Consider the following 113,730-nt stretch of genomic DNA (forward strand, 5'->3'; position numbering starts at 1 on the left):
CCTCACCCTCATGGATCAGGCCAAGCAGGATGTGCTCAGTGCCGATGTAGTTGTGGTTGAGCATCCGGGCCTCTTCCTGAGCCAGGACCACAACCCGCCGTGCTCGGTCGGTAAACCGCTCGAACATTCCAGGTATCTCCTCACGTGCCTTGCGGCACCGCTTCGCAAGCCCATGAAGGCCTAACCGCATCTATCACTCTATCGCCGGCAGCCGACACTCGGCCTGGCCGAGCCTTGGCTATCCCCTAGCGGCGTAACTGACCATGGGCGGACAAACCACCGCGTACCAGCGGTTTAACCTCGGTCGCATAGTCCAACCGAGCGGGCCCCCAGGGTGTTCCACGGGGCCGCTACGCGCAGAGCGAAATCCGTCACCGCCATCGCGCGACCCGACAGCACCTCGCAGCCCGTCCCGTAGCCGCCCATCCGGCGCCTCGAGTGGCAGGGATTCGCAACCAACCGGTTATGCGACCGAACCAAATTGCAACTCCATATCGCCACAACCGGGCCCAGACGGCATCACCGGGGCATACACCCGCGTGGAGCACATTCCGAATCGTCGCACCGGCAGACCGGGCAATCGGCGGCCATCCAACCAGCCGGGCGACCACCCAACTGGTCGGGCGGCCACCCGATCGATCGGGCGGACAAGCGACCGGGACGGGATCGGGCCCACCGGCCGGGCAACGACCGGACCGCGGCGTTCGCCGGTCGGCGGGGGCGCGAGGCGGCCCGTGAGCGCCGATCGGGGACCCGACAGGCACCCGAAGATCCGGGCAGCCGAGCCCGGGTCGCACAAGGTGATCGGGGCTGGCCAAGGTCATCAGGGCTGATCATCATCGGGCTGGCCGATTTGGTCGGAGCCTGAAACCAGGAGACACCGTGACCGGCCGGTCACGGTGTCTCCCGATGCGTCGGTGCGGTTTCGATTCAGCGGCCGGCGTCGGCGTTGTACTCGTCGACGATCTCCTGCGGAATCCGGCCACGGTCGGAGATATTGCGTCCCTTGCGCTTCGCCCAGGTACGGATCGCCTTGTTCTGCTCCCGGTCGGCCGCCGCGCTGCCGCGTGCCCGCGCCGCCGCACGGCCTCCAACCACCACGCCGCCCCGGCCTACCCGACGGCCGTGCGCGATGAAATCGGAGAACGATTCCCGCAGTCGCGCAGCGTTTTTCTTGGAGAGGTCAATCTCGTACTGCACACCGTCGAGCGCGAACTTCACGGTCTCGTCGGCACTGCCGCCTTCCAGATCATCCTCAAGGATGACAACTTCCCGTCTCGCCACCGTACAGGTTCCCTTCGCATAATCGGCTGATGCCGACCCGGAAACAATAACCCGGATGGCAGCCTTTCCGTCAATAGGAACGCAGAAATCACTCGGGGCGGATCAGTGGGAACAGGATCGTCTCCCGAATGCCGAGGCCGGTCAGAGTCATCAGAAGCCGGTCGATACCCATGCCCATCCCGCCGCTCGGCGGCATTCCGTACTCCATGGCCCGGAGGAAATCCTCATCGAGCCGCATCGCCTCTGGATCACCCTTGGTCGCCAAGAGCGCCTGTGCCACCAAACGCTCCCGTTGGACGACCGGATCGACCAGCTCCGAGTACGCGGTCGCCAACTCGACACCCCGCACGTACAGGTCCCACTTCTCGGTGAGCCCGGGCGTGGTCCGGTGCGCCCGGGTCAGCGGGGTGGTGTCCTCGGGGAAATCCCGGACGAAGGTGGGCGCGATCAGCCCGGGGACCACCAACGCCTCAAACAGCTCCTCGACCAGCTTGCCGGGGCCCCAATTGGGGTCCACCGCCACGTCGTGCTTGGCCGCGTATTCCAGAAGTGTGGCCATCGGCGTTTCCACGGTCACTTCCTCGCCGAGCGCGTCCGACAGGACGCCGAACAGCGTCACCGACCGCCAAGTGCCGCCGAGATCAAACTCGCTGCCGTCGTGATGGGTCACCACTAGCGAACCGGACACGGCCCGCGCGGACTCCTGTACCAGCTCCCTGGTGAGGGTGGCCATCGTGTCGTAGTCACCGTAGGCCTGGTAGGCCTCCAACATCGCGAACTCGGGAGAGTGCGACGAGTCGATGCCCTCATTGCGGAAGTTGCGGTTTATCTCGAAGACCCGATCGATTCCGCCGACCACGCACCGCTTCAGATACAACTCCGGCGCGATTCGCAGATACAGATCCGCATCCAACGCATTGCTGTGCGTAACGAATGGGCGGGCGGTCGCGCCACCGGGCAACAACTGCAGCATGGGGGTTTCCACTTCCAGAAACCCGCGATCGTGCAGCGAGTCGCGGAGGCTGCGTACCACGGTGGCACGGGAGCGTACGGTCTGCCGGGCCTGCGGACGGACGATCAAGTCGACGTACCGCTGCCGGACCCGCGACTCCTCGCTCAGCGGCCGGTGCGCGACCGGTAGCGGCCGCAGCGCCTTGGCCGTCATCGCCCAGGCGTCGGCCAGCACGGACAGCTCGCCGCGCCGGCTGGTGATCACCTCACCGGTGACGCCTACCTGATCACCGAGGTCCACCAGCCGCTTCCAGCTCTCCAGCGACTCCGAGCCGACCCGGTCCAGGGAGAGCATCGCCTGCAGTTCGGCCCCGTCCCCCTCGCGCAGGGTCGCGAAGCACAGCTTGCCGGTGTTCCGTACGAAGATCACACGACCGGTCACGCTGACCGTCTCCCCGGTCGCGTGATCGATGGGGAGGTCGGCGTAGCGCTGCCTGATCTCGGCCAGCGTGGTGGTCCGCGGGAAGCCCACCGGGTAGGGCTGCCCGCCGTCGGTGAGGATCCGGGCCCGCTTCTCCCGGCGCACCCTCATCTGCTCCGGAAGGTCGTCTGCGGTCGGCGGCGTGGGCGTTTCGGTCACGGCGCTCAGCCTACTGGCCGTCAACTTTTGGCTCCCACTGAGTTAACCTGGCTGGCCATGACCGAGCAGAGCGAGCAGGCCCTGTCCTTCGGGCCGGCGGCCGAACGCTACGACGACAACCGTCCCTCCTACCCCCCAGCCGCGGTGACCTGGGCGCTTGGTACCCCCGCCAGGAGAGTGGTCGACCTCGGCGCCGGCACCGGGATCATGACCAGGGTGCTGCTGGCCCTCGGCCACCAGGTGGTGCCGGTCGAACCCGACGCCGGCATGCGCGAGCGGCTCGCCGAGGTCACCTCAGACACGGAACCGGTGGATGGCTCCGCCGAACGGATCCCGTTGCCGGACGGCTCGGTCGACGCGGTCGTCGCCGGGCAGTCCTACCACTGGTTCGACCGCGAGCCGGCGCACGCGGAAATCGCTCGGGTACTGCGGCCGGGCGGCGTCTTCGCCCCGATCTGGAACATCCGCGACGAGGCGGTGCCGTGGGTGGCCCGGCTCACCAAGATCGTCGACGATCCGCGCGACCGGCGGGGCCACCACGAGGGAGTGCTGGAGAATCCGGACTTCGGGCCGGAGTTCGGCACGGTCACCAGCAAGGGATTCCGGCACGAGGTGCCCATGACGGCCGACCGCCTGGTGCGGCTGGTCGCCACCAGGTCCTACTACCTGATCGCGACGCCCGAGCGGCAGGCCGCCGTCGACGCGCAGGTCAGGGAGCTGGCGGCCGAGCTGCCGGAGATCTTCCCGCTCCCCTACGTAACGATGATCTACAAAGCGACTCGACGCTGAGGGCACGGCGGTCGCCGCCCGGCCTCGCCGGACGGCGGCCGTCACACGTTGCGCTCGTACACCATCCGCAGGCCGATGAGGGTGATCATCGGCTCGTGATGGGTGACCGTCCGGCACTCGCCCAGCACCACCGGGGCCAGCCCCCCGGTGGCGATCACGGCCTTGACCTCGCCCAGGTCCTCGGTCATCCGCTCGACGATCCGGTCCACCAGGCCGGCGTAGCCGAAGTACATCCCGGACTGCAGGCACTCCACGGTGTTCTTGCCGATCACCGAGCGCGGCTTGGCCGGCTCCACCTTGCGCAGCTGCGCGGCCCGGTCCGCCAGGGCGTCGAAGGAGATCTCGATGCCCGGGGTGAACGCGCCGCCGAGAAACTCGCCGCGGGCGCTGATCACGTCGAACGTCGTGGTCGTGCCGACGTCGACCACTATCGACGGGCCGCCGTAGAGGGTGTACGCCGCCAGGGTGTTGACCACCCGGTCGGCGCCGACCTCCTTCGGGTTGTCGATGGCCAGCTGCACGCCGGTGCGCACGCCCGCCTCCACGACCACCGCTGGCAGCCCGGCGTAGTACCGGGCGAGCATGCCGCGCAGCGACCGCAGCGCCGCCGGTACCGTCGAACACGCGGCCACCCCGGTCAGCTCGACGTTGTCCGCGGCGAGCAGCCCCCGGAAGTGCAGGCCCAGCTCGTCGGCGGTGGATCGGGCGTCGGTCTTGATCCGCCAGGAGTGCACGAGCTTGTCACCGTCGAAGGTGGCCAGCACGGTGTTCGTGTTTCCGATGTCGATGCACAGCAGCACGGCAGTGACTTTACGGCGGCCGGACTCGCCCGCTAGACGCCGGTACGGCGGGAACGAAGGTCCATGGCGATGTCCAGAATCGGCGAGGAGTGGGTCAGCCCACCGACCGACAGGTAGTCCACCCCGGTCTCGGCGTACCGCCGCGCCACCTCGAGGGTCAGGTTGCCGGTGGCCTCCAGCTCGGCCCGGCCTCCCACCGCGCCGACCACCTCGCTGAGCAGCTCGCTCGACATGTTGTCGCAGAGCAGGAACGTGGCGCCCGCGGCCACCGCCTCCCGGGCCTCGTCCACCGTGGTCACCTCGACCTGGATCGGCACGTCCGGGAAGGCGGCCCGGATCCGGTCATAGGCGGCGGTCAGCGAGCCGGCGGCCAGCTTGTGGTTGTCCTTGATCATGGCGACGTCGTACAGGCCCATCCGCTTGTTGGCGCCGCCGCCGGCGCGCACCGCGTACTTGTCCAGGATCCTCAGGCCGGGCGTGGTCTTGCGGGTGTCCAGAACGGTCGCCTTGCTACCGGCCAGCACGTCCGCCCAGGCGCGCGTGTGGGTGGCCACGCCGGACATCCGGCACAGGAGGTTCAGCGCGGTGCGCTCGGCGGTCAGCAGCGCCCTGGTCGGCCCGGAGATCGTGGCCAGGACGTCGCCCCGGACCACCCGCTCGCCGTCCTTGGCCACCGCGACGAACGTGGCACCGCCCGGGGCCGCGGTCCCGCCGGCCGGCGAGCCGGCGTGCGCCGGGGTGGCGGCCGACGAAGCGAGGTCGAACACGGCGGCGGCCACCGCCAGCCCGGCGACCACGCCCGGCGCCCGGGCCACCAGATCACCGGTGTCGGTCTGCTCCGCCGGGATGGTGGCCACGCTGGTGACGTCGACGCCGTCCGGGCCCAGGTCCTCGGCCAGCGCGCGCCGGACGATGTCCTGTACCTCCGCCACATCGAGACCGTCCGCCGTCAAAGCGTCCACTGTGGACTGATTCATGCCCTCGCCGCCCATTCCTCGGTCAACCGGCCGTCGGCGTCCACCGCCGCCAGCAAATGTCCGCGCCAGTCTTCGGACGCGTCGGGGAAGTCCTCCCGCCAGTGGCAGCCCCGCGTCTCCTCGCGCCGCGCCGCCGCGGCCAGCAACGCCGAGGCCACGGTGAGCAGGTTGCTCGCCTCCCACGTCTCGGTGCACGGGGTGGATCGGGCGCCGCTCAACTCCGTCAGGGTTGCGGCCGCCTCCGCCAGGGAGTCGGCCGAGCGCAGCACCCCGACACCGGCGGTCATCGCCCGCTGCAGCGGATGCCGCACGGCCGCGTCGACCACGAACCCGCCCGACCGGACGGGCGCCACGGGTTCGGCCTGCGGCGGCAGGTCGGCCGCCACGTCCACGGCGATCCGCCGCGCGAACACCAGTCCCTCCAGCAACGAGTTGGAGGCCAGCCGGTTGGCGCCGTGCACGCCGGTGCAGGCGGCCTCGCCGCAGGCGTACAGGCCCGGGATCGTGGTGCGTCCGCGAAGGTCGGTGCGCACGCCGCCGGACGCGTAGTGCGCGGCCGGCGCGACCGGGATCAGGTCGCCGGTCGGATCGATGCCGGCCGCCAGGCAGGAGGCGGTGATGGTGGGGAACCGCCGGGACAGGTCGGGCACGTGGCGCGCGTCCAGGTACACGTTGTCGACGCCCTGCGCGCGCATCTGCCGGAAGATGCCCTTGGCCACCACGTCGCGCGGTGCCAACTCGGCCAGCTCGTGCTGGCCCACCATGAACCGCCGGCCCTCGCCGTCCACCAGGTACGCGCCCTCACCGCGCAGCGCCTCGGAGACCAGCGGCTGCTGATCCCCGAAGGACGGCCCGTACAGCGCCGTCGGGTGGAACTGCACGAACTCGAGGTCGGTCACTGCCGCGCCGGCCCGCAGGGCGAGCGCGACGCCGTCGCCGGTGGACACCGTCGGGTTCGTGGTGGACGCGTAGACCTGGCCCATGCCGCCGGTCGCCAGCACCACCGCCCGGGCCAGGATCGCGCCGACCCCGTCCTCGGCGCCCTCACCGAGCACGTGCAGGGTCAGGCCACACGCCCGGCCGCCCGCGTCGACCAGCAGGTCCAGCACGAGCGCGTGCTCCACCAGCCGGATCCACGGGTCGCGCCGCACCGCCGCGTGCAGGGCCCGCTGGACCTCGGCACCGGTCGCGTCGCCGCCGGCGTGCACTATCCGGTTGGCGTGGTGGCCGCCCTCCCGGGTCAGCATCAGCGAACCGTCCGGGTACCGGTCGAACTCCGCGCCCCAGCGCATGAGCTCCCGTACCCGCGTGGGCCCCTCAGTGACCAGCACGTCGACCGCCGCCGGATCGCACAGCCCGACCCCGGCGGTGATGGTGTCCAGGGCGTGGGCGGAAGGGGTGTCCAGCGGATCGAGGACCGCCGCGATCCCGCCCTGTGCCCAGCGGGTCGAGCCGTCATCAATGTTGACCTTGGTCACCACCGTGACGTGCAGCCCGGCCTCGCGCAGATGCAGCGCGGCGGTCAGCCCGGCGACGCCGGAGCCGACGACTATCACGTCGGTGTTCTCGGCCCAACCGGGCTCGGGCGCCGGCAGCCGGGCCGGGAGCACCGGCAGGGTCGGCAGCTCCGGAAGGGCCGGCAGCTCCGGCAGGGTCGGCGAGGAGGTGGTGAGCGTGGACAGCGCCATCTGGCGATTCAAACCCACCTGTTCATTGTGGCAGCGGCCGGGCCCCGAGACTGCGAATCGAGCCACGTAGCTTGACATCGGCCAGTGCGTAGCAGGCGAAGGTCTGGTCACTGCCCAACCAGGTCTGCGCGGTGGTCGGACCGACATACCCAACGGACAGGTCGGTGCGGTTCGCGCTGCTGGAAAGGCCCAGGTAGGCACGGACAACCTCACCGCAGCCCCGGTTTGCGCTGTCCTTGACGGCCTGCGCCTCGAACGGCGCGTCCGGCGGGGTCAGCGTGTAGGTGCCCGCGAACTCGCCCTCGTGTTCTTCGTCACAGGAGACGTACAACGAACCGTCGCTGCCCCGCGTCACGCACGCGGCGGCGACCTGATCGGCGGCCCCCTTCAGGCTCGCGCTACGGGTGGCGAACCGGGTACCGGCGGCATCGATGGTCTGGGCCAGCGCGCAGCCGAAGAACCCGTCGCGTTGCGGGCTGATCCAGTCGGCGAGCACGGTCACCCGCGCCTTGTGCCAGTCGAGACCGAGAAACCGTGTGGCAAAGGCGCCGCAGGCGCGCCGCACCTCGGCGAGCATCAGGTTGCTCGCCACCGGGCCGTCGCGGCCGCCGGACCGGGCCCGCTTGATCAGGTCGTGGTCGACCTGCCCGACGTGGTACACCTCGGTGGTGTGCCCGGCGGTGCACGCGACGGAACCCCCGGGCCAGGGCAGCAGGCCGCGCGCCGCGGACGGATCCACCTGGGCGCACGAGCCGACGGCGGGCGCACCGGCCGGCACCGCGCTGGGAATCGGGTCGGACCGGTTGAGCGTCCACTCCAGGACACCGATCGCCAGCACCACCACCACGACCGCGGCGAGCAGGCTCCAGAAGCGCCGGGACATCCGTCTCCCTCCCACCCTCGGGCGTGGCCGCACATCCGCCGACGCCCCGGGCGGCGCGGCCGAGCCGGATCGCTGGCGCGGGCGAGCAGCACCAGCGCCTGGCTCGGCGAGCGACGGGTGGGCATCACCGGCAGGCTGCGCAGCCTATGGAGTCGCGCGGTCGGGGCGCAATGGCCCGATCAGGCGGGCCGGTCGCGGTCCGTCGATGGGTACCGGTGGTGAGGTGGGTCGAATGGCCTCAGCGGGCGAGTACCGCGTCGCCGCGGGTCGGTTCGCCGGCCATGCCGGGTACCGCCGAGGCCGGGTCGGTGCCCAGTTCGATGACCCGGTTCGCCGCGTCCACGTGCACGATCCGCGGCCGGTACTCCCGGGCCAGCGCGTCGTCCATCTGCCCGTACGAAATCAGGATCACCAGGTCGCCGGGGTGCATCAGGTGCGCCGCCGCGCCGTTGATGCCGATCACGCCGGAGCCGCGCTCGCCCGGGATCACGTAGGTCTCCAGCCGGGCACCGTTGGTCACGTCGACGATCGCCACCTGCTCGCCGGGGAGCAGGTCGGCCGCGTCCATCAGCTCCTCGTCGACCGTTACCGAACCCACGTAGTGCAGGTCCGCCTGGGTGACGGTGGCGCGATGAATCTTGGATTTGAGCATGGTGCGGAGCATGGTCATGCGATCTCCAAGGCGGTGTTGTCGATAAGTCGGGTGCTGCCCACCCTGGCCGCGATCAGCAGCCGCGCGGGTCCGCTGGCCGGGGCCGGACCGAGCTCGGGGTCGGTCAGCGCGAGGTAGTCCAGTTCGACCTCGGTGCCCAGCGCCGCCCGGGCGGCGGCCAGTACCGCGTCCGGGCCACCGGTCGCGCCCGCACCGGCCGCGAGCGCGGCGGACAGCGCGACAGCGGCCCGCCGCTGCGCCGGGTCGAGGTACCGGTTGCGGCTGGACCGGGCCAGCCCGTCGGCCTCCCGTACCGTTGGCACGCCGACGATCCGCACCGGCAGGTCGGTGTCGCGCGCCATCCGCCGCACCAGGGTCAGCTGCTGGTAGTCCTTCTCCCCGAAGAACGCGAGGTCCGGCCGGGTCAGGTGCAGCAGCTTGAGCACCACGGTGAGCACTCCGTTGAAGAAGCCGGGCCGGCTGGCGCCCTCCAGGATGTCGCCCAACGGACCGGGGCTCACCCGGATCGACGGCTCGCCGTGCGGGTACATCTCCTCCCGGGTGGGCGTGAAGACCACGTCGACCCCGTTGCGGGCGCAGACGGCGAGGTCGGCGTCGAGGGTCCGCGGGTACCGGTCGAAGTCCTCGTTCGGCCCGAACTGCAGCGGGTTGACGAAGATCGTCACCAGTACCCGGTCGGCCCGCTCGGCGGCCGCCCGGATCAGTGCCTCGTGGCCGTCGTGCAGGGCACCCATGGTCATCACCACCGCCACGGTGCCGGCCATCTTGACCCTGGCATCGGACAGCTCGGCGCGGTTGGTAGCGACGATCATGCGACGACCTCCTTACCGTGATCGGGACGGTGAGTCTTGGCGACCGGCGGGCCGCCCGGCCGGTCGGCCGCGGCGTCGGTCACGTCGCCGCGCCGGTGAGCGGCGTCGGTTAGTGCGTCGCCGGTCACGTCGGCGCGCCGGTGGGCGGCGTCGGCGAGCGCGTCGAGCAGGGGCGCGGCCTCCGCCCCGCCGAGCCGGCCGGCGGCGATCGCCCGGTCCGCGGTGCGCCGGGCCAGCGCCAGGTACGCGGGCAGGGCGTCCGGTGCGGTGTCGGCCAGCACCTCCAGGTGCCGGGACACGGTACCGGCGTCGCCGCGCGACACCGGCCCGGTCAGGGCCGCGTCGCCCATCCGCAGCGCGTTGTCCAGGGCGGCGTGCAGCAACGGATCCAGCATCCGTTCCGGCTGGCGCACGCCCGCGTCGCGCAGCCGGTCCAACGCGTCATTGACGAGCGTGACCAGGTGGTTGGCGCCGTGCGCGAGCGCCGTGTGGTACAGCGCCCGGTGATCCTCAGTGATCCACTCCGGGCTGCCGCCGAGCCGCCGCACCACGGCGTCGGCCAGCGGCCGGACGTCCGGCGGCGCGGTCACCCCGAACGGGATGCCGGCGCGCAGCCGCTCCAGGTCCGCCCGCCGGCCGGTGAAGGTCATCGCCGGGTGCAGGGCGAGCGGCCGGGCGCCCTTGGCCACGGCCGGGTGCAGCACGCCGACGCCATGCGCCCCGCTGGTGTGCGCCACGACCTGCGCCGGACGATCATTGCCGGAGCGGCGGAAGGCACCGGACTCGGCCAGGTGCGCGACCATCGGCGCGAGCGCGTCGTCGGGTACCGCGAAGATCACGAGGTCGGCCTCGCCGGCGATGTCGGTGGGGCGCCGCAGCGGGGTACCGGGAAGTAATTCCTCAATCCGGGAGCGGGCCTCCGCGGAGCGGCCGGAGGCACCGATGAGGTGGTAGCCGGCGGCGGCGAGCGCCGCCCCCAGGATCGAACCGACTCGCCCGGCTCCGATGATGCCGACGGTCTCGACGCACGGCGAAGCGCCCATGATCTGATCCAGTCCTCGCAGGTGGGTACCGGTCGGTGCCAGTATGCGCCGGTTGCCCGACCTCACCCAGGGCCTGTGGCGATCTTCACTGGCCGGGCCGAACCAGCCCCGTCTCGTAGGCGAGAATCACCGCCTGGACCCGGTCACGCAACCCCAGTTTGGTGAGAATCCGCCCCACATGCGTCTTGACGGTGGTCTCCGCCACGTACAAGTTCTCGGCTATCTCCACGTTGGACAGCCCCTGCGTGACCAGCAGCAGCACCTCGCGTTCCCGCTCGGTCAGGGCCGCCAGCCGGCCGGCGTCGCCGGGCCTGGGCGCCAGTTGACCGGCGAACCGGTCGAGCAGCCGCCGGGTGATCCGCGGTGCGACCACGGCCTCGCCGCCGGCCACCACCCGGATCGCGGACAGCAACTCCTCGGGCGGCACGTTCTTGAGCAGGAACCCGCTCGCCCCGGCCTGCAGCGCGGCGAACGCGTCGGACTCGGTGTCGAAGGTGGTCAGCACCAACACCCGCGGCCCACCGCCGGCGGCGGAATCGCGGTCGCCGCCGCACAGCCGGCGGGTCGCCTCCACGCCATCCATGATCGGCATGCGGACGTCCATCACCACCACGTCGGCCCGCACCCGCCCGAGCACCCGCAACGCCTCCGCGCCGTCGCCGGCCTCCCCGACCACCTCGATGTCGGGCTGGGATGCGAGAACCATCCGGAACCCGGCGCGGACCAGCGACTGGTCGTCGACGATGACGACCCGGATCACGTCCACGGCACCTCCGCGGTGACCCGCCAACCGCCGCCCAGCCTCGGCCCGGCCTCGAAGGTGCCGCCGTGCACGGCCACCCGCTCGCGCATGCCGACCAGACCGTGACCCGGCTCACCCGGCCGCCGGGTCGGCCCCGTACCGCCGCGCCGGCCGTGGCCGCGCTCGCCCTCGTCCGCGGGCCGGCCCGACCGGTTGTGGCGCGCCTCGGGGGCCGGCGCGCCCCCGTCGTCGGTGGCCTCGATCCGGACCAACCCCGGCCGGTACCGCAGCGCCAGCTCCACCCCCGCCGCCTGCCCGGCGTGGCGCAGCACGTTGGTCAGCGCCTCCTGGACGATCCGGTACACGGTCAGGTCGGCGGCCGCCGGCAGCTCCGGACGCCCGCCGTCCTCGGTCAGCGTCACGCCAAGCCCGGCCGTGCGCGCGCGATCCACTAACGCGCCGAGCTGGTCCAGCCCGGCACGGCGCCGGTCGGTCCCCGGCTCTGCCTCGTCCTCGCCGCCGCGCAGCACACCCACCAGCCGGCGCATGTCCTCCAGCGCGTCCCGGCCGGTCGCGGCCACCTGCCTGATCGCGCCCTTCGCCCGCTCCGGATCGCCGTCCAGCGTGTACGCCGCGCCGTCCGCCTGCACGATCATGACGGCCATGCTGTGCGCCACCACGTCGTGCAGCTCCCGGGCGATCGACGCGCGCTCGGTGGCCACCGCGATCCGGGCCAGATGATCACGTTCCCGTTCGGCGGTGAACGCCCGCAGCTGGAGGCCGGCGACGTAGAGCCGGCGGGTGCGCACCGTGTACCCGGACAGCCAGACCGCGCCGCAGATCGCCAGGAAGAACGCCGACTCCTCGATCCACAGCCGGGGGTGACTCACCAGGCCCGGGCGGGTGGCGACGTGCCGGTACAGCTCGATGCCGCAGCCGATCGCGACCGGTACCGCGGCGAGCAGGCCGTGCCACAGCAACCGCCCGTACTTGACGACGGAGTACATCGCGATCAGCACCGCGATGTCGTACGGCTGCGGGTCCTGCGTGGGCGGGTACAGCAGCACCTGGAGCAGCCCGCCGGCGCACACCGCGGCCAGCACCGCCAGCGGGTACCGGCGGCGGGCGAGCAGCGCGGCGGCCATGCCCAGCCCGATCAGCTCGACGCCGGTGTACCGCCTGTCCAGAACCGGCAGCGCGGCGAGGACCAGGACGATCCCGGCGACCATGAGGTCGAACAACGCCGGCCGCAGGCCGATCCTCGGCCCGGAATCCGGTCGCGCGCGCGACCCGGAGCCGCCCCCGGCGCTCGACGCGGAACCGCCCGCGGCCGGCGACCCGGAATCGGGTCGGGCGGCGCTCCGGCGCATCCCGGACAGGCTGACCATTCACCGAGGGTATCCGCCCGGCGGCCGCGTGCCGCCCGGCCGCGGAACGACTCCGGCCCGGTCGGGTCCTCCCTGAGGAGGACGCTGGGTAGGTTCATCGGGTGCGCTGGCGGCAGGCGATCCAGGAGGCCCTCTACGGGCCGGATGGCTTCTTCGTGTCCGGCGACCGCCCCGCCGACCACTTCCGGACCAGCGTGCACGCCTCGCCGCTGTTCGCCGGGGCCCTGGCCCGGCTGCTGGTGGGCCTGGACGAGGCGCTGGGCGGCCCGCCGACGCTGGACGTGGTGGATGTCGGCGCCGGCCGGGGCGAGCTGCTGCTGGCCCTGGCCGATGCGGTACCGGGCCCGCTGCTGCGGCGGCTCCGGCCGACCGCGGTGGAGTTGGCGCCCCGGCCGCCGTACCTGCCGCCCGCCGTGCACTGGTCGCACTCCCTGCCGGCGTCCGTCACCGGGTTGCTGATCGCCACTGAGTGGCTGGACAACGTGCCGGTGGATCTGGCCGGGCGCGACACCACCGGACCGGCCCGCTACGTCCACGTCGACGATTCCCTCGGCGAACCGGTGTCCGATGTGGACGCCGCGTGGCTGGATCGCTGGTGGCCGCTGGCTTCCGGGCACCGAGCGGAGATCGGGGTACCGCGCGAGGAGGCGTGGCGCTCGGCGGTGTCGACTGTGCGGGGTGGGTACGCGCTCGCGGTGGATTACGGCCACCTGGCCGGCGCCCGGCCCGCCCTCGGTACGCTCACCGGCTTCCGGGCCGGCCGTCAGGTGCCGCCGGTGCCGGACGGGTCCACCGACCTGACCGCGCACGTGGCGTTCGACGCCCTGGCCGACGCCGTGTCGCACGGGGTCGCCCCCGAGACAGTGTTGGTCACCCAGCGGGAGGCGCTGCGCGGGCTCGGCGTGTCCGGCGCCCGCCCGCCCCTGTCGCTGGCGTCCACCGACCCCACCGGGTACGTGCGGGGGCTGGCCCGCGCCGGTCAGGCGGCTGAGCTGACCGACCCGGCCGGCCTGGGCAGCCACTTCTGGCTGCTGTCCGCCGTGGGCGTGCCCGTACCATTCCAGCCATGACCCGCGAGGTGGTTGTCGGAACCGGTACCGGCCTGGACACCGCGGACATGGTGCTCAACATCGGGCCACAGCACCCGTCGACGCACGGGGTGCTGCGGCTGAGGCTGGTCCTCGACGGCGAACGGGTGCTCTCCTGCGAGCCGATCGTCGGGTACATGCACCGGGGCGCGGAGAAGCTGTTCGAGGTCCGCGACTACCGGCAGATCATCGTGCTCGCCAACCGGCACGACTGGCTGTCCGCGTTCTCCAGCGAGCTGGGCGTGGTGCTGGCCGTCGAGCGGCTGATGGGCATCGAGGTGCCGGAGCGCGCGGTCTGGCTGCGCACCGCCCTGGCGGAGCTGAACCGGGTGCTCAACCACCTGATGTTCCTCGGCTCGTACCCGCTGGAGATCGGCGCCATCACGCCGGTCTTCTATGCCTTCCGGGAACGCGAGACGCTGCAGGCCGTCATGGAGGAGGCCTCCGGCGGCCGGATGCACTACATGTTCAACCGGGTCGGCGGGCTCAAGGAGGAGGTGCCGGCGGGCTGGACCCGGCGCGCCCGGGCCGCCATCGACGAGGTGCGGCGCAGGATGCCGGACCTGGACAACCTGATCCGCCGCAACGAGATCTTCCTCGCCCGTACCGTCGGCGTGGGGGTGCTCACCGCCCAGCAGGCCGCCGCGTACGGTGCCTCCGGGCCGGTGGCCCGCGCCTCCGGGCTGGACATCGACCTGCGCCGGGACGACCCGTACCTGGCCTACGGCTCCCTGTCGGTGCCGGTCGTCACCCGCCAGGCAGGCGACTGCCACTCCCGGTTCGAGTGCCTGCTCGACCAGGTGTACGTCTCCCTGGACCTGGCCAGCGCCTGCCTGGACCGGGTCGACCAGCTCGGCGGCCCGGTCAACGTGCGGCTGCCGAAGGTGGTCAAGGCGCCGGAGGGGCACACGTACGCGTGGACCGAGAACCCGCTCGGCATCAACGGGTACTACCTGGTCTCGCACGGCGAGAAGACGCCCTGGCGGATGAAGCTGCGCACGGCGTCCTACGCCAACGTGCAGGCGCTGTCCACCCTGCTGCCCGGCTGCCTGGTGCCGGACCTGATCGCCGTCCTCGGCTCGATGTTCTTCGTGGTCGGCGACATCGACAAGTGATCGCCGGTCAGCCCCAGCGGTCGTCGGACAGTTCGAAGTCGATGCGGTGGGACCGCGATCCGCCGCGCGACCCGCCCTCCTCGCGCTCCCAGCGATCGTCCCGGTCCTCGCCGCGGTCCTCGCCGCGTCGGCGGCGCGGCTCCCGTTCCGGCTCGTCCCGCCGCTGTTCGACCCAGCTGGACGCCGGCGGTCCGCCGGCCGCAGGCAGTGCCGGGGTCGACCCGCGCCGCGGCCAGGATGCCTCGTCATCGTCCTGGCGCGCCCGGCGACCGGCCGGGCGGCTCTCCCCGGACGGCTCGGCCGACCAGCGCTCCTCACGCTCGCGCCGCTGGCTGCGGGTCTCCCGGGATTCGTCGGGCGAGTCGCGGTACCGGGACTCGTGGCGGGATCCGCGCTCGGGGTCCTCCCGCGGATACTCCGGACGGCGGCCCTCCGCCCGGCCCTCCGGCCGGCTCTCCGCCCGGCGCCCGTCCTCCCGCCGGCCCTCCTCGCGGCGCACCGACGCCCACCGGTCCTCGATCCGCAGTTCTGTCCCGGACTCGTCGGAGCGCAGCTCCGCGCGCCGCTCGCCCATCCGTACCTCGCGACCGTGCTCGTCGGAGCGCACCGCGGCCCAGCGGTCGCCGGCCCGCACGTCGGACCAGCGCGCGTCGTCCGCCGGATCATCGCGGTCGTGCCGCCGGGGCCGCCGCGCCTCCTCGCCGCCCCGCACGTCCCCGCCCCGCACATCAGCGCCCCGGACGTCGCCGCCCCGGACGTCGCCGCCCCGGACGTCGCCGCCCCGGACGTCGCCGCTGGGGTACTCGTCGCCGCGGACGTCGCCGCTCGGGTACTCGTCCGGCTCATCCCGGTAGTGGCCGCCGCCACGGGACCCGCCGCCCCGGTAGTCCCCGCCGCGCTGGCTGGCACCGCGGTACTCGCCGGACCCGTATCGGGGATCGGCCGCCCGCGCCCCGCCGCGCCCCTCGGCCTCGCGCTCGCGCTGGCGCTGGTCGGTCCAGGAATCTCCGCTGTCGTCCCGCTCCGGCGCCCAACCGCCCCGGTCGGATCGCCCGCGCCCGGACTCGCGCTCCGACCGCTCACCGCCCGACCGCTCACCGCCCGACCGCTCACCGCCCGACCGCTCACCGCCCGACCGCTCACCGCCCGACCGCTCACCGCCTGACCCGCGCCGCCCGACCGGCGGGGCCTCCGGCTCGGCCGGCCGGCCGTACGTGCCTCCGCCGCCGTAGACGGTGCCGCGCTCGGCGTCGCCGTGCTGGTCCACGATCGTCTGGCGGGTGGTCTCCCGCACGGTCTCGGTGTGCCGCACCACGCCGCCGGCGACCAGCGGGCTGACCGGCTGCTGCTGCGGCGGCGGCTCGGGCGCCGGCACCGAGGCGGTGCGGGCCGCCGCGGGCGGCGGGCCGGCCGGGGCCGGTTCCTGCCCGGCCGCGCGGATCGACCCGAGCTGACCGCGCAGCGCCTCGACGTCTTCGTGCAGGCGTTGCAGCTTCTCGGAGAAGGACTTGTGGGTGGCGCGGGCCGCGGTCGTGATGTCCTGCCGGACGTCCTCGCGCAACATATCGATCTCGTCGAGCATGGTCTGTTCAAGCTCGACCTTCACGCTGGTGGCGTCGGGCCGCAGCATGACGGACAGCCCGACGAGTACGACGGCGAGAATGGCGAGAACGGCCGCTACCTTGAGCCCCGAGGCCCCACCGATCAGCAACAGAAGTGCTGCCAGTGGCGCCAGGCCGACCCCGATCCAAAAGACCACGGTCAGTAGCCGTCCGCCCCGCCGTCCCTCCTCCTGCTGGGTCTCCGGAGCCGGCATGGCTCTAGAGGCTACCGAGAGTTGGAACGGAACGGAAACCCCCCAAACCGAGCCCGGGCGCCGGGGGCCGGCTCCTGACCCAGCGTGACGAGTACCTGACGCGGCGCGGCCCCGGACCGTGGTGGTCCGGGGCCGCGTGGTCCGCGTCGCGGATCAGAGCGTTCTGGTCAGCCCGCCAGTGCCGGGTCCGACGACAGCACCAGGCCGAGCGTGATCTGGCCGTTGGTCAGTGCGGTCTTGGTCAGGTTGCCACCGCTGTCGAGCGCCTTGAACTGGCCGAACTCCAGGCCGTACTTCGACTTGAGGCCCGGCTGGCAGAACGGCCGCTGCGGGCACTCCGGCGGTCCGCCGAGGACGGACGCCTTGCCGTTGCACTTGGCCGCGAAGTCGGACAGCGTCTTGAGCGAGTACTTGTCCGCGGTCGCCTTGGTCACCGCCCACGCGTCCTCGTCCGTCGCCTGCGAGGCATCGCCGAAGGTCAGCCCGAGCTTGGCGCCGTCCTGCTTGAGCGCGGTGACCGTGGCGTCCAGGTCGCTGGACGCCTGAGGTGCCGCGCTGGCGCCGTTCACCTTCGAGTTCAGGAACTCGGTGAGCGTGGCGGCGTACTCCGGGACGACCTGGATCTGGTTCTTCTCCAGGGCCGGCTCGTAGAGCTCGCGGTTGCCGATCGTCTGGGTCGTGGCCGTGTAGCCGGCCGCGTTCAGCACGATCTTGTAGAGCTCGGCCAGCGTCTGGTTCTCGCTGAAGTTGGCCGCGCCAACGATGATCTTCCCGCCGGAGCCCTTGGCGATGCCGGCGGTCAGGTTGTTGCTCTGTGCGAACGCCGCGGCGGCCGCCGCGGAGGTCTGGTGGTCGACGTCGGTCGCCTTGTTGAGCTGCACCAGCTTCGAGGTGTCCAGCGTCGCCGACACCTTGTTCAGCGCGGCCAGCAGCTGCGGCGACGCCGCCTTGCTGTTGACGGCCGGAATGATGTCGTCGGTGTTGGACAGGTGCTTGTCGTCATCGAGTACGACCATCTGCTGGCCGGCGATGGGTGCGCACCCGCCGGCCGCCACCCCGGTGGCCGCCGCGGAGGTGCCCGAGGACCCCGCCTTGCCGCATCCCGCCAGCACGCCGGCCGTGAGGGCGAAGCCCAACACGCCCACCGCCACACGAGAGATCGTGCGCATATCGAAGTGCCCGCCTTCCGTGTCCCGGCGCAACCATACGGTCACGCCGCGTGTCCGACGGGCGGTATCGGTTGTGAGTACCGCCCAAGGAGCCCCCAGCTCAGCATCCCTGTGCTGGGCGGACAACAGATAAACACATCTCGTTAGCGGACTTTCACCAACTTAGCCCGTAAGGGCCGGAGTGTGATTCAGGACTCCGCCGCGACGGCCGTCCTCGACTTGCGGACGCGTTGGGATCGGCGCAGCGGCCGAGGCGTGACCAATCGCTGCACGACCGCCAATACCCCCTCGACCATCAGCGCGAGCACCGCGACCAGCAGCCCGCCGGCGAGCACCTGGCCGCCGGCCCGGGACAGGCCCAGCCCGAAGCCGTCGCTGATGATTTCGCCGAGCCCGCCGCCGGCGACCAGCGCGGCCAGCGAGGCGGTGGCGACGACCTGCACCGCGGCGGTACGGAGCCCGGCGGCCAGGTACGGCACCGCCAGCGGTAACTCGACCCGCCACAGCAGCTGCCAGCCGGACAGGCCCATGCCCTGGGCCGCCTCCCGCACCTCGGGATCCACCGACCGCAGCCCGGTGTACGCGTTGGCCAGCAGCGGCGGCACGGCGAACACCGCCAACGCGATGATCACCGGCAGCTCGCCGATCCCGATGGCCCGGATGAGCGGCAGGATCGACAGCAGCGCCAGGGTCGGTATCGCGAGGGTGACGTTGGACACCACCACTACCACGCCGCCGCCGCGCCCGGTGTGCCCGAGCCACAGCCCGAGCGGCCACGCCACCAGGCAGCCCAGCAGCACGGCCGCGCCGGTGATGCGCAGGTGCTGTTCGAGCAGGGTGAAGATGCCGGTACCGGGGTTTGTCCAGTTCAGCGGGTCGTTGAGCCACACGACCGCCTGGTTGATGTAGTTCACGAGGCCCTCCGGCGCAGCCAGGGCGTGAGCAGCCGGCCGGCACCGGCCAGCAGCAGATCCAGCACCAGCGCCAACACCACGGCCAGCACGGTAGCGGTGGTGATCTCGGCCCGGTAGTTGGCATGGAATCCGGTGGTGATGAGCTGGCCGAGGCCGCCGTGCCCGACCAGCACCCCAACCGTGGTCAACGCCACAGTGGACACCGTCGCCAGCCGCAGCCCGGTGATGATGCCGGGCAGCGCCAACGGAAGTTCGATGCGAATCAGGCTGGCGAATCGCCCATAGCCCATGCCACGGGCCGCTTCCCGGACATCGTCCGGCACCTGGCCCAGACCGGCCAGGGTGTTCCGTACGATCACCAGAAGCGCATATATCACCAGGCCGATGAGTACCGTCCCTCGGCCGATGCCGATGAACGGCGCCAGCACGGCGAACAGCGCGAGGGACGGAATCGTGTACAACACTCCGGAGAGTGCAAGAATCGGCCCGGTGGACCGGTGGTACCAGTGCGCGAGCACGGCCAGCGGGATGGCCACAATGGCGGCCAACACCACGGCCTCGACGGTCAGCGACGCGTGCTCGCGCAGCGCCGCCACCAGCGTGGCCGAATTGTCATGCACGTACTGCCAAGAGAACCACGGATTGGCGGAGCTGGCGTAGGCCAGCGGTGGTGAGTCCGGAAGGGACATACGTGGACGGTACCCCGAACGGGAGTGCGGCACCGATCACCCTCGACAGCGTCGGCAAGCGGTACCCGGACGGCACCGACGCCGTGGGGTCGCTCTCCCTCGATATCTCCGCCGGCGAACTGGTCGTGCTCATCGGCCCGTCCGGCTGCGGCAAATCCACCGTGCTCCGGATGATCAATCGGCTGATCGAGCCGACCGCCGGGCGGATCCTGCTCGACGGCACCGATGTGCACTCCGGCAACGCGGTGGATCTGCGCCGTCGCATCGGGTACGTCATCCAGAACACCGGGCTGTTTCCCCACCAGACGATCCGCGCCAACGTAGCGACGGTGCCGAAACTGCTCGGCTGGCCGAAACGCCGGATCGATGACCGGGTGACCGAACTGCTCGACCTGGTCGGGCTGGACCCCTCGCGGTACGGCAAGCGGTACCCGCACGAGCTGTCCGGCGGCCAGCGCCAGCGAGTCGGAGTCGCCCGCGCGCTGGCCGCCGACCCGGTGGTGCTGCTGATGGACGAGCCGTTCTCGGCGGTCGACCCGATCGTGCGCGTCCGGCTGCAGGACGAGTTCCTGAGGCTGCAGGCGACGGTGCGCAAGACGATCCTGATGGTCACCCACGACATCGACGAGGCCGTCCGGATGGGTGACCGGATCGCCGTGCTGTCCCAGGGTGCGGCGCTGCAGCAGTACGACACCCCGGCGCAGCTGCTGCGGGCGCCCGCCAACGACTTCGTCCGCGAGTTCGTCGGCTCGGACCGCGGCATCAAGCGGCTGAGCGTGCTCCCGGTCCCCCGGGACGGGCTGACCCCGCTGCCGGCCGCGACCGACCCGGCGACGGGCCCCTCGGTGCCGGTCGGCGCCTCGCTGCGCGACGCGCTGGCCACCCTGCTGGACGGCGGTACCGGCTGGGTCGCGGTACGGGACACCGACGGTACGGTGCTCGGCACCCTGACCCCGACCCAGATCGCGCTGGCCGGCGCGGCCGATTCGGCCGGCACGTCCACCGGCACCGCCCCGGCGGGTGGCGGGGGCGTTCCCGCTGCCCGTGCGGGCGGCGACCCGGCGGCCGCACCGCCCGAACAGGTGCGGCCGTCGGGAGTCGCGTGAGGTTGCCGGCTACCGCCGGGCGCCGAACGCCGCCAACCCGACTATCCAGCCGACGAACAGCCCGTACACCGCGCCGCCCGAGGCCCAGTTGAAGGCGCCGAGGAGGCTGGCGTTGGCCTGCACGAAGGCCGCGATGAGGCCGGCGACCGCGCCGGCGAACATGTAGGCGCCCCAGCCTGCGAAGAACTGGCTGGCGCTGCCCCGGGCACGGGACAGCTGCGAGCCGGCGAGGAGCGTGACGAACAGCCCGGTCAGCACGACCAGCAGGATCGCCTTGAGGTCGTCAGCGAGGATGGTGCGCACCGACTCGTCGGAGCTGAACGACCATTTGGGCCAGGCAAGCTGCCGGAGAAAGTAGCCCCAGGCGTCGTTGGACGTGTTGTCCCTGACCCAGTCCGTGTAGGCCGGGTTGCCAAATGCGATGACCAATACCAGCGCGGTTATGACAGCGGTGCCCGTCGCGGTCCGAACGCGCCCACGTGTAGCTATAGCCATACGGCTAGTGTGGGGTCATACTTTCGGTCAGGCAATCGACGTGGGCGAATGGTCCCGAAGATCCGGAACTGTCCGCGCCCGGTCCGGGCCGTCGCCCGGCGTCAGACGCGCCGAGCCGGGCTGGTCAAGCAAGGATCGGCGACGCTCAGTGCTTGAGCAGGTAGTCGATGAACGCCGCCCTGATCAGGGGCTCCTCGTCGCCGTACTCGTGGTTGGTGCTCTCCCGCCACACCGCCGCCGCGTCGTCGACCGTGGACTGCACGCCCAGACCGCCGTCGTTGCCGCCCTCGGCGGCCGGCAGGTGCTCGAACAGCGACCAGAAGAAGGCGACATCCGCCCGCTCCCGGGCCCGGGCAAAGGCCCGATCCTGCAGTTCCGCGGTGGGCAGGGCGCCAAGTTCGGCAAAGCTCCCGCTCATGTCAGCCCTCGCTGGTGGTCTGGTGGCCGGCGTTCATACCGGGAACGCTACTTGACGCCCCACCGCTCGTCCGACGCTCCACCCCACGTGTCGTCCGTGGACCGCCCCGGCAGCTGGCTGCCCCAGCCGCCCTTCCGGCTGTCGGACCAGCCCTGGGTGCTCGCGTCCAGGCCGCGGGCGTCCCCGTCGCGGGCATCGGGTTCCCACTCCTGCGCCTGCGCCTCCGGCTCCGCCGGGTGGGTCGGCCGCGGCCGGCCGAAGGACTCCACCAGCCGGGTCACCGCCAGCCCGATGCCGACCGCCACCGCGGCCACCGCATAGGAGGAGATGCGCAGCTTGGCGGCGTCGGAGTACGCGATCACGAGAGTGATCAGGCTGGCCGTCAGGACGGTACCGAGGATCCCACCCCGGCGGCCGAAGGCACTCGTACCGGCGGCCAGCGCCGCGCCCACCGCCAGCCCGGTGGTCAGGAAGCCGTTCGTCGGCGCGACCGACGTCGACGAGAGCGCGAACAGCACGCCGGCCAGCCCGGCCAGCACGCTCGACCCGACGATCGCCAAGAACGCGATGACGCCGGTGACCGCGCCACGGCGCAGGGCCGGGTCGCCGACCGGGCGGAACCGGGCGATCCCCCGCCTGATCGGCTTCACCAGGCCGAGGATGCCGCCCAGCAGCGCCAGGGCGGCGAAGCCGCCGTACCAGTAGTACGCCTGGGTAGCGGGGTGGTAGGTGGTGGTGACCTCGGCCGCCGCGCCGTGCTGATTGATCCACACCGTGACGCCCAGCGCCCCGGCCAGGCTCGCCGCCCACGCCGGCACGTGCAGGGCCACCACCGCCAGCCCGATGACCGCGCCCACGCCGGCGGCGAGCAGCAGCGTGACACCGGCGGTCGGGAGCAGCCCGCGATCGCTGTGGGAGGCGAAGAACAGCGCCGCGGCCGACGCGGTGGAGCCGGCGGCGAGGTTGACCACCCCGGCCCGCAGCGACAGGCCGACACCGATCGCCAGGAAGCCCAGCACCGACGCGTTGATCAGCATGCCGTGCAGCGGCGTGCCGGAGATCTGCGCCCGATGGGTCTGCTCGAAGTACACGGCCATGCCGACCGTGGCGAGCAGCAGCACCAGCTCCCAGATCAGGTGCACGCCCATCCGGTCCATGCCCGGGTCGCCGTGCTCCGGATCGTCGAAGACGCCGTCCAACTCGGCGGGGGTCACCGGGCGGCGCTCGAGGTTCAGGGTGCCGGTGCCCTCGGCGGCCGCGCTCGTGGAGCGGGCGAAGTCGTCGACCGAGTACCCCCCGGGTTGGTAGGTCGGCGTGGATCCGGTGTCGGCGCGGAAGTCCGGTTCGTCGCGGAAACCCTCGCCACGGAATTTGGACCCCTGGTCTCCGTACGTCATGACCGACGCCTCCCTAAGCGTTCGGAGCCCGACCGTACCCGCGCGTGCCCACCCGGGAAAGACCCCCGACCGTAGTTATTGGGGCTCCTCCTCCTCGTCGGGGCGCTTGGGCACCCGACAGGCCCGCTCCAGCCACAAGGCCGCCGCGATCAGGGCCAACGCGGCGACGAGGCCGCCCGCGGTCGGCGCGATGTCGCTGGCCGCGGCGGACAGCCGGGTGCGCTGGGCGAGCAGCCAGATGAGCAGCCCGGCATAGAAACCGGCGAAGATCGAACCGGCCAGGGACGAAGCCTTGGCGAGCACCACGTAGCGGGCCACGGCGAGCGCCTGTACCGGAGCGGTGCCGGGGCGCCGGTCGATGCGCGCCTTGGTGGAGCGGGCCAGGAGCGCCTCGCAGATGGCCAGCGCGAAGACGGTGAAGGCGGGCAGCCACGGAATGCTCGGGATGTCCCCGTAGAACCGGGCGAGGACCACCCAGCCCAGCGCGGCGGCGGCCAGCCCGACGACCACCAGGGAGGCCGGGTTGGTGGGGCGCAGGCGCGGCTCGTTGGTCTGCTGCCGCTGCGGCTGCTGACTCATGCCGTATCCAGGGTCAGGCTCATGCCGGCTCCAGGGTCAGGTCGGGACGGGGCTTGATCAACGCGAGGTCGGCCTCGACCGGCGCGGTGCGCAGCAGATCGGTGACCCAGCCGTGTCCCGGCAACGACGCGTACGGTTCGATGTCGATCCACGGACGCAGGACGAACGCTCGCAGGTGCGCCCGGGGGTGAGGCAGCGTCAACTCGGGATCCGTCGAGACGACCGGGTCCCCGTCGGGAGTGTTGACCGCGATCACGTCGACGTCCAATGTACGCGGGCCGAAGGGCCGTTCCGGGTCTCGCACCCGGCCGGCCCGCTCCTCCAGCGCCCGGCCCCGTTCCAGCCAGTCCCGGGGGCTGGCCGACGGGTCGGCGACGATCAGGGCGGCGTTGAGGTAGTCCGGCTGGTCCGGGTCGCCCCACGGCGGAGTCTCGTACACCCCGGAGACGACCTGGAGCACCTCGGACAGCGAGCGCACCGCGGCGCGCAGTTGGCCGAGGCGGTCGCCCTGGTTGCTGCCCACCGACAGCACGGCCCTGGTCACGACCGCCGGCCGGACAGCGTCACGGCAACGTCGCCGAACGCGTGCGGGATCGGCGCGTGCGGCTTGTGGACCGTCACCGTCGCGGCGTTGACCAGCGGTTCGGACAGGCAGAGATCCAACAGCCGGGAGGTCAGCGTCTCGATCAGCTTCACCGGCTCGCCGGCCACGATGGCGGCCAGCCGGTCGGCCAGCTCCCCGTAGTGCACCGTGTCGGCGACATCGTCGCTGGCGATGGACTTGTCAAGATCGCACTCGAGCGTCACGTCCACGATGAACGCCTGGCCCTGGCTGCGCTCGGACTCGTAGACCCCGTGGTGACCATGGATGGTCAGCCCCGTCAGCGTGATCGTGCCTGGCACGTCGCCTCCCATACCGCTATGGCGTCCACTGTGGACTGTACGTCGTGGACCCGGACACCCCACACTCCGGCACTCGCCGCGAGCACCGTGGTCGCGACGGTGGCCACCTCGCGCCCGTCCGGGGGTCGGGGGGTGCCGTCCGGGCCGGCAAGCAGCCGGCCCAGGTAGGACTTGCGACTGGCGGCGAAGAGCACCGGGAAACCCAGCTCGATGATCTGATCCAGATGCGCGGACAGCAGCCAGTTGTGCTCCGCGTTCTTGGCGAACCCCAGGCCGGGATCCAAGATGATCTTGTCGCGCGCCACGCCGGCCGCGAGCGCCTCCTCGACCCGCAGGGCCAGCTCCGCGCGCACCTCGGCCACCACATCCCCGTACCGGGCGAGCTGCCCCATGTGGCGGGAGTGTCCGCGCCAGTGCATCAGCACCCACGGGCAACCGGCCTCGGCGACCACCTTGGCCATGGTCGGGTCGGCCAGGCCGCCGGACACGTCGTTGACCACGCCGGCTCCGGCCTCCAGCGCCGCCGCGGCGACGCTGGCCCGGGTCGTGTCGATGCTCATCGGCACCCCGGCGGCGGCCAGCTCAGTGATCACGGGCAGGACGCGGCGGATCTCCGTGTCGGCGTCGATCCGCTCGGCGCCCGGGCGGGTGGACTCGCCGCCGATGTCGATGAGGTCGGCGCCCTGGTCGCGCATGAGCACGCCGTGCGCGAGCGCGGCATCCAGGTCGGCATACCGACCACCGTCGGAGAAGGAGTCGGGCGTGACATTCAGCACGCCCATCACCACCGGTCTCACCGCATCAGCCTACGGCGTGCCCGCGCGGCCCGTGCCCGGGCGGCCCCGCTCGCCCGCCGGCCGCGGCCCGAGCCGGCGCGCCCCGCGTGGGAGCACCCCGACACGTCCGCCCCGGGCGCCGGGGCCCCAGGCGGATCGGACATCCGGGCGGGTACCGTCCTCGGGCCGGAAAGCGGGCGTACCCCCGCCCGGCCCCGCCGGCCCGGCCCCGGGCTCGCGGGTCGAGGTCCAGGACGGGTGGCGCGGGGATGCGTGACGAGCGCGAGCGGCACCGCCGCGGCGGAGCGCCAGCAGTCGCCGCAGGGATACTTCCGATAAGTCGGTCTACGTGGTCTGTCGGGTTAATTGTTCTTAGCCGCCGCGAGGCGCCTCCCCGGATCTCCAAAAGCCGTCCTGACCAGGATTTTCTTGCCGAGCGGGGGCAACCGGCCACGCTCCGCCTAGCTTGTTCGTTAGGTGACACCAACGTACGCTCAGGGCTATTCCAGGCCCATCGTACGGAGACAGAGCGTTACAACTCACTACCACTCAGTTGATATTGCGGAGCGGCTACAACGCGGACGGCCCCTCGCCAACCGCGTACTGGGAAGGACGTAAATGATCTTCATGGAGCTCGGCCAGGTGGTGTTGCACCAGACACACGCCGCGGACGTGCTCGCCGTCGTGACGGGCAAGCTCGCGCCAACCCCGGAGCCCACGGACATCAACACCGACGGAGTCGTCTCGTTCTTCGCCAGCAAGATCGCACCCATCCTGCTGGCGGGGCTCGGCATCGTCTTCATCGGAAGAGCCAGCCGGGGCGAGGTGTCCAAGGTGCTGACCAGCTCGGCGATCGCGATCATCGGGCTCGCGTTCATCGCGGGCGCGGTGTCGCTGTTCTTCGTCGGGGACTACCTAATCAATTTGGCATTCAAGTAGGCCACAGATGCGCTTGCGCACGGACGACGACATCTATCGGGCCCGTCTGGTCTACCTGGGCCCGCCCGGATACACATTGCCGTTTCAGCTGCCGTACGCGCAGTACGGGCTGTTCGTGGTGCTGGTGCCCCTGTTCATGTTCGTGCACTACCTGTTCACTCTCCACTTCGACCTGTTCCCGGCCTGGGAGATCGCGCTGGCCATGGTGGCCACGTCATACATCTTCCGGCACGTCGACCCCGACCGACCGGCACGAATGGTCATCCGCACCGCGCTGACCGACTGGCGACGCACCCGCGAGCCATCCGTCGAGCGGCGCGATGCACGGCTCGTCGCGTCCCGGGTACACATCCGCGAGTCCATCATCGGTAGGGACGCGCCATGACCCACATCCCGCACGCCCGTCAACCAGAGGACGGGCCCGTCGCGCCACGGTTAGACATCGAGGACGAGGCCCCGGACGTGCAGATGGTGCCGCGCGGCTCGGTGGCGGTGTTCCAGTCGCCCCGGGCCGTGCGGCAGTCGGGCCAGGCTGCCGCGCCGGTGGACGCCAACGGCGCGGGGAACGCCGGCGGCGGACTCACGAGGGGCAACGGCGGCCGGCCCGCGCACCGGCCCGACATCGAGTCGCCGTTCCTCGAGCTATTCGGCGCCAACGCCCGGCGCGCCGTCAAATCCACCGTGGACGGCGTGGTGGTCGCGCCGGAGCCGCTGCCCGCGCAGCCGGACGACGGGCCGATCAACGACGGGCCGATCGACGACGGAGCGATCAACGGTGGGGCGCCGATCGAGCTGATGCCCGACGATCGACCGCGCATCGGCGGAGCGCCGCAGGCCCTGACCACCTCGCCGGTCCGATCCGGCGGCCCCCGCCAGCCGGACCGGCGGTCGGTCCCGGGCCCGCCGGTCGACGACCGCCCCGAGCCTGCCCGGCAGGGCGCACTCGCGGCGCCCCCGGCGACCGCCCAACCCCCGGCCGCGCCGAGAGGGCCAGAGCCCACCGCGCCCGACGGCTGGCAGACCACCGGGATGCCGCCGGCGGTGCGAGCGCCGGGCTCGACCGAGCCGGCCGTCCGGCAGCCCGGCACGACCGAGCCCGCGATCCGGCAGCCCGGCACGACCGAGCCCGCGATCCGGCAGCCCGGCACGACCGAGCCCGCGGTCCGGCAGCCCGGTGATCGCAAGCCCGCCCGGCGCGGCGCCGGCAAGCAGCCGGCCGTCCGCAAGCCGGCCCGGCCAACCCCCGTGCGCCGACCGCCCCAGCCCAAGCAGAAGGATCGCAACCCGGTCCAGGAACTGGCCATCAGCGAGATCGCCGGGCACCTCACCTTTACGCCGAACAGCGTCACCGCGTGGTACTGGCTGCCCGAGGTGCGTTGGGCGTTCCGCCCGGACGCCGAGCGCGAGGCGCTGCTGTCGGCCGTCGCCGAACAGTTCGCCGGCCTGGCCGGGTTCCGGCTGCACCTGCGGCGCACCACCCGGCCGTTCCCGGCCGACGAGTGGGCCCGCACGGTCGACGAGAACACGCCCGCGCCGCTGCTGTCGGTGCCCGGCGCACCGTCCTGGTCCGACCACCTGGTCGCCGCGCAGCACCACCTGCTGGCGGTCAATCACGCCGAGGGGCAGACCTTCCTGGGCGTGACGTTCACCAGGCGCTCGCTCGGCGACACGCTGAGCGAGCGCATCCGCCGGCTGTTCGGGCGCGGGGTGGCCGACGGCGAGCGGCGCAAGATGGCCCGCACGGTCGAACAGTTCGACGAGGTGCTCGGCGCGTTCGGCATGCGCGGCCGCCGGGTCAGCTCGAACGAGCTGGAGTGGCTGCTGTACCGGTCGATCGCGCTGGGCATGTCGCCGCCGACCATGCTGTCCCCGGTCTCCTCGGGCGAGTGGAACCAGGGCGACCTGCTGGCGATGACCGAGCAGGTCGAGCGGTACCGCACCCCTTACGGCTCGACGGTCAAGCTGGTCAACCGGCTCACCGGCGAGGAGCGGCACGTCGCGGTGCTCTCGGTCGGCCGGATGGAGCCACTGGAGATCCCCGAGCGGCACGAGCCGTGGCTGCACTTCCACGAGCGGCTGCCCTGGCCCATGGAGATCTCGTCCAGGGTCGACGTTCTCGGGCCCAACGACTCGTTCCGCAACCTGGAGCACCGGCTGCGGATGATCCGCTCGCAGCAGGCCGACTACGCCGATCACGGCATCGACGCGCCGCCCGAGCTGGAACGGCTGGCCCAGCGGGCACTGCACATCGGCGACGACATGACCACGGGCCTGCCCACCGACGCCTCCCGGGTGCACGGCTGGCACCGCATAGCGGTCTCCGGCCGGTCCCGGGACGAGTGCCTGGAGCGGGCCCGCCGGCTCATCCAGATGTACGCCCGGGAGCTGCGGGTCTCGCTGCAGCACCCCAAGCAGCAGGACTGGCTGGCCCGCGAGTTCATCCCCGGCGAGCCGATCGCCAACACCGGATACCTGCGCAGGATGCCGGTCAAGCTGCTGGCCGCGGCGCTGCCCCAGGCCGCGTCCACGGTCGGGGACCGGCGCGGCGACCTGATCGGGCGGACGGCGGGCACCTCCCGGCGCCCGGTCTTCCTGGACCTGCACTTCCCCATGGAGATCCGGGAGCGCTCCGGCCTCGCCGTGTTCGTCGCCGAGCCCGGTGGCGGCAAGTCCACCCTGATGGGCGCGCTCGGATATCTTGCCGCCCGGCGTGGGGTGCGGGTCACCCTGCTCGACCCGTCCGGCCCGCTGGCCAGGCTGGCATCCATGCCCGAGTTGGCGCCATACTCGCGGGTCCTCAACCTCACCGGCTCCGAGCAGGGCACGCTCGCGCCGTACGCGCTGATTCCAACGCCGATGCGGGCTCACTTCAGTGACGATCCGGTGGGTGAGCGCGAGTTCGAGATCGCGGTGTCCAACGCCCGGGCCGAGCGCCGGATGCTGGTGCAGGACATCTGCTCGATGCTCGTGCCGCCCCAGGTGGCCCGGGAGGCGTCCACCGCGACCATGCTGCGTCACGCGGTGCGCGAGGTGCCCGCCGAGGAATCGTCCACCTTGGACGATGTGGTGCGCTGCCTGTCCGAACTGGACAGTGCCGAGGCCAGGGAACTGGCGCACCTGTTGATGGACACCGCGGAGATGCCGCTGGCGATGCTGTTCTTCGGCTCACCGCCACCCTCCACCCTGGGCGCGGACGCCGCGCTGACCATCATCACCATGGCGGGGCTGCGGCTTCCGGACCTGAAGATCGAGCGGGAGTACTGGTCGGCGGAGGAGGCGCTCGCGCTGCCGATGCTGCACACCGCACACCGGCTCGCGGTGCGCCGCTGCTACGGCGGACCGATGTCCGACCGCAAGCTGGTGGGTCTGGACGAGGCGCACTTCATGGAGGGCTGGCGTTCGGGCCGCTCGTTCCTGGTACGGCTGGCAAGGGACTCGCGGAAGTGGAACATCGCGGGCCTGGTGGCATCGCAGAACCCGAAGGACATCCTCGGGCTGGACGTGCAGAACCTGGTATCGACGGTCTTTGTCGGGCGGATCGCGGAGGACCCGGAGGTCGCCGCGGAAGCGCTGCGGCTGCTGCGGGTACCGACCGACGTGGGCTACGAGCAGACGCTCGCCACGCTCTCCACAGTGGACACGGCATCGTCGTCACGGCTCGGGTTCAGGGAGTTCGTGATGCGCGACGTCGACGGGCGGGTGCAGAAGGTTCGGGTGGACGTGTCGTACGTACCCGACCTGCTCACCTACCTGGACACGACGCCGGCCGCGGCGCCGGCCACCACCGTGGACGTACCCTCCCCTGACTTCCTTCCCGAGCCGGAGGCGTGATGCCCACCCCTCGCACCGGGCCGCCCGTGGCCCGGTCGTGCGGCCATCGACTGCTGGCCGCGGTCGCGGCGGTGTTCTTCGCCGTGACCGGAGTGCTGTTCTTTACGTCCGCTCCGGCCTCGGCGGCACCGACGGCCGGCGGAGGGAACCTGTGCTCCACGGCCTCCTGGCAGGACCCTACGCAGTGGGACGACTGCGTGGGCAAGCTCGCGGACCTCACCACGGACGAGGCGCAGTGCGTGCAGGCGCCGACACCCGAGGCGCCGGACTCCGGCATGGCCGGCTGGTTCGCCACCCGACCGACCTCCGCGCCCAGCGACGCGGACGGGATGTTCACCAACTACGGGTACGCGGGCTACGACTACGAGACGTACGACACCGGCTGCGTGAACCTGGTGACGCACCCGGACGACGAATTCGAGAACACGATCGCCAACGGCGAGTTCATGTTCGCCACCGGGATCATCGGCGCCGGCGACGCCCTGCGGGACAAGGCGTGGGAGCCGCAGAGCCTGTGGGGCTGGGCGGACACGCTGGTCGACAAGGCCACGACGTCGATCTACAACAGCGTCTTCACGGTGTTCGGCGCGATCACCCTCGCCGTGGTGGGCCTGTACCTGCTCTGGCGTTCCCGCCAGTCCGACATGAACAACGCCATGACCACCGCCGGCTGGGCCATCCTCGTGATGGTGGCGGTCACCGCCATCGCGGCGTGGCCGGTGCGCTCGTCGCATCTGGCCGACCAGAGCCTCATCACCGGACTGTCAACCGTGCACAACGCGGTCGGGCCGCCGGCACACGACACGCCGTCGTCGGAGTGCTCCAAGCTCCCGGAGACCCAACAGTGCAAGGACCACCGCCCGCCGTCGCAGCGCGCGAGCGATGTCGCCGTCTCGAACCTGCTGTACCGCAATTGGCTGCGCGGTGAGCTGGGCTCGGCCGACAGCGCCACGGCCCAGAAGTACGGCATGGTCCTGTACGACGCGAAGTCGCTGACCTGGGGCGAGGAGCAGGACATCGAGCGCGACCCCAGCGGCAAGCAGCGCCAGCAGATCCTGAGCTACAAGCAGCAGCGCTGGGAAAAGGTCGCCAAGCAGATCAAGACCGAGGACCCCGACGCGTACCAGTACCTGCAGGGCGCCAAGGGCATGGACCGGGTGGGTGCCGGCTTCATCGCCATCCTGTCCGCGCTCTTCTTCGGGATGTTCGACATCGTCGCGTCGGTCCTCGTCCTGCTCGGCTTCCTGATCTTCCGGTGGGCGGTCATCGCCGCGCCGGTCCTCGGCACCATCGGCATGCTCCGACCGGCCAGCGCCGGGCTGCGCCGGCTGGTCAACGCCGTGGTGGCGGCCATCTTCAACATCATTATCTTCGGCACCGGCGCGGCCATCTACCTGTTCGCCGTCGACCTCATCATGGGCACCGCCTCGCTGCCGCCGTGGCTGCAGGTGGTCCTGGTCGGACTGTGCGGCCTGGTGGGCTGGGTGCTGCTGCGGCCGTACCGGCGGGTCGCCCAGCTCGGCGGCGGCCGGGAGTTCGCCGTCGCGGGCGGCGCGCAGCGCAGCTTCTTCCGCGACCTACGCCAGGCCGCGGCGCTCCGCGTGGCGACTCCGGCCGCCGAGGAGGCCGCCCAGCGGCGGCGCCAGGAAGTCACGGTCGCCAACCGGGTGCGGCCCGAGGCGCGCCACGAGGACCCGTTCGAGACGCGCGGCACTGGCGGCGGTCGACCGACGGTCGCCGCGGGGCGTCCGGAGGGCGGCGGCGGTCGCCCGGCAGGCGGTGGCGGTCGTCCGGAGCGCGGTGGCGGTCGCCCGGCGGGCGATGGCGGTCACCCGGAGCGCGATGGCGGTCACCCGGAGCGCGATGGTCGTCCGGAGGGCGGGCCGGCACAGAGCGGCGGGGAGCCGTCCCGGAAGCATGCCAGCACCACGGAGTGGGCGGTTCCGGACCGCGACGAGGGCGAGCCCCAGTACATGATCTACCGCCCGGGGCCGCGCCCTGGCTCCGCCAAGCCGGAGCCGATCAAGCGGCCCGAGTCGGCACCGATCCAGGGGTAGGCCACCATGCGCCACGTCCTGCGGATTCTCGGTTCCCGGTACGGGGCGGCGGCCGCGCTCATCGTGGTCATCGCCCTCATCGTCGGGATCGGCAAGGTGGTCGGCGGGGGCAGTCACCTGCCCACGTCCGGGGCCGGTTCGCTCGGCGTACCGGTGGCCAGCGCGACCACCTCGCAGCAGCCCGATGACGGTGTCGCCGGCTCGCCCACGCCGCCGGCACCCTCCACCAGCCCGGGCGCGCCCGACCCGCAGACCGTCGCGAACAGCTTCACCCGGGCCTGGCTGCACCACACCGGGGTGACCGCGCAGCAGTGGTTCGACGGGATCGCGCCGTACTCCACCGACACTCTCAAATCTGAGCTGACCGGGGCCGATCCCGCAACGGTGCAGGCCAGCAGCGTGAGCGGAGACCCGTCGATCGTCGACCGCTCCGAGTCCTATGTGGAGATCGTGATACCGCTCGACGCCGGCACCCTGACCCTCGGGCTGGCCGCCGACGACGGCCGGTGGCTGGTCGACTCCGTGGACTGGGAACGGCCGTGAGCGCCCGCCGTCGCCTCGGGATCCTGGTCGCGGTGGGCGTGATCGGGCTCTTTGCCTGCTGCGGCGGGACCGCGGCGGCCTTCTTCATCGACGGGTCGGACAACTCCCAGTCCAACGCCAGCATGGCCTCGATGGCCTGCGGGGGCGGCGGCACGCTGAACCCGAGCGGGAAGCTGCCGGAGGTCGACTCGCTCGGCGACGCACAGATACACAACGCGGCCGTGATCATCAGCGTCGGGCAGCAGCTGAACGTGCCGCCGCGCGGCTGGGTCATCGCCATCGCGACGGCGCTGCAGGAGTCCGCGCTGACCAACCTGCCCAACCTCGGCGCCGCCAACGACCATGACTCGCTCGGCCTCTTCCAGCAGCGGCCCAGCCAGGGTTGGGGCACCAGGCAGCAGATCCTCGACCCGTCCTACGCGGCGAGGAAGTTCTACGAGAAGATGCTGGCGATCCCGAACTGGCAACAGTTGCCGTTGACTGTGGTCGCGCAGGACGTGCAGCGCAGCGCCTACCCCAACGCGTACGCCAAGCACGAGCCGCTGGCCACCGCCGTGGTCAACCAACTCGCCAACAACGCCGGGCGGGCGGTTGGCAACCTGGTCAACGAGCGCTGCGCCCAGCCGGGCGAGGTCACCGCCTCGGGCTGGACGGTGCCGGTCAAGGGCGCCACCATCACCTCCGGTTTCCGCACCGCCGAACGGCCCACCCACAACGGGGACGACCTCGCCGCCCCCAAGGGCACCCCCATCCACGCCGCGGCGGCCGGCGTGGTCACCGTCGTACGCTGCCAGGCGTCACTGAACGGCGAGCCCTACAGCTGCGACCAGGACGGCAGCATCTCGGTGCAGGGGTGCGGCTGGTATGTCGAGATCCTGCACGCGGGGAACATCATCACCCGGTACTGCCACCAGATCCGCCACCCGAACGTGGTGGTCGGGCAGCAGGTGACCGCCGGGCAGGTGATCGGCTGGGTGGGTGACAGCGGCAACTCCACCGGCCCGCACTGCCACTTCGAGGTGCACCTCAACGGCGACAACAGCGCCGCTGGCGCGGTCGACCCGGTACCGTTCATGAACCGACAGGGTGCGCCGCTGGGAGCTCAGCAATGACGGACGACTGGATACCGAAGCCGCCCAGGACCCTCACGCCGGTAGGAGCCGCCGGACGTGACGATCTGCGCGGCAAGCGGGTACTCGTCGGCCAGCCCGGCCTTGGTTGGCGGGGCGATCTGCGGGCCGACGCCCCGGTGGTGCAGGGCAGCCGGACCTACGTGCCGGTCCTGACCGAGCAGGAGTGGTACCGCGCCGAGGTGGAGCAGGTGGAGACGTTCGCCCCGCTGGTGCCGGTCGACCGGGTGTGGGTCGAGGTGCTGGGCGACAGCGAGGCCGAGGACGCCACCCGATGGAAGGACCTGTTCACCCGGCTGGTGTCGCTGGACGCGCCGGCACCCCGGCAGCCCATCTCGGCGCGGGTGGCCGCCTCGCTCACCGGCCGGCGCGTGGTCCGGGTCAGCCCGTCGGGTGAGCAGCGGGACCTGCGGGCGGTCACCGAGCCGTACCAGAACGCGGCCAGCGACATTTGCGTACGGATCTGCACGGAGCTGAACTGGTACCGCTGGGGCTGGACGGGGCAGGTACCCCGGTCCCAGGAGGTGCCGGTCTACCTGCTGTGGATCGAGTAGCGCTCAGCTGACCTGGTGCGCGGCGCAGGTCCGCCAGCCGTTGTCACGCACCGCGGTGAAGTCCCAGTGCTCCTGCCTGCGCAGTTGCTGGCCGCTGTCGTTGGTGAACAGCACGATGACGACGGCGACGTGTGCCGTGTTGCCGCTGCGCGACACCTCTCTGACGCTGTCGAAGTTGACGTAGATGGTGAAGTTGTACGTCTTCTCGCGGTTGTCGAGATCCTGCCGCAGCGCCTTGACCTCGTTCAGGCCGCTCTGGTCCTGGCAGGCGTACGTCGCGGCCTGCGCGTCGTTGTGCTGCCCGAGGTAGGCCTGCGCGTACTGGCGCACCGCCAACTCGGGGGTCGTGCGGTCCGGCTTGGTCGCCTTGTCGTACTCCACGTAGCCGACCAGGGAACCGCTCGCGCACAGCGCCGCCACCACGCCAATCAACACGGCGATGATCAGGCGCCAGTTTCGCTTGCGCCCCGATCCGCGCTCTCGCCCCATCGACGGCGGCGCCGTGGGCAGCGGTGGGATCAGCGGCGGAAGGACGTCCGGGACCGGGGCATCGGAGGGCGCCGCACCCGCTGTGCCCGGCGGGAGCGGGCCCGGCGGGAGCGGGCCCGGCGGGAGCGGGCCCGGCGGGGGCGGGCCGGGTGCCGGTGGTGGCGCGTCGGCCGGCCGCTGGACCGGCACCACCTGACCGGTCTCAACCGGATTGTCCGACGGCGGCGGCGAATCCACCCGTCGAGAGTAGCGGATCGTCCGGTTTGCCGGCGGGGTTCGCCGACCCCCTTTCCACCCGCGACCGACCGGCCCACCGGCCCCACCACGATGCGCCCCGGGCCTGCTCACGGCGTGCGCGCGGCCCGCCGCACGCGGCACCCGGCCGCATCGCGCCCACCCCGTTCGCCATTGTCAAACCGTGGCTTCCCCGGGACACGCCAGCCGGTACCGGCCCGGCGCCGGGTCCACTGGGATACCTTCATGCCCGAGGAGGTGACCAGCGGTGGCGAGGCTTCGGGCAAGCATCGAGCACGCCGCCGCCCTGCATCGCCGCGCCGCCGCCAGCGCCGAGGCCGCGGGGCGCGGCCTGGACCAGGTGAGCGGCACCGACCTCGACGCCGCGCAGCGCGACATCGTCGTGGACCTGGCCGCCGCCGCGGCGCGGCTGATCCCGGGCTGGCTGGGCGCCCCGCTCGACCAGGCGCCGCCGCCGGCCGTTCCCGGTGCCGGCGCCGAACGCCCGACCCACGTCCGGATCGGCTTCGCCCGACCGCTCGACGACGCCGAGTTCCCGGTCGTCGTGCCGACCGCCGGGCACCTCGTCATCGACGCGGAGCGCAGCGACCCGCGCGGCGACGGATTGCTGCGCAGCGTGGTGCTGCGGCTGGTCGCCGCGCATCCGGCCGGCACCCTGCGGCTACGCGCGGTCGACCCGTCGGGCACCGTGTTCGCCGCGTTCCAGGCACTCGTTCCCGCCGGCCTGATGCGCGAACCGGCGAGCGACGCCGCCGGGCTGCGGGCCGTGCTCGGCGAGGCGGAGCAGTGGGTACGGCAGCCGAGCCGCCGGTACGCGCTGCTGCTGGCCATCGCGCGCCTGCCGCACTCGGTCGACGACTCCGACCTGGCCCGCATCGCCGCCCTCGCGGACTCGGCACAGGGCACCGGGCTGCAGCTGGTCGTCGGCGGGTGGCCGCCGGAAGACCCGGCGGACGGGGCCGATGCCGTGCCGCGTTCCCCCCTGCCGCACAGCACGCTGGTCTCGCTGCGCCGCCGGTACCCGCTGGTCTCCGACCCACCGATGGGCAGCTTCGGAGCCAGCGGCTCGCTGGACGTCCCGGTCGTCCTCGACCCCGACCCGCCCGCGTCGACCGTCCGGTCGGTCTGCGAGCGGATCGCCACGCACGCCGAGTCGGGCAGCCCGACGCTGACCGAGTTGCTGCCGGACCAACTCTGGCAGGAAAGCTCCGCCGAGGGGCTGGCGGTGATCGTCGGGAGGGCCGGCGGCAACCCGCTCACCCTGCGGCTGTCCGACCTCACGCCGCACTGGTTGATCGGGGGGCGGGCCGGGTCCGGGAAGACCGCGTTCATGGTCAATGTCCTTTATGGGCTGTCCACTCGGTACGGTCCCGATCAGCTCACCCTGTACCTGCTCGACCTGAAGGAGGGCGGGGGCTTCACCGAGTTCGTACCGACCGAGGGCGAGCCGAGCTGGATACCGCACGCCCGCGCGGTCGCCGTGGAGTCCGATCGGGATTACGGCCGGGCGGTGCTGCGCGAACTCGATGCCGAGCTGACCGCGAGGGCGGACGCGCGCCAGGACGGCGGCCCCGGCCGGTTCGCTGACCTGCGCCGGGGTGCGGAGCTGCCCCGGATCGTGTGCGTGATCGACGAGTTCCAGGTGCTGGTGCAGGCCAACGACGGGCCCGCCCGCGAATGCCTCACGCTGCTGGAATCGTTGGCCCGCAAGGGGCGCTCGTACGGCATCCACCTGATCCTGGCCAGCCGGACCGCCCGGGACGTGGAGGCGCTGCACGCCCGGCGCGACTCCCTCTTCGGCCAGTTTCCGGTCCGGATCGCCCTGCCCGGCGGCGCCGACGTGCTCGACCCGCGCAATCAGGCGGCCGGCCCACTCGGCCTGGGTGAGGCGATCGTCAACACGGCGGGCGGCCTCGGTGGGCCGGCCGGTGCGTCCCGGGCACACGAGCGGCGGATGGAGTTCCCCGACCCGTACGCCGATCCGGACATACCAGTCGCGGTGCGACACAAGCTCTGGGAGAAGCGGCCCGACGACCACGGTCCCTGCGTGTTCTACGCCAGCGCCCAGGCACACCTGCCCGCTGCGCTTCCGGCGAGCCGGGTCAGGACGGCGTACCTGGGCCGGAAGATCGACGTACCGCTGTCTCTGGCCGATTTCCCGCTGGACGGGTCGCCGGGACGGCACCTCGCGGTGCTGGGGCCCAGCGAACTCGGCGCCGACCTGCTCGACGCCGCCGCCCGTTCGCTGGCCGCGCAGCACCGGCCGGGCACGGCACATTTCGTCATCGCCCCGCTCATCGCCGCGGTCGAGCCGGTGACCGCCAGACTCGCGGCGGACCTCGAGGCCGCCGGGCACCACGTCACCGTCGATCGGTCACCGCAGTGCCCGGAGCGGGACGGCTACCTGTTCGGGTTCGGGCTCGACGGCGTACCGGCCGACGCCACGATCGACCTGTCGGGCGTGCTGCGAGACGGGCCGGCGAACCGGGTACACGTGTTCGGCTGGTGGCGCGGGCTGCGCCGGTTCGCCGAGGACACCGGCGGGCGGTCGTCGCCGGACGCTGTCGCGGGACTGGTACTGCTCAACGTGCCGGCCGCGGACGCGGCGATCCTCCTTCACGAACCCGGCCTCGGCTGGCAGCCCCGGCCCAACCGGGCCCTGCTGCACGACCGGCACAGCGGTAGCACCGAGGTCATCGTCCCGTTCATCCACGGTGGACGGCCGGCGTGAGCGGACGGTCGGCGTGAGCGCCTGGGAGGACTACCTGACCGCCGCGCAGCGGCTGGACAGGGTACGCCGCGAGGCGGCGTCGGTGACCGATGCCGAGACCGCCTCGGCCAAGGCCGCCCAGGAGGAGTTGGCGGCGGTACGCCGCGGCCTCGATCTCCAACGGGAGCGCCTGCTGGTGGTCGCGCTGCGGGCGGGGCTTCCCGCACCGGTACTCACGCCGGCCGGCGCCGGCGCCGGCCCGCTCACCGCCACGGGCACCCGGCCCGGGACCGGCCCCGACTCCTACCCGGACGGCGACACCTACCCGGTGGACGACTCCCGCTTCGTGGACGAGGACGGTTCCGGCCCGGCCGGCGACCTCGACGCCGGCCCGAACGACGGCTCTGAGAGGGACGACGCGGGCAACGGCGGCGACGCCCCAGCCACGGGGATGGACACCGGCGAGGCCGACCGCGGCGACGCTCTCAACGGCCCCCGCGACACGGCCGACGGCCCCGGCGGCACGGCCGACGGCCCTGGCGGCACGGCCGACGGCCCTGGCGGCACGGCCGACGGCCCTGGCGGCATGGTCGAGGTTGGCAGCCCGCTCGTTGACGGCGTCGGTGACAGGGCCCCCCGGTTCGGTGACCCGGATGGCACGCCCAGCGACGCCGACCGTACGCCCAGCGATGTGACCGACCTGCCCAGCGACGCCGACCGCACGCGCGGCGACGCGCAGGACATGCCTGGCAACGCGGGCGGCACGGCCGGCGACGCGGAAGGCCGCGAGCCCGCGGCCGGGCCGCGCAGCACCTACGAATCCCTGACCGGCAAGCTGAGGGCCGCCGGATCCCGAACCGTCAGGCGGTCGACCGGCAAGGTATGGGCCGCTGGGCTGGGGGCCGCCAGATCCGGTGCCACCAGGCTGGGGACCGCCGGGCGCGACGCCGCCAGGCTCGGTGTCGCCGGAATCCAGGCGGCCAGCCGGCGCCGACCAGGCCGGCTCGGCGCGGGCAGGTCAACCGCCGACCCGCTCAGCACCGACCGACTCGGTGGCGACGCGCTCGGTCTCGACCCGCTCAGCGCCGACCCGCTCAGCGCCCACCCGCTCAGCGCCGACCCGCTCAGCGCCGACTGGCTCGGTGCCGGCCGGCGCGGGAGCGACGGCGACCCTCCCCCGGCTCCGCTGCCCTTCGACCCTGAACTCGGCGACCCTGAACTCGGCGACTTCGACCTTGGCGCGCCGGACCCGGCCGGCGCGCGGCACGACCCGGTGCGGCGGCTGCGTGCCGCCAGGGCCGACCTGGCGGCGGCCGACGCCATCCTGTCCGAGCTCGACCGGCCGCACCCCGCGCGTACGTTGGCGCACCGGCCGGAGGCACGGCGCAACGCGCCCATCTACGGCGGTTTCGCGCTGTTGGTGCTGGCCGTGCAGGTCACGCTGTTCGTCACCCTGAGGCACACCCTGCTGTCCATGGTGGCGACCGCCTTCGGCGCGCTTCTGCCGCTGCTCGGCTTCGGGCTGTCCTGGTTGCTCATCGGCTTGATATCCGCGCGGGACGGGCGGCGGCCGACCGAGCGCACCCCGCTGCTCGGGGCCGCCATCAGCCTGGCGCCGGTCGTCGTGCTCTGGGCGGGCATCGCCATCGCCGCTCTGCTGCGGTGACCGCCCGGCGCCGATAGGCTCCCAGCATCTAGGACACTCGCGCCCGATTCGTCGGAAGTTATCCACAGTCGACGATGAACCGTTGCCGCCCTGAGGTGGACCGCGTCTCATGGACGCATCCGTCAAGCGAGGGGGCCATCGTGGAGTTCAGTGTCAACAGCGCCGCGTTGACCGGTCTGGTGGAGATGCTGGACCGTCGCTGGCAGGACTACGAGTCGGGCAGGACCTATCTGAAGGCCAACGCGCACTTCTCCGTCACCGGCGAGGGCGTGCTCAACCTGATCCACGGCCAGCACCAAAAGATCGTGAACGAGATCGACGCCTTCCTGTCGACCGCCGCCCAGGGGTTCGCCGGCCCCTGTTCGACGGCCGTGGCGCAGGCCAACTCGCTCTACCGTCGCAGCGATCTGGCGGCCGTCGCGCGCAACGACGCCACGATGCCGGCGCCCCCGGCCCCCAACTCCCAGTGCCCGCCCGATCCCGTGCCGGCGCCCGGCCCCGGCGCCGCCCGGGCCGACCCCGGGCTCGGGCCGGGCGTCTTCTCCGACCCGGTGTGCCCCAGCTCCTGGTACCGGCAGCCGCCCGATCACCGGTCGGACTACCCCTGCCAGTTCAGCTGCTTCGACGCGGTCAGCCCGACCGGCTGGGGCCGCGAGATGATCTGGCGGATCACCGGGCTGGCCGCGAGGTTCGGGCTGATCGACCGGCCCTACGACGTGTTGATGGAGGCCGTCGAGCCGCTGTGCGGCGATTGGGCGGGATACCTCGCCTGCGCCGACGTCTATGACAACCTCGCCGGCGCGATCAACGACACCGCGCGGTGCATGGTCGAGGGCGGTGACGCGATCGCCCGGGTCTGGACGGGCAACGCCGCCGAGGCCTGCGCGCAGGGCATGGGGAGGTTCGCCACGGAGCTGACCAGCGCCGTCGCCCCGCTGCACCGGACCGCCACGGCCTACCGTGAGGTAGCCGAGGGGGTCTATCTACAGGCCGAGGTGGTTGCGGCGGCCCTGACGATGATCCTTGACACGATGGTCGAGTCCGCGCTCCAACCGGAGACCTTGGGGCTGTTGGAGCCGTTCGAGCTGGCGACAGAGGTGTCCGACCTCATCCGGATCGTGGAGAAGATCCGCGAGATCGGGCGGCTGGTGGCCCGGGCGCGGGACGTCGCGGACGCCTCGATGAACACGGCCAGCAGCGGGCTCGACGGGTTCGGCGTGGTCAGCGACCGGCACCCGGTGCCGGTGCTCGCCCCCACCGTGCCGGCCCTGCCGGGCTGAGCACCGTCCAGCCCCGGTGAGCACAAGTCCTAACGGATGATCAGGCTCATCGCCTCGGCGCGCGACTTCGCATCGCTGCGGAAGAGCCCTCGGACGGCCGAGGTCACGGTACGGGAGCCGACCTTGTGGACGCCGCGCATCGCCATGCACAGGTGCTCACATTCGAGCACCACAATCACGCCGCGCGGGTCGAGCCGTTCGGTGAGCAGGTCGGCGATCTGGACCGTGAGCCGCTCCTGCACCTGCGGGCGCCGGGCGAACACGTCGACCAGCCGCGCCAGCTTCGACAGCCCGGTGATCCGCCCATCCTCACCGGGGATGTACCCGATGTGCGCGACGCCGTGGAAGGGCAGCAGATGATGCTCGCAGAGGCTGAACACCTCAATGTCCCGGACCAGCACCAGCTCTTCGTGGTTGGCGTCGAACGAGGTGGCCAGGACCTTGGCCGGATCCGCCCGAAGTCCGGCGAACAGCTCAGCGTAGGCGTGTGCCACCCGGGTGGGTGTCTTCAGCAGGCCGTCACGATCGGGATCCTCGCCGATGGCGACCAGGATCTCCCGCACCGCGGCCTCGATGCGCTTAAGGTCGATCGCCTGCTCAAGGGGCTTCCCACCGAGCCGCCCGCCAATGAGGCGGGCGGCCAGGTAGTCGAGCTCTTCGTCGTCGAAGTCGTCCGGCTCGGTCGCCGAATCAACTTCCGGCCCGGTCAGTGGTTGCCGTCCGTGCCCGGACCGCCAACCCGCGCCTCCGCGCCATCTGCCTCCGCCTGCGCCTTGAGCCGGTCCCTCTCGGACGGCGTGAGCACCGGCGGCTGGTCGGACGGCTGGCGCTTGCCGAAGCCGTTGTACGGCGCCATCGGCGGCCGCTTGACCACTCGCGCGCAGATCCGGGCCATGTCCGCCTGGGAGATGGTCTCCTTCTCGATCAACTCCAGCACGATGTTGTCGAGCACGTCGCGGTATTCGACCAGGATCTCCCAGGCCTCGTCGTGGGCCAGTTCGATCAGGGTCCGCACCTCACCGTCGATCTCGGCGGCAACCGCGTCGGAGTAGTCGCGCTGGTGGCCCATCGTCCGGCCGAGGAACGGCTCGTTGTCGTTCTGGCCGTACTTGACGGCACCCAGCTTCGAGCTCATGCCGTACTCGGTGATCATGGCCCGGGCGATCGCCGTGGCCTTCTCGATGTCGTTCCCGGCACCTGTGGTCGGCTCGTGGAAGACCAGTTCCTCGGCCGCCCGACCGCCCAGCGCGTAGGCCAGGGTGTCGACCATCTCGGCCCGGGTCTGGGTGTACTTGTCCTCGGTCGGGAGCACCAGGGTGTGCCCGAGTGACCGGCCACGCGGCAGGATCGTCACCTTGTGTACCGGAGCCGAGTGCGGCAGCGCCCACGCGACCAGTGCGTGCCCACCCTCGTGGTAGGCGGTGATCTTCTTTTCGCTGTCGCTCATGGCGCGGGTACGCCGCTCGGGGCCGGCGATCACGCGGTCGATCGACTCCTCGAGGAAGTCGTTGTTGATCGCCCGCTTGTCGTTGCGGGCGGTCAGCAGCGCGGCCTCGTTGATCACGTTGGCCAGGTCGGCACCGGTGAAGCCCGGGGTGCGCCGCGCCACCGCGTCGAGGTCGACGTCCGGCGTGAACGGCTTGCCCTTGGCGTGCACCCGGAGGATCGCCTTGCGGCCCTCCATGTCCGGGGTGTCCACCGCGATCTGCCGGTCGAAGCGGCCGGGGCGCAGCAGCGCCGGGTCCAGGATGTCGGGCCGGTTGGTGGCCGCGATCAGGATCACGCCGCCCTTGGTGTCGAACCCGTCCATCTCAACCAGCAGCTGGTTGAGGGTCTGCTCGCGCTCGTCGTGCCCACCGCCGAGGCCGGCGCCACGGTGTCGGCCGACGGCGTCGATCTCATCGACGAAGACGATGGCCGGGGCGTTCGCCTTGGCCTGCTCGAACAGGTCGCGCACGCGGGAGGCACCGACACCGACGAACATCTCGACGAAGTCGGAGCCGGAGATTGAGTAGAACGGCACGCCGGCCTCGCCCGCCACGGCGCGAGCCAGCAGCGTCTTGCCGGTACCGGGCGGACCGAACAGCAGGACACCCTTCGGGATCTTGGCACCGAGAGCCTGGTACTTCCCCGGATTTTGCAGGAAGTCCTTGATCTCGTGCAGCTCTTCAACGGCCTCCTGCGAGCCGGCCACGTCGGCGAACGTGGTCTTCGGTGTGTCCTTGGCGACGAGCTTGGCCTTGGACTTGCCGAAGTTGAGGACCCGGGAGCCACCGCCCTGCATCTGCGACATGAACAGCAGGAGCAGGATCACCAGCACAGCGATCGGCAGCAGGTTCACCAGAACGCTCAGCAGGACGCTGTCCTTGCTGACCTTGGTGTCGAAGCTGTCGATCTTCTTCTGCGCCTTGGCCTGAGCGACATCGTTGTAGATCTCGTTCATGGTCAGGGCAGGGAACTGCGCCTGGATCTTGTCGGTGGACGTGCCGTTGAAGGCTTCCTTGTGCCGCAGATCAAGATCGACAGTCTGCTCCTTGTCCTCGATGAGGACCTTGGAGACGTTGCCGCTGCCGAGCTGGCTGACGACATCGGAAGAGTTGACCTTGGTGTAGGAGGCTCCGCCGCTGAATAGCGTGCTCAGGGCGATCGCACCAATGATCACGAGGACCAGCCAGACCCACGGCCGGCGGAAGAAACGGGTTCGTTCCATGGTCTTGTCGGGCGCTGTGCGCCCAGCCCCTCCAGATCGTGAGACCGCTGCCTGCCGGGGCCGTTGAGACCGACCGGTCGTGCCGGGTTTTCCCGGAACACGAAGCCGATCCGGAACCTTCCGCCTCGGTTATTCGACGGTACACCGTGGCTTCGGAGGTTGGGCTACGGCATCCGGCACTGAGCCCGCAATGGCGACAAAACGGATTATGCTGTGCGGCGAATCTCAGCGTGATCTCAGGCTCGGGCGTAGACGGACGACTTCAGTACTCCAACATACGGCAGTTCCCGGTACCGCTCCGCGAAGTCCAGGCCATAACCCACCACAAACTCATTCGGAATGTCGAAGCCGACGTACTTGACCGGAATGTTCACCTTAATGGCGTCCGGCTTGCGCAGCAGCGCCACCACCTCCACGGAGGCGGCCGACCTGCTGCTCAGGTACTTCAGCAGCCAGGACAGGGTCAGCCCGGAGTCGACGATGTCCTCCACCACGATCACGTGCCGGCCGGCGATGTCCCGGTCCAAGTCTTTCAGGATGCGCACGATCCCGGACGAGGTAGCCCGCTGCCCGTACGAGGAGACGGCCATGAACTCCATTTCGACCGGCCGGCCGTGCCGGCCCATCGCCCGCGCGAAGTCGGCCATGAACATCACCGCGCCCTTGAGCACGCCCACGAGCAGGACCCCGTCGACTCGCCGGTAGTCCTCGGCGACCTGCTTCGCCAGCTCCGCGGTCTTGTCCCGGATCTGATCCTCAGAAACGATCACACGGTCGATGTCCGTGTCGTACCAGCTTCCCTCGCCCATAAGTACCAGCCTGCCGTATGCGGCTCGGCGCGGAGCGGCCGGGTGCACCCTCGCCCGGCCTCGGTCGCCCGGGCGGCGGGCTCGGCCCGACGCCGGCGCGTCGTGACCCACCCCGACCGCGCGGGCCCCGTGCACAGCGGGGCCCGCGCGGCGGTCCCCCGGTCCATCGGACCGGGTAGCCCATCGGACAAGCACCGGGCGAGCCGGCGGACCCGGGACGTCCCGCCCCGGAGCGCGGCAACGACCGGGCACCGTGACGGCCGACACCGCGGCGCGGGACCCACGGCCGGCGAGGCACGGCCGCGGCGGATCACCACGGCGGATCACCGCGACCGGTCGCCACATTGGACCGGGTGGAACCGCGAAGGCCGGCACGCCCAACGGCGCCCCGACATTCCGACCCCGTCGTGCCGTTCCTGTGGGACCCGTCCGGGCCACCGGCGCCGGTGCCGGTGCCGCCGCTTCCACGGCGGCACCGAGGTGTTGCCCGGCCGGACCGATCAACGGGTGGCCCGGTCACGGTCGGTGACTTCAGCCCTCGCCCGGGGAGCGGCGGAAACCGCTACTCGACGGACGCCAGTCGGCGAAGTCCCGGCTGTCCGCTGTCCACCGTAACGCGCTCGCGATGACCAGGAAGATGATGAAGGCAGGCAGAAACATGTCCATGACGGCGGTACACCTCTCCTCAGGTGATGCTGTCTGTTACCGCCGGTGCGCACCGGACCCATTCGACCCTGCGGGTCGGTGACCCGATCGCGAGTGCCAACCGCGGGGAACTGGTTCCAATATCCCGCCCGGCAACCATGAGCAGCAGTGGCAGAAATGCCCACTAGCGTCGATTTCCTGCCACCCGGGTGCTAACCTACATTCATGATCAGCAAAGTCGCGGTAGTGGCTCTCGATCAGATAGCCCCCTTTGAGCTGGGCGTGCTGTGCGAGGTCTTCGGCACCGACCGGACCATGGACGGCTTCCCCAAGTACGACTTCACCGTCTGCTCGGCCGACGGCGGCCCGGTCGCCAGCCAGTCCGGGTTCCAGATCACGCCCGGGGCGGACCTCGCCCCGCTGGCCGACGCCGACCTGGTCGCGGTGCCCGCGCACCCGATCGGCACCCCGGTGCCCGACCTCGTCCTCGACGCGCTGCGCGCCGCCGCCGACCGGGGCGCCCGCCTGCTGAGCGTGTGCTCCGGCGCGTTCGTGCTCGGCGAGGCGGGCCTGCTCGACGGTCGCCGGTGCGTCACCCACTGGATGTACGCCGACCGGCTGGCCCAACGCTTCCCGGCCGCGTTTGTCCAGTTGGGCGCCCTGTACGTCGAGGACGGGCCGGTGCTGACCAGCGCGGGTACGGCCGCCGGGATCGATCTCTGCCTGCACCTGGTACGCAGCGTGCACGGCTCCGAGATCGCCACCAAGCTGGCCCGGCGGATGGTCGTGCCGCCGCACCGCGAGGGCGGTCAGGCGCAGTACGTGGAGGCCCCGCTGCCCAAGGCGCCCGAGGCGCCGACCCTCCAGCCGCTGCTCGCCTGGTTGGTGGAGAACCTCGATCAACCGGTCGACGTGGACACCCTGGCCCGGCGGGCACACATGGCGCCGCGTACCTTCGCCCGCCGGTTCCGGGCCGAGACCGGCACCACCCCGCACGACTGGGTGACCGGGCAGCGCCTCCTGCTGGCCCGGCGGCTGCTGGAGGAGACCGACCTGGGGGTGGAGTCGGTCGCCACCAAGGCCGGCTTCGGCGACGCGGCCGTGCTACGACACCACTTCAGCCGCCGGCTCGGCAGCTCGCCGCACGCCTACCGGTCCACGTTCCGGGACCGGGCCGGCCGCTAGCGGTCGCCCGCCGGTACCCGGCGCCGGGCGCGTGGACCGACCTGGGCCGACCGGTCAGTACCCGATCGCGCAGCCGTCCGCACGGGGCTCGGAGCCGGCCACGTACCCGCCGGCGGGCAGCCGCCAGATCGCCTGCCCGTACCCGTACACGTTCGAATCCTCGACGCTGACCTGGTGCCCGCGCCGCTGGAGCGACTCCGCGTCGATGCCGGGCTCGACCATGACCTCCCGCCCGGCATGCCAGTACCAGCGCGGCGCGTCCAGCGCGGCCTGGGGATCCAACCCTTCGTCCACAGTGGACATGATCAGCTGGACGTGGCCCTGCGGCTGCATGTGGCCGCCCATCACGCCGAACGGCCCGACCGGCTGCCCGTCGCGGGTAAGGAACCCCGGGATGATGGTGTGGAACGGCCGCTTCCCGGGTGCCGCCACGTTGGGGTGCCCGGCCTCCAGCGCGAACCCGGCGCCCCGGTTCTGCAGGCCGAAGCCGGTGCCGGGGGCCACCACGTAGGAGCCGAAACCCATGTAGTTGGACTGGATCAGGCTGACCATCATGCCGTCGCTGTCGGCGGCGCACAGGTAAACGGTGCCGCCCTTCGCCGGGTCGCCGGGCGCCGGGTCGCCGGCGGTCTCGCCGATCAACGCGCGACGCGCCCGCGCGTACTCGGGGTCGAGCATGCCGGCCAGCGGCACCGGTCCGGCGGCGGGATCCGCGACGTAGGCGTGCGCGTCGGCGAAGCCCAGCTTCATCGCCTCGATCTGCCAGTGCGTGCGCTGCTCGGCGCTTGCCGACGACACGTCCAGGCCGTCGAGGATGTTCAGGGCCATGAGCGCCGCCACGCCCTGGCCGTTGGGCGGCAGCTCCCACACGTCGTACCCGCGGTAACCGGCCCGGATCGGCTCCACCCAGTCCGAGGTGTGCTTGGCCAGGTCGTCGGCGGTCAGCAGCCCGCCGGTCCCGGCGGCGAACCCGGCCAGTTCGGCGGCGATCGAGCCCCGGTAGAACTCCTCCGCCCGGGATTCGGCGATCAGCCGCAGCGTCCTCGCCGCGTCCGGGTTGCGCCACAGCTCGCCGGCCGTGGGGGCCCGACCGTCCACGGTGAACACGCGGCCCCACTCCGCGAACTCGGGACCGGACAGCGTGCGCCACTGCTCGACCGAGCGGGCCCAGTAGTACGCCACCATCGGGGACACCGGGTACCCGCCGGCCGCGTACCCGATCGCGTCCGTGAACAGCTCCTCGAACGGCAGCGCCCCGAACCGGCCGTGCAGGTCACGCCAGCCGGCCGGCACGCCGGGTACGGTCACCGGCAGCCAACCGCGCACCGGCATCGCCGCGTCGACCGCGCCCTGGGCGCCACCGAGCGCGGCGCGCGCCGGCGGCGCCGCCGCCTCCCGGGCCAGCTCGAGCGTCAGCCCGGCCGGGGCGCGGCCGGAGGCGTTGAGCCCGTGCAGCTGGTTGCCGTCCCACACGATCGCGAACAGGTCGCCGCCGATGTCGTTGGAGCCGGGCTGCACGACGGTCAGCGTGATGGCGGTCGCCAGCGCCGCGTCGACGGCGTTGCCCCCTCGTCGGAGCACGGCGAGGCCGGCGGCCGCGGCGAGCGGCTGGCTGGTGGCGACCGCGCCCCGGGGCGCGTACAACGGCTTGCGGGTAAGGCTCGGTAGCGGCACGAGACCATTTCACTCGCGGACCGTGAAGATCCGCTAGGCGGATGCCGAAATGTTATGAATGAGCGGCCAGCCGATGCCCCCGCCGGCCGACCTCGATCCCGCCGGGTAACGAAACCGGACCCTGACCGTGCCAGTCGGTGACGAGCGCGTCCAGCGCGTCGATGTGGATGGAGGACAGCGCCGCCCCCGGGGCGCCCAGCCGCAGCGCGAGGTCACGCAGGACCCGGGTGCGCACGGCGGCCGGCAGCCCGGTCAACGCGGCCACGTCCAGCGAACCGTCCGGCTCGGTGGCCGCGGTGCCGGCCGAGGCGGCGAGCGCGTCCAGCGCCTCCACGTCGGCGGCCACCAGCCTGGCGGTGCGGGCGAGGTTGTCCACCAGATCCGGCCCGAGCGTGTCGACCAGCACCGGCAGGGCGGCCCGCAGCCTCGACCTCGCGTACGCCGGGTCCGCGTTGTGCGGATCCTCCCACGGGCTCAGCCCAAGATCGGTACAGGCGGCGCGGGTCTGCGCCCTGGACACCGCCAGAAACGGCCGGATGAACGGCACGCCGTCGATGATCCGGCGGTTCCGCATCCCCGCGATGCCGCGCGGCCCGCCGCCCCTGGCCAGCGCCAGCAGTACCGTCTCCGCCTGGTCGTCCCGGGTGTGCCCGAGCAGTACGGCGACGGCCGAGAGCCGCGCCGCGGTGCCGGCCAGCGCCTCGTACCGGGCCGCCCGCGCCGCCGCCTCAGGCCCGCCGGCACCGTCCACGGTCACCGGTACCGCCACGGCCGGTTCGAGCCCGACCCGGCCCGCCCAGCAGGCGACCTCGGCGGCCCGCTCGGCGGAGCCAACCTGCAGCCCGTGGTCAACAGTGATCAGGCCGGCCCGCCGGCCGGAGCGTGGCGCGACGAACGCCAACGCGCTGGCCAGCGCCAACGAGTCGGCCCCACCCGAGCACGCGGCCAGGACGAGTCCGCCGGGCTGCACGCCGGCGAGCGCCTGCCGCACGGCCAGGCGGCAGGCCGCCACCGCCGGGGACAGGGCGGCCATCACCCCACCGCCGTCGCGGCGGGCCACCGGGCTGGAGGCACGGCCGGCCACGTCGGGAACGCCGCCGACGGTGCCGGGAGGGCTGCCGGGCGGTCCGAGCGATGGATCAACGAGGCTCAGCCGTGCACGCGGGCGACCCAGGCATCCGGGTCGCTCAGCTCGTCCAGGTACGGCAGGGTCAACGGCGAGTCCCACACGCGGTTGAAGCCGGCCATGCCGACCCGCTCCACCACGCCGTGCACGAACTTGCGCCCCTCCGCGTACTGACGGAGCTTGACGTCGATGCCGAGCAGCCGGCGCATCACCCGCTCCACCGGGTTGCCACCCTCGCGGCGCTGGTTGAACCGCGACCGGATCTCCTCCACGCTCGGCACCACCTCGGGGCCCACGCCGTCCATCACGAACTCGGCGTGCCCCTCCAGCAGCGTCATCACCGAGGTCAGCCGATCCAGCACGGCCGCCTGGGCCGGCGTCTGCACCAGGTCGAGAACCGATGCCCGGCTGTCCGGGTTGCGAACGGCGTCGGCCAGCGCGGCCACCCCGTGGCGCAGCCGGTCGACGATCTGCTCCCCGCCCGACTGGGAGGCGTCGACGAACGAGCGCACCTCACCGAGGAAGTGGCCACGCAGCCACGGTACGGCGGTGAACTGAGTGCGGTGGGTCACCTCGTGGAGGCAGACCCAGAGCCGGAAATCGCGCGGTTCGACGCCGAGCTTGCGCTCCGTCTCGACGATGTTCGGGGCGACCAGCAGCAGCGATCCGGGGTCGGAGGCGAACACCTCGAACTGCCCGAGCACCTTGCCGGACAGGTAGGCCAGCACCGTGCCCGCCTGCACGCCGGTAACCCGGGAGCCGACCACGCTGGTGAACGAGCCCGGTTCACGCTCGCCGGACAGCTTGGCCACCAGCGGGGTGATCACCTGACGGAGCCCGGCGATGTTGACCGCGGCCCAGTCCTTGCGATCGACCACCCGAACCACCTGCTGGCCGGCCGCCGGGGTCAACCCGGTGAAGTCGCGCACGTGGTGCGCGGCCTCGTCGGTCACCCGGCGCAACTCGGCCACGACATCCGCCGCCTCCGAGTAGGACACCGGGGGGCCGGCCTTGCCGAGGGCTCCCGCGGTCGCGGCGGCCAGATCCCAATCGACAAACTGCGCCATGACCCCACCGTACCCGCGCGAGGCCAGGTCCTACCGGTCTCGACCGGAGCGGTCCGTCAGGATTCGCGATTCCGGACAGACCCGGCACCCCTAGGAGACTCCGGCGATCGCCATGGCTATCTGGTCCAACGCCTGCTCGGCCGCGGCGGTACCGCCCGGTATGACGTGGTCCGCCATGACCGCGAAAACCAGCAGACAGCCCCTGGCGTCGACCACGTACCCGGCCAGGCTGCTCACCCCGGTGAGCGTGCCGGTCTTGGCCCGCACGTCCCCCGCGCCCGGGTTGGCGCTCGGGCTCACGAATCGATCCGCCAGGGTCCCCGAGTAGCCGGCCACCGGCAGCCCGGTGAACAGGCTGTGCAGCCGGGGCTGGCCGGGCTGGGCGGCCAGCGAGAGGGCCGCGGTCAGCAGCGCCGGGGTCAGCGTGTTCTGGTGGGACAGGCCACTGCCGTCGACGATGTGTACGCCGCCGACGGGCAGGTCAAGGGCCTTCAGCTCCTGGATGACGGCGGCGGCACCACCGGCGAAGCTGGCCGGCTTGCCCAGCGCCAGGGCGACCTGCCGCGACATCAGCTCCGCGACGGTGTTGTCACTGTTCGCCAGCATCTGTTCCAGGATGCTCACCAGCGGCGGGGACTTGACCACGCCGAGCTCGGTGCCCGGTGCCGGCGCGCCAAACGCCCGGCCCTGGGGCTGGCCGGTGCCTTGGGCGGCGGGCGGACCCGCGGTGCCGGCCGGGCTCTTCGGAGCGGTACCGGCGACGACCGCGCTGGCCGGCACTCCGAGCAGCCTCGCGAAGTCCTGCGCGGCGGCCAGATCCGGGTGCCGGTACCGGGGGGAGTCCCCGGTCTTGGTCGGGTCGATCCGGCCGCCGTCGGTCATCAGGGCGGTGATCCGGGCGGACTGCCCGCCTGCGTCCACGTCGGTCGCCTCCCAGCCCGGCCCCGAATCGGCCCCGGTGAACAGGGAGGTGTCGTAGATGACCTTGTTCGGCCTGGTGCCGCCGAGCGCCTTCTTGACCAGCACGGCCAGGATGTCGAGCCGCGCCGCGCCGGTGTAGGTGCCGTTCGGGCCGGCGGCGAGGGTCGGGTCGCCGCCCCCGATGATCACGACGGAACCGGGCTCCGGCCCGGCGACGACCCGGGTCTGCAGCTGGTACTGGGGGCCACGAAGGGCCAGCAGGGCGGTCGAGGTGACCAGCTTCATGGTCGAGGCGGGCGTGGTGGGGTCGGTCGCGTCCCGGGCGTACAGCTGCTGGCCGGTGGCCGCGTCGGCGACCCGTACGGCGACGTGCCCGCCGAGGTCGCTGTTCGTTACCGGCCCGCTCAGCGCGGCCTCAAGGGCGCTCACCAGCGGTATCGGGGCATTGGAACCGGCGGCGGGCAGCACCGGGGAGGGCGGGGCCGCCAGCAGCATCGGGGGCTGGCCAGCCGACGAGGGCGACGACGCGGGCCTGGTACCGAGTAACCCGGACGGCCCCACCGCCACCAGCCCAGTGGTGATCACGATGACGACCAGCAGCGCGGCGGCGAGGCCGAGCCACAGCCGGCGCCGGCTCCTGAGCGCCCCGGCCGCCGGCACGGGCACCTGCACGGGCGGCACGGTGGCGGACGAGATCGCGGCAGGCGGGACGGCGGGGGGCGGGACGACCGGCGGCACGGTCGGGGTGACCGGACTCCGGCCCGCGGCCGGTACGGGCGCCGATCCCCGCTGCGGCCGGCCCGTGCCGTACAGGGCGCCCGGGGGCGTCCGGATCTCTTGGGTGTCCGGCTCGTCCGGCAGGACCGGGGGCGCGGCGGGCAGCGACGGGCCGGATTGGGGCGAGCCGGGCGGCACGGCGCGCTGTGGCCGGGTCTGGTCGGTGCGAGGCGCCGGTCGGGTCGGTGCCGAGGCGTACGGCGAGCCGGCGGGCGGCGAGGCCTGCTTCGGCGGCGTGGCCCGCGGGGGCTGTTGCCACGCGCTCGCCGGGGGCAGCGGGACGGTCTGGTCGGCCGAGCCCCGCGCGTCGAACCCGGACCCGGTCGAGGGGCGCGGCATCGGGGTCTGGCCGGGGGGCGAGCCGGCCGCGGGTGGTGGTGTCTGCGCCGGCGGTGCCTGTACGGGCGGTGCCTGTACGGGCGGTTTCGGTACGGGCGGTTTCGGTACGGGCGGTTTCGGTGCTGAACTCGCGGGCGGCGGGCTCGCCGCACCGGGCGTCTCCTGCCCGGACGGCCTCGGTCGCCCGGTCTGCCCGGATCGCTGAGGCGACGGCGTGGATGAGGGCCGAGCGGGGGACGGAGCGCCAGACGGCGGTACGGCGGCGACCCTGGCTCGCGCCGATGCGGGCGGCAGCCTGTCGATCGGAGTGAGCGGGGCGGCGGCCGGGCGGGCCTGGCCACCGGGAGCCTCGCCCTCGTTTCCCGCGCCCTCGGTTTTCGTGCCCTCGTTCTCTGCGCCGTCGTTCTTCGCGCCCTCGTTCTTCGCGGCGGCCGGCCAGCTCGAGACGTCGGGCGAGCCCGCTGGCGCCTCGATCGCGGAGGGCGCCTCGATCGCGGAGGGCGCCTCGGTCGGGCCGGACCGCTCGGCCGGCTCACCGGAGTCGCCGGGTGAAGCGCCAGACACCGTGTTGTCCGCCGCGCCCGGCTCGACCGGCCCACCCGGCCCACCCGGCCCACCCGGCTCGACCGGCTCGACCGGCTCGACCGGCTCGACCGGCTCGACCGGCTCGACCGGCTTCGCCGGGGCGCCCGGCGGACCCGCGGACGCCTTACTTTGCGCGGCGGCCGGCTCCGCGAATGGAGGCGAAGCAGAAGGCTCGGCGGCCGGAGGCGGCGCGGACGGCTCCGCGGCCGGGATCGACGCAGCCGGCACGCCGGCCGGGATCGACGCAGCCGGCGCCTCGGGCGGGGGCGGCGCGGATGGCTCAGCGGGTGGAGACGAGCCGGCCGGCTCCTCCGGCGTGGCCGATCCGGCCGGCGGCTCCGGCGGCGGGGCCGATCCGGCCGGCGGCTCCGGCGGCTCTGGCGGCGCGGGCACGCCTGCCGGCGAGGCAGGGGACGCCTCGTCGGCCGTGGCGGTCTCCGAAGCGGCCGGCTCTGCCGGCTGTGTGGGCCCGGCGGGCGGAGCGGGTTGATTTGGTGGAACGGTGGGGGCCGGGCTCTCGGGCGGGGCGGTGGCCGCCGCCATATCCGGCACGCTCGGCTCGCTCGCCTTATCCGGGTCTTCCTGCGGAGCCGCGGGCGCCTCATATTCAGTGTCTTTGGCAGTCGGAGGAGCCGCGTCGACCGACGCGGCCGGCGGCTCCGGCGGCGAGTTCTTCTCAGCCGACGGCTCCGGGGCCGACTCTCGGGGCACCTTCCCATCCTCGGGCGGCGCCTTCGCCTCCGCAGACGGCTTGCCGACTCCCTCGGCCCCCGGCTTGCCCCCCACCGACGACTCCGCCGTCTCCACCGACGACTCCACCGCGTCTGCCGGCGACACCGGGGCCGCCGCCGACGATTCCTCCTCCGCCGACGGGTCCGAGACCTTCGCCGGCGGCACCGGAGCCTCCGCGGACGACTCCTGCTCCTGGGAGACCTCCGCCGGTGGGCCCTTCTCCTCCGACGGCGGCCTCTGGGCTTCTGCCGGCGAGGCCTTCGCCTCCGCCGGCGGCACCTCGGCGTCTCCCACGGGAGCCTTCTCCCCCGCGGCCGGCGCCGGCACCGGCACCGTTTCCTCAGGCGCCTCCGAACTCTCAGGTGTCTCGGGGGCCTTAGTCGTCTTGACGATCTTGGGCGCCTCGGGAGTCTTGGGCGTCTCGGGGGCCTTAGTTATCTCGATGGTCTTGGGCGCCTCGGCGCTCTCGGGCGTCTCGGCGGGCTTGGCCGGAGCCGGGACCTCGCTCGCGGGCGATGCCGGAGACGTCCCCGTCTGTGGCTCGGTCGTCATCGATGCGCCCTTGGCGGGGGCCGGGCCGGAGCCGGCAGGTGGGACCGGAGAGGGCGGACCGGGCCGATACGGGGCACCAGGCACGGACGCCCGGCCCGTCTGCACGCTCGGCGTCACCGGCTGCGGTCGGTTGCCGCCGGACTGTTCCTGTTTCGGGGGCTCGGGATTGTCCTCGGTCCCCTGTGGACGCTGCGGCGCACCGCCCTGATCGGCTCCCGAGTGTGAATCCTGCCTCCCCACAGGCCCCCTCCTCATACGCCCGGACGATTTTCGGTCACACTAGTCGCGTCAGTCGCAGCGCGGCGAGTTGAGGAGCGGTGATTATGGATTTCGACGTTACGGTTGAGATCCCCAAGGGGCAACGAAACAAGTACGAGGTTGACCATGCCACTGGGAGGATCCGGCTCGACCGCACGCTTTTCACCTCTACCCAGTACCCGGCCGACTACGGCTTCATCGAGGGAACGCTCGGCGAGGATGGCGATCCGCTGGACGCGCTCGTTCTCGTGCAGGAGCCCACTTTTCCGGGTTGCCTGATTCGGTGCCGTGCTATTGGCATGTTCCGGATGACCGACGAAAAGGGCGGCGACGACAAGGTTCTCTGCGTGCCGGCTTACGATCCCCGGCTGGAGCACCTCCGTGACATTCACCACGTCGCGGAATTCGATCGGCTGGAGATCCAGCACTTCTTCGAGGTCTACAAGGATCTTGAGCCGGGCAAGAGCGTGGAGGGCGCCAGCTGGGTGGGGCGCTCCGACGCCGAGGCCGAGATCCTGCTGTCGCGCGAGCGGCACCACACGGCGATCGCCGACGGCACGTACGTCGACCCGGGCGTCGCCCCGATCGCTCGCCCGATCGAGTAGCCGCCTCTGACTTCCCGGCCGCCCGTGGGATGGCGGCCGGACGGAAGCGGCGACCGACAGTCATCCGGCCAGCCCGCGCACGGCGCCGTAGAGCCCGAGCACCGCGCAGGCCACCGGGATGACCGCAATCACGCAGAGCGCGTCGAGCAGATCGGCCATCCGGCCCAGGTACGGGCCGGGTGGCCGATTGCTGTACCGGAGTCCGGTCACCACGCACAGACACGCCAGCATGAGCCAGCCGGCAAGCACCGGGACCGTGGCGGGCGTGTGCGCCAGCAGAGCGCCGGAAGTACCCGCGCCCGCGACGAGCAGCGGCAGGCGCTGCCGTACCGCCGGAAACAGCCGCGCCCGCACCAGGAACCCGGCGGCCGTCACCGCGACCAGCAGGCGACCGGCCGCACCACCGGAGCCGGCGAGCGGCACGGCCGCGGCGGTGCCGGCGATGGCCGCCCCGATCAGCAGCCCGGTCAGGATCTCGTCGGTGCGCACCACGGCGGCGTGCACCCGGGCCCGGTCGGGCCGCTCGGACTGCCCCGGCGCGAGCACCGGTACCGGCAGGTTGCCCAGCCTGATCGCCAGCAACGGCGCCGCCGCCAGACCGGTGACCAGCGCGGCGAGCACGATCGCGGCGGCTCCGGCGGCCGGCAGCCGGTAGCCGAGCCCGGCGCCCAGCGCCGCGAGCCCGCCGGCGGTGATCGCACCCACGAAGATCCGCAGCCGGTCGCCGACGCCGACCGCGCCGACGACCGCGAGCACCAGCACCGCCACCGAGGCGATCAGCAGATGCGGGGCGTTCACGCGGGACGCCGCGACCAGCGGCGCCTCGAATGGCGACGCCTCCGCGGGCGACCGGTGCGCCCCGGCCGGCGTTGACCCGAGCGATGACAGGCCGCCGACGAACGCGTAGGGAAGGGCACCGGCGGCCAGCACGGCGCCGGCCACCGAGTCGCCGTAGGCGCGCGAGGCAACTATGCCGCCGAGCGTGAGCAGCAGCGCCGCGCCGAGCCCGGCCAGCCCGGGCAGCGCGGCACCGTGCTGCGGGGCACGCACCAGCGCGACGACGCCCAGCAGCAGCGCGACGCCGGCGACGGCCAGGCCGGTCGCCCGGGTCGCCGCGCCGTCCCAGGTCCGCCCGCGGCCGCGGGCGCCGGTCGCGATCGCGTCGACCACGTCGTCATATTCCAGCTCGGGCCAGGGTGCCCGGCCCGGCCCGAGGTAGAGCACGTCCCCGTCGCGTACCCCCTGGGCGGCCAGCCCCGCGCCCACGGACAGCGCCTCGCCGTCGCCGCGTCGCAGCGCCCAGCCACCGTGCGCCTGCCCGTCGTCGGCCAGCCCGACGCCCGCGCGGCGCAGCAACTCCGGCAGCAGCTCCGCGAGCGGCGCGTGTTCGGGCAGCGCGACGTCGATGCGGCGTTGCGGCGCGCGGACAGTCACCTTCGCCAATCCCGTCACGGTCGTCACGGGAACTGAGTACCACAATCACGGGCGGTATGAGGGGCACCCGCGGACGGGGTCACGCTCGGTCGCTCCGCCGCCTACCATGAGCGGCGGCCGGCCTCACCCCGCCGGCGATCGCGCGTCGACCGGCTCCCGCATCGGGCCGCTTCGCACCACCGGTGGCCCGCGACGGCGCTTCGCGCGCACCGGGTGGACGAGCGGTGACTGGGGAGGTTGCTCGTGGCCACTGTCGTGGTGAGGCGCGGGCCGCGCCGGCTGGCGCCGGAGCTGCCGAGCGGCGAACTCGTCATCCAGGCGCCGCCGGAGATCCGCCCGCTGATCGGGTCGCGCTGGGCCCAGCTGCTGACCATCCTGCCGATGCTCACCGGCACGGTCGCGACGGCGATGATGTTCGCCGGCCGGCAGGGCGGCGCGTACTCCTATGTGGTCGGTGGGGTCTTCGGCATCTCCTCGCTGGGCATGCTGGCCACCGGTTTCGGCTCCAGCGGTGGGACGCCGAAGAAGGCCGAGATGATGGCGGCTCGTCGGGAGTACCTGCGCCACCTGGCCGGCCTGCGCCTGCGGGTGCGGGACAACGCCGGCCGGCAGCGCGACGCGCTGCACTACCGCCACCCGCATCCGGACGTCCTGTGGTCCACCGTGGACAGTTACCGGCTGTGGGAGCGGCGGCCCGGCGACGGTGACTTCGCGGTGGCGCGGGTGGGCATCGGGCCGCAAACTCTGGCCACCCCGCTGGTCGCGCCGGTGACCGCGCCGCTGGAGGAGCTGGAGCCGATGACGGCGGCCGCGCTGCGCCGGTTCCTCGACGCGTACGCGGTGGTGCCCGACCTGCCGGTCGCGGTCGCGGTGTCCGGCTTCGCCCGGCTCTATGTGCACGCGGCGGCCGACGACGAGCCGTGGGACGCGCGACCGTGGCAGGCGGCGGACGCCCCCGCCCCGGCGCGGCGGACCGAGGACCGGGTCCGGGACCTGGTGCGCGCGATGCTCGCCCAGCTCGCGGTCTTCAACGCCCCCGCCGATCTGCTGATAGCGGTGTGCGCGGGCCACGACCGCCGGCCCGAGTGGGAGTACCTCAAGTGGTTGCCGCACGCACTGCACCCGACCCGTACCGACCGGCTCGGCCCGGTGCGGCTGGTCGCCGGCTCCGGCCCCGAGCTGGAGCGGCTGCTCGACGATGTAATCGCCAACCGGCCCCGGTTCGGTCCGGGCAATCCGAACGGCGGGCCGCAGGTCGTCATCGTCGTCGACGGCGGCGACCTGTCCGGCTGCGAGCACCTGACCATCGACGGCGGGGTGGCCGGCGTGGCCCTCATCGAGGTCGACGGCGCCCCGCCCCGGTTGCTCGATCGGGGCACGATCGGCCTGACCGTCGGCGCGGACGGCGCGCTGTTCAGCGACACCATCGACGAGCGCGGCCGGGTCGGCGTCGCCGACCGGATGGACCTGCCGACCGCGCAGGCGCTGGCCCGTCAACTCGCGCCGCTGCGCCTGGCCGCGGCGGCGCGCGCCGGCGACGGTACCGGTCCGACCGACACCGGCCTGGCCGAACTGCTGGGCATCGGCGATCCGGACGACTTCGCCGCGGCGGTCGGCTGGGCGCCGCGGCCCGGGCGCGACCGGCTGCGGGTGCCGATCGGGGTCGACGGCGGCGGGCACCCGGTGGAGCTGGACCTCAAGGAGTCGGCCCAGGACGGCATGGGCCCGCACGGGCTGCTCATCGGCGCCACCGGCTCGGGCAAGTCGGAGCTGCTGCGCACCATCGTGCTCGGGCTCGCCGCGACGCACGATTCGGAGGCCCTCAACTTCGTGCTCATCGACTTCAAGGGCGGCGCCACCTTCGCGACGCTGGACCGGTTGCCGCACACCGCCGCGGTCATCACCAACCTGCGCGACCAGCTGCCGCTGGTGGATCGGATGACCGACGCCCTCAACGGTGAATTGCAGCGCCGCCAGGAGCTACTCAAGCGCTCGGGTAACTTCGCCAGCCTGCGCGACTACGAGCGGGCCCGTCCCGGTACCGGGCTGGCCGCGCTGCCGGTGCTGCTGGTGATCTGCGACGAGTTCTCCGAGCTGCTGTTCGCGAAGCCGGACTTCATCGAGACCTTCGTCCAGATAGGACGGTTGGGTCGGTCGCTGGGCGTGCACCTGCTGCTGGCCAGCCAGCGCCTGGAGGAGGGGCGGCTGCGCGGCCTGGAGACCCACCTGTCGTACCGGATCGGGCTGCGCACCTTCTCCGCCATGGAGTCCCGCTCGGTACTGGGCGTACCCGACGCGTACGAGCTCCCCCGCAGCCCGGGTCACGGCTTCCTGCGGTACGCGACCGAGCCGCTGCAACGGTTCCGGGCAGCGTACGTCTCCGGCCCGTACCTGCGGCCCGGCCCGGCACCGGACGCCACCGGCATCCTCGACTACACCTCGCGGCTGGTGCCCGCGCCGGCCCGCCCGGCACCCGACGTCGAGGCGGAGTCCGATCCCGGCCACGGGGCCCCGGCGAGCCTGCTCGACCTCCTGGTCGACCGGCTGGCCGGCGCCGGCGCGACGGCCCACCAGGTCTGGCTGCCGCCGCTGGATCGCCCGGCCCCGATCGAGGAGCTGATCGGGCCGCTGGTCACCGAGGCGCCGGTCGGCCTGACCACCGCCAACCCGCAGCTGCGCGACGCCCTGATGGTGCCGGTGGCGTTGGTCGACAAGCCGTTCGAGCAGCGCCGCGATCTGCTCTGGCTGACCCTGTCCGGCTCGGGCGGCCACGTGGCGATCGTCGGCGGCCCGCGCAGCGGCAAGTCCAGCCTGCTGTCGACCGTCGTGTGTGGACTCGCGCTGACCCACACTCCGCAACGGGCCCAGATCTACTGCCTGGACTTCGGCGGCGGGGTGCTGGCCGGGCTCCGGAAACTGCCGCACGTCGGCGGGGTCGCCGGCCGGCTGGAGCCGGACGCCGTGCGGCGCACCGTCGGCGAGGTGGCCGGCCTGCTCACCGAGCGGGAGCGCGGCGGCGCGGAACCGGCGGCCGGGCGGGCCGAGGTGTTCCTGGTGATCGACGGCTGGGCCACCATCCGGGGCGAGTACGACGACCTCGAGGCCGCCATCACCGACCTGGCCACCCGGGGCCTGTCGTACGGGATCCACGTGCTCGCCGCGGGCTCCCGGTGGATGGACTTCCGGCCGGCCATCCGGGACCTGTTCGGCTCCCGGCTGGAGTTGCGGCTCGGCGACCCGGCCGACTCGCTGATCTCCCGCAGGGCCGCCGGGAACGTGCCGGAGGACGCCCCCGGGCGGGGCCTGACCTCGGACGGGTTCCACTTCCTCACCGCCGCGCCGCCGCCGGACGGCCTGATCGAGTCCATCGCGGCCGGGTGGACCGGGCCCAAGGCGCCGCCGGTGCGGCTGCTGCCCACCCTGGTCGGGTACGACGACGTCGCGGTCTCCGGCGAGGTGGCGATCGGGATCGCGCAGTCCGACCTGCGCCCGGTCTGCCTGGACCTGGCCACCGAGCCGCACTTCCTGCTGTTCGGCGACGCGGAGAGCGGCAAGTCCTCGTTCCTGCGCGCGCTGGCCACCTCGATCACCCGCCGGTACCCGCCGGAGGCGGCCCGGATCATCCTCGTCGACTACCGGCGCAGCCTGCTCGGCGCGGTCGCCTCCGACCACCTCATCGGGTACGCCACCGGGGCGGCGCAGACCGCCGAGCTGGTCGAGTCGGTCGCCGGGTACATGGCGGGCCGGCTGCCCGGGCCCGACCTGACCCCGCAGCAACTGCGCGAGCGCTCCTGGTGGAGCGGGCCGGACTGCTACCTGCTCGTCGACGACTACGACCTGGTGGCGGCCGGCCCGAGCAACCCGCTGCATCCGCTGCTGGAATACCTGGCCCAGGCCCGGGACATCGGCCTGCATCTGGTGCTGGCCAGGCGTACGGGTGGCGCGGGCCGATCGCTGTACGAACCGGTCATCCAGCGCCTGCGCGAGCTGTCCACGCCGGGGTTGGTGCTGTCCGGCGACCGGGAGGAGGGCGCGCTGCTCGGCACGGTACGGCCCGGGCCGCTTCCGCCGGGTCGAGGCTGGCTGGTCACCCGGCGCGAGGGCGTACGGCTGATCCAGCTCGGGTACCTGCCGCCGGTGTAATCGCCTCCGAGCGGCGGCTCAGCCGTCGGTGCAGGCGCCCGTGTCGGCCTCCGCGGTGGCGTTGCGCCCGGCCGCGACGATCGGGGCGGCCTCGGCCGCGCTGAGCGCGAACCCGGTCTGCTGATCGTCCGCCGCCGCCGCGAACACCACCCCGAGTACCGCGCCGGACGGATCGATCAGGGGGCCACCGGAGTTGCCGCTGCGGACCAGGCCGCGAATCGTGTAAATGTCCCGGGTGACCGTCATGGCGTTGTAGATGTCCGGGCCCCGGATCGGGCCGTCGTCCCGGACCCTCGCCGCCTGGGCGTCGTACGGCCCGTCCAGCGGGTACCCGAGCACGATGGCGTCATCGCCGCTGTCCGCCGGCGAGGAGGCGAAGTTCATCACCGGCGCGACCAGCCCCGGGACGTAGAGCACGGCCAGGTCGCGCTCGGGGTCGTACTCGACCACCCGGGCGGCCTGCAGGTCGCCCTCCTGATCGACTGAGACCGACCGGGTGCCGGCCACCACGTGCGCGTTGGTCAGCACGTGCTCCGGCGCGTACACGAATCCGGAGCCCTCGATGCGCCGCGAGCAGGACGGCGCCGCGCCGAGGATCTTGACGACCGACCGCTCGGAGCGGGTCACCACCGACGCGTTGTCGAGCGCCTGGTCGGGCGCGGGAACCTGGCGGACCCGCGTCGGGTCGAGTTCGCCGAAGACGTCCGGGAAGTCGTTGGTGTCCACCGTGCTGCGCAGCGCGTCGGACAGCGACTGGGCGCTGTCCGGCATCACCGAGTTGATGCCGTGCAGGATCGCGCTGTTGCGGACCGACCGGGCCAGCCCCGGCAGCGCCGAGGAGCCCAGCGGTGCGGCGACCAGCCAGGCCACCAGCAGCACCGCGACCACCGAGACCAGCGACCCGCCCAGGTCGTCCAGGGTCTGGCCGGTCCGGTTGTGGATCGACGCGCGCAGCCGGCTGCCCAACCAGCCGGCGAGCGCCTGGCCGGCGATGGCGATGCCGAAGATGGTCAACAGGGAGATGAACACCCGAGCCAGGTCGGCCTGGACGAATCCGGCGAGCCACGGGCCGAGCTGCAGGCCCAGGGCCGCGCCGCCGAAGAAGCCGACAAAGGACAGCAGACCAACGAAGAAACCCTGGCGGTAGCCGTTCACGGCAAAGACGATCACCAAGATGACCAGGATGACGTCGACCAGGCTGCCTTGCACGGACCTAGGGTACGGGCCGGTCACCAGAGATCGGTAACTCCACGGTCTCGGCGCGCCCCAACCAGGGCCGCGACCAGCCGCCCATCTCCAGCAGCGCGGAGAGTATCCCGGCGGTGAAGCCCCAGACGAGCATGCCGTGTACCCGGAAGGCCGGCCCGAGGTGGCCGCTGGAGTGGCGTACCCGCACCCGGTTGGCCGGGTCCACCAACTCGGCGACCGGGACCCGGGTCACCCGGGCGACCTCGGCGGCCTGCCTGGCGTGTACCCGATGGGGCGCCTCCCACCAGCCCAGCACCGGCGTGACCAGGAACCGGCTCACCGGGATCCAGAGCGGGGGCAGCGTGGCGAGCACCCGTACCGTGGCCGGATCGAGGCCGACCTCCTCCCGCGCCTCGCGCAGGGCGGTCGCGGTCGGGTCGGCGTCGCCGGGGTCGGCGGCCCCGCCCGGAAAGGCCGGCTGCCCGGCGTGGTGGCGCATGTCCGCGGCCCGCTCCAGGAGCAGCACGTCCGGGCCGTGCGGGGCATCCTCGCCGAACAGCACCAGTACGGCGCCGGGCCGGCCGCCGGAGGCCGGCGTGGGCATCGACCGGAACTGGTGCGCGTCGGCGTCCCGGACCTGGCGCAGCAGCGGCTGCCACCACGCCGGCAACGCGTCGCTCATCCGGCCCGACCACCTCCGGCGGGCCGAGGCCCGAGCGGTCCACGCGCGGACCGAGGCCCGGACCCGGCCCAACCGCCCGCGGCGAGCCGACCGCCGAGCCCGCCCGGCACGGACCGGGGCCCGGGGCCGGCGAGTGGTCGGGTCCGCCTCACGGCGTGTCGTCCTTGCCGGCGGCGGCCCGGGCCGTCGCGGTGGCGGTGTTCGCGGCCGGCGCCGGCACCCCGGCCAACTCCGCCAGCTCGGCCGCCCGGGGGCCCTTGAGCAGCTTCGCCGCCTCGGCCGGATCGGTCGGCCCGCTGCCGTAGGACGGGCAGAGCCGCGCCAGGGTGCACGCGCCGCAGGCCGGCTTGCGGGCGTGGCAGACCCGCCGGCCGTGGAAGATGATCCGGTGCGACAGCATCGTCCAGTCGCGCCGCTCGATGAGCTTGCTGACCGCGGTCTCGATCTTGACGGGGTCGGTCTCCTCGGTCCACTCCCAGCGATGCACCAGCCGTTGGAAGTGGGTGTCGACGGTGAGGCCCGGGACGTCGAAGGCGTTGCCGAGGATCACGTTGGCCGTCTTGCGCCCGATGCCCGGCAGGCTCACCAGGTCGGCCATCCGGCCGGGCACCTCGCCGTCGTACCGCTCGAGCAGGGCCTGGCCCAGCTTCATCAGGGCGTCCGCCTTGTTGCGGTAGAACCCGGTCGGCCGGACGATCTCCTCCATCTCGGTGCGGTCGGCGGCGGCGTAGTCGGCGGCGGTCGGATACCTCGCGAACAGCTTCGGCGTCACCTGGTTGACGCCCTTGTCGGTGGACTGGGCGGACAGGATCGTCGCGACGGCCAACTCCAACGCGTTGCGGTGGTCGAGCTCACAGTGCGCGTCGGGGTGCGCCTCGGTCAGCAGCCTGGCCATCCGGCGGGCCCGGCGCTTGCGGGCTAGATCGGTCTCGTCCGCGGTCACGCTGGGAAGCCTACGTCGACCGCCCGACAATCACGGCCGGCCGGTCAGGACGGGTCGCCCCCGCCGACCGCGCGACCAGGCCGCAGAGCCCTCGATCAGACCGCGGAGCCCTATTTCTTCAGGCCGCGGAGCCCTTCGACCACGCCGAGGGCTCCGCCAGCCAGGCGCGTGCGCCGTCCAGGACGGCACCGTACGACGCGCGGGCCAGCCGGGCGCCCCAGACCGAGCGGGGACCGCCGTAGGGTTCGGCGGTGCCGTCCGCCGGGCAGGCCACGCAGACGGCGTCGGTGCAGGTACCGGTCGCCTCGATGCCGGCCCGCCAGATCGCCTGCGCCTTGGCCTCGGTGACCGTGGCGACCGCGTTCACCAGCGCGCCCGGGGACAACCGCACCGGTACCCAGGCCACGATGTTGACCGTGCCGACCGGCGGCCGGGGGCGGACCGGTGGCGTGGGCCCGGGCGCCTCGACCTCCGGGGCGGCTGCCCAGCAGGGCAGCCCGAGCCCCACGGTGGCGGTCACCGATACCCCGCCATCGGACGCGTCGACCATCCGGTTCACGTCCAGCCCGGTCAGCAGGCCGACTCCGGGCGCCGTACCCAGGCCGAGTCCGGTCGCGACCTCGGTGAGATGTACGTCCGGATCGTCGCGGTCGTACCGCATGGGCACCGTCGCGTTCACTATCCAGTGCCGAGTCCCGATCCCGCCGCCCAGCGACCCGCTCGAGATCATGAGCGCCGGAGGATCGAAGCGCCACACCAGAACCGGAAGATCGGCGCCGGCCTCCATTCTGCTGGCTCGCGACGGCTTCACCTCGACATCGTCGCGCCGCCTGTGGACACTGATCTTCCCGGGGTGGACGCCCTGGTTGGCGTGGCGTGTGCCTAGACTGGCCTGGCGCGGGTCACGCGCGAGCGGAGGTGTGCGGGATGGATGAGGTGCTGGCTCGGAGTGGGATCTTCCAGGGCGTGGACCCCGAAGCCGCGGAATCACTCGCCAAGGAGATGGACACCATTGAGGCCCGCAAGGGCGAGGTGATCTTCAACGAGGGTGAGCCGGGTGACAGCCTCTACATCGTGCTGTCCGGGAAGATCAAGCTGGGCCGGCGGGCCGCCGATGGCCGGCAGAATCTGGTCGCGATCATGGGCCCCTCGGACATGATGGGCGAGTTGTCGCTGTTCGACCCCGGTCCGCGGACCGCCACGGCCACCGCCGTCACCGACGCGCGGGTAGCCCGGCTCCGCAAGCAGGCGCTGCGCCCATGGCTGACCAACCGGCCCGAGATCGCCGAGCAGCTGCTGCGGGTGCTGGCCCGCCGGCTGCGCCGGACCAACGACTCGCTGGCCGACCTGATCTTCACGGACGTGCCGGGCCGGGTCGCCAAGAACCTGCTGCAGATGGCCGGCCGGTTCGGCACCCGGGACGGCGGCGTGCTGCGGGTCACTCACGACCTCACCCAGGAGGAGCTGGCCCAGCTGGTCGGCGCGTCCCGGGAGACGGTCAACAAGGCCCTGGCCGACTTCGCGTCCCGCGGCTGGCTACGCCTGGATGGCAAGAGTGTGATCATCCTCGACCCCGAGCGATTGGCTCGGCGGGCCCGCGTCTGATCTTGCTCCACCCGGACGGCCTCCTCGGTGGTCGTTCCCGTGTGCCGCGAAGCGCGCCTTATTTCCCCTTTGTCGCGATCTTCGGCGGGCCGCCCAGCGATGGGCCCCCGCCCCCGCACGAGGTCGGTCGGGGGACCAATCGCGACCGGTCATCGGGCGGCGCCAGCTGGCGGCCCGGTGGCCGCCTCTCACCCTCGGGCAACGACCGCCCACCGATCAATGGCCGCCCTTTGTCGACCCAAAAACATGCAGGCTTGACTGTTTGTTTCCGGCCCGGGCACCCTTACGACGTGCTGAACCGCACTCCTCAGCAGGAGCGCAGCCGGGCCACCCAACTCCGGCTGCTCGAGGCCACCGTCGACTGCCTGGTCGAATTCGGCTGGTCGGGGACGACGACCACGCTCATCGCCGGCAAGGCCGGGGTGTCCCGCGGCGCCCAGCTGCACCACTACCCGACCAAGGCCGCCCTGGTCCTGGCCGCCGTCGAGCACCTCGCCCAGCGGCGCGGCGAGGAGATCCGGGCCGAGGCCGCGGGCCTGCCGCCCGGCCGCGTCGACCGGGTCATCGACCTGCTGGCCGGCGCGTTCACCGGCCCGCTGTATGTCGCCGCGCTGGAAGTCTGGGTCGCCGGGCGCACCGAGCCGGAGCTGCGCGACGCGCTGGTGCCGCTGGAGGCCCGGGTCGGCCGGGACCTGTACCGGCTGGCCGTGGACCTGCTCGGCGCCGACGACAGCCGGCCACCGGTACGCGAGGCGGTGCACGCGACCCTCGATCTGCTGCGCGGCCTCGGCGTGGCCAACCTGCTCACCGACGACTCCGCCCGCCGGCGGACCATCCTCGCCACCTGGACCCGTCACCTCGCCGAAGTTCTCGCTCCGACCCCCTGAGGAGTACCCGTGGTTGATCTCGCCGAAATCCTCGTCGACCTGCACGCCGAGTCCGCCGACCTGGACGGGGTGGTGGCCGGGCTACCCGACGACGATTGGCGACGACCGACTCCGGCGGCGGGTTGGACGATCTCCCATCAGATCGCGCACCTGACCTGGACCGACCGGGTCGCCGTACGGTCGGCGACCGACCCCGAAGGCTTCGCCGAGGTGGCCGCCTCGGCCCTGGCTGACCCGGACGGGTTCGCCGATCGGGCCGCCGACGACGGCCTCGCCGAGCCCTCCGACCTGCTGTCCCGCTGGCGGAGCAGCCGCGCCGACCTGGCCGCCGCGCTCGCCGCCGCTCCGGCCGGGGCCAGGCTGCCCTGGTTCGGTATTGAGATGTCCCCGGCGTCGATGGCCACCGCCCGGATCATGGAGACCTGGGCGCACGGCGAGGACGTCGCGCTGGCGTGCGACGAGGTCCGGCTGCCGACCCGGCGACTGCGACACGTCGCCTGGCTGGGCTGGCGGACGCTGGGGTACGGGTTCCTGGCGCACGGCCGGCCCGCGCCCACCTCGCCGGTCTATGTGGAGCTGCAGGCCCCCGACGGCGGCGTGTGGGCGTTCGGGCCGCCGGACGCCACGAACCGGGTGACCGGGCCGGCGATCGATTTCTGCCTCCTGGTCACCCAGCGCCGGCACCGGGCCGACCTGCTGTTGGAGGCGAACGGCCCGGTCGCCGACGAGTGGCTGGACGTGGCACAGGCGTTCGCCGGCCCGCCGGGCGACGGCCGTCCCCCTCGGTCCGCGCAGGCGACCGGCGCCCGCCCGGCCAAGGCGGCACGCTCGGGCGATAGCCCGCCGGCACCGGTCGGCGCCGGGGCTCCGCCGGGGGACACACCGACCCCCGGGGCGGAGGTCCGCCCGTGATCCGCATCGGCAACGCATCCGGCTTCTATGGCGACCGGTTCAGCGCGTTCCAGGAGATGCTGACCGGTGGTGAGCTGGACGTGCTGACCGGCGACTACCTGGCCGAGCTGACCATGCTGATCCTCGGCCGCGACCGCGCCCGCGATTCGTCCCTCGGATACGCCCGGACCTTCCTGAGCCAGATGCGCGCCTGCCTCGGCGAGGCGCTCGATCGTGGCGTCACGATCGTGGTGAACGCCGGCGGCCTCAACCCCGCCGGTTTGGCCGCCGCTCTCACCGAACTGGCCGGTACCCTCGGCCGTCCGGCCTCGATCGGCTACGTGACCGGGGACGCGCTCGATCGCCCCGGCGCGCTGGCCGCCAACGCGTACCTGGGTGCATTCGGCATCGCCGAGTGCCTGCGCGGCGGAGCGAACATCGTGGTGACCGGGCGCGTGACGGACGCCTCGCTGGTGGTCGGGCCGGCGATCGCCCGGTACGGCTGGGAGCGCACCGACTTCGACCGGCTGGCCGGCGCGACCGTGGCCGGGCACATCCTGGAGTGTGGTACCCAGGCCACCGGCGGCAACTTCGCGTTCTTCACCGAGCTGGCCGATCCGCTCCACCCGGGCTTCCCGATCGCGGAGATCGAGCAGGACGGCTCCTGCGTGATCACCAAACACCGGGGCACCGGGGGCGCGGTCACCGTCGAGACGGTCACCGCCCAGCTGCTGTACGAGATCGATTCGCCCGACTACCTCGGTCCGGACGTGGTGACCCGCTTCGACAGCATCCGGCTCACCGGAACCGGGCCGGACCGGGTGTCGGTGGGCGGCGTGCGTGGCGGGCCGCCGCCGGAGACGCTCAAGGTTGGCGTCAGCAGCCTGGGCGGCTTCCGCAACTCGATGACGTTCGTGCTCACCGGGCTGGACATCGACGCCAAGGCGGCGCTGGTGCGGGATCAGCTGACCGAGGCGGTCGGGCCGGACGGGCTGGAGTTCGACCTCGCCCGCACCGACCACGCCGACCCGGAGACCACCGAGACGGCCAGCGCGTTGCTGCACGTACACCTGCGCGACGGCGACCCCAAGCGGGCCGGGCGCGCCTTCTCGCAGGCCGTGGTGGAGCTGGCGCTCGGCTCGTACCCGGGCTGCACCCTGACCACACCGCCCGGCGATGCCGTGCCGTACGGGGTGTTCGCCACCGAGTTGGTGGCGCAGCGGTCCGTCGAGCACACGGCGGTGCTGCCGGACGGAGGCCGGGTGCCGATCGCGGCGCCCCCGGTCATGGCGACCCCGCCGGCGCGCCTGTCCGATCCGGGCGCGCGGCCCAGACCAACGAACAAGACCACCCTGCGGGTGCCGTTCGGCACCGTGTTCGGCGCGCGCTCCGGTGACAAGGGCGGCGACGCCAACGTCGGTGTGTGGGCACGCAACGACAGCCGGTACGAGTGGCTGCGGGAGTTCCTGACCGCCGATCGGATCCGGGAACTGCTGCCGGAGACCGCCAACCTGCCCATCGACCGGTATGAACTGCCCAATCTGCGGGCGGTCAACCTGGTGATTCGTGGCCTGCTCGGGCCCGGGGTGGCGGGCTCCACCCGGTTCGACCCGCAGGCCAAGGCGCTCGGCGAATGGCTGCGCGCCCGGCTCGTCGACATTCCGGAGGGCACCCGTTGAGGCCACCATGCCGATCCTGAAGACCGCCGTCGATGCACACTCACAGTCCTATTTAAACAACCGAGCCGCGATGCTGGAGCGGCTGGCCGAACTGGACGAGGCGCTGGCCGCGGCGCGGGGCGGCGGCGGGGAGCGTTATGTGCGCAGGCACCGTTCCCGTGGCAAATTGCTGCCCCGGGAGCGCATCGAGCTGCTGCTCGACCGGGACGGCCCGTTCCTCGAACTGTGCCCGGTGGCCGCCTGGGGCTCGGACTACCCGACCGGCGCCAGTACGGTCGGCGGCATCGGGTCGGTCGAGGGCGTGGACTGCATGATCGTCGCCACCGATCCGACGGTGCGCGGCGGCGCGGTCAACCCGTACGCACTGAAGAAATCCCAGCGGCTGAGCCGGATCGCGGCCCAGAACCGGCTTCCGTTGGTCAACCTGGTCGAGTCCGGCGGCGCCGACCTGCCGTCCCAGTCGGAGATCTTCATCCCGGGCGGCGCGGTCTTCCGCGACCTGACCCAGGCCAGTGCCGACAGCCGACCCACGGTCGCGGTCGTGTTCGGCAACGCGACGGCCGGCGGCGCCTACATCCCCGGCATGTCCGACTACACGATCTTCGTGCGCGACCAGGCGAAGGTGTTCCTGGCCGGCCCGCCGCTGGTGCAGATGGCCACCGGCGAGCGTACGGACGACGAGTCGCTGGGCGGGGCGCAGATGCACGCGACCCGCTCGGGACTGGCGGACTTCCTGGCCGAGGACGAGCGGGACGCGATCCGGCTGGCCCGGTCGGTGGTGCGCAGGCTCAACTGGCGACGCCGGGGCGCCGAGCCCCGGGAGATGGTCGCCCCGCCGCGGTACGACCCGGAGGATCTGCTCGGCGTGCCCAGCGCCGACCAGCGGGTGCCGTACGACCCTCGGGAGATCCTGGCCCGGATCCTCGACGGTTCGGAGTTCGACGAGTTCAAGCCGGGCTACGGTACGGCGCTGGTGACCGGCTGGGGCGAGCTGTGCGGGTACCCGATCGGGGTGCTGGCCAACGCCCGGGGCGTGCTGTTCTCCGAGGAGTCGCAGAAGGCGGCGCAGTTCATCCAGCTGGCCAACGCGAGCGACACCCCGCTGCTGTTCCTGCAGAACACCACCGGGTACATGGTGGGCTCCAGCTACGAGCAGGGCGGCATCATCAAGCACGGCAGCCTGATGATCAATGCGGTGGCCAACTCGGCGGTGCCGCACCTGACCCTCAACATCGGCGCGAGCTACGGCGCCGGAAACTATGGGATGTGCGGCCGGGCCTTCGATCCGCGCTTCCTGTTCAGCTGGCCCAACGCGCGGTCGGCGGTGATGGGCGCCGCGCAGCTGGCCGGCACGCTGGAGATCGTCGCCCGGCAGGCCGCCGCGGCGCGGGGACAGGAGTTCGACGAGGACTCGGCCACGGTGGTGCGGCTCGGGGTCGAGCAGCAGATCGACCGGGAGTCGGCGGCGCTGTTCCTGTCCGGCAAGCTCTACGACGACGGGGTCATCGATCCGCGGGACACCCGTACCGTACTGGGCCTCGCCCTGTCCGCCATCCACAGTGGACCCGTCGCGGGCAGCGCCGGCTTCGGCGTGTTCCGGATGTAGTGGAGGATGCATGACTTCCCGTGAACGGCACATCCGGAGGCTGCTGGTGGCCAACCGGGGCGAGATCGCTCGCCGGGTGTTCGCCACCTGCCGCACGATGGGCATCGAGACGGTCGCCGTGTACTCCGACCCGGATGCCGACGCGCCACACGTGACCGAGGCGGATCGCGCCATACGCCTGCCCGGCGACACGGCCACCGCCACCTACCTGCGCGCCGACCTCATCGTCGACGCGGCCCGGCGCGCGGGTGCCGACGCGGTGCACCCCGGGTACGGCTTCCTGTCGGAGAACGCGCGCTTCGCTGAACAGGTCATCGACGCGGGGCTCACCTGGGTCGGGCCGCCGCCGAAGGCGATCGCGGCGATGGGTTCGAAGCTGGAGGCTAAGCGGCTGCTTACCGGGGCCGGCGTGCCGATGCTCCACTCCACTGTGGACCCGTCGGAGGTCGCCGAGTTTCCGGTACTGGTCAAGGCATCCTCGGGCGGCGGCGGGCGGGGCATGCGGATTGTGCGCGACCGCGGGGAACTCGCCGGCGCGGTGGACGCCGCACGGCGCGAGGCGGCGGCGGCCTTCGGCGACGGTACGGTCTTCTGCGAGCGCTACGTCGAGGCCGCCCGGCACATCGAGGTGCAGGTGTTCGCCGACTCCCACGGCAACGTGCTGGCGCTGGGCGAACGCGAATGCTCGATCCAGCGACGGCACCAGAAGATCATCGAGGAGGCGCCGTCCCCAGCCGTCGGCCCGGGGCTTCGGTCCGCGCTGTACGAGGCGGCGACCGGTGCCGCCCGGACCGTCGGGTACCTCGGCGCCGGTACCGTGGAGTTCCTGCTCGCCCCGTCGGGCGAGTTCTACTTCCTGGAGATGAACACCCGGCTGCAGGTCGAGCACCCGGTCACCGAGGCCGTACTGGGCCTGGACCTGGTCCGGTGGCAGTTACTGGTCGCCGAGGGGGCGCCGCTGCCGCTGTCCGATCCGCCCGCGCCGCGCGGACACGCCGTGGAGGCGCGGATCTACGCCGAGGACCCCTCGCGCGATTGGCGGCCGTCCACCGGCACCCTGCACCGGTTCGAGGTACCCGCGACATCGGGATCGTTCCGGGCCTCGGAGCGGGCGGGGCTGCGGCTGGACTCGGGCGTGCGGGACGGCTGCGAGGTGTCGGTGCACTACGACCCGATGCTCGCCAAGCTCATCGCCTGGGCACCGGCGCGCACCGAGGCCGTCCGGCTGCTCGCCACCGCGCTGGCCGGCGCCCGCATCCACGGCGTGACCACCAACCGTGACCTGCTGGTACGGGTGCTGCGCGAGCCGGAGTTCCACGACGGCGGCACGGACACCGGGTTCCTCGACCGGCACCTGGGCGCCCTGGTGCCGTTGGTGTCCACCGTGGACGATGTGCGGCTGCCCTGCCTTGCGGCGGCACTGGCCAGCGCGGCCGGGCGCCGGCAGACCGCGGGCCGGTCCGCCGCACTGCCGTCGGGCTGGCGCAACGTGCCGTCCGCACCGCAGGTGATCGGGTACGACGGGCCGGCCGGACCGGTCGAGGTGAGCTACCGGCTGGATCGGCGGGGCGGGCTGGCCGGCTGGTCGGTACGCCCGGTCGACCGGCACCGGGCCGGCATCCCCGACTCCCTGGCTACCGACCCGGCCACCGCGAAACCGGCCGCCACGGAGTCAGCCACCACGGAGTCAGCCATCACCGAACCGGCGACCACCCAACCGGCCGCGGCCGGGAATGCCGGCCCGGTACGGCTGGTGCGGGCCGAGCCGGATCGGGTGGCGCTGGAGGTGGCCGGGGTGCTGACCGAATTCACCGTGCACCGGGTCGGCGATGTGTCCTATGTAGATGGACCCGACGGGTCCGTCGCGCTCACCGAGCTGCCCCGGTTCCCGCTGCCCGAGCCGGCCCTGGCCGAGGGTTCGCTGACCGCGCCGCTGCCCGGGGCGGTCGGCAGGGTACTGGTCGAGCCCGGCCAGCCGGTCGAGCCCGGCGCCCTGCTGCTCACCATCGAGGCGATGAAGCTGGAGCACCAGGTGTGCGCGCCCGGCGCCGGCGTGGTGGCCGAGCTGTTGGTCAGCGCTGGCGCCCAGGTCGACACCGGCACCGTGCTGGCCGTCATCACCCCGCGATAGCCGCCATCTGTTCGACTGACAACGGAAGGCACCCCATGGACTTCACGGAAACGCCCGAGCGGCGGCAGCTACGCGACGCCGTCGGCGCGCTCGGCCGCAAGTACGGCCACGGATACTTCGTCGCGAAGGCCAAGGCCGGCGAGCACACCACCGAGCTGTGGGCCGAGGCCGGCAGGCTCGGCTACCTCGGGGTCAGCGTCCCCGACGAGTTCGGCGGCGGTGGCGGCGGCATCACCGAACTCGCCATCGTCTGCGAGGAGCTGGCCGCGGCCGGCTGCCCGCTGCTGCTGCTGGTCGTCTCGCCGGCCATCGCCGCCACGGTCATCGCCAAGCACGGCAACGCCGCGCAGCGCGCCGAACTGCTGCCCGGCTTCGCCGACGGTTCGCTCACCGTGGCCTTCGCCATCACCGAGCCGGAGGCCGGCTCCAACTCGCACCGGCTGGCCACCGTGGCCCGGCGCGACGGCGACGACTGGCTGATCAGTGGCCGGAAGTGCTTCATCTCCGGCGTCGACCAGGCCGACCGCATCCTGGTGGTGGCCAGGACCACCGACGCCGCCACGGGGCGGCTCAAGCCGGCCCTGTTCCTGTTGCCGGTCGACGCGCCCGGCCTGACCAAGTCCAAACTGGACATGGAGATCCTGTCTCCGGAGAACCAGTGGCTGCTGTACCTGGACGACGTCCGGGTGCCGGCCGGCGCGCTGATCGGCGACGAGGACGCCGGGCTGCCCGCGCTGTTCTCCGGGCTCAACCCGGAGCGCATCACGGTCGCCGCGATGAGCGCCGGCACCGCCCGGTACGCGCTGTCCCGTGCGGCCGGCTACACGTCCACCCGCGCGGTCTGGGGCCGGACGATCGGCTCACACCAGGGCGTCGCGCACCCGCTGGCCCACGCGCAGATCCAGGTGGAGCTCGCCCGGCTGATGATTGCCAAGGCTGCCTCGCTGTACGACGCCGGCATGGACCTGGAGGCCGGCACCGCGGCCAACATGGCGAAGTACGCCAGCGCCGAGGCCGCCGCCCTCGCCGTGGACACGGCGATCCAGGTACACGGCGGGAACGGCATGACCACCGAGTACGGGGTGGCCACGTTGCTCGGCGCGGTACGGGCGGGGCGGATCGCACCGGTGTCCCGGGAGATGATCCTCAACTTCGTCGCCCAGCACGTACTGGGCCAGGAAAAGTCCTACTAGTTCTAGTTCTTGCTCAGCGGACGCAGGGGTACCGTCGCGTCCGGCCCAGGTACCGGCGGGGCCGGGGCGGCGCCCGGCCGGCGCGGCGCGGACTGTCGGGGCGACGGGGCCTGCCGGGACGGTGCGGACTGCCGGGGCGCGTTCGGCGGCGGGCCGGCCGACCCGTTCGGGAACAACGACAGCTCGGCGAGCAGCTCGCACAGCCCGGCGGCGCTCGGCCGGTCGTCCGGATCGTTGGCCATGCCGCGGCGCAGGACATCGGTCAGCTCCACCGGAACGTCCGGCACGTCCGGGATGCGCCGGTCGAACAGCTCCAGGATGGTCAGCAGACTCGGGTTGCGCTCGTTCGACCAGCGCGGCGGCAGGCCGCACATGAGCGTGTAGAGGGTGGCACACAGCGAGTAGACGTCGGCCGCCGGCGAGGGATCGCACGGCTGCCGGAACATCTCGCGCGGCGCGTACGCCGGGGTGAGCACGTCGAGCACGGTCGACACGTCGCGCGTCTCGGTCAGCACGGCGAGCCCGAAGTCGGCCAGGGTCGGCTCGCCGAACTCGGTAATCAGGATGTTGGCCGGCTTGACGTCACGGTGCAGCACGCCCACCTTGTGCGCGTCGGCCAGGGCATCGGCGATCTTCACGCCGACATCGCGCGCCTCCGCGGCGGTCAGCGGGCGCTCCCGCAACAGGTCCGCGTACGACCCGGCGCACAGCTCCATCACCAGGTACGGATGGTTGTCGGCGGTGACCCCGGCGTCGAACAGGTCGACCACGAAGGGGTGGCTGGACATCCGCCCCGCCGCCCTGGCCTCCCGCAGGAACCGGTGCCGGTCGGGCTCGCTCTCCAGCGCACGATTCTCAATCTTGACGGCGACGTCTCGGCCGACCGATATCTGCACGGCCCGGTACACCGTCGAGTACCCACCCCGCGCCATCACCTCCAGCCCCGTCAGCCCGGGAACGGTTGGGGGCACCGGCAACGCGGGATCATCCACAGGTACAAAAATAACTCCCCTGCGGTAGCTACCGGTGCCGCGTACTGATCAAGTGACCAAAAGGGCCGGGCCGGCAGGCGGACCGGCCGGCACGCATGATCCGCACGGCCATGGCGCGCGACGCGGCGCCCCGGCACGGTTGCCGCCGGAGGATCGGCTGATGCCCTGGTCGCCACGGGAGAAGCGCGCCGCCCGGCCCCCGCGCGAGCGAGTCGCCTACGCGGACGCGGTCGACGGCTCGCTGGCCGCGGGCTGCGCGGGCAGCGGAGTCAGCGACGCGAGTAGCTGCTCGCTCGCCGCCCGCTCACCCGTCTGCGACGACGAGTGCGAGACGTCCACCGCCTCGGCCGCCACCGCACGAGCCTCCTCGCACGCGCCCGCGGCGGCCAGCGTCGCGGCCAGCTCACGCAGCGCGATCACCCGGCTGCGGATGTCTTCGCCCGGCATTCCCGCCGCCCGGCGCGCCTGCCTCAGCGCCGCCGGCAGGTCGCCGACCGCGCGCAGCGCCGCCGCGTGCATAGCGACCCCCTGACGACGGGAGAACAACAGCGCCGGCTCGTCCGGAATGCTGGCCACCGGTTCGAGCTGGCGCAGCGCGGCGCGGGCGTCGCCCGCCGCCAGCCGGGCCGCGCCGAGCAGTACCCGGGGCCCGACCTGCGCCGGTTCGAACACGTTGTGCGGCTCGACCACCGCCAGCACGGCGAGGGCGTCGGCCTCGGCACCGGCCGGGTCGCCACGCTCCAGGCTGACGAAGCCCCGGATGGTGCGGGCCATCCCGATCAGCAGCGGGTGCGCGGTCCGCTCGCTGTACGCGAGGGCGTCGGTGAGCAGGTCGTACGCGTGATCCCACGAACCCAGCCCACGGGCGATGACGCCGCGTACCACCAGGGCGAAGCCCCGCCCCCAGTCGTCGGAGGCCGCCGCGAAGTCCCGGTACGCCCGGCGGGCACCGCGGTCCGCCTCGGCCAGGTCGCCCAGCTCGGCGGACGCGAACGCCTCGACCGCGCGCAGCGTGCCGACCGCCCACTGCTCGCCGACCCGCTCCCCGAACGGCAGGAACGCCCTGGCCAGCCGGCGCGCCTCCACCAGGCGCCCGGCCAGCATCCGGGTGAACGCGGTGGTGCCGCGCAGCCAGGCCCGCCCGACCGGGTCGCCCTGCTCGGCGAACAGCCGCACCGCCCGGCCCAGGGCCGCGTTGGTGGCGGCGAAGTCGCCCCGGGTGGTCGTCACCCAGGCCAGATTCTGCAGTGACCACGCCTGGCTGCGCCGGTCGTGCGTGCCCAACGCGATCTCGTACGCGCCGCCGAACCGGTCGCCGGCCTGCGCCAGCCGGCCGGCGAGGAAGTCCGCCATGCCCAGCCTGCGCAGCGCCTCGGCCGCGGCCGGTGCGAGCCCGGCGCCGTTGGCCGCCTCGAGCGCCTCCAGCAGGGTCGCGTAGGACCGGTCGATCTCTCCCAGCAGCCGGTACGCGCGGCCGGCCACCAGCAGCGCGCCGACCCTGGACGCCTCGTCGCCGGCGTTGGCGCTGAGCTTCTCGGCGCAGCCGAGGGCGTCGGTCGCCCGTCCGAGCGCCAGCAGCGCCCTGGCGTGCACCAACCGGTCGGCCGGGGGCAGCCCCTCGCCGGCCAGCGCACCGGCCCGCTCCGCGTACTTGACGGCCTGCGCCGGCTCGCCGGCCACCACCGCGCGGCGCGCGGACCGGCCCAGGGCCGCCACTCCGAGCGGGGCCACCGTCCGGGCGTCCGCCTCGGTCCGCAGCCCGACCGCGTCGGCCACGGTGCTTGCCCGCTCCACGTGCTCGGCCACGAACGCGTCGCGCGCCTCGGCCGACATCCCGGCCGGCCCGTCCCCCGACGCCGCCCAGCGGGCGAGGCTGGCGTGCCGGTCGGCGAGGTCCGCCTTGCCGATGCCGGCGTACGCGGCCTCGCGCATCAGTGGCGTGGCGAACGCGTACCCGCTGCGCAGCCGGCGCAGCATCCGCCGCTGGAGAAGTTCCTCGATGGCCCGCTCCAGCTCCACCGCCGCGACCTCGGCCGGGCGCACGTCGCGTCCGGTACGGCTCTCCCGCAGTGCGGCGAGCGCCCCCGCCGGTACCGTGTCGCCGACCACCGCCGCGTCGCGCAGCACCGAACGGGGGTCCGGGGGCAGCGCGTCGATGCGGGCCGCCAGGACGGCGGCCAGGTCACGGGAGAGCAGCCGGCCGCCGAGCGACCCGGCGGCCAGTCGCCACCCGGTCGCCCCGCCCGCCGCGTTGACACTGGCAGTGGCGGTGCCGGCGATAATGGCGGCGCCAGCGATGCCGGGCGGTGAGCCCGCCGGCCGGGCCCGGGACAGCCCGCCGCGCTCCAGCAGCAGGGTGACCAGCTCGGCGAGGTAGAACGGATTGCCCTGGGCGGTGGCCAGCAGCCGATCCTCGTCCGGCTGGGGCAGCCGGCCGCCCTCCAGGTACGCCCCCAGCAACCGGCTCGCGTCGGCGCCGCGCAGCGGCGGCAGCGTGCTCACCTCGGCGTCCGCGAGCCGGGTCAGCACGCCCGCCGGGCGCACCAGCTCGGGCCGGCCGAGCAGCAGCACCAGCACCGGGCCCGTCAGCCGGGACAGGGTCGCGCCCAGCGCGTCGACCGTCTCCGGGGTGGCGTCGTGCAGGTCGTCGACGACCATGACCAGCGGGTTTTCCCGGGCCAGCGCGCTGAACAGATCCGCGACGGTGGCCGGGATCGCCTCCACGTCCGTGCCCTCCCGGCCCGCGGCGGACGGCCCGGTGACGTCGGCGGCGTCGCCATACCCGAGCAGGGTCAGCAGCAGTTCGTTGGAGGGGCTCTGCAGGTCCGGCGCGATCCGGGCCAGCCGCTGGCCGAGCCGGCGCAGCCGCTCCTCGATCACCGGGCGGGCGGCGTCCTCGGACAGCTCGGGTGGCAGGCCGATCGCGACCCGTACCAGGTCCGCCAGCGGTGCGAGCCGGCGCAGCTCGCCGTACGCGGCGCAGTGCACGCTCAGCACCCGGGGCGGTACCGCCTCATTCCGCGCGACCTGCCGCTCCACCTCGGCCGCGAACCGGGTCTTGCCCAGCCCCGCCTCGCCGGTGAAGACGAGCAGCCTCGGCTCCCCCCGGTCGATCACCTCGGCCAGCCGGCTGGACACCCGGGCCAGCTCGGTCTCCCGGCCCACGAACGGCGCCTCGTCGCCGAGCCCCGACCGGGTGCCCGGCGCGTCCAGCAGGCCGAGCAGTTCGTACGCCTCGACGGGCTGCCGCTTGCCCTTCAGCCGCAGCGGGCGCAGGTGCCGCCAGGACGCCACCTGCCGGCTGCTCGCGATGGTGCGCTCGCCGGCGTACACGGTGCCGATGGCGGCCGCGTCGGCCAGCCGGGCGGCGGTGTTGACCGCGTCGCCGATGACCGTGTATTCGAGGCCGGCCTGGACCCCGGCGACCACCTCGCCGGTGTTGAGCCCGACCCGCAGGCCCAGCGGCGCGCCGCCGCCCCGCTCGTGGTCGAGCACCCGGCGCACGGCGCGCTGCATGGACAGCGCCGCCCGTACCGCCCGTTCGGCGTCGTCCTCGTGCGCGACCGGCGCCCCGAAGACCGCCATGATCCCGTCGCCGGTCAGCTTGTCGACGTGCCCGCCGAACGTCTTGACCGCGCCGGCCAGCGCCGCGAGCACCCGGTCGGTGACCGCGCCGACCCGCTCCGGGTCGACATCCTCCGCCCAGGCGGTGAAATCGGACAGGTCACCGAAGAGCACAGTGACGATCCGCCGCTCGGCCGCCGGCAGGGTCGCGGCAGCCGGCAGTGCGGCGCCGCAGTGGTGGCAGAACCGGGCGCCGGGTATGGCGACTGTTCCACACACCGGGCAGGTCACGAAGTGTCCCAACGCACATCCGTGGCCGAAGATTCCACCCCGAGGTACTCCAATTGCGCCCGGACCGACCACTGGGCGTACGGCCACAGGGATCGGTCCACGTCGGCGTAGACGCTCTCGACGACCTCCCGAACGGTGGTCGCGCCCGCCTCCACCGCCCGCCTGACCTGCTCCAACCGCTGCCTGCGGTGCTCCAGGTAATACCGCGCCGCCCCGGCGCAGTCGGTCAGGGCGGGCCCGTGGCCGGGCAGCACCGGGATGGCACCGAGCCCTTCGAGCAGTTCCAGGCTGCGCAGGTAGTCGCCCAGGTTGCCGTCCGGATGGGCCACCACGGTGGTACCCCGGCCGAGGATCGTGTCCCCGGTCAGCACCGCGCGCTGATCGTCCAGATCAACCAGAAAGCACGCGGAATCACCGGTGTGCCCGGGCGTCCCGATCCGTCGCACGCCCGGCGACTCGTCCATGACCGCGGCGCCGGTCAGCTCGATCAGCCGGTCCAGCCCCGCCACGTGGTCGGCGTGACCGTGGGTCAGCAGGATGCCGGCGACCGGGCCGTGCTCCGCCAGCGAGCGCAGGTGCCCCTCGTCGAGCGGGCCCGGGTCGACGACCACGCACGAACTCACTCCGGCCGGCCGGATTACCCAGGTGTTGGTGCCCTCGAGGGTCATCGGGCCCGGGTTGGGTGCGCGGACCAGCGTCGCCCAGGTAGGGAGCTGGTCCGCCACCCCGACCACGGGTTCGCCTGCCATGGCTGTGATGGTACGGCGCCGTGCGACTCGCGCGAGCGGGCCTTCAGGCGACCTCGACGATCGCCTCGACCTCGACCGGCGCGTTGAGCGGCAGCTCGGCCACGCCGATGGCGCTGCGGGCGTGGTGGCCCGCCTCGCCGAAGACGGCACCGAACAGCTCGGACGCCCCGTTGATCACCTGGGGCTGCCCGACGAAGCCCTCGGCCGACGCGACAAACCCGACAACCTTGACCACCTTGACCACATTCTCCAGGCCGACCAGGGCGTCGACTGCGGCCAGCACGTTGAGCGCGCATCGCTGCGCCAGGTCCTTGGCCTGCTCCGGGGAGACCCCGGCACCGACCTTGCCGGTCGCCAGCAGCTTCCCACTCACGGACGGGAGCTGGCCCGAGACGTAGACGTGCTTGCCCGTCTGCACCGCCGGCACGTACGCCGCGGCCGGCGGGGCCACCGACGGCAGTTCGAGACCGAGTTCGGCGATCTTCGCGTACGGGTCCACTCAGGCCTCCTTCGGCCGCTTCAGGTAGGCCACCAACTGCTCCGGGTTCGGGCCCGGCACCACGGAAACCAACTCCCAGCCGTCGGCGCCCCAGTTGTCGAGGATCTGCTTGGTGGCGTGTACCAGCAACGGTACGGTCGCGTACTCCCATTTCTGCATGGAGTCATCTTGCAGCAGCCACGGCCCGGAACGGAGCCTGGCACCCGGGTGCCGGACTCCAGCCCCGGGCCGATCGCCTCACCCGTTCGCGGGCGTCCCGCTATGCGGGATCCAACAGACCGGGCGATGCCCGGCCAACCAGACACCCTCGCGAGGGTACCGTCGGCAGTGTGCGATCAGGCCATCCCGATGACTCCATCGAAGCGACCTCGCTGAGGACCCGGTCCTGGCCTGCCCGGCTGCACGTGGTCACCGGCAAGGGGGGCACCGGCAAGACCACCGTGGCCGCGGCGCTCGCCCTCGCGCTGTCCGGCAGCGGTCTGCGCACCCTGCTCGTCGAGGTCGAGGGGCGGCAGGGCATCGCCCAGCTGTTCGACACCCCGCCGCTGCCGTACGCCGAGCGCCGGATCGCCACCACCGAGGACGGCGGGGAGGTCCGGGCGCTGGCCGTCGACCCGGAAGAGGCGCTCCTGGAGTACCTCGACATGTTCTACCGGCTGGGCATGGCCGGCCGGGCGCTGCGGAAGCTGGGCGCCATCGACTTCGCCACCACCATCGCACCGGGCCTGCGGGACATCCTGCTGACCGGAAAGGTCAAGGAGGCCACCACCCGGACCGAGAGCGGTCGGCGGGTGTACGAGGCGGTGGTCCTGGACGCCCCGCCCACCGGTCGGATCGGCCGGTTCCTCAACGTCACCGCCGAGGCGGCCCGGCTGGCCCGGGTAGGGCCGATCAAGAACCAGAGCGAGGGGGTCGCGGCCATCCTGCGCTCCCCGATGACCGCCGTGCACGTGGTCACATTGCTGGAGGAGATGCCGGTACAGGAGACGGCGGACGCGATCGCCGAGCTGAGCGCCTTGAAGATCACCGTCGGTAACGTGATCATCAACGGCAGCCAGCCGCCCCTGCTGACCGAGGGCAAGGTGACCCAGGCCGAGCTGAAGCGGGGACTGGTCGCCGCCGGCCTGCCGGCGGATCGGGAGACGGTCGCCGGCCTGCGTAAGGAGGCCGAGGCGCACTTGACCCGCCGGGCGATCGAGCAGGGCCTGCGCGACGACCTCAGGGCGCTGGGCCGGCCGGTGATCGAACTGCCGTCGCTGGCCGGGGGCGTCGACCTGGCCGGCCTGACCACTCTCGCCGACACCTTGCGGCAACGCGCGCCCGTCGCGGATACGCTCGGCTAAACGTGGCCGTCAGCGGCGGCGAGGAACGAGGCGCCGCGGTCAAACGGCCACTGGGTCAGTAGGAAGAGTGGCCGTCAGCGGCGGCGAGGAACGAGGCGCCGCGGTCAAACGGCCACTGGGTCAGTAGGAAGAGTGGCCGTCAGCGGCGGCGAGGAACGAGGCGCCGCGGTCAAACGGGTGGAAGAGTGGCCGTCAGCGGAGGGACAGTGCCGGAAGATCAGCAGCAGCCCGCGCGGCTGGATGTGGACGCGATCCTCGCCGATCCCGGCACCCGGATCGTGGTCTGCTGCGGTTCCGGCGGAGTTGGCAAGACCACCACTGCCGCCGCGCTGGCGCTGCGGGCCGCCGAGGTGCACGGTCGCCGTACCGTCGTGTTGACCATCGACCCGGCCCGCCGGTTGGCCCAGGCGCTCGGCCTGTCCGCCCTGGACAATAACCCCAAGCAGGTCAAATTGGACGGCAGCGCCGAGGCCGGCGGCGAGCTGCACGCCATGATGCTGGACATGAAGCGCACCTTCGACGAGGTGGTGCTCACCCACACCGACCCCAAGCGGGCCGAGGAAATCTTCGCCAACCCCTTCTACCAGGCCATGAGCTCCACGTTCTCGGGAACGCAGGAGTACATGGCGATGGAGAAGCTGGGCCAGCTGCGCAGCCGGGACGACTGGGACCTGATAGTGGTCGACACCCCGCCGTCGCGCTCCGCGCTGGACTTCCTCGACGCGCCACAGCGCCTGGCGCGGTTCCTCGACGGACGGATGCTCCGGCTGCTGATGGCGCCCGCGCGGGCCGGCGGGCGCAGCATGTTCAACCTGGTGACCGCGTCGTTCGGGGTGTTCTCGCGAGCCGTCCAGAAGATCCTGGGAGCACAGCTTCTGACTGATTTGTCGGGGTTCGTCGCAGCGCTGGACAGCACCTTCGGCGGGTTCCGGGAACGCGCCGAGCAGACCTACCGGATCCTGCAGAACCGGGAGACCGCGTTCCTGGTGGTCGCCGCGCCCGAACCGGATGCCATCCGGGAGGCCGGATACTTCGCCGGGCGGCTGGCCGAGCAGCAGATGCCGCTGCACGGGCTGATCCTCAACCGGGTGCACGCGAACGCCGCGCCGGAACTGTCAGCGCAGCGCAGCCTGGCGGCAGCGGCCGACCTGGACCTCGACGGGAGCAGCCCGACCACCGCGGACGCCCTGCGGATCCACGCGGCACTGGCCGAGCAGGTGGTGCGGGAGGCGGAGGTGGCGGCGCGGTTCACCGCCAGGCACCCCGGGGTTCCGGTGGTACCGGTCGCCGCACAGCCCGCCGATGTCCATGACCTCGACGGGCTGCGCGCTATCGGTACTTCGCTAGCTGGCTGACACGAGTTCCTTGTCACGGTCCTTGCTGAGCGCGGCCTCGAACATCTTCCGCCAGCTGGCGACCTGAGGGTGCCTGCGCAGCAGCGCGCGGCGCTCCCGCTCGGTCATGCCACCCCACACTCCGAACTCGATGCGGTTGTCGAGTGCGTCTGCGAGGCACTCGTACCGCACCGGGCAGCTGCGGCAGATGCGCTTGGCCACGTTCTGCTCGGCCCCCTGAACGAACAGGGCATCCGGATTTCCATTCCGGCACGCCGCCAGGCTTGGCCAGTCAGCACTCATCCCCATCTGTGCACGTCCCCCCTTGTGCTCCCCCCGATCCGCCGGTCGTCCCCGTCCGCACTCCCCTGGCTCACCGCGGTGTTCCCCGAGACACCGAGCGACGAACCTGGTCCGGAGGCGCGAAGGGCGTCAACCCAGGCGGCAGCGCCCTCAACCCCGAGGGCACCGTTCTTGCGTTGCCGAATCATCATGCTCCGTAGTCACACGATTACGCAACGTCGTCGGCGAAATTCGCCAACCGGGACACAGGCCCCCATAGCCCATGCGTCTAACTATCTTGATAGCGGTGCTTCCACGTGCCATACCCGGGAACTGTCCCCATCCACCCACCCGTAGGTGGACAATCTCCCTAGCGACAGCGGAAGGAGCAACCGGACACCCAGGTTCGCGCGTTTAGCACAACGAGGCCGCCTCCGGTAGGACGCGGGCCAAAGATGTCGTTCGCGTACCCTGAGACGGTGAACCGGATGCGTAAGCGTGATCGCAACCCGTTGTCCAATGCCACGGCCCTTCTTGTATGCGGCCTTCTAGCAGGGGTTGTGGTCGCAGCCGCGGCCTTTCCCGCAGTGGCGATGTCGGGACTCGCCGCGAAGGCTGGCGCTGACGGCTTCGACGGTCTCCCGAGTCAGCTGACGGTGGCCCAGTCGCCACAAGATAGCTATCTATTTGCATCCGATCACAAAACGCTCATAGCGGCTTTCTACGACGAAAACCGACGAGACGTAACTGCCTCGCAAATTAACCCGTTGATGCTCCAGGCCATGGTCTCCGCCGAGGACATGCGCTTCTACCAGCACCACGGGGTGGACATCAAGGGCGTGGCCCGGGCCCTGGTCATCGACCAGAAGTCCGGCGCGACCGAGCAGGGCGCGTCCACGCTGACCATGCAGTACGTCCGGCAGGCAATCGAGTACTCCGCCTCCACGCCGCAGGAGGTCGTCGACGCCACCTCCGACACGCCCGGCCGCAAGGTCCGCGAGATGAAGATCGCCTTGTCGCTGGAGAAGAAGCTCACCAAGCAGCAGATCCTGGTGAACTACCTCAACATCGCGCCGTTCGGCGAGAACGCCTACGGCATCTACGCGGCCTCCGAGGTCTACTTCAACGAGACCCCGGACAAGCTCAACCTCGCGCAGGCATCCCTGCTGGCCGGCCTGGTCAAGGCCCCCAGCGCGTTCGACCCGGCCACGCCGAGCGGCCTGAAGCAGGCGATGGAGCGGCGCAACAACTACGTGCTGCCGAACATGGTGCAGATGCACTACATCACCCAGAAGCAGGCCGACGACGCCAAGAAGATCCAGCCGAAGATCTACGACAAGTCGACGCCCAACGGCTGCACCAGCGTGGTCAACCCCCAGTGGGGCTTCTTCTGTGACTACTTCTACCGCTGGTGGCTGCAGCAGCCGGCGTTCGGCGCCTCCCAGTACGAGCGCGAGGAGCGGCTGGAGACCGGCGGGTACACGATCTACGCCTCCTTGGACGTCAACGCCCAGGCCGAGGCCGAGAGCACCGTCAACAAGGAAGCCAAGGGCCTCAAGGACTCGGACGCGTTGATGGTCGCCGGGGTGGAGCCGGGGACCGGCCATATCGAAGTGATGGCGGTCAACCGGAACTACAGCAACGATCAGAGCCACAACGGGCTGAGTACCGATTCGACCAAACGCCGCCTGGGGCAGGTGGGTAACTATCCGAACACCACGTTGCCGCTGCTCGGCGCGCCCGACGCGGCCGGCGGATACCAGTTCGGTTCGACGTTCAAGATGTTCACGATGCTCACCGCGCTGCAGGAGGGCATTCCACTATCGAAAACAATAGATACGACGTATCGGTATAAATCGGACTACATCATCGATCCGAGCAGCGATGCGGCCTGCACGGGCACCCACTTCTACTGCCCAACCAACGACTCGCAGAGTGAGCAGGGCGACTTCAACATGTGGACCGGCTTCGGCCGCTCCATCAACACCTACTTCGTGCCGCTGGAACAGCAGGTGGGCGCGCAGAACGTGGTGGCCATGGCGCAGAACCTCGGCATCACGTTCACCGGCAACCCGGACACCCCGGGCACCGACGCCTACTTCGCGACCCACGGCGCCGACCAGTGGGGCGCGTTCACCCTCGGGGTAGCGGCGGCCACCCCGATCGAGATGGCCAACGCGTACGCGACGGTGGCGGCCGACGGCAACTACTGCGAAGCGCTGCCGGTCCTTGAGATCCACGACTTCAGCGGAGCCAAGCTGGACGCCGGCAACCCGCGCTGCAAGCAGGCGGTGCCGCCGGACGTGGCCCGTGCCGCGGCCGACGCGGCCCGCTGCCCGGTCGGCGACGACGCCTACCTCGGCGAGTGCGGCGGCGACAACACCGCCCAGAGCACCCGGGGCATCGTGCCCAGCAAGTACCAGATCGCCGGCAAGACCGGTACCACCGACAACGACCGCACCGCCGCCCTGATAGCGATGACCAAGCAGCTAGCGGTCGCCGGGGTGGTGGCCGACCCGGATAACACGGACACTCACGGGTACACACATACTCAGGTGAACTACGTGGTCGGCCACACGCTCGCCGACTACATGAAGGGCAAGACGCCGGTGAACTTCACCAAGGAGAGCGACCACACCGCCTTCGGTGAGAAACAGAGCATCCCGAGCGTCAAGTGCAAATCACAGAGCGACGCCACGTCGAAGCTCGAGGCGGCCGGCTTCGAGGTGCACGTCAGCCCGACCCCGGTCAAGTCCTCGTGCCCCGCGGGCACGGTGGCCAGCACCAGCCCGAGCGGCAGCACCTCCAAGGGCGGCCCGATCACCCTGAAGATCAGCAGCGGACCGGACGCCCCCGCCGGACCGCCGAATGCGCCCGACCCGACCAAGACGACCGCCGACTGCACGCCGCGGCCGGGCCTCATCTGCCCGCCGAACGGCCACTGATCCACGGCTAGTCACGCAAAGCGGGGCCGCCCACCCGGGCGGCCCCGCTCGCGTTTCCGGGGCCGGGTCGCCTCTCTGGCGGCGCCCCGGCCGGCGTGTCACCTATGAAGGAGTCCGTCGCGGCCGCCGGGTCCCAACGGGCCCGCGCGACCGCCGGTCGTGCGCCTCAGAGGCCCAACTGGCGGCGGACCTCCGCGGCCACCCGCCCACCCTCCGCCCGGCCCGCCACGGCCGCCTGGGCCGCCTTCATCGCCTGGCCCATCGCGCCCCGGCCACTGGTGTCCACCCCGCCCAGCGCCCCGGCCACTATCCCGGCAAGATCCTCATCGGACAGCTGGGTCGGCAGGTAACCGGCCAGTACGCCCTCCTCGGCCCGCTCCCGCTCGGCCTGCTCTGGCCGGCCGGCGTCGGCGAAGGCGGTCGCCGCCTCGCGCCGCTTCTTCGCCTCCCGGGTCAGCACCGCCTGAACCTCGTCCTCGGCGAGTTCCCGGGCCTGGTCGCCGGCGACCTCCGCGTTACGCACGGCAGTCAGCGCCATGCGTAGCGTCGAGGTGACCAGTTCGTCCCGAGACTTCATCGCGCTGTGCAGGTCAGTTTCCAGGCGGTCCTTGAGCGTACTCATGAACCACGAAACTACCCTTACCAGCATGCGCACGCGTACTGCATTAAGGTTCGTGACCGCCACGGCCGCCCTGGGCGCCGGCACCCTGGCCTACGCCTCGCTGGTCGAGCGGAACATGTTCACCCTGCGCCGGTTCGACGTACCGGTGCTCGCGCCGGACTCCGAGCCGCTGCGCCTGCTGCACATCTCCGACCTGCACATGATGCCCGGACAACGGCGCAAGCAGGACTGGGTGGCCGCGCTGGCCGCCGCGACCGACCCCGACCTGGTCATCACCACCGGGGACAACCTGGCCCACCCGGCCGCCGTACCGGCCGTGACCAGGGCGCTCGCGCCGCTGCTCAACCGGCCCGGGGCCTTTGTCTTCGGTTCGAACGACTACCGCGGCCCGGTGTTGAAGAACCCGTTTGGGTACTTCAACAAGAACCGGAGGTACGTGCAGGGCGCCGAGCTGCCCACCGAGGACCTGCGCGACGCCCTGGTCCGGGCCGGGTGGGCGGACCTGAATAACGCCCGGACGGTGCTCAAGGCGGGCGGCCGGTCGATCGAGCTGGCCGGCGTGGACGATCCACACGTGGGGCGCGACGACTACCTGCCCGCCCCGGCGGCAGAGGCGGACCTGCACCTCGGGCTGACCCACTCGCCCGAGCCCCGCGTGCTGGCCGAGATGGCGGCGGACGGCTTCACGCTGCTGCTGGCGGGCCACACGCACGGCGGGCAGGTGCGGGTACCCGGGGTCGGCGCGCTGGTCTCCAACTGCGGCCTGGACCGCCGGATGGCCCGGGGCCTGCACCGCTGGCCGGGCTCGGACGCCTGGCTGCACGTGTCGGCGGGCCTGGGTACCCACCCGACGGCCCCGATACGGTTCGCCTGCCGCCCGGAGGCGTCGCTGCTCACGCTGATCCCGCGCTAGCGGACGAACCGCGTGAGCGGAGGCGCCCTCGGCGAAACGGGATACCCAGGTTTGCTCGGCGGCGCGGGTCAGTTAGTATTGCCCGGCAGCTCGGGGTGTGGCGCAGCTTGGTAGCGCGCTTCGTTCGGGACGAAGAGGTCGTGGGTTCAAATCCCGCCACCCCGACAGAGCAGTGCAGCAGGCCAGGGCCGGTTTCCCAGAACAGGGAACCGGCCCTGATCACGTCTCGGGAGGCTCCCGGGAGAAAAATGGGAAAAATCTTGCGGGTTCGCTCCCTGACCTCCCGCCGTTTGCGAGTACCGGCCCTGGCTGCCAGGCCGGCCACGGATCGGCCAGCACCGGCGGCGCTTCTCAAGCGGCGCATGCGTGATGCTGTTCACGCCGCTGCCGGCACACACCGTCCGGTTCCCCCGTCACTCCCCGGGCCGCGGCCATCGGTCCCGGTTCCGGAGTGCCGAGCTCACAGATCGGGGATCGGTTGCTGGGTGCTGGGTGTCTGGAGCCCGCCGTGTACCTCGAGGACCGTGCCGGTGAGGTAGGAGCCGGCCGGCGAGGCAAGGTAGAGGACGCCGGCCGCGACGTCCTCTACGGTACCCAGCCGGCGCAGCGGCGTCGCTGCCTCGACTCGGGTGCGGAGCGCGGGGTCGTCGGTGATCGGCCCGGTAGCCGCGGTGGCAATGGTGCCCGCGGCGATCGCGTTCACCCGGATGCGTGGTGCGAGGTCCTGAGCCGCAAGCGCGGTGTAGTGAGCCAGTGCGCCCTTGACCACCCCGTAGGACAGGAAGCCTCGTCCGGCGATCAGCGCCATGACGCTGGAGATGTTGACCACCGATCCGCCGTCATGCTGGAGCATCATCGGTACAGCGGATGTCACGAGAGCGTGCGCGGTCGACACGTTGAAACGGAAGGCCTGTTCGAGTTCCTCGACGCTGGTGTCGAGGAAGGGCTTGGGCACCGCGCCGCCGACGTTGTTGACGACGATGTCTATCCGGCCGAACCGGTTCTCAGCCGCGCCAGCCACGCCACGGACCTGATCGATATCGCTCAGATCGGCGACCACGGGATGCGCCCGCCTGCCCGCTGCTTCGACCGCATGCGCGGTCGCGTTCAACTGCTCACGGGTACGGGCGGCTATCACGACATCGGCGCCAGCCTCGGCCAACGCCAGGGCGCAGGCCGCGCCGATACCCCGCCCGGCACCGGTCACCACCGCGACCCGGCCGTCGAGCCGGAACCGATCCAGGATGCTCAGCCACATACGCGATCACCTCCTGGCTTCTTGCTGAGGTACGTCGGCTTGAGGGGCCGACGCGGGAGATGGCCGGGTCGCGCGCCGGTCAACCGCTGTTGATCGCGCTGGTGATGGCAACGTTGGTGTACCGCCGCGCCGCCCGATCCCCTGCTCGGCGTGCCTGCTCCGGAGTCGCGCCCTGGGCGAGCGCCGTGCTGATCGCCTCGTTGCGACGCCGCTCCACCAGTTCGTTACGCCTCTGCCTAAGCCTGCTCAGGAAGGACATGACACCTGGTTCCCCGGCCCACGGCTGATCGAAACTGAGTGAGGGTGTGAGGGCGGGCCCGCGAGCGGCCCCCGCCGGCCCGGTTGGACACCGCGAATCCCGGTCACCATGCGGCGGACGGGGCGTCAGCACCTTAGCCTTGGTCGTGCTCGAAGCCGGGACCCGCAAGCGAAGCCAGCCAGCGCCGCCTCACGTCATCTTCGAAGCGCTGACCGAGCCGGACCGAGACCCGGCGCGGCCGTGGCTGCTGCTCCTCGACGACGAGCAGCCTCCGCGTACGCTGCGGGCCCAGAGCCCTCATCTCGTCGTGTGGTCCTCCATCTGGCGTAAGCGACCAGACGCGATGGTGCGCTTCGATCTGCCGAGCGATGGCGCGGCCGGGACTGAGCTGCGCTGGACCCTCCTTCTGGACGAGCCGTTGCCCGAACCGTCGCTGCTCGGACACCTGCGCAAGCGGCTCAACCAACTGATCAACGCGAACCTCAGGTACACGTTTGGTCAGTAGAGGTTGCACGCCCACGGCCGCGATTCGGACGCCCAGGGTTCCAGGCCGTGAAGCGTCAGTCGGGACGGAGCCGCCGAGAATGTGGCGGCCGGAACCAAGGCTGGTGAGCGGTTGGTAGCGTCGCCAGCCATGGAATCCCTCGATGGCACCGACGTCGACGCGGCCGTACCGGATCGGGTTCGGGAACTGGTCGATCGGCACCTGGGAGAGTTGGATCGGGCCGCACCGGGTCTGGTCGAAAGGCTTTACCTGAGCGGATCGGTCGCCCTGGGCGACTACCACCCCGGGGTCAGCGACATCGACTTTCTTGCCGTGATGTCGCGCCCCCTGGGCCCCGACGAGCTCGCGGCCGTGGCCGCCGTTCACCGGGGCATGCCGTCGTCGCCGCACTACGACGGCGTTTACCTGGACCGCGCCTCGGTCGAGGCAATGGTCGACGACGGCCGGGCCGCACCGCACGTGGTGGACGGCGTGTTCCGCGGAGACGAGCCGTGCGGGGAACTGAATCCGGTGCTGTGGCTGACTCTGGACCGCCGGGGCGTCGCGGTGCGAGGACCGGCCACGGCGAATCTCGATCTGCGCGTCGATCCTGACCGGCTGCGCCGGTGGAATCTGGACAACTTGAAGGAGTACTGGCAGCCGCTGGCTTGGCAGGTACGGCAGGCGGTGGCCGAACGTGCCGACGACGCGGTGGCCCATCCGGTCGGGGTGGTGTGGGCGGTACTCGGTCCGGGTCGCCTGCACTACACCCTGGCGACCGGCCAGGTCGCGTCGAAGTCCGAGGCCGGGGTCTACACGGCCGGGCGGTTTCCGGAGTGGGCCGAGCTCATCGAGCGTTCGCTAGCCTGGCGCCGTGGCCACGAGGACGTCAGCTTCGTCACCACCGACGCCGTGGCGGCCGCCGCGCTGATCGACGCGGTCGTCGAGGACGCCTGGCTGCGCTGGGGCTGATGCGGAGGCGCCTGGTGCCAGACGCGGAGCGGTGCCCGGACAGATCGTCCGGGCACCGCTCCAACCCCCACCCCAGAAACGTCTCAGTTGGTCGAAACCTGAACGCTCACGCCCGCGAACGCGTTGGCGCGCACGTTCTTCGCGGTGACCGGGCCGGTCGTCCAGACTCCGAAGTGGTCGTTGGTGATCAGGTTGCCGGTGATCTCGATCGACAGCGGCGACACCGTGGCCACGACGATGCCGGTGGTCTCCGAGTCGATCACCGGGGCGAAGTCGGGGTCGCCGTTCAGGTTGTTGGTGCCGATCTGGTTGCCCCGGATCACGTTGCCGTTCAGGTACTCGCCCGCGACGTGGCTGTGCACGGTGACACCGGACAGGGCGTTGCCGTTCAGGACGTTGCCCTCGACGGTGTTGTTGTACACGGCGCCGCCCGGCGCGCCGGTGGCCAGCACGACGCCGGCGCCCGCGCCCCGCAGCCCGTTGTCGTCGCTGATGTTGCCAACGATGTCGTTGTCGAAGACACCGGCGACGCTCGGGGCGGGCACCCCGTTCGGTGCCGCGGCCGGGTTGTGGCCCACGATCGTGATGCCGCACGCGGTCAGGCTCCCGGTCACCACGTTGCCGGCGATGCGGTTGTGCGCGGCCGGGCCGGTCTCGTCACTGACCAGGACGCCGCCGCTGTTGCCGGTGATGGTGTTGCCGCTGATCGTGGAGTTCGAGGTACCCATCAGGTGGATGCCCTCGCCGCAGTCGCCGGGTACGCCCTGGTTCACGGCGCAGAACGGGTACGTGTTTGGCACCGGGTTGGTCGGCAGCGCGCCCAAGTCGTTGTGCTTGACCACATTGCCGGCAATGGTGATGCCGCTGACACCGTTGGCGAGAATTCCCTCACCGATGGCGTTCTCGACGGTGAGTCCGGAGATGGTGACTCCGGACGCCGTGATTGTCACGCCGTTGTTCTGGTTGGTGGCATCGATGGTCGCCCCGGATCGCCCCTGGAGCGTCACCGCCTTCGCCACGGATACGGTCTCGCGGAAAGTCCCCCCACAAACGATCACAGTGCCCTTCGCGTCCACCCCTGAAACCGCGGCACTGATCGATTTGTACGCGGCGGAGTCGCAGCCCTTGTCACTTGCCGTGATCACGCCGTGCGTCGAAACGTACACGGTGTGCGGCAGCGGCTGCGCCTGCGCGCCGAGCGCCCCCAGGAACGGGCTGACCAGTACGACGCCGCCAGCGGCGGAGATCGCCGATGCTTTCAGCTTGTTCACTCACTACTCCAGATTGCCGTTGTTCATCGCCGACCCCCCTCGGTTCGGCGACGGCCTTGGAATCGATGGCTCCTAAAGGTTTAGCACCACGTAAAGGCGCGGTCTACGACCGACAGCCGGTGCATTCTGTGAGCCGCGCCGCCCGAGGCACTGGCGAATCCGGGAATACAGAGGGCGGTTTTGACGGAAGTTCAGAAATCGTTCGTTGCGATTATCCGAGAATTCACGCATTGGCGGTCCTGCGGCGCTAAGCGAACTCGTCAGTAAACTCGCCAGTAGACCGAAGAGTAACAAAGACTGGCGGGATAAGCACGCTCGCGACGGCTAACTGCGGATAGGATCCGGACCCGTGGCACCACGACCCCGCAGCGCCACCGCGGCGACGGCGCGCGAGCCGGCGCCGCCGAGGCTGCCGACGCGCGATGACCAGGCCGGCCCGGACTCCGCCGGCCGTGACCTCGAGCCGGAGACGACGTACCGGGGAGTCGCGCTGCGCGACGTCGACCTGTCCGGGCGGTGTGCCGAGTCCGTCGAGTTCGAGCAGTGCCGGCTGCGGGGGGTGGACCTGTCCGGTACCCGGATCGACGCGGCCCGGTTCACCGACTGCCTGGTGGAGACCTGCGACTGGGCCAACCTGCGGTCCGACCACGGCGCGCTGGTGCGGGTGCGGTTCGCCGGATCGCGGATGACCGGACTCGGATACGCGTCGGGGGTGCTGCGCGACGTCGTGTTCGAGGAGTGCCGACTGGACCTGTCGGGATGGCGGTTCGCCAGCTTCCGCGCGGTGCGGTTCGACCGGTGCACGTTGACCGGCGCGGATTTCACCGGCGCGGACCTGGGCGGGGCGCGGTTCGTCGGCTGTGATCTGTCGGGGGCGCACTTCGACGACGCCCGGATGGAGGGCACGATCGTCGGCGGCTGCGAGTTGGCCGGCATCGGCGGCGTGACGAGTTGGCGGGGCGCCACGGTCGACGGTACGGACCTCGCGGCCCTGGCGTTGGTAATGGCCGGCGCGCTGGGCATCCGGATCGACGCCGGGGGCGGCGAACGGGACGAGGGCGACCGAACCGGCGGCGATGGCGCCCGGCGGTCGTCGCCGCGGCCGGCGTGACCGAGCCACGGCCGGTGTGACCGACTCGCGCCGCGGGAATGCTCCCCCCGGTGGCGCCGTTCGCGTCTACTGGCCGCGCCACTGGGGAAGGAACGAAGATGCCCGCACCGCTTGAGTTCGCCATCGACACCTTCGGGGACGTCACCAAGGACGCCGATGGGCACCGCCTGCCGTACCCGCAGGTGATCCGCAACGTGGTCGAGGAGGCCGTGCTGGCCGACGGCCTGGGCATCGACGCCATCGGCATCGGGGAGCACCACCGGGACGACTTCGCCATCTCCGCCCCCGAGATCGTGCTGGCGGCGATCGCCGCGCGTACCGAGCGGATCAGGCTCACCACCGCGGTAACCGTGCTCAGCTCCGACGATCCGGTGCGGGTCTTCGAGAAGTTCGCGACGCTGGACGCGGTCTCTCAGGGTCGCGCCGAGATCATCCTCGGCCGCGGCTCGTTCACGGAGTCGTTCCCGCTGTTCGGCTACGACCTCGCCCAGTACGAGGAGCTGTTCGAGGAGAAGCTCGACCTGTTCTCCCGGCTGCTGGACGAGGGCCCGGTCACCTGGCAGGGCCGGCTGCGCGCGGGCCTTTCGAACCAGGAGGTGTACCCGAAGACGGAGTCGGGCCACCTACGCACCTGGGTGGGCGTCGGCGGCAGCCCCGAGTCCGTGGTCCGGGCGGCCCGCTACCGGATGCCGCTCATGCTCGCGATCATCGGCGGTCAGCCGGCACGCTTCGCGCCGTATGTCGACCTGTACCACCGGGCGCTCGACCAGTTCGAGTTCGACCGGCTCCCGATCGGGGTGCACTCACCCGGGTACGTCGCCGAGACGGATGAGCGGGCCCGCGAGGAGTTGTGGCCGCACTACCGGGCGATGCACGACCGGATCGGTCGCGAACGCGGCTGGGGCCCCACCGACCGCCGCCGCTTCGAGCTGGAGGCGGATCAGGGTTCGCTCTACGTCGGCTCCCCTGACACGGTGGCCAAGAAGATCGCGGATACGGTGCGGACGCTCGGCGTCGACCGTTTCGAGTTCAAGTACAGCTCGGGGACGCTCTCGCACGAGAAGATGATGACCGCGCTGCGGCTGTACGGCGAGCAGGTCGTGCCCCGGGTGCGGCAGCTGCTGGCGCAGGAGCCGGCCCCCGCCGCCGACTGAGCCACCGGCCCGGGCCCGGCCCACCGGCCGCCGGCCATCGACCGGCGGCCCGGACCGGCGGCCCGGATTGCCGGGGCACCGCCCCTCACCTGGGCCGGCGCCTGCTCGGGCACCTCGCGGGTTCCCCCGTTAGAGGTACCTTTGATCGAGGTCGCCCGCAGGTTGGCGGCCGGACCCACCGGGATCGGCGCGAACCGGTCCCACCGAATCTTTGGACTGGTGAAGTGCCCCTCGACCAGCTCCTGGAGGACGTCACCAGCGCCCTCGACGAGTCCGCGTCGGTCAACGTGGCGTGCCGGCGTGCCGTGGAGTCCTTCGCGGCGCACAGCCCGGCGATGACCGCCGTGCTGCTGCCGGTCCAGGAGTACCTGCGATGCGTCGCCGCGGCCGGTTCCTGGCACGTGTACTCCTCGCTCCCGTTCGGCGCCGGGGTCGCCGGGCGGGTCTACCAGAGCGGCCGGACCGCCGTGGTGACGGATGTGTCCGCCGATGAGGATTATGTCTCGCTCGGCCCCTCGGTCGAGGTCGAGATCTGCGCGCCCATCCCCGGTCCGGACGGCCGGCCGTGTGGGGCGTTCAACGTCGAGTGGGGCATACCGGTCGACATCGACCTGTGGCGGCCGGTGATCGAGGAGATCGCGGCGCGCATCGGCGCCCGGGTCACGGCGCTGGGCGGCCCGCCGAGCGAATCGGCCAGCGAGAAGCTGCTGCGCCACGCGCTGGCCTTCGGCACCGCTACGGACGAGCGGCAGCTGCTGCGCCGCTCGCTGGTCGCGGCCCGCGAGGTGTCCGGGCTGTCCACCCCCGCGGTGCTGCTGCCGGGACGGGCCGGCGCCCGGGCCCTGTTGGATCACCAGAACCCCACCCCGCTCGGCGACCGGCTGGCCGCCCTCGGGCCCGAGGTGCTGGCCCAGTTCACCGTCCGCGCGCGGCGGCACGGGGCGGCATACACCCTGGGCGACCCGGCCGAGTTCGGCGATCACGGGTTCGAGCTGCTCACCGCCATCGGGGTGGGAACGATGATCTCGGTACCGGTCGGGCCGGGACGCGACGCCGGGGCCGACCCGGCCACGGCCGGCGCCGTGCTGCTCGCCGTGGACGAGCGCACCATGCGCCCGGACCCGGCCATCCCCAACCTGCTCGAACTGCTCGCGGCGCACGCCTGGACCAGCCTGGACCGGCTGGACACGCTGCGCCGGCTATCCGAGAAGGCCAGTTCCGACCCGCTCACCGGGCTGCGCCACTACGGCCCGTTCGGGGAGCGGCTGGCCAGGTCGACACCCGGGCGTACCGCCCTGCTGGCCATCGACATCGACCGGTTCAAGCAGCTCAACGACGAGTACGGGCACCAGGCCGGCGACCGCGCCCTGGTGGACCTGTCCCGCACCCTGCTCGCGACCCTGCGCAGCGGCGACGAGCTGTACCGGATCGGGGGCGACGAGTTCGCGGCGGTGATCGAGGTGAAGCGGCCGGAGGAGGCGCGGGCAATCGCGGAGCGACTCGCCCAGGCGGCCAGGCGTCAGGGGCGCACGATCAGCGTCGGCGTGGCGCTCCAGTCGGCGGACGAGTCTCCGGCGGACACCCTGCACCGCGCCGATGTGGCCCTCTACGAGGCAAAACGTACCGGGCGGGACAGCGTCCGGGTGGCCTCGGTGCGCCCGGCCAGCGGGGCGGCCTGACGGTCTGCCCCGGGACGCCGGAGTGACCCAGCTCACGAAATGCCGGCGGCCCCGGCCCGCGTTGTACCCAACGCTGATGTGCTCCGTGTCCCCGGGCCTCAACTAAATTGCCTTCGCGGAATACCGTACGGCTGGAGCCGCGTCGCGCCACTCGCCGAGAGGCGACCGGCACATCAGCACCACGTAAAGTCCCCGCCGCACTTCGGTGCGGCGGGGACTTTGTCGTTGCGAGGCTTCCGCGTGTTTCGAGGCTTCCCGCGTCGTTTCGTGGGTCCCGCGTGTTTCGACCCTCGTTCCCGACTCCTCCGGCGTGCGGCCACCGGGCTTCCCCGGGGATCGCCCGGGGCCGACCCGGTGACCGCGCGCTGTGTGCGGAAGGAGGGATGAAACGTCGTTGGGTCCGCCGAGGAGTCAGCGCGCCGGCACGAACTCCGCGGCGATGACCTCGGCGATTTGCGCGGTGTTGAGCGCGGCGCCCTTGCGCAGGTTGTCGCCGGTCACGAACAGGTCCAGCGCCCGGGGGTCGTCCATCGACCGGCGGATCCGGCCGACCCAGGACGGGTCGGTGCCCACCGCGTCGATCGGCATCGGGAACTCCCCGGCCGCCGGGTCGTCGACCAGGATCACGCCGGGGGCGTGGCGCAGTGCCTCCCGGGCCCCCTCGGCGTCCACCTCGGTGGCGAAGACCGCGTGGATGGCGACCGAGTGGCTGGTGACCACCGGAACCCGGACACACGTCGCGGAGACCTTGAGATCGGGCAACCCGAGGATCTTGCGGGACTCGTTGCGGACCTTGACCTCTTCGGAGGACCACCCGTTGTCCTTGAGCGATCCCGCCCACGGCACCACGTTGAGCGCCATCGGCGCCGGGAACGGGCCGAGGTCGTCGCCGACCGCCCGGCGCACGTTGCCGGAGCGGGAGCCGAGGTCACGGTTGCCCGCCACCTTGTCGATCTGGCTCAGCAGGGTGTCGATGCCGGGCTTGCCGGCGCCGGACACCGCCTGGTACGAGGCGACCACCAGCTCGCGCAGCCCGTACTCGTGGTGCAGCGGGGCCAGCGCGACGATCATGGTGAGGGTGGTGCAGTTGGGGTTCGCGATGATCCCCTTCGGCCGGTTGCGCACCTGCTCAGGGTTGATCTCCGGTACGACCAGGGGGACGTCCGGGTCCATCCTGAAGGCGCCCGAGTTGTCCACCACGACCGCACCCCGGGACGCCGCGATCGGCCCCCACTCGGCGGAGATCTCGTCCGGCACGTCGAACATGGCCACGTCGATGCCGTCGAAGGCCTCGGGGGTCAGCGCCTGGACGGTCAGTTCTTCGCCGCGCACGGTCATCTTCCGCCCGGCCGAGCGCGCCGAGGCGATTAACCGGATCTCCCCCCACACGTTCTTCCGGGAGGAGAGCAGGTCGCACATCACCCCCCCGACCGCGCCGGTTGCCCCGACAACGGCCAGCCTGGGTAGATTCTTGTCGCTCACGTCCTACCTCCCGGTCCCGGCGTAGACCACGGCTTCCTCGTCCCCGCCCAGGTCGAACGCGTTGTGAATGGCGACGACCGCAGCGTCCAGATCGGTGTCCCGGCAGACCACCGACACCCGGATCTCGGACGTGGAGATCATTTCGATGTTGACGCCCGCCTCCGCCAGCGCGGCGAAGAACTTGGCGGCGACGCCGGGGTGCGAGCGCATCCCGGCCCCGATGAGGGACACCTTGCCCACGTGATCATCAAAGAGCAAGCCCTTGAAGCCGACCTTCTCCTTGATCTTGCCTAGCGCCGCCATGGCGGCCGGCCCGTCGCTCTTCGGGAGCGTGAAGGAGATGTCGGTGCGACCGGTACCCTCCGTCGACACGTTCTGAACGATCATGTCGATGTTGGTCTCGGCGAGGGCGACCGTCTCGAAGAGGTGCGCCGCCTCGCCCGGCTCGTCGGGCACTCCGACAATGGTGATCTTGGCCTCGCTGGGATCATGCGCGACGCCGGTGATCAGTGCTTGCTCCACGGGAAGATCCTCCATCGATCCGGAGACGATGGTCCCCGGCTTGTTCGAGTACGACGAGCGGACATGGATCGGCATGCCGTAGCGCCGCGCATACTCTACGCAGCGCAGCATCAGCACCTTCGCGCCGCACGCGGCCAGCTCCAGCATCTCCTCGTAGGTGATCTGTTCGATCCGCCGGGCGTTCGGCACGATCCGCGGGTCCGCGGTGAACACGCCGTCCACGTCCGTGTAGATCTCGCAGACATCGGCCCGCAGGGCGGCGGCCACCGCTACCGCGGTGGTGTCCGAGCCGCCCCGGCCGAGGGTGGTGATGTCCTTGGTGTCCTGGGACACGCCCTGGAAGCCGGCGACGATCGCGATCGCGCCCTCGTCCAGCGCGGTGAGCAGCCGGCCCGGGGTCACGTCGATGATTCGTGCCCGGCCGTGCGCCGAGGTGGTGATCACCCCTGCCTGCGAGCCCGTGTACGACCTCGCCTCGTAGCCCAGGTTGTGGATCGCCATGGCCAGCAGCGCCATCGAGATGCGCTCACCCGAGGTGAGCAGCATGTCCAGCTCCCGGCCGGGTGGCAGCGGGCTGACCTGATGTGCGAGCTCCAACAGCTCGTCTGTGGTGTCGCCCATGGCGGAGACGATCACGACAACGTCGTCCCCCGCCTTTCGGGTGTCCACGATCCGCTCGGCTACCCGCTTGATGCGCTCGGCGTCCGCAACCGACGAGCCGCCATATTTCTGCACCACGAGCGCCACGCGAGTGACCCCCTCTCCATCGCGGCACACGCCGCGAGCCTGTGAACCCCCGCCGCGTCAACGCTGCCGCGACAGGCCCGACGAGACCTCCGCTCGCCGCGACCCTGGTCCCACGCGACGACGCCGCCGGTCACTGCGGCCGTCGCGAATGGCGACGGGCCTGGTCAGGCCGGCGGCGCTAGTGGGACGACACCAAGGGTACCGGCGCGGCGCAGCGGCTTGGAGAGTCGATCCCACGATCCGGCCGTTGTGTGACCCACAATGACTCGGTGCGCCTGAGAACCGGAGTTGCCGCAATCGTCCTGGTCGGCGTGCTATCGGCGGTCGGGTGCGGCAGCACCCCGCCGCCACCGGCGGACCCCAGCCCCAGCCCGGCGCCGACCGGCCCGACCGACGCCTGGGGGCAGTTGGCCGCCCGGGTCGCCACGTCCCAGGACAAGCGGTACACGGCCACCTACACGCTCACCTCGCACGGCCGGCCGGCCCGTACCGTCTCGGTGACCATCGCGGCCGACGGGTCGTGGCTGGTCACCATCCCGGGCGGGGCACTGAGCGGCACGGTCGACGTGGCGGTCGCGGACACCCGCAACGGGCTGTACCAGTGCGCCCTGAGCCCCGTTCCGGCCGCTCCCGACCCCACCGACGACGAGAGCGCCGATCCGGACGGCACGCCGCCGAGCCCCGCCCCGACGGGCTGCGTACGGGTCGCCGACTCCACCGGCGCCCTGCCTGCGGCGGCCGATCCCCGGGTGGAGTACCTGTTCACCACCTGGCTGCCCATCCTCACCGACCGGGATCAGGCCATCGCCGTCAACAACGCGACCATGCAGGGCGCCAAGGGTCAGTGCTTCTCCATCCAGCCCAACTCGGCGGCGCTGACCCCGCCGGTCGACGCGGGGATCTACTGCTACGACACGGACGGCACGCTGACCGGGGCGGCCCTGCCGATGGGCACGTTCCTGCTGGCCTCGGGGCCGGGTGCGGCACCGCCCACGGTGGCCCTGCCGGCCCCGGTGGTACCCGGAACACCGGTGGCCACCGCCTCACCCACCCCGCCGCCAGACTCCGACCAGTAGCGACGCCGACGCGCGGGTGGGCGCGCCCGCCCGTGCCGCGAGCCGGCTCGACCGCCCTGTCTGCCGCCCCTGTCGGGCGCGCGGCGAGCGCGCCTCCCAGATCGCGGGAGCCTGGGTTGAGTGATGCCGCTGTGGCGTACAGTGTCCCCTGTTATGTCGCGGGTACTGCTTCTTCGCTGCCGCGGCGGGGCTCCATCCGGCCGGCACCCCGTCGCGGAGTAGGCACGCGTCCTCGCCTGAGCATGCGGACCAAGCCGGTCACCTCCCTTCCGGCTTTGGAGCTTCCGACATGACTGACGACACGATCAGCAGCACCACGACCGCCGGCGACGCCATCGCGCGACAGCGGGCCAGCGCCATGCCCTTCGGCCGCTACCAGCCCTACCACCAACAGTTCACGGTCGAGCTGCCGGATCGGCAGTGGCCCGAACGCCGGATCGAGGCGGCGCCGCGCTGGTGCGCGGTGGACCTGCGCGACGGCAACCAGGCACTGATCGACCCGATGTCCCCCGAGCGCAAGCGGCGGATGTTCACGCTGCTGGTACAGATGGGATATAAGGAGATCGAGGTAGGTTTCCCGGCGGCCAGCCAGACCGACTTCGACTTCCTGCGGCAGCTGATCGAGCAGGATCTGATCCCGGACGACGTGACGATCCAGGTGCTGACCCAGTGCCGCGAGCACCTGATCGACCGGACCTTCGAGTCGCTGCGCGGCGCCAAGCGGGCCATCGTGCACATCTACAACTCGACCTCGGTGCTCCAGCGCCGGGTGGTGTTCGGGCTGGACAAGGACGGCATCACCGACATCGCCACCAGCGCGGCCCGGCTGTGCAAGAAGTACCAGGAGATCCACACCCCGGACACCGACATCTACTACGAGTACTCGCCAGAGAGCTACACCGGTACCGAGCTGGAGTACGCGCTGGAGATCTGCTCGGCGGTGATCGACGTGATCGACCCGACCCCGGACCGTCCGCTGATCGTCAACCTGCCGGCCACGGTCGAGATGGCCACCCCGAACGTGTACGCCGACTCGATCGAGTGGATGCACCGGCACCTGCCCCGCCGCGACTCGGTGATCCTGAGCCTGCACCCGCACAACGACCGGGGCTGCGCCGTGGCCGCCGCCGAGCTGGGCGTGATGGCCGGCGCCGACCGGGTGGAGGGCTGCCTGTTCGGCAACGGTGAGCGCACCGGCAATGTGGACCTGGTCACACTCGGACTGAACCTGTTCAGCCAGGGCATCGACCCGCAGATCGACTTCCGGCAGATCGACGAGATCCGCCGCACCGTCGAGTACTGCAACCAGCTGCCCGTACACGAACGCCACCCGTACGCCGGTGACCTGGTCTACACGGCGTTCTCCGGCTCCCACCAGGACGCCATCAACAAGGGCCTGGACTGGCTGACCAGGGACGCCGCCGAGGCCGGGGTGGGGGTCGACGACTTCACCTGGGGAGTGCCGTACCTGCCCATCGACCCGAAGGACGTCGGGCGCACGTACGAGGCGGTGATCCGGGTCAACTCGCAGTCCGGCAAGGGCGGCGTGGCCTACATCATGCGCACCGAGCACCAGCTCGAGCTGCCCCGCCGGCTGCAGATCGAGTTCTCCGGCGTGGTGCAGCAGCACACCGACGACGAGGGCGGCGAGGTCACGCCGGAGCAGATGTGGGACATCTTCTCCGCGACGTATCTTCGCCCGACCGCGCGCCGGGTGAAGATGGCGAGGTACTCCACGTCGGCGCTGGACGGGAAGGTGGAGCTCAACGTGTCCGTCGACGTGGACGGGACGCGGCGGGACCTGATCGGAGTGGGGAACGGCCCGATCGACGCCTTCGTCAACGCGCTGTCCACCGTGGACGTTTCGGTACGGGTACTGGACTATGCCGAGCACGCGTTGACCGCCGGCGGAGACGCGCAGGCGGCCGCGTACGTGGAGTGTGAGGTGGACGGCGAGGTCCGGTGGGGCGTCGCGACGGACGACAACATCGTCACCGCGTCGCTACGCGCGGTCGCCAGCGCGATCAACCGGGACTGATCCGCCGTCGCCTAGGCGTCGGTCCCTCCGCCCCGCTCGGATCGCACGGGCGGGGCGGGGGGCACGCCCGGGGCCGCCGACGGGGGCACCGGGTGCGCCCGGGCGGAGGGCTCCCGCTTCACCAGTACCAGCGAGGTCAGCGCGCCCAGCGCGTACAGGCCGGCACACCCCAGCACGGCCAGGTGGAACCCGTGGCTCAGCACGCCCGGCTGCTGGTACTGCTGCCCGCTGATGCCCACCGCCAGCGGAAGCGCGGCGACGGAGAGCAGCCCGCCGGAGCGGGCGACGGCGTTGTTCACACCGCTGGCCGTGCCGGCCTGTTCGCTGGGTGCCGCGGCCAGGATCGCCGCGGTCAGCGGCGCCACCACCAGCGTCATGCCCAGCCCGAACAGGATCGCCGCCGGCAGCACGTCCAGCCAGTATGAGGTGTGCTGGCCGATCCGCAGCATCAGCAGGATCCCCACGCCGGCGATCACGGAGCCGCCGGTCAGCGGCCAGTGGGGACCGATCCTCGCGCCCAGCGCCCCGGCGCGGGACGAGCCGACCAGCAGCAGCAGGGTCATCGGCAGCAGCGCCACGCCTGCCTTCAGCGCCGAGAAGCCGGACGCCACCTGAAGCTCGACGACGAGGAAGAAGGTGATGCCGGACAGGCCGGCGTAGATGAAGAAGGTGACCAGGTTGATGGCGCTGAACTGGCGGGAACGGAACAGCCGGGGTGGCAGCATCGCGGCGTCGCCCCGGCGCCGTTCGGCCAGCACGAACACGACCAGCGCCACCACCCCGACGGCGGTGGCGGGTATCGCCCCGGCGCCGCGCTGGATCAGCGCGTACGTGATACCGGCCAGGCCGGCCGCGGCGAGTACCGCGCCGGGCAGGTCAAACCGTCCGGTGCTCGGGTTGCGGCTCTCCGGCACCCAGGCCACCGCCGCGACGACCGCGAGCACCGCCAGCGGCACGTTGATGAAGAAGATCCAGCGCCAGGACAGCGTGTCGATCAGCCAGCCGCCGAGGAACGGCCCGATCGCGGTGGCCACTCCGGACAGCCCGGACCACGCGCCGATCGCCTTGGCCCGGTCCTTGTCGACGAACGATGCCTGCAGCAGCGCCAACGACCCCGGAGTCAACAGGGCCGCGCCGCAGCCCTGCAGCGCGCGGGCGGCGGTGAGCATGCCCACGTTCACCGAGAATCCGCACAGCACCGACGCGGCGGTGAACCACACCACACCGATCAGGAACACCTTGCGCCGGCCGTACCGGTCGCCGAGCGCGCCGCCCAGCAGCACGAGCGCGGCCAGGGCGAGCGTGTAGGCGCTGATCGTCCACTGTAGACCAGCAACGTTCGCGCCAAGATCTTTGCCGATGTGCGGGAGCGCGACGTTGACCACGGTGCTGTCGAGGAAGGCCATCCCCGAGGCGACCACCGAGGCGAAGACGGCACCCCGGCCACGCGCGGACGACAACCGCAAACCGTCTGCCATGACTCCATCCTGCCCGTCCGAGTGGCGGGACCGGCCGCCTACCCTCAAGCTGAGGTGGTGCGTACCATCCGTGCCCTCATCGCATTGTTCGCGCTGGTTGCCCTGTCCGCGTGCGATCCGAGCATCCTCGACCAGGGCGGCGCCGGCGCCTCGCCCGGCCCGATCGGCAGCGGCCCGGCGGGCCAGGGTGCCGGTGCGGCCGGCCAGCAGCTCGCCGGGCTGACCGTGTCGAACGGGCTGAGCATGTCGGGCTACAGCCGTGAGAAGTTCCCGCACTGGATCAGCCAGGGCCACGGCTGCGATACCCGGGACGTGGTGCTGGAGCACCAGGGCTCGGGCGTGCGCGTCACGTCCTCGTGCGAGATCACTGCCGGCGACTGGACCAGCCCGTACGACGGCAAGAGCTACACCGATCCGCAGAAGCTGCAGATCGACCATGTGGTGCCGCTGGCCAACGCCTGGAAGTCGGGTGCCAAGAACTGGACCACTCAGCGACGCGAGGAGTTCGCCAACGACCTGACCCGGCCGCAACTGCTCGCGGTCACGTCCTCGCTCAACGAGTCAAAGGGCGACCAGGACCCGTCGCAGTGGCGGCCGCCGAGCCGGAGCTTCTGGTGCGGGTACGCCGAGGACTGGATAGCGGTGAAACACTACTGGCAGCTGACCATCACCAATGCCGAGAAGTCGGCCCTGTCCGACCTGCTGGGGAGCTGCTGATGATTTCGTCGCGGACCGGGGACTTCACCGCGGGACCGGGCGGGGTGTGGACCGAGGAGGTGGGCGTCGTCACGGGACAGCTGACGCTGCGCACCGAGCTGTCCGACGACCTGAGCCTGACCCTGCGGGTGCAGTACAAGGACGCCGACGAGTGGTACGTCATCCGGGGCGGGCGCGTCCGGCTGGGCGACGCCGACGACCTCGAACCGGTCCACCGCCTGATGCTCGGCGTGCTGGACCGGCCCGAGGGCTGACCTGGCGGACTTTCCCGTCACGCCCTGGACGGTGCGCGGCGGGGGGACGGCGTCACTTGGACGAGTCGATGATCCTGGGCAGGTCGTTCGTCCATCCCGCCTTAGTGATCTTGATGGTGCCGCCGTAGCTGGTGGTGCTGATCAGCATCGAGGTGGTGGGGTCGATGACCAGCGTGAGGTGGTCCGCGCCGGCCGGGACCTTGCCGCCCGGGTACTTGTCCGCGGGCGGCGACGGGATGGCGATCCGCAGTCCCTGGCCACCATCCATCGCGCCGAGGCTGGTCACGTTCGGCATCGCGGCGAGCGCCCGCAGGGCCGCGGCCCGGACCGCGGGCGGGGCGGGCACCTCCCCGAGCAGTTCGGGCAGGTTGGTCGCGACGTAGGACGGGATGGCGTCGGCCGGGGGAGCCTGCTTCTGGACGAACGGGAGCGCTCGACCCGAGACGACCGGCGCCGGCTGCTGCGCCGGGTGGGTGTAGGTGTCGGTGATCCACGCCGTGAGCGCTGCCGGATCGGTGGGCAGCGCGTTGACCTGGTCGAGCGTCAGCGAGGCGGCCCCGACCGAGAAGCCGCCGCCCACCGTCGTCGGATATACACCGTTGGTGCCCTCGGGCTCGCTGTAGCCGGACCCGTCATGCCCGACCCAGGTGTCCAGCTTCTGCGGGTGGCCGTTGCTGTCGGGCACCACCTCGCTGAGGTGCCAGTACTTTCCGGTACCGGCGGGTTGGGCGTCCGCCACGACGGCGGCGGAGAGCAGGATCTGCTGGCCGGATGAGGAATTGGTTTGCTCGGTGGACCGCTCGGTGCCCGTCGGAACGGCGAACGCCACCACCGCGGCCACTCCCGCCGCCACCGCGACACCTCCGGTCAACCAGCCGAGCCGGACGCCGAGCCGGCGCGGGCGCTCGGGTGCCGGTGCCGAGTTGTGTACGGCGGTGATCTGTCGCATCAGCGCGGCTCGGGCGGCGGTGCGGGCCGACTGCGTCGGCGGTGCGGGCTCGCCCCACACGTCCTTGAGGTCGGCGAGGTCGTTCATATCAGTGGTCTCCTTGTGGATTCGTCGTAGTCGGGCCGAGCCGGTCCAGCGCGGCACGGATCCGCTGCCGGGCCCGGTGCAGCCGGGAGCGGGCGGTACCCGCGGGGATGCCGAGCGCCTGGCCCGCCTCCTCGGAGGTCAGGTCGGCCCAGGCGACGAGCAGCAGGACGTCCCGGTCCCGCTTCGGAAGCTCGGACAGCGCCGCCGCCAGCGGTACCCGGTGAGCCTGTGCGTCGACCCGGATCGCCACCAGGTCGGCGTGGCCCTCGCTGACCTCGTCGACCTCGGCACGGGCCAGCGCCCGGTACCTCCGCTGCTCGGCCCGGTGATGCCGGGCGATCAGGTTCGAGGCGATCCCGTACAGCCAGGGCCGCGCGTCCGCGCGGCTCACGTCGTACCGGTCCCGGCCGGCGAACGCGATCAGGAACGTCTCCGACGCCACGTCGTCGGCCGGGCCCTGGCCGAGTCTGCGGGCGGCGTAGCCGTGGATCTCGTTGTAGTAGCGGTCGAAGATCGAGACGAAGTGATCGGGCTCCCGGATGGACCGCTGTACCGCTGCGGCGTCGGTCTCGCTCGGGTACGGCCGCGTCGCCGCAGTCATCTGTGGATCATTCCAGTCATGGCCTGCCTTTCCGCCGTGGAGGTCTGCTCGGCCGAGCGCTCACTCCTTCTTCGCCGACCGGGCCCATCCTGTTCACGGCTCCGGGTCGGGTTCCTGGCGGATCGACGGTGGCCACTACACGACGGGGCCGCCTTCGACCTGAATCGAAAGGCGGCCCTGGCGGTACTCGGTCTGGCGGTACTCGGTCTGGCGGTGTTTGGTCCGGCGGTGTTTGGTCCGGCGATGCCCGGTCCCTGAAGTGGGTCTACTCCTCGGCCACCGCGGCGGCCGCCTCGCGGGCCGCCTCCGCGCCCCGGCCGGTCCGCTCGCTCGCCTCGATCGGGAAGTGGCAGGCCACCTGGTGCCCGGTCACGGCCTCCGCCAGCGGGGGCTCCTGCGTGGCGCAGATCTCTTGCGCCTTCCAGCAGCGGGTGCGGAACCGGCAGCCGGACGGCGGGTCGATCGGGCTGGGTACGTCGCCGACCAGCAGGATCCGCTCCCGCTGCGCGCTGTCGCGCCGGGCCGGGTCGGGCACCGGTACCGCGGAGAGCAGCGCCAGCGTGTACGGGTGCAGCGGCTCGCTGTACAGGTCGTCCCGGGGCGCGACCTCAACGATCTTCCCCAGGTACATCACCGCCACCCGGTCGGAGATGTGCCGCACCACCGACAGGTCGTGCGCGATGACCAGGTACGTCAGGCCCAGCTCGTTCTGCAGGTCGTCCAGCAGGTTGACCACCTGCGCCTGGATCGACACGTCCAGCGCGGACACCGGCTCGTCGGCGATGATCAGCTTCGGCCGCAGCGCCAGCGCCCGGGCGATGCCGATGCGCTGCCGCTGGCCGCCGGAGAACTCGTGCGGGTACCGGTTGTAGTGCTCGGGGTTGAGCCCCACCAGCTCCAGCAGCTCCTGCACGGCGCGCTTCTGCCCGTTGGGCATCGGCATGTTCTGCACCTGCAGCGGCGCGCCGACGATGCTGCCGATCGTGTGCCTCGGGTTCAGCGAGGAGAACGGATCCTGGAAGATCATCTGGATGTCCCGCCGCAGCGGGCGCATGGTGTTCGTGGACACGTGGGTGATGTCCCTACCCTCGAACACCACCTTGCCGCCGGTCGGCTCCAGCAGCCGGGTCACCAGCCGGCCGGTGGTGGACTTCCCACAGCCCGACTCGCCGACCAGACCGAGCGTTTCGCCCGGCTGGATCGAGAAGTCGATGCCGTCCACCGCGTGCACCGCGCCCACCTTGCGCTTGAAGAACACCCCACGCGTGATCGGAAAGTGTTTCTCCAACCCGGTAACTTCGAGCAGGTTGTCGTTTGTGGACACCGGGTGACTCCTTACAGGGCTGGGGCGATGTCGTTCGCGAAGGTGGCGCGACGCGTCGTTTGCGGTAGGTGACAGGCAACCCCGGGTGCGCCCGGCACGGCGAGCTCCGGCACCACGGTCCGGCAGGGGATGCCGTCCCGCTCGGCGTACGGGCAGCGCGGGTGGAACGAGCAGCCGCTGGGCAGGTTGATCAGGCTCGGCGGGGTGCCCGCGATCGGGTTCAGCCGTTCCCGCACGTCGCGGTCGACGCGCGGCATCGAGCCGAGCAGGCCCCAGGTGTACGGGTGCTCCGGGCGCAGGAACATGTCCTCGGCGGGGCCGTACTCGACGCACTTGCCGCCGTACATCACCAGGATCTGGTCGGCCAGCTCGGCCACCACACCGAGATCGTGGGTGATGATGATGACGGCCGACCCGAACTCGCGCTGGAGATCACGGATCAGGTCGAGGATCTGCGCCTGCACCGTTACGTCCAGCGCGGTGGTCGGCTCGTCCGCGATCAGCAGCTCCGGGTTGCACACCAGCGCCATGGCGATCATCGCGCGCTGGCGCATGCCACCGGAGAACTGGTGCGGATAGTCGCTCGCCCGCCGCTGCGGCTGCGGGATGCCGACCCGGTCGAGCATCTCGATCGCCCTTGCCCGGGCCACCGACTTCGAGACCTTGTTGTGCACCCGGTACGCCTCGATGATCTGCGCGCCGACGGTGAAGTACGGGTGCATGGCGGTCAGCGGATCCTGGAAGATCATCGACATCTTCTGGCCGCGTAGCCGGCGAACGTGCTCCGGATCGGCGGAGATCAGATCCTCGCCGTCCAGCCAGACCTGGCCACCGATCCGGGTCGCGCGGTGGGTGCGGTGCAGGCCCAGGATGCCCAGGCTGGCCACGCTCTTGCCGGAGCCGGACTCTCCGACGATGCCGAGCGTCTTGCCGCGCGCCAGCCCGAACGACAGCCCGTCCACGGCCTTGACCAGGCCGTCGTCGGTCTGGAAATGCACCCTCAGGTCGCGGACGTCGAGGAACGGGCGGGAGCCGGCGAGCGTCGGGTCGGACGCGGATTCGGATAGCAGATCGACGGACATTGTCAGCTACCTTCCCGCTCAACCGAGCCGGACGCGCGGGTCGATGACCGCGTACAACATATCGACGATGAGGTTGGCGAGGATGATGAAGAACGCGGCGAACAGCGTCACCCCCATGATGACCGGCAGGTCGAGCTGTCTGATCGCGGTGATCGCGAGCAGCCCCAGGCCGGGCAGGCTGAACACCGTCTCGGTGAGGATGGCGCCGCCGAGCAGGCCGCCGAGGTCCAGCCCGAAGACGGTGACGATCGGGGTGAGTACCGCCCGCATCGCGTGCTTCGCGATGACGCTGGTCTCGCGCAGGCCCTTGGCCCGGGCGGTGCGGATATAGTCCTCGCCCAGCGTTTCCAGCATGGTCGCCCGGGTCAGTCGGGCATACGTGGCGGCATAGAGCAGTGCGAGCGTGACCCACGCGGGTATCAGCTTGAGTGCCCAGCCGCCCGGATCGTCGGCGAAGTTGATGTACTGCCCGCCGGGGAACCAGTGCACCTTGTGCACGAAGACCAGCTGGGCCACCAGGCCGGTGAAGTAGACCGGCAGGGATACCCCGCCCAGCGCGACGAACATCACCGTGCGGTCGATGAACGTGCGGCGACGCAGCGCGGAGATGACGCCGGCCAGGGTGCCGCCGACCAGCCACAGGATCGCCGCCCCAGCGGCCAGTGACGCGGTTACCGGCACCCGGTTGAGCAGCAGCGGCCAGACCTCCTGGTCGGTGCGGAACGAGTAGCCGAAGCACGGTGCCGCGCAGTGCGTGACGTCCGGCCCGTTGGCATAGTCGCGCCCGACGAACAGCCCCTTGAAGAAGTCGGCGTACTGCACCCAGATCGGTTTGTTGAAGCCCAGCTTGATGCGGATGCCCTCGATGGCCGACGGGTCGGTGACCTTACCGGCGAACAGCCGCGCCGGATCGGTCCCGGTGAGCTTCGGGATGAGGAAGAAGATGCCAAAGGTCACGATGCTGACGATGATCAGCAGCACTACCGACGTAACCAGCCGGCGGATGAGGTATCGGATCACAGCGGCGGCCCCGTGCCGGGCGGTGCGGGAAACCCTTCCCCGCACCGCCCAGCACTCCGGCCTTCACCTACCTTTACGTGCTAGGTACGGGCTACTGAACCGGAGACGTCACTTGGTGACACCCAGAGCCTGGAAGTCGAGCATGCCGTAGTACGAGTCCACGTATGCGTTGGTCAGCCTCGGGTTGCGGTAGTTGAGCGCCTTGTCGAACACGAACGGCAGGTAGGTCGCCGCGTCCATGGTCTTGGCGTCGACCTGCTTCCAGATGTCGGCCGCCTTGGTCGGGTCGGTCTCCGCCACCGCCTGGTCGATCAGGGAGTTGATCGCCGGGTCGTTCAGCTCACCGGTGTTGGTGTTGCCACCTTCCTGCTGGATCTTCCGGCCGTCGGAGATCACGTCGAGGAAGCCGTACCCGGTCGGGAAGTCCGCACCCCAACCGGCCTGCATGATGCCGTAGTTCTTCTTGTGCACGTTCGACGGCGTGCCGATGGTCGCCGAGTAGTACGGCGACGGGTCGGTCGCGTCGATGGTGGCCGTGATGTTCACCTTGGCCAGGGCCTGCTGGAGGGCCTGGGCGACCTTCTCACCCTTGTCGGTGCTCTGGGTCGCGATGACCGTCTTGAAGCCGTTCGGCTGCCCGCACTTGCTCAGGTAGTCCTTGGCCTTGGCGATGTCCGGCTTGCCGCTGTTGCCTGTGTACGGCGTGAGCGACGCGTCGTAGCCGGCCACGGTCGGCGGGATCATCGACGGCGCGATCGCGCCACCGGCCTCGGGGCCACCCCGGGCGGTCTGCAGAGACACCTTGTCCGCCGCGTACTGCACGGCGATCCGGCAGTTGATGTTGTTGAACGGCGGGACCTGCGAGCTGATGGAGAAGTACCGGGTGAAGCCGGTGAAGAAGTCGTCCGCGTTGGCCTTCAGCGACGCGTCCAGCAGGATCTTCGCCTGGGCCGCGGACTGCACACCCGTCTGCGCGGTGTTGACATCCGCGGTGCCGTCCAGCAGTTCGTTGTCGATCTCGTTGTCGTCCGAAATGATGGTCAGGTCGATCTCATCCGGCAGCGCCTTACGCACCGAGTCGGTCGACGGGTCCCAGTTCGGGTTGCGCACCAGCACCAGGCTCTTACCGGGCTGGTAGCTCTTGAACTCATAGGGGCCCGAGGCGACCGGGTTGTTGGTGTACTTCGCGCCGGTGTCCTTGGCCTTCGGCACCGGGCCCGCGCCGGGCATGGCCAGCAGGTACGGGAAGTCCGCGAACGGAGAAGCCAGCTTGAACACGATGGTGGTGTCGTCCGGCGTGGTGACCGACTTGAGGCCGTCCGGGCTGGTGTCCTTGTACGGGCCCGGGTAGTTCTGCCCCTCGTCCAGGATGCCCTTCAGGTAGGTCGGGCCGCCCGGCAGGACGTCCTGCGCGAAGATGCGCTCAATGCCGTACTTGATGTCCTTGGACGTGATCGGCGTGCCGTCCTGGAACTTGACGCCACTCTTGAGCTTGTAGGTGTAGGTCAGCCCGTCGGAGCTGATGTCCTGGCTCTCGGCGAGGTCGTTGACCAGCTTCAGGCTGGCGGCACCCTGGGCGGGCGCACTGGTCAGCAGCGTCCGGTTGTAGAACCGGCTGAAGTTCCACATCCAGGCGTAGTAGGTGCGCGCCGGGTCGTACGAGTCGGCGTCCGCGTCGCTGACCAGCTTGAGCGTGCCGCCCTTCTTGGTCGAAGGGTTCACCACACCCTTGGTGGCGGCGTTATAGCCGGACCCACTACCACCCGTGGGTTTGGTTGTCGCCGATGAGCCCCCGCCACTGCAGGCGGTAAGGGCCAGGACGAGAGCGGCCCCACCGGCCACCAACGCCCCGTACTTGGTCTTCACAGATTTCCTCCTTGGACGACGCGACCGTTGCCGGCCGCACTCGGGGTGGTGGAGCGACGAGTCGGACGGGTCCGCCCGCCTCAGCGGGAACTCTTCGGATCGAGGGCGTCGCGTAGGCCGTCACCGAGAAGGTTGAAGGCCAGCACGGTGATGAAGATGGCCAGGCCAGGGATGATCATGTACATCGGGTCGAACTCGTAGAAGCTCACCGCGTCGGACAGCAGGTATCCCCACGACGCCCGCGGCGGCTGCACACCGACCCCCAGGAAGGAGAGCGCGGCCTCGAAGAGGATGTTCGTCGGAATGATCAGGGTCGTGTAGACCAGGATCGGTGCGGCCAGGTTGGGCAGCAGTTCCCGGAACAGGATGCGCGGGGACCGGGCACCGATGCTGCGCGCGGACTCGACGAACTCCCGTTCACGCAGTGACAGCGTCTGGCCGCGCACGATGCGACCGATGTACGGCCAACTGAAGCCGCCGATGATCAAGATAAGTATGACGATGCGCACGGTGTTGCCGTTGGGAAGCACGGAGATCAACGCGATCGCGAAGAGCAGCAACGGGAACGCGAGGAACAGGTCCATGACCCGGCTGATCAGGGAGTCGACCCAGCCGCCGAAGTAGCCGGCCACCACGCCGAGCACGACGCCGATCACCACCGCCACCACCGTCGCGAAGAACGCGACCAGCAGCGAGGTCTGCGCACCGTAGAGGATCTGGCTGAACATGTCGCGCCCGCTGACCGGCTGCACGCCGAGCAGGAAGTGGCTGTTGATCCCGCCCCAATGACCGAGGGGCAGGCCACCGAGATTGGGGTCGATCTGATCCTGATGGAAGTCGTTCACGGGGTGGCCGAAGAGCTTCACCAACACGGGGGCGAGCGCCGCCACGAGGATCAGCAGGATCACCACCACGCCACCGGCGATCGCCACCCGATCCTGCTTCAGCCGGGTGAAGGCGATCCGGCCAAGCGAGCGGCCTTCGATGTTCTTGCCGGAAGCCGGCACAAGCGCCTCTTCGCCGCCGACCGGAGTCAGCGCCTCCGAGTCTGATGTCACCGGACCAACGGTCATCAGCCCGCGCCCCTTTCCCCGGCCGCCGCACGGCGCCGGAGGGAGTCAGCGGCGACACCGCAGACCTGACCGGGGCCCGTGGCAGTTGGCAACCGATTGGTTGTCTTCCGCTTGGACTCCAACGTGCCCGTACATGGGTTCGGCCATGCTTGGGTACGCGGCACCGACGGTGACGGGGTCATCGTTCGGTGGGAAGAAACGTTCCTTCTTGAAGACCAGGGACGTCAAGGTTCGGACGGGCTCGTAATCAACTTCGACCCGCGCCGTGATGCTTGTGTGACCTACGTTACTATTTTGTCAACATAATTATCAAGCATTTAAGTCGGTCAGGCTTTCAATGCATCTATATATCTGCCTGCCGGTATGACCAGCTACTACCTGATCGATTACTCTGGATGCAAAACGCCCGGTTACGTCCCTCTCGCCGGCATGACGAGGGTCACCATCCCGAATGTGACGGACAGCATCTATCGATGCCCGACCATCGAATCCACGCGCATTCGTCGGCGGCGGAGTGACCCTACCGGGCCCCACGCTGTGAGCGCCGTCGATTTTTTGAGGTGGCCCAAACGCACGCCGCCCCGCCACCGGCGACCGGCGGCGGGGCGGGGCGAGGCTCGGGACAGGCCGCGGAGACGACGGAGTCAGACGGCGGCGAGGTTACCGAGTGTGACGGATTTGCGTTTTACAGAGCGCGGCGACCCTCGAAGGCCCGGCCGAGCGTGATCTCGTCCGCGTACTCAAGGTCGCCGCCGACCGGCAGGCCGCTGGCCAACCGGGTGACGGTGATCCCCATCGGCTTGACCAGGAGCGCGAGGTAGGTGGCCGTCGCCTCGCCCTCGGTGTTCGGGTCGGTCGCCAGGATGAGCTCCTTGATCATCCCGTCCGCCAGCCGGGTCATCAGCTCACGAATCTTGAGATGGTCGGGGCCGATGCCCTCCAGCGGATTGATCGCTCCGCCCAGCACGTGGTACCGGCCCCGGAACTCACCGGTGCGCTCGATCGCCACGACATCCTTGGGCTCCTCGACCACGCACAGCACGTCGTCGACCCGGCGCGGGTCGCGGCAGACCCGGCACAGCTCGGCCTCGGCCACGTTGAAGCAGGTCATGCAGAACCGAACCTGCTCCTTGACCCGTTGCAGCGCGACGGCGAGGCGTTTCACGTCCGTCGGGTCGGCCGACAGGATGTGGAACGCGATCCGCTGGGCGCTCTTGGGTCCGACGCCAGGCAGCCGGCCGAGCTCGTCGATCAGGTCCTGGATGGCGCCTTCGTACATGATGAGACCGTCAGAACCCGGGCATGCCCAGGCCGCCGAGCCCACCGAGGCCCGAGGTGAGCGGACCCATCTTCTCCTCGGTCAGGTCCCGTACCGCCTCGGAGGCGTTGCGGAACGCGGCGAGCACCAGGTCCTCCAGGGTCTCCACGTCGTCCGGGTCGACCGCCTTCGGATCGATCTTCACGGCGGTCACCTCGCCGGTGCCCTTGATGGTGACCGTGACCAGGCCACCCCCGGCGGTGCCGGTGAGTTCGGCGTCGGCCAGCTCGGCCTGCGCGTCGGCCATCTGCTGCTGCATCTTCTGCGCCTGCTTCATCAGCTGCTGCAGGTTGGGCTGTCCACCGGGGCGCACGGGACTCTCCTGTCGTTGGTTCTTCAGCTGGCCAAGCCTAGCCCTCCGGAGCGATCACGGCCGCCGGGCATGCCCACCTCGGGCCTCCCTCGCCGGGACTGTCCCCGCTCCCGGCCGAAGCACGAGATCAGCGGACGTCGACCTCGCCGATCTTCTCCGCGCCGAGGGTCTGTTGGAGCAGCTGGAGCGCCTGCTGCTCGCTGGTCAGGTGTGCGGTCTGGTCGTTGACGATCTCGTCGAGCGGTTCGTCACCCGGGTCGAAGCCCTCGTGCACCAGGGCGTCCCGCACCGGCGGATCGTAGTCGGGGTCGTACGGCGGTTCGTCCGGCGGCATGGAGTCCCACCCCGCGTCGGCCGGTGGGGCTCCGGAGCCCGGCCGCTCGCCCGCGCCCCGGGCGTCCTGGCCCGCCCTGCTCCGGGCCGGCCCGGCGCCGTTGGCGCGACCGTTCGGGGCGCCGTTGGCGCGGCCGTTCGCGGCGCGCCCGCTGGCGGCGGCCCTGGCGGCCGCGCGAGCACCGGACACGCCCGAACTCGCGGCGCCCGACCCCGGGCCGGTCGTCGCGGAGCTGGCGACGGTGCTCGTCGGAGGGGCGCTCATCGGGGCCGGGCTCGTTGGGGCCGGGCTCATCGCGGTCGAGGTCACAGCGGTCGACGTCATGGCGGTCGAGGTCATCCCGGCCGGCCCGGCGCCCACTCCGCCCGTCGCCCCGGGTTGTGGGCCCCCGTGGCCGGTGTCCGCCGAACCCGGGCCGGGGCCGGCGGTCCCGGAGGCCGTCGTGGGTGAAGATTGCGTCGCGAGGCTCATCCCGGCACCCGGAGCCACACTTTCACCGAACTCCGAGACGTCCGGGCTGGATCCGTCCGAGCCGGGCGGATTGGACCCGGCCTGTCCGGCATCGACGCGGGCGTCGAGCTGCCCGCCCGGCCGCGCGATCGTCGGCCAGTCCGCCTCCGATTCGTCGGACGGCGAGGACTCGTCGGACGCCCCGGGCCCGCCCGCCCGGCCGCCACTCGATCGGGGGCTCGCCGACTGGCCGCCGGCCGGCCTGGCCGGCGCCTGCCGAGGCGCGGGCGTCGGTGACGCGGGCCGGGCCGCGGGCGGCGC

General features: G+C 71.7%; 97 protein-coding genes, 1 tRNA gene and 2 pseudogenes. 40 read left to right on the top strand and 60 right to left on the bottom strand.

Annotation, left to right across the window (positions count from 1 at the left end):
* The 3 genes from ABEA87_RS33345 to lysS all read right to left on the bottom strand — a co-directional run.
* A partial coding sequence (locus ABEA87_RS33345) for a Clp protease N-terminal domain-containing protein (protein WP_146605600.1) occupies nt 1-127 on the bottom strand: 127 nt, incomplete at its 3' end.
* 803 nt (nt 128-930) lie between these two features.
* Entirely contained in the window at nt 931-1,284 is a 354-nt protein-coding gene (locus tag ABEA87_RS33350) for a histone-like nucleoid-structuring protein Lsr2 (protein WP_345636459.1), read from the bottom strand.
* Between the two features lie 88 nt (nt 1,285-1,372).
* Nucleotides 1,373-2,827, bottom strand: coding sequence for a lysine--tRNA ligase (gene lysS, locus ABEA87_RS33355; RefSeq protein ID WP_345636615.1), 1,455 nt, complete (start codon nt 2,825-2,827; stop codon nt 1,373-1,375).
* Between the two features lie 105 nt (nt 2,828-2,932).
* On the opposite strand from lysS, the gene ABEA87_RS33360 reads away from it, so the two are divergent.
* A complete protein-coding gene (locus ABEA87_RS33360) occupies nt 2,933-3,664 on the top strand; it encodes a class I SAM-dependent methyltransferase (protein ID WP_345636461.1) in 732 nt (243 codons plus the stop codon).
* Nucleotides 3,665-3,705: 41 nt separating this feature from the next.
* Here the strand turns inward: ABEA87_RS33360 and ABEA87_RS33365 are convergent, their stop codons facing one another.
* The 9 genes from ABEA87_RS33365 to ABEA87_RS33405 all read right to left on the bottom strand — a co-directional run bounded on the left by ABEA87_RS33365 (nt 3,706) and on the right by ABEA87_RS33405 (nt 12,670).
* The gene (locus tag ABEA87_RS33365; RefSeq protein WP_345636462.1) at nt 3,706-4,464 is read right to left on the bottom strand and encodes a type III pantothenate kinase; all 759 of its coding nucleotides are present in this window, start codon (nt 4,462-4,464) and stop codon (nt 3,706-3,708) included.
* A gap of 32 nt (nt 4,465-4,496) precedes the next feature.
* Nucleotides 4,497-5,441, bottom strand: coding sequence for a carboxylating nicotinate-nucleotide diphosphorylase (gene nadC / locus ABEA87_RS33370; RefSeq protein ID WP_345636463.1), 945 nt, complete (start codon nt 5,439-5,441; stop codon nt 4,497-4,499).
* Nucleotides 5,438-7,129, bottom strand: coding sequence for an L-aspartate oxidase (locus tag ABEA87_RS33375; protein ID WP_345636617.1), 1,692 nt, complete (start codon nt 7,127-7,129; stop codon nt 5,438-5,440). Before ABEA87_RS33375 ends, nadC begins: the two co-directional genes overlap by 4 nt.
* 22 nt (nt 7,130-7,151) lie before the next feature.
* Nucleotides 7,152-8,012 carry a septum formation family protein gene (locus ABEA87_RS33380; protein WP_345636465.1) on the bottom strand — a complete coding sequence of 287 codons (861 nt, stop codon included), beginning with the start codon at nt 8,010-8,012 and terminating at the stop codon, nt 7,152-7,154.
* Nucleotides 8,013-8,250: 238 nt separating this feature from the next.
* Entirely contained in the window at nt 8,251-8,676 is a 426-nt protein-coding gene (gene panD / locus ABEA87_RS33385; protein ID WP_345636620.1) for an aspartate 1-decarboxylase, read from the bottom strand.
* Nucleotides 8,677-8,678: 2 nt separating this feature from the next.
* Entirely contained in the window at nt 8,679-9,497 is an 819-nt protein-coding gene (panC, locus tag ABEA87_RS33390) for a pantoate--beta-alanine ligase (RefSeq protein ID WP_345636467.1), read from the bottom strand.
* On the bottom strand, nt 9,494-10,540 hold the full coding sequence (locus tag ABEA87_RS33395) for a Rossmann-like and DUF2520 domain-containing protein (protein WP_345636469.1): 1,047 nt from the start codon (nt 10,538-10,540) through the stop codon (nt 9,494-9,496). Before ABEA87_RS33395 ends, panC begins: the two co-directional genes overlap by 4 nt.
* 85 nt (nt 10,541-10,625) lie before the next feature.
* Nucleotides 10,626-11,300: a response regulator transcription factor gene (locus ABEA87_RS33400; RefSeq protein ID WP_345636622.1), complete on the bottom strand. Its 675-nt coding sequence runs from the start codon at nt 11,298-11,300 to the stop codon at nt 10,626-10,628.
* Nucleotides 11,297-12,670 (bottom strand): sensor histidine kinase, encoded by a 1,374-nt coding sequence (locus ABEA87_RS33405; protein WP_345636471.1) that lies wholly within the window; start codon nt 12,668-12,670, stop codon nt 11,297-11,299. The genes ABEA87_RS33400 and ABEA87_RS33405 overlap by 4 nt, the downstream gene beginning before the upstream one ends.
* Nucleotides 12,671-12,771: 101 nt before the next feature.
* Here ABEA87_RS33405 and ABEA87_RS33410 point away from each other — a divergent pair, with 101 nt between their 5' ends.
* Both ABEA87_RS33410 and ABEA87_RS33415 read left to right on the top strand, forming a co-directional pair.
* Nucleotides 12,772-13,740: an SAM-dependent methyltransferase gene (locus tag ABEA87_RS33410; RefSeq protein ID WP_345636473.1), complete on the top strand. Its 969-nt coding sequence runs from the start codon at nt 12,772-12,774 to the stop codon at nt 13,738-13,740.
* Nucleotides 13,737-14,873 (top strand): NADH-quinone oxidoreductase subunit D, encoded by a 1,137-nt coding sequence (locus tag ABEA87_RS33415; protein WP_345636475.1) that lies wholly within the window; start codon nt 13,737-13,739, stop codon nt 14,871-14,873. The genes ABEA87_RS33410 and ABEA87_RS33415 overlap by 4 nt, the downstream gene beginning before the upstream one ends.
* A gap of 7 nt (nt 14,874-14,880) precedes the next feature.
* Here ABEA87_RS33415 and ABEA87_RS33420 read toward each other — a convergent pair whose 3' ends face one another.
* From ABEA87_RS33420 to ABEA87_RS33435, 4 genes are all read right to left on the bottom strand, one after another.
* Complete coding sequence (locus ABEA87_RS33420) at nt 14,881-16,689, bottom strand: hypothetical protein (protein ID WP_345636477.1); 1,809 nt, start codon at nt 16,687-16,689, stop codon at nt 14,881-14,883.
* A gap of 167 nt (nt 16,690-16,856) precedes the next feature.
* Entirely contained in the window at nt 16,857-17,840 is a 984-nt protein-coding gene (locus ABEA87_RS33425) for a glycine betaine ABC transporter substrate-binding protein (RefSeq protein WP_345636479.1), read from the bottom strand.
* A gap of 206 nt (nt 17,841-18,046) precedes the next feature.
* Entirely contained in the window at nt 18,047-18,772 is a 726-nt protein-coding gene (locus ABEA87_RS33430) for an ABC transporter permease (RefSeq protein ID WP_345636481.1), read from the bottom strand.
* Entirely contained in the window at nt 18,769-19,461 is a 693-nt protein-coding gene (locus ABEA87_RS33435; protein WP_345636483.1) for an ABC transporter permease, read from the bottom strand. The genes ABEA87_RS33430 and ABEA87_RS33435 overlap by 4 nt, the downstream gene beginning before the upstream one ends.
* Before the next feature lie 2 nt (nt 19,462-19,463).
* Between ABEA87_RS33435 and ABEA87_RS33440 the strand changes: the two genes are divergently transcribed.
* The gene (locus ABEA87_RS33440) at nt 19,464-20,567 is read left to right on the top strand and encodes an ABC transporter ATP-binding protein (RefSeq protein WP_345636485.1); all 1,104 of its coding nucleotides are present in this window, start codon (nt 19,464-19,466) and stop codon (nt 20,565-20,567) included.
* Nucleotides 20,568-20,576: 9 nt separating this feature from the next.
* Here the strand turns inward: ABEA87_RS33440 and ABEA87_RS33445 are convergent, their stop codons facing one another.
* From ABEA87_RS33445 to folP, 7 genes are all read right to left on the bottom strand, one after another.
* Nucleotides 20,577-20,996 carry a hypothetical protein gene (locus ABEA87_RS33445; RefSeq protein WP_345636487.1) on the bottom strand — a complete coding sequence of 140 codons (420 nt, stop codon included), beginning with the start codon at nt 20,994-20,996 and terminating at the stop codon, nt 20,577-20,579.
* A gap of 211 nt (nt 20,997-21,207) precedes the next feature.
* On the bottom strand, nt 21,208-21,480 hold the full coding sequence (locus ABEA87_RS33450) for a hypothetical protein (RefSeq protein WP_345636489.1): 273 nt from the start codon (nt 21,478-21,480) through the stop codon (nt 21,208-21,210).
* A gap of 47 nt (nt 21,481-21,527) precedes the next feature.
* Nucleotides 21,528-22,877, bottom strand: a complete 1,350-nt coding sequence (locus ABEA87_RS33455; RefSeq protein ID WP_345636491.1) for an ABC transporter permease — start codon at nt 22,875-22,877, stop codon at nt 21,528-21,530.
* Nucleotides 22,878-22,952: 75 nt separating this feature from the next.
* The gene (locus ABEA87_RS33460) at nt 22,953-23,456 is read right to left on the bottom strand and encodes a DUF3180 domain-containing protein (protein ID WP_345636492.1); all 504 of its coding nucleotides are present in this window, start codon (nt 23,454-23,456) and stop codon (nt 22,953-22,955) included.
* 19 nt (nt 23,457-23,475) lie between these two features.
* Entirely contained in the window at nt 23,476-24,000 is a 525-nt protein-coding gene (gene folK, locus ABEA87_RS33465; RefSeq protein WP_345636494.1) for a 2-amino-4-hydroxy-6-hydroxymethyldihydropteridine diphosphokinase, read from the bottom strand.
* Nucleotides 23,997-24,359, bottom strand: a complete 363-nt coding sequence (gene folB, locus ABEA87_RS33470) for a dihydroneopterin aldolase (RefSeq protein ID WP_345636499.1) — start codon at nt 24,357-24,359, stop codon at nt 23,997-23,999. The genes folK and folB overlap by 4 nt, the downstream gene beginning before the upstream one ends.
* Complete coding sequence (folP, locus tag ABEA87_RS33475) at nt 24,338-25,141, bottom strand: dihydropteroate synthase (RefSeq protein WP_345636624.1); 804 nt, start codon at nt 25,139-25,141, stop codon at nt 24,338-24,340. Before folP ends, folB begins: the two co-directional genes overlap by 22 nt.
* Nucleotides 25,142-25,753: 612 nt before the next feature.
* On the opposite strand from folP, the gene ABEA87_RS33480 reads away from it, so the two are divergent.
* From ABEA87_RS33480 to ABEA87_RS33510, 7 genes are read left to right on the top strand one after another with little or no spacing between them, the layout of a single operon-like run.
* Complete coding sequence (locus tag ABEA87_RS33480; protein ID WP_345636501.1) at nt 25,754-26,074, top strand: hypothetical protein; 321 nt, start codon at nt 25,754-25,756, stop codon at nt 26,072-26,074.
* Nucleotides 26,075-26,081: 7 nt separating this feature from the next.
* A complete protein-coding gene (locus tag ABEA87_RS33485; RefSeq protein ID WP_345636503.1) occupies nt 26,082-26,459 on the top strand; it encodes a hypothetical protein in 378 nt (125 codons plus the stop codon).
* Nucleotides 26,456-29,905 (top strand): ATP-binding protein, encoded by a 3,450-nt coding sequence (locus ABEA87_RS33490; protein WP_425570999.1) that lies wholly within the window; start codon nt 26,456-26,458, stop codon nt 29,903-29,905. Before ABEA87_RS33485 ends, ABEA87_RS33490 begins: the two co-directional genes overlap by 4 nt.
* On the top strand, nt 29,905-31,962 hold the full coding sequence (locus tag ABEA87_RS33495; protein WP_345636505.1) for a DMT family transporter: 2,058 nt from the start codon (nt 29,905-29,907) through the stop codon (nt 31,960-31,962). The genes ABEA87_RS33490 and ABEA87_RS33495 overlap by 1 nt, the downstream gene beginning before the upstream one ends.
* A 6-nt stretch (nt 31,963-31,968) precedes the next feature.
* Nucleotides 31,969-32,505: a hypothetical protein gene (locus ABEA87_RS33500; protein WP_345636507.1), complete on the top strand. Its 537-nt coding sequence runs from the start codon at nt 31,969-31,971 to the stop codon at nt 32,503-32,505.
* A complete protein-coding gene (locus tag ABEA87_RS33505) occupies nt 32,502-33,617 on the top strand; it encodes a M23 family metallopeptidase (protein ID WP_345636509.1) in 1,116 nt (371 codons plus the stop codon). Before ABEA87_RS33500 ends, ABEA87_RS33505 begins: the two co-directional genes overlap by 4 nt.
* Entirely contained in the window at nt 33,614-34,189 is a 576-nt protein-coding gene (locus ABEA87_RS33510) for a hypothetical protein (RefSeq protein WP_345636511.1), read from the top strand. Before ABEA87_RS33505 ends, ABEA87_RS33510 begins: the two co-directional genes overlap by 4 nt.
* A 3-nt stretch (nt 34,190-34,192) precedes the next feature.
* On the opposite strand, the gene ABEA87_RS33515 is transcribed toward ABEA87_RS33510, so the two are convergent.
* Entirely contained in the window at nt 34,193-34,624 is a 432-nt protein-coding gene (locus ABEA87_RS33515) for a hypothetical protein (RefSeq protein ID WP_345636513.1), read from the bottom strand.
* 556 nt (nt 34,625-35,180) lie between these two features.
* Here ABEA87_RS33515 and ABEA87_RS33520 point away from each other — a divergent pair.
* From ABEA87_RS33520 to ABEA87_RS33530, 3 genes are all read left to right on the top strand, one after another.
* Nucleotides 35,181-37,664, top strand: a complete 2,484-nt coding sequence (locus tag ABEA87_RS33520; protein WP_345636515.1) for an FtsK/SpoIIIE domain-containing protein — start codon at nt 35,181-35,183, stop codon at nt 37,662-37,664.
* 13 nt (nt 37,665-37,677) lie between these two features.
* A complete protein-coding gene (locus ABEA87_RS33525) occupies nt 37,678-39,309 on the top strand; it encodes a hypothetical protein (protein WP_345636517.1) in 1,632 nt (543 codons plus the stop codon).
* Nucleotides 39,310-39,449: 140 nt separating this feature from the next.
* Entirely contained in the window at nt 39,450-40,589 is a 1,140-nt protein-coding gene (locus ABEA87_RS33530; RefSeq protein WP_345636519.1) for a hypothetical protein, read from the top strand.
* A 29-nt stretch (nt 40,590-40,618) separates the two neighbouring features.
* Here the strand turns inward: ABEA87_RS33530 and folE are convergent, their stop codons facing one another.
* The 4 genes from folE to ABEA87_RS33550 all read right to left on the bottom strand — a co-directional run bounded on the left by folE (nt 40,619) and on the right by ABEA87_RS33550 (nt 44,774).
* A complete protein-coding gene (folE, locus tag ABEA87_RS33535; RefSeq protein ID WP_345636629.1) occupies nt 40,619-41,233 on the bottom strand; it encodes a GTP cyclohydrolase I FolE in 615 nt (204 codons plus the stop codon).
* Nucleotides 41,234-41,295: 62 nt separating this feature from the next.
* Nucleotides 41,296-43,299 (bottom strand): ATP-dependent zinc metalloprotease FtsH, encoded by a 2,004-nt coding sequence (gene ftsH / locus ABEA87_RS33540; RefSeq protein WP_345636521.1) that lies wholly within the window; start codon nt 43,297-43,299, stop codon nt 41,296-41,298.
* 236 nt (nt 43,300-43,535) lie between these two features.
* Nucleotides 43,536-44,108 carry a hypoxanthine phosphoribosyltransferase gene (gene hpt / locus ABEA87_RS33545; protein ID WP_345636523.1) on the bottom strand — a complete coding sequence of 191 codons (573 nt, stop codon included), beginning with the start codon at nt 44,106-44,108 and terminating at the stop codon, nt 43,536-43,538.
* A 531-nt stretch (nt 44,109-44,639) separates the two neighbouring features.
* The gene (locus ABEA87_RS33550) at nt 44,640-44,774 is read right to left on the bottom strand and encodes a hypothetical protein (RefSeq protein WP_345636525.1); all 135 of its coding nucleotides are present in this window, start codon (nt 44,772-44,774) and stop codon (nt 44,640-44,642) included.
* Between the two features lie 204 nt (nt 44,775-44,978).
* On the opposite strand from ABEA87_RS33550, the gene ABEA87_RS33555 reads away from it, so the two are divergent.
* On the top strand, nt 44,979-45,938 hold the full coding sequence (locus ABEA87_RS33555; RefSeq protein WP_345636527.1) for a GlxA family transcriptional regulator: 960 nt from the start codon (nt 44,979-44,981) through the stop codon (nt 45,936-45,938).
* A gap of 54 nt (nt 45,939-45,992) precedes the next feature.
* Here the strand turns inward: ABEA87_RS33555 and ABEA87_RS33560 are convergent, their stop codons facing one another.
* From ABEA87_RS33560 to dacB, 4 genes are all read right to left on the bottom strand, one after another.
* Nucleotides 45,993-47,612: a gamma-glutamyltransferase family protein gene (locus ABEA87_RS33560; protein WP_345636529.1), complete on the bottom strand. Its 1,620-nt coding sequence runs from the start codon at nt 47,610-47,612 to the stop codon at nt 45,993-45,995.
* Between the two features lie 52 nt (nt 47,613-47,664).
* Nucleotides 47,665-48,645, bottom strand: coding sequence for a tRNA lysidine(34) synthetase TilS (gene tilS, locus ABEA87_RS33565; protein ID WP_345636631.1), 981 nt, complete (start codon nt 48,643-48,645; stop codon nt 47,665-47,667).
* 116 nt (nt 48,646-48,761) lie between these two features.
* Nucleotides 48,762-49,805, bottom strand: coding sequence for a zinc-dependent metalloprotease (locus tag ABEA87_RS33570; RefSeq protein WP_345636531.1), 1,044 nt, complete (start codon nt 49,803-49,805; stop codon nt 48,762-48,764).
* Nucleotides 49,806-49,895: 90 nt separating this feature from the next.
* A complete protein-coding gene (dacB, locus tag ABEA87_RS33575) occupies nt 49,896-51,842 on the bottom strand; it encodes a D-alanyl-D-alanine carboxypeptidase/D-alanyl-D-alanine endopeptidase (RefSeq protein WP_345636533.1) in 1,947 nt (648 codons plus the stop codon).
* 214 nt (nt 51,843-52,056) lie between these two features.
* On the opposite strand from dacB, the gene ABEA87_RS33580 reads away from it, so the two are divergent.
* Together ABEA87_RS33580 and ABEA87_RS33585 are read left to right on the top strand one after the other, a co-directional pair.
* Entirely contained in the window at nt 52,057-52,917 is an 861-nt protein-coding gene (locus ABEA87_RS33580; RefSeq protein WP_345636535.1) for a hypothetical protein, read from the top strand.
* Nucleotides 52,918-54,034: 1,117 nt separating this feature from the next.
* Complete coding sequence (locus ABEA87_RS33585) at nt 54,035-54,574, top strand: inorganic diphosphatase (RefSeq protein ID WP_345636537.1); 540 nt, start codon at nt 54,035-54,037, stop codon at nt 54,572-54,574.
* Between the two features lie 60 nt (nt 54,575-54,634).
* Here the strand turns inward: ABEA87_RS33585 and eccD are convergent, their stop codons facing one another.
* Complete coding sequence (eccD, locus tag ABEA87_RS33590; RefSeq protein ID WP_345636539.1) at nt 54,635-56,035, bottom strand: type VII secretion integral membrane protein EccD; 1,401 nt, start codon at nt 56,033-56,035, stop codon at nt 54,635-54,637.
* Between the two features lie 216 nt (nt 56,036-56,251).
* On the opposite strand from eccD, the gene eccCa reads away from it, so the two are divergent.
* Nucleotides 56,252-60,151 (top strand): type VII secretion protein EccCa, encoded by a 3,900-nt coding sequence (gene eccCa, locus ABEA87_RS33595; protein ID WP_345636541.1) that lies wholly within the window; start codon nt 56,252-56,254, stop codon nt 60,149-60,151.
* Nucleotides 60,152-60,169: 18 nt separating this feature from the next.
* Here the strand turns inward: eccCa and ABEA87_RS33600 are convergent, their stop codons facing one another.
* The 4 genes from ABEA87_RS33600 to ABEA87_RS33615 form a co-directional block, all read right to left on the bottom strand.
* Complete coding sequence (locus ABEA87_RS33600; protein ID WP_345636543.1) at nt 60,170-61,360, bottom strand: MarP family serine protease; 1,191 nt, start codon at nt 61,358-61,360, stop codon at nt 60,170-60,172.
* A gap of 4 nt (nt 61,361-61,364) precedes the next feature.
* Complete coding sequence (locus ABEA87_RS33605) at nt 61,365-62,021, bottom strand: NUDIX hydrolase (protein WP_345636546.1); 657 nt, start codon at nt 62,019-62,021, stop codon at nt 61,365-61,367.
* Between the two features lie 148 nt (nt 62,022-62,169).
* Nucleotides 62,170-62,994 carry an endonuclease III gene (gene nth / locus ABEA87_RS33610; RefSeq protein WP_345636547.1) on the bottom strand — a complete coding sequence of 275 codons (825 nt, stop codon included), beginning with the start codon at nt 62,992-62,994 and terminating at the stop codon, nt 62,170-62,172.
* 88 nt (nt 62,995-63,082) lie between these two features.
* On the bottom strand, nt 63,083-63,751 hold the full coding sequence (locus tag ABEA87_RS33615; RefSeq protein WP_345636632.1) for an adenosylcobinamide amidohydrolase: 669 nt from the start codon (nt 63,749-63,751) through the stop codon (nt 63,083-63,085).
* 140 nt (nt 63,752-63,891) lie between these two features.
* On the opposite strand from ABEA87_RS33615, the gene ABEA87_RS33620 reads away from it, so the two are divergent.
* From ABEA87_RS33620 to ABEA87_RS33650, 7 genes and pseudogenes are all read left to right on the top strand, one after another.
* Complete coding sequence (locus ABEA87_RS33620; protein WP_203921725.1) at nt 63,892-64,569, top strand: Crp/Fnr family transcriptional regulator; 678 nt, start codon at nt 63,892-63,894, stop codon at nt 64,567-64,569.
* Between the two features lie 290 nt (nt 64,570-64,859).
* The gene (locus tag ABEA87_RS33625; protein WP_345636550.1) at nt 64,860-65,456 is read left to right on the top strand and encodes a TetR/AcrR family transcriptional regulator; all 597 of its coding nucleotides are present in this window, start codon (nt 64,860-64,862) and stop codon (nt 65,454-65,456) included.
* A gap of 9 nt (nt 65,457-65,465) precedes the next feature.
* A pseudogene (locus ABEA87_RS33630) lies at nt 65,466-66,257 on the top strand (TIGR03084 family metal-binding protein); the annotation flags it as partial.
* Between the two features lie 167 nt (nt 66,258-66,424).
* The gene (locus tag ABEA87_RS33635) at nt 66,425-68,026 is read left to right on the top strand and encodes an acyclic terpene utilization AtuA family protein (RefSeq protein ID WP_425571005.1); all 1,602 of its coding nucleotides are present in this window, start codon (nt 66,425-66,427) and stop codon (nt 68,024-68,026) included.
* A gap of 7 nt (nt 68,027-68,033) precedes the next feature.
* Complete coding sequence (locus tag ABEA87_RS33640; RefSeq protein ID WP_345636554.1) at nt 68,034-69,632, top strand: acyl-CoA carboxylase subunit beta; 1,599 nt, start codon at nt 68,034-68,036, stop codon at nt 69,630-69,632.
* Between the two features lie 10 nt (nt 69,633-69,642).
* Nucleotides 69,643-71,763, top strand: coding sequence for an ATP-binding protein (locus ABEA87_RS33645; protein ID WP_345636556.1), 2,121 nt, complete (start codon nt 69,643-69,645; stop codon nt 71,761-71,763).
* 35 nt (nt 71,764-71,798) lie between these two features.
* Nucleotides 71,799-72,956 (top strand): acyl-CoA dehydrogenase family protein, encoded by a 1,158-nt coding sequence (locus ABEA87_RS33650; RefSeq protein WP_345636558.1) that lies wholly within the window; start codon nt 71,799-71,801, stop codon nt 72,954-72,956.
* Nucleotides 72,957-72,958: 2 nt separating this feature from the next.
* On the opposite strand, the gene ABEA87_RS33655 is transcribed toward ABEA87_RS33650, so the two are convergent.
* From ABEA87_RS33655 to ABEA87_RS33675, 5 genes are all read right to left on the bottom strand, one after another.
* The gene (locus ABEA87_RS33655; RefSeq protein WP_345636633.1) at nt 72,959-73,888 is read right to left on the bottom strand and encodes a serine/threonine-protein kinase; all 930 of its coding nucleotides are present in this window, start codon (nt 73,886-73,888) and stop codon (nt 72,959-72,961) included.
* A gap of 276 nt (nt 73,889-74,164) precedes the next feature.
* On the bottom strand, nt 74,165-77,803 hold the full coding sequence (locus ABEA87_RS33660; RefSeq protein WP_345636636.1) for an AAA family ATPase: 3,639 nt from the start codon (nt 77,801-77,803) through the stop codon (nt 74,165-74,167).
* A complete protein-coding gene (locus ABEA87_RS33665; RefSeq protein WP_345636560.1) occupies nt 77,800-78,552 on the bottom strand; it encodes an MBL fold metallo-hydrolase in 753 nt (250 codons plus the stop codon). The genes ABEA87_RS33660 and ABEA87_RS33665 overlap by 4 nt, the downstream gene beginning before the upstream one ends.
* 43 nt (nt 78,553-78,595) lie before the next feature.
* Nucleotides 78,596-79,051 carry a RidA family protein gene (locus ABEA87_RS33670; protein ID WP_345636562.1) on the bottom strand — a complete coding sequence of 152 codons (456 nt, stop codon included), beginning with the start codon at nt 79,049-79,051 and terminating at the stop codon, nt 78,596-78,598.
* Nucleotides 79,052-79,210: a DUF4177 domain-containing protein gene (locus ABEA87_RS33675; RefSeq protein ID WP_345636563.1), complete on the bottom strand. Its 159-nt coding sequence runs from the start codon at nt 79,208-79,210 to the stop codon at nt 79,052-79,054.
* A 197-nt stretch (nt 79,211-79,407) separates the two neighbouring features.
* Between ABEA87_RS33675 and ABEA87_RS33680 the strand changes: the two genes are divergently transcribed.
* Both ABEA87_RS33680 and ABEA87_RS33685 read left to right on the top strand, forming a co-directional pair.
* The gene (locus ABEA87_RS33680; protein WP_345636638.1) at nt 79,408-80,394 is read left to right on the top strand and encodes an ArsA-related P-loop ATPase; all 987 of its coding nucleotides are present in this window, start codon (nt 79,408-79,410) and stop codon (nt 80,392-80,394) included.
* A 206-nt stretch (nt 80,395-80,600) separates the two neighbouring features.
* Nucleotides 80,601-81,749 carry an ArsA family ATPase gene (locus ABEA87_RS33685; RefSeq protein ID WP_345636566.1) on the top strand — a complete coding sequence of 383 codons (1,149 nt, stop codon included), beginning with the start codon at nt 80,601-80,603 and terminating at the stop codon, nt 81,747-81,749.
* Here the strand turns inward: ABEA87_RS33685 and ABEA87_RS33690 are convergent.
* Complete coding sequence (locus ABEA87_RS33690; RefSeq protein WP_345636568.1) at nt 81,738-82,037, bottom strand: WhiB family transcriptional regulator; 300 nt, start codon at nt 82,035-82,037, stop codon at nt 81,738-81,740. The genes ABEA87_RS33685 and ABEA87_RS33690 overlap by 12 nt on opposite strands.
* A 461-nt stretch (nt 82,038-82,498) precedes the next feature.
* Between ABEA87_RS33690 and ABEA87_RS33695 the strand changes: the two genes are divergently transcribed.
* Nucleotides 82,499-84,955: a penicillin-binding protein gene (locus ABEA87_RS33695; protein ID WP_345636640.1), complete on the top strand. Its 2,457-nt coding sequence runs from the start codon at nt 82,499-82,501 to the stop codon at nt 84,953-84,955.
* A gap of 166 nt (nt 84,956-85,121) precedes the next feature.
* Here ABEA87_RS33695 and ABEA87_RS33700 read toward each other — a convergent pair whose 3' ends face one another.
* Nucleotides 85,122-85,577, bottom strand: a complete 456-nt coding sequence (locus ABEA87_RS33700; RefSeq protein WP_345636570.1) for a GatB/YqeY domain-containing protein — start codon at nt 85,575-85,577, stop codon at nt 85,122-85,124.
* Nucleotides 85,578-85,602: 25 nt separating this feature from the next.
* Here ABEA87_RS33700 and ABEA87_RS33705 point away from each other — a divergent pair, with 25 nt between their 5' ends.
* Together ABEA87_RS33705 and ABEA87_RS33710 are read left to right on the top strand one after the other, a co-directional pair.
* Nucleotides 85,603-86,490: a metallophosphoesterase gene (locus ABEA87_RS33705; RefSeq protein ID WP_345636571.1), complete on the top strand. Its 888-nt coding sequence runs from the start codon at nt 85,603-85,605 to the stop codon at nt 86,488-86,490.
* A gap of 91 nt (nt 86,491-86,581) precedes the next feature.
* Nucleotides 86,582-86,655 (top strand) — tRNA-Pro (locus ABEA87_RS33710).
* A gap of 295 nt (nt 86,656-86,950) precedes the next feature.
* Here the strand turns inward: ABEA87_RS33710 and ABEA87_RS33715 are convergent.
* Nucleotides 86,951-87,748, bottom strand: a complete 798-nt coding sequence (locus ABEA87_RS33715) for an SDR family oxidoreductase (RefSeq protein ID WP_345636573.1) — start codon at nt 87,746-87,748, stop codon at nt 86,951-86,953.
* 79 nt (nt 87,749-87,827) lie between these two features.
* Nucleotides 87,828-88,007, bottom strand: coding sequence for a hypothetical protein (locus tag ABEA87_RS33720; protein ID WP_345636575.1), 180 nt, complete (start codon nt 88,005-88,007; stop codon nt 87,828-87,830).
* A 145-nt stretch (nt 88,008-88,152) separates the two neighbouring features.
* Here ABEA87_RS33720 and ABEA87_RS33725 point away from each other — a divergent pair, with 145 nt between their 5' ends.
* Both ABEA87_RS33725 and ABEA87_RS33730 read left to right on the top strand, forming a co-directional pair.
* Complete coding sequence (locus ABEA87_RS33725; protein WP_345636642.1) at nt 88,153-88,512, top strand: hypothetical protein; 360 nt, start codon at nt 88,153-88,155, stop codon at nt 88,510-88,512.
* Between the two features lie 129 nt (nt 88,513-88,641).
* Nucleotides 88,642-89,463, top strand: a complete 822-nt coding sequence (locus ABEA87_RS33730) for a nucleotidyltransferase domain-containing protein (protein ID WP_345636577.1) — start codon at nt 88,642-88,644, stop codon at nt 89,461-89,463.
* An 83-nt stretch (nt 89,464-89,546) separates the two neighbouring features.
* Here the strand turns inward: ABEA87_RS33730 and ABEA87_RS33735 are convergent, their stop codons facing one another.
* The gene (locus ABEA87_RS33735) at nt 89,547-90,734 is read right to left on the bottom strand and encodes a right-handed parallel beta-helix repeat-containing protein (RefSeq protein ID WP_345636579.1); all 1,188 of its coding nucleotides are present in this window, start codon (nt 90,732-90,734) and stop codon (nt 89,547-89,549) included.
* Between the two features lie 349 nt (nt 90,735-91,083).
* On the opposite strand from ABEA87_RS33735, the gene ABEA87_RS33740 reads away from it, so the two are divergent.
* The 3 genes from ABEA87_RS33740 (at nt 91,084) to ABEA87_RS33750 (ending at nt 94,678) form a co-directional block, all read left to right on the top strand.
* Entirely contained in the window at nt 91,084-91,845 is a 762-nt protein-coding gene (locus ABEA87_RS33740; protein ID WP_345636581.1) for a pentapeptide repeat-containing protein, read from the top strand.
* A gap of 98 nt (nt 91,846-91,943) precedes the next feature.
* Nucleotides 91,944-92,999, top strand: coding sequence for an LLM class flavin-dependent oxidoreductase (locus tag ABEA87_RS33745; RefSeq protein ID WP_345636583.1), 1,056 nt, complete (start codon nt 91,944-91,946; stop codon nt 92,997-92,999).
* Between the two features lie 224 nt (nt 93,000-93,223).
* Nucleotides 93,224-94,678: a diguanylate cyclase gene (locus ABEA87_RS33750; RefSeq protein WP_345636585.1), complete on the top strand. Its 1,455-nt coding sequence runs from the start codon at nt 93,224-93,226 to the stop codon at nt 94,676-94,678.
* A gap of 411 nt (nt 94,679-95,089) precedes the next feature.
* Here the strand turns inward: ABEA87_RS33750 and ABEA87_RS33755 are convergent, their stop codons facing one another.
* Nucleotides 95,090-96,160, bottom strand: coding sequence for an aspartate-semialdehyde dehydrogenase (locus tag ABEA87_RS33755; RefSeq protein ID WP_345636586.1), 1,071 nt, complete (start codon nt 96,158-96,160; stop codon nt 95,090-95,092).
* 3 nt (nt 96,161-96,163) lie between these two features.
* Entirely contained in the window at nt 96,164-97,429 is a 1,266-nt protein-coding gene (locus tag ABEA87_RS33760) for an aspartate kinase (RefSeq protein WP_345636588.1), read from the bottom strand.
* 269 nt (nt 97,430-97,698) lie between these two features.
* Between ABEA87_RS33760 and ABEA87_RS33765 the strand changes: the two genes are divergently transcribed.
* Nucleotides 97,699-98,505, top strand: a complete 807-nt coding sequence (locus ABEA87_RS33765) for a hypothetical protein (protein WP_345636591.1) — start codon at nt 97,699-97,701, stop codon at nt 98,503-98,505.
* Nucleotides 98,506-98,794: 289 nt separating this feature from the next.
* Nucleotides 98,795-100,543, top strand: coding sequence for a 2-isopropylmalate synthase (leuA, locus tag ABEA87_RS33770; protein WP_345636592.1), 1,749 nt, complete (start codon nt 98,795-98,797; stop codon nt 100,541-100,543).
* An 11-nt stretch (nt 100,544-100,554) separates the two neighbouring features.
* Here leuA and ABEA87_RS33775 read toward each other — a convergent pair whose 3' ends face one another.
* Nucleotides 100,555-102,021 carry an MFS transporter gene (locus tag ABEA87_RS33775; protein ID WP_345636594.1) on the bottom strand — a complete coding sequence of 489 codons (1,467 nt, stop codon included), beginning with the start codon at nt 102,019-102,021 and terminating at the stop codon, nt 100,555-100,557.
* A 57-nt stretch (nt 102,022-102,078) separates the two neighbouring features.
* Between ABEA87_RS33775 and ABEA87_RS33780 the strand changes: the two genes are divergently transcribed.
* Nucleotides 102,079-102,738, top strand: coding sequence for an HNH endonuclease family protein (locus ABEA87_RS33780; protein ID WP_345636596.1), 660 nt, complete (start codon nt 102,079-102,081; stop codon nt 102,736-102,738).
* Nucleotides 102,738-102,992, top strand: coding sequence for a hypothetical protein (locus ABEA87_RS33785; RefSeq protein ID WP_425571002.1), 255 nt, complete (start codon nt 102,738-102,740; stop codon nt 102,990-102,992). The genes ABEA87_RS33780 and ABEA87_RS33785 overlap by 1 nt, the downstream gene beginning before the upstream one ends.
* A gap of 52 nt (nt 102,993-103,044) precedes the next feature.
* On the opposite strand, the gene ABEA87_RS33790 is transcribed toward ABEA87_RS33785, so the two are convergent.
* The 10 genes from ABEA87_RS33790 to ABEA87_RS33835 all read right to left on the bottom strand — a co-directional run bounded on the left by ABEA87_RS33790 (nt 103,045) and on the right by ABEA87_RS33835 (nt 112,959).
* The gene (locus tag ABEA87_RS33790) at nt 103,045-104,028 is read right to left on the bottom strand and encodes a hypothetical protein (protein WP_345636598.1); all 984 of its coding nucleotides are present in this window, start codon (nt 104,026-104,028) and stop codon (nt 103,045-103,047) included.
* A 1-nt stretch (nt 104,029) separates the two neighbouring features.
* The gene (locus tag ABEA87_RS33795; RefSeq protein ID WP_345636600.1) at nt 104,030-104,629 is read right to left on the bottom strand and encodes an RNA polymerase sigma factor; all 600 of its coding nucleotides are present in this window, start codon (nt 104,627-104,629) and stop codon (nt 104,030-104,032) included.
* Between the two features lie 265 nt (nt 104,630-104,894).
* The gene (locus ABEA87_RS33800) at nt 104,895-105,953 is read right to left on the bottom strand and encodes an ABC transporter ATP-binding protein (protein ID WP_345636601.1); all 1,059 of its coding nucleotides are present in this window, start codon (nt 105,951-105,953) and stop codon (nt 104,895-104,897) included.
* 11 nt (nt 105,954-105,964) lie between these two features.
* The gene (locus tag ABEA87_RS33805) at nt 105,965-107,035 is read right to left on the bottom strand and encodes an ABC transporter ATP-binding protein (RefSeq protein WP_345636602.1); all 1,071 of its coding nucleotides are present in this window, start codon (nt 107,033-107,035) and stop codon (nt 105,965-105,967) included.
* Between the two features lie 18 nt (nt 107,036-107,053).
* The gene (locus ABEA87_RS33810) at nt 107,054-108,055 is read right to left on the bottom strand and encodes an ABC transporter permease (RefSeq protein WP_425571003.1); all 1,002 of its coding nucleotides are present in this window, start codon (nt 108,053-108,055) and stop codon (nt 107,054-107,056) included.
* Nucleotides 108,056-108,163: 108 nt separating this feature from the next.
* Nucleotides 108,164-109,921, bottom strand: a complete 1,758-nt coding sequence (locus ABEA87_RS33815; RefSeq protein ID WP_345636607.1) for an ABC transporter substrate-binding protein — start codon at nt 109,919-109,921, stop codon at nt 108,164-108,166.
* 80 nt (nt 109,922-110,001) lie between these two features.
* Nucleotides 110,002-110,979, bottom strand: coding sequence for an ABC transporter permease (locus tag ABEA87_RS33820; protein WP_425571004.1), 978 nt, complete (start codon nt 110,977-110,979; stop codon nt 110,002-110,004).
* A 700-nt stretch (nt 110,980-111,679) separates the two neighbouring features.
* The gene (gene recR / locus ABEA87_RS33825) at nt 111,680-112,273 is read right to left on the bottom strand and encodes a recombination mediator RecR (protein ID WP_345636611.1); all 594 of its coding nucleotides are present in this window, start codon (nt 112,271-112,273) and stop codon (nt 111,680-111,682) included.
* A 10-nt stretch (nt 112,274-112,283) separates the two neighbouring features.
* Nucleotides 112,284-112,601 (bottom strand): YbaB/EbfC family nucleoid-associated protein, encoded by a 318-nt coding sequence (locus ABEA87_RS33830; RefSeq protein ID WP_345636644.1) that lies wholly within the window; start codon nt 112,599-112,601, stop codon nt 112,284-112,286.
* 151 nt (nt 112,602-112,752) lie between these two features.
* A complete protein-coding gene (locus ABEA87_RS33835; RefSeq protein WP_345636613.1) occupies nt 112,753-112,959 on the bottom strand; it encodes a hypothetical protein in 207 nt (68 codons plus the stop codon).
* Between ABEA87_RS33835 and ABEA87_RS33840 the strand changes: the two are divergent.
* Nucleotides 112,958-113,730 (top strand): annotated as a pseudogene (locus ABEA87_RS33840) (hypothetical protein); the annotation flags it as partial. The gene ABEA87_RS33835 and the pseudogene ABEA87_RS33840 sit on opposite strands and share 2 nt — an antisense overlap.

Source organism: Rugosimonospora acidiphila, from assembly GCF_039543385.1.
Taxonomy (GTDB): domain Bacteria; phylum Actinomycetota; class Actinomycetes; order Mycobacteriales; family Micromonosporaceae; genus Rugosimonospora; species Rugosimonospora acidiphila.

Bases quoted from the DNA above. Each gene is read 5' to 3' on its own strand.
- lysS (WP_345636615.1), bottom strand. From the start codon at position 2,827: ATGAGGGTGCGCCGGGAGAAGCGGGCCCGGATCCTCACCGACGGCGGG.
- ABEA87_RS33360 (WP_345636461.1), top strand. From the start codon at position 2,933: ATGACCGAGCAGAGCGAGCAGGCCCTGTCCTTCGGGCCGGCGGCCGAA.
- nadC (WP_345636463.1), bottom strand. From the start codon at position 5,441: ATGAATCAGTCCACAGTGGACGCTTTGACGGCGGACGGTCTCGATGTG.
- ABEA87_RS33375 (WP_345636617.1), bottom strand. From the start codon at position 7,129: ATGGCGCTGTCCACGCTCACCACCTCCTCGCCGACCCTGCCGGAGCTG.
- ABEA87_RS33380 (WP_345636465.1), bottom strand. From the start codon at position 8,012: ATGTCCCGGCGCTTCTGGAGCCTGCTCGCCGCGGTCGTGGTGGTGGTG.
- panD (WP_345636620.1), bottom strand. From the start codon at position 8,676: ATGCTCCGCACCATGCTCAAATCCAAGATTCATCGCGCCACCGTCACC.
- panC (WP_345636467.1), bottom strand. From the start codon at position 9,497: ATGATCGTCGCTACCAACCGCGCCGAGCTGTCCGATGCCAGGGTCAAG.
- ABEA87_RS33395 (WP_345636469.1), bottom strand. From the start codon at position 10,540: ATGGGCGCTTCGCCGTGCGTCGAGACCGTCGGCATCATCGGAGCCGGG.
- ABEA87_RS33405 (WP_345636471.1), bottom strand. From the start codon at position 12,670: ATGGTCAGCCTGTCCGGGATGCGCCGGAGCGCCGCCCGACCCGATTCC.
- ABEA87_RS33415 (WP_345636475.1), top strand. From the start codon at position 13,737: ATGACCCGCGAGGTGGTTGTCGGAACCGGTACCGGCCTGGACACCGCG.
- ABEA87_RS33420 (WP_345636477.1), bottom strand. From the start codon at position 16,689: ATGCCGGCTCCGGAGACCCAGCAGGAGGAGGGACGGCGGGGCGGACGG.
- ABEA87_RS33435 (WP_345636483.1), bottom strand. From the start codon at position 19,461: ATGTCCCTTCCGGACTCACCACCGCTGGCCTACGCCAGCTCCGCCAAT.
- ABEA87_RS33450 (WP_345636489.1), bottom strand. From the start codon at position 21,480: ATGAGCGGGAGCTTTGCCGAACTTGGCGCCCTGCCCACCGCGGAACTG.
- ABEA87_RS33455 (WP_345636491.1), bottom strand. From the start codon at position 22,877: ATGACGTACGGAGACCAGGGGTCCAAATTCCGTGGCGAGGGTTTCCGC.
- ABEA87_RS33460 (WP_345636492.1), bottom strand. From the start codon at position 23,456: ATGAGTCAGCAGCCGCAGCGGCAGCAGACCAACGAGCCGCGCCTGCGC.
- folP (WP_345636624.1), bottom strand. From the start codon at position 25,141: ATGGGCGTGCTGAATGTCACGCCCGACTCCTTCTCCGACGGTGGTCGG.
- ABEA87_RS33480 (WP_345636501.1), top strand. From the start codon at position 25,754: ATGATCTTCATGGAGCTCGGCCAGGTGGTGTTGCACCAGACACACGCC.
- ABEA87_RS33485 (WP_345636503.1), top strand. From the start codon at position 26,082: ATGCGCTTGCGCACGGACGACGACATCTATCGGGCCCGTCTGGTCTAC.
- ABEA87_RS33490 (WP_425570999.1), top strand. From the start codon at position 26,456: ATGACCCACATCCCGCACGCCCGTCAACCAGAGGACGGGCCCGTCGCG.
- ABEA87_RS33495 (WP_345636505.1), top strand. From the start codon at position 29,905: ATGCCCACCCCTCGCACCGGGCCGCCCGTGGCCCGGTCGTGCGGCCAT.
- ABEA87_RS33500 (WP_345636507.1), top strand. From the start codon at position 31,969: ATGCGCCACGTCCTGCGGATTCTCGGTTCCCGGTACGGGGCGGCGGCC.
- ABEA87_RS33510 (WP_345636511.1), top strand. From the start codon at position 33,614: ATGACGGACGACTGGATACCGAAGCCGCCCAGGACCCTCACGCCGGTA.
- ftsH (WP_345636521.1), bottom strand. From the start codon at position 43,299: ATGGAACGAACCCGTTTCTTCCGCCGGCCGTGGGTCTGGCTGGTCCTC.
- hpt (WP_345636523.1), bottom strand. From the start codon at position 44,108: ATGGGCGAGGGAAGCTGGTACGACACGGACATCGACCGTGTGATCGTT.
- ABEA87_RS33550 (WP_345636525.1), bottom strand. From the start codon at position 44,774: ATGGACATGTTTCTGCCTGCCTTCATCATCTTCCTGGTCATCGCGAGC.
- ABEA87_RS33555 (WP_345636527.1), top strand. From the start codon at position 44,979: ATGATCAGCAAAGTCGCGGTAGTGGCTCTCGATCAGATAGCCCCCTTT.
- tilS (WP_345636631.1), bottom strand. From the start codon at position 48,645: ATGGCCGCCCTGTCCCCGGCGGTGGCGGCCTGCCGCCTGGCCGTGCGG.
- ABEA87_RS33570 (WP_345636531.1), bottom strand. From the start codon at position 49,805: ATGGCGCAGTTTGTCGATTGGGATCTGGCCGCCGCGACCGCGGGAGCC.
- dacB (WP_345636533.1), bottom strand. From the start codon at position 51,842: ATGCCGCGCCCCTCGACCGGGTCCGGGTTCGACGCGCGGGGCTCGGCC.
- ABEA87_RS33585 (WP_345636537.1), top strand. From the start codon at position 54,035: ATGGATTTCGACGTTACGGTTGAGATCCCCAAGGGGCAACGAAACAAG.
- ABEA87_RS33605 (WP_345636546.1), bottom strand. From the start codon at position 62,021: ATGAGCGACGCGTTGCCGGCGTGGTGGCAGCCGCTGCTGCGCCAGGTC.
- ABEA87_RS33615 (WP_345636632.1), bottom strand. From the start codon at position 63,751: ATGGAGGCCGGCGCCGATCTTCCGGTTCTGGTGTGGCGCTTCGATCCT.
- ABEA87_RS33620 (WP_203921725.1), top strand. From the start codon at position 63,892: ATGGATGAGGTGCTGGCTCGGAGTGGGATCTTCCAGGGCGTGGACCCC.
- ABEA87_RS33635 (WP_425571005.1), top strand. From the start codon at position 66,425: ATGCTGACCGGTGGTGAGCTGGACGTGCTGACCGGCGACTACCTGGCC.
- ABEA87_RS33640 (WP_345636554.1), top strand. From the start codon at position 68,034: ATGCCGATCCTGAAGACCGCCGTCGATGCACACTCACAGTCCTATTTA.
- ABEA87_RS33645 (WP_345636556.1), top strand. From the start codon at position 69,643: ATGACTTCCCGTGAACGGCACATCCGGAGGCTGCTGGTGGCCAACCGG.
- ABEA87_RS33650 (WP_345636558.1), top strand. From the start codon at position 71,799: ATGGACTTCACGGAAACGCCCGAGCGGCGGCAGCTACGCGACGCCGTC.
- ABEA87_RS33655 (WP_345636633.1), bottom strand. From the start codon at position 73,888: ATGGCGCGGGGTGGGTACTCGACGGTGTACCGGGCCGTGCAGATATCG.
- ABEA87_RS33665 (WP_345636560.1), bottom strand. From the start codon at position 78,552: ATGGCAGGCGAACCCGTGGTCGGGGTGGCGGACCAGCTCCCTACCTGG.
- ABEA87_RS33675 (WP_345636563.1), bottom strand. From the start codon at position 79,210: ATGCAGAAATGGGAGTACGCGACCGTACCGTTGCTGGTACACGCCACC.
- ABEA87_RS33690 (WP_345636568.1), bottom strand. From the start codon at position 82,037: ATGGGGATGAGTGCTGACTGGCCAAGCCTGGCGGCGTGCCGGAATGGA.
- ABEA87_RS33695 (WP_345636640.1), top strand. From the start codon at position 82,499: ATGCGTAAGCGTGATCGCAACCCGTTGTCCAATGCCACGGCCCTTCTT.
- ABEA87_RS33700 (WP_345636570.1), bottom strand. From the start codon at position 85,577: ATGAGTACGCTCAAGGACCGCCTGGAAACTGACCTGCACAGCGCGATG.
- ABEA87_RS33705 (WP_345636571.1), top strand. From the start codon at position 85,603: ATGCGCACGCGTACTGCATTAAGGTTCGTGACCGCCACGGCCGCCCTG.
- ABEA87_RS33715 (WP_345636573.1), bottom strand. From the start codon at position 87,748: ATGTGGCTGAGCATCCTGGATCGGTTCCGGCTCGACGGCCGGGTCGCG.
- ABEA87_RS33720 (WP_345636575.1), bottom strand. From the start codon at position 88,007: ATGTCCTTCCTGAGCAGGCTTAGGCAGAGGCGTAACGAACTGGTGGAG.
- ABEA87_RS33730 (WP_345636577.1), top strand. From the start codon at position 88,642: ATGGAATCCCTCGATGGCACCGACGTCGACGCGGCCGTACCGGATCGG.
- ABEA87_RS33745 (WP_345636583.1), top strand. From the start codon at position 91,944: ATGCCCGCACCGCTTGAGTTCGCCATCGACACCTTCGGGGACGTCACC.
- leuA (WP_345636592.1), top strand. From the start codon at position 98,795: ATGACTGACGACACGATCAGCAGCACCACGACCGCCGGCGACGCCATC.
- ABEA87_RS33775 (WP_345636594.1), bottom strand. From the start codon at position 102,021: ATGGCAGACGGTTTGCGGTTGTCGTCCGCGCGTGGCCGGGGTGCCGTC.
- ABEA87_RS33785 (WP_425571002.1), top strand. From the start codon at position 102,738: ATGATTTCGTCGCGGACCGGGGACTTCACCGCGGGACCGGGCGGGGTG.
- ABEA87_RS33790 (WP_345636598.1), bottom strand. From the start codon at position 104,028: ATGAACGACCTCGCCGACCTCAAGGACGTGTGGGGCGAGCCCGCACCG.
- ABEA87_RS33795 (WP_345636600.1), bottom strand. From the start codon at position 104,629: ATGACTGCGGCGACGCGGCCGTACCCGAGCGAGACCGACGCCGCAGCG.
- ABEA87_RS33805 (WP_345636602.1), bottom strand. From the start codon at position 107,035: ATGTCCGTCGATCTGCTATCCGAATCCGCGTCCGACCCGACGCTCGCC.
- recR (WP_345636611.1), bottom strand. From the start codon at position 112,273: ATGTACGAAGGCGCCATCCAGGACCTGATCGACGAGCTCGGCCGGCTG.
- ABEA87_RS33835 (WP_345636613.1), bottom strand. From the start codon at position 112,959: ATGCCGCCGGACGAACCGCCGTACGACCCCGACTACGATCCGCCGGTG.